The organism is Sinomonas halotolerans (assembly GCF_039615075.1).
GTDB lineage: Bacteria > Actinomycetota > Actinomycetes > Actinomycetales > Micrococcaceae > Sinomonas > Sinomonas halotolerans.
In genome coordinates this window covers 233,969-341,296 of record NZ_JBDFRB010000003.1, presented here as the reverse complement: position 1 = coordinate 341,296, position 107,328 = coordinate 233,969, and the positions used below count along the sequence as shown (strand labels likewise).

The window sequence follows — 107,328 nt, the reverse complement described above, 5'->3', positions numbered from 1 at the left end:
GCATCGTACGTGTAGGCGGTGACGGTGCCCTGGGGGTCGGTGACGGCGGCGATCTGCCCGCGGGCCGTGTAGGTGAGGGTGTAGGTGCCCAGCGGGTTCGTGACCGAGGTGGCGCGGTTCGCCGCGTCGTACCCGAAGGCCACGGTCCTGCCCATGGAGTCCGTCACGCTGGTGGTGTTGCCGTTGGCGTCGTAGGCCATCGTGGTCGGTGGCACGTTCGGGTCGGGGCCCTGGACGGAGGTGAGGTGTCCGGCATTGTCGTAGGTGTAGGCGGTGGAGCGGCCCTTGGTGTCGGTGGCCCTGGTGACCCGCCCGTCGGTGTCGTAGTCGACGCTCTCGTACTGCCCGGCGGGGTCGGTGGCCTTGATGGTCCGGCCGAGGGCGTCGTACTCGTACCGCCAGGTGAACTGGGCCGGGTCCGCGCCGGGCGCGTTCCCGCGGGGGCTGGTCACCGCCGTGACACGGCCGGCGGCGTCGTAGGCCATCGACTGCACCGAGCCCAGCGGGGAAGCAGTCCGGGTCAGGTCCCCCTCGGCGCTGTACTCGAGCGTGGAGACGTTGCCCAGCGAGTCGGTGGCCGAGGTGACGTTCCCGGCCGCGTCGTAGGCGTAGGAGTAGTTGAGCGTGCCGCCGGCGGGGTTGGGGCGGGTGAGCTGGGTGAGGTTGTCCGCCGCGTCGTATCCGCGTGTGCTGGTGTGGCCGCGGGGGTTGACCGTGGTGGTGGGCAGGTGCGCGGCGTTGTACTCGGAGCGCACGGTCCCGGTGCCGCCCTGGAACGTCTTCAGGTCACCTGCCGGACCGTACGCGAAGGCGGTCCGGGTGCCGTCCGCGGCGTAGGTGGCGGACAGGCGCAGCTGGGCGTCGTACTGGTAGTCCGTCCTCCGCCCCGTGGGATCGACCCGGCGCTGGAGCACGTTGCCCGTGTAGACGTCCTTCCACACCCCGCCCCTCGGGTCGGCCATCGTCGCGGTCGAGGTGGCCGGGTCCCAGGCGAAGACGGAGTGGTGGCCGAGCCCGTCCCATTGCTCGGCCACCCGCCCGGTGGCCGGGTCGTAGGCCGTGCGCACGACTGTCCGCCCGGAGGGCGACGTGACCTCCGAGAGCCTGCCGCCGGCGTCGTAGGCGTAGACGGTGGTCCCGCCGGCGGCGTCCGTTGCCCCGGTGAGCAGCCCCGCGGTGTAGGAGTAGGTCGTGGCCTGCCCGGCGGAGGTCTGCGCCCGGGTGATCCTCCCCGCCGTGGTGTCCCAGGTGAAGGTGATCGATCTTCCCCCGTCGGTGACCGTGGTCAGCCGGCCCCCGGCGTCGTACGCATAGCTCGGGCCGCGGCCTGAGGAGTCGGTGAGGGCTGTGAGCTTCCCGGAGGCGTCGAAGGTGTGGGTCAGACCTGAGCGGGTCCCGACGGTGAAGGTCCCGTCCTGGTTCCGCACCAGCGAGGCGGTGCCGCCGGGCGGGCCGGTGTAGCTGCCGTCGGCGTTCTCGGTGAAGTGCACCCGCTGGCCGGTCCCGGCCTTGAGCACGGCCTCGTCCTCGCCCACGGTCAGGCGGATGTCGTACCCGAGGCTCCAGCCGCGCCCGAACGGCCCCTCTGCCGTGTCGGCCGAGGTGTAGAAGCGGTTCACGGACAGGTTCCCGGTCACCGACGCCATCCCCAGATCGGTCTCGGTGTGGGTGAGGGCACCGGTGGCCGTGTTGACCGGGTCCGCCACCGACCCGCTGGGGGATATCGCGAATTCAGACCCGCCGTCGGGCCCGTACAGCTGACCGTCCGACACCGAGCCGGCGTAGGTCCCGGTGCCGTTGATCCCGGCCGAGGGCATGGGGGGCGCCTCGGCGAGGGCGGGCAGGACCGTGGTGAAGTACCCGGTGATGTCCTGCTTGTACTGCGCGGCGCAGGCGCTGCCCTGTATCAGTTGGTGCGTCACGGCCGGAATGTATGTCGCGTTCGAGTCCCAGCAGCCCGAGGGTTCGGGGTCGACGACGTGTCCCCACCAGTTGTACGCCAGATCCTTGGGGTCCTCCGATGCCACCCATTGGTCGTAGACCCCCTGGATCAGGGCGTTGTTCTGCAGGTCGAACTGCTCGCGGGTCGGCCCTCCCGAGGCATAGACCGGCTTCTCGGCCCAGTTGTCGTAGAACTTCACCAGCTTGGGCTGGAGGAAGCGCCCGGCATAGGAAGAGATCGAGGACTCGAAGACGTTCTCGGTGAAGGTCCCTGCATCGCTGTTGACTCCGCAGCCGCTGTCGCTGAAGCGGTTGTTGGCGACGCGGACAGTCCCGGTCCCCGAACTGGAGCTCACCCCCGAGTACTGGCTGTGCTTGAAGTCACTGTTGGTTACCGACAGGGAGGCTGGCCCGGCGACGTTCATGAGCGCGTAGGGCTGACAGGTATTGCCGCCGGATCCGTACCCGCCGTACTGGATGACGGCTCGGTCGACGACCGACTGGTCCGTGGCCGAGCTGCTGAAGTAGATGTGGTACCAGTCACCGCGCCGGGACAGTCGCCCCGCCATCTCCATTCGTATCCCCGGCGATCGAGTCGTCCCTGTGAGATGTGAACACGACCGGCGCGGCAGAGGTCCCGAGGGCGATCAGCTGCCCGTTCACAGAGATGCGCCCGTAGCGATCAGACGGATTGCCGATCTTCACGACAACACCGGGCTCGATGGTCAGCCTGACTCCGGCATTGATAGTCAGCTCGTTCTGGATCCAGTAGGGCGACCCCGCAGTGGTCCATGTCGTGTTCGCCGTCAGGGTCTGGTTCGTGATCACCGTCCCCGTAGTGGCGTGCGCGACCGGCAGCGGACCGGCCACGCCGACCAGGGCCACCGGTCCAACGCATGCGGCGACAGCCGCCCCCAGAACGGCGCTAGCGACCTTCCACGCGCGGCGCAGACTCAGCTTCACGGTCCCCCCAATACAAGGCCAAGAAAGTTGGACGGAGCCTACGGCCGCTGTTCCTGGGGAAACCAGAGATCGCGAATCGGACGCTAGTGGATCTGATCGAGTGACTACTTGGATCGGGGAATGGTGTACCCGACTTCGGTGCTACTGTCGCGTTCGCTCTTGCCACGGCCTGTGCAGAAGTGCTTACGAAGGAACGCACCGGATGGGGCCGGACTGACGAATCCGTCTAGCCTATGTGCCCCTGTCGGGGCGCCCGTTCCGGGCTGAGAATGGTCCTGCGGCTGCCCGGTGACGCCGTTGTTTCTATGGTCCGTCGAGGCCGTCGTCTAGCCGGGTGGGGAGCCACGATGTGGGCCTTTCAGTGCTGCCAGGGCCGGGTGCCGGTGACGGTGGCCGGTGTGAGCGCGAGGACTAGATTCGCTTGTTCTGCCCTGTTGGTTCCCTCGGGTGGTCGCACTCCGGAAACCCATGAACCGCAGGGAAGGGAGCGTGGAGATGTTCGCTGAGTCCGAAGACGACGAACAGATCATCGAGCGGGTCGCGGCCCTGGACATCGGCAAGGCCGAGCTCGTGTGCTGTGTCAGGCTGCCCGCCCGGGCCTCCGGCAGGCGCCGGGTCCAGGAGGTGAGCACGCACTCGACGATGGTCCGGTCGCTCTCGGAGCTGGCCAACCAGCTCGTCGACCTGCGCGTGGAGCGTGTGGTGATGGAGGCCACCAGCGATTATTGGAAGCCCGTGTTCTACCTCCTCGAGGCCCACGGCCTTCAGCCGTGGCTCGTCAACGCCCGCGACGTGAAGCACCTGCCGGGGCGGCCCAAGACCGATGTGCTGGACGCGGTGTGGCTGTGCAAGGTCGCCGAACGACAGATGCTGCGGCCCAGCTTCGTGCCCCCGCACGACATCCGCCGGCTGCGGGACCTCACCCGCTACCGAGTCGACCTGGTCGCGGTCCGCACCAGCGAGAAGAACCGTGTCGAGAAGCTGCTGGAGGATGCCTGCCTGAAGCTCTCCGTGGTCGCCTCGGACATCTTCGGCGTCTCGGGACGGGCAATGCTGGGCGCGTTGATCGCCGGGGAACGCGACCCCAACACCCTCGCCGAGATGGCCCGGTCACGGATGCGATCCAAGATCCCCCAGCTCCAAGAGGCCTTCGCCGGGCTGCTGACCGGGACCTTCGATGACCACCACCGATTCCTGCTGGACCGGATGCTGACGAGGATCGACCGGACCGAGGCCGACATCGCCGACCTGGATGCACAGATTGAGCAGCATCTGGCCCCTTTCGGCGACGCGGTCGCACGGCTCGATGAGATCCCCGGCATCGGCCCGGTCGCGGCCGCGATCATCATCGCCGAGATCGGCGTCGACATGACTCGGTTCCCCACCCCCGGACACCTGAGCTCGTGGGCGAAGTTCGCCCCCGGGATCAAGTCCTCGGCCGGGAGGGCCAAGGGCACCGGCGCGACCGGCCACGGCAACCGGTACCTGGCCCGAGTCCTCGGCGACGCCGCGACCGGCGCCGGCCGCACCAGCACCTTCCTCGGAGCCCGCTACCGACGCCTCGCCCGCAGACGCGGAAAGAAGAAGGCCATCGTCGCGGTCGGACGATCCACCCTCGTGATCATCTGGCACATGCTCGCCAACCCCGACGCCCGATTCGAGGACCTCGGCACCGACCACCACGACCGACTCATCAACACCGCAGCCCAGCGCCGCAACCACCTCCGGGCCCTCGAAGCCCTCGGCTACCGCGTCACCCTCGAACCAGCAGCCTGACGCCACAGGCCCCAATCCCGGCTCGGCCACGCCCCGCCGGGACCAAGCCGCCTGCCTGCCAAATCACCGCCATTCTCGGACTAGCTCCTTGGCGTCAGCGGGGGGAGAGTTGTCCGAGCAAGGGAGCGTGCGGGCTCGTTCGCGTTTGCTTTGCAGATGCTCGAGGGTCAGGTCGAGGCCTTCGGTCTCGCCTCGCCAGCCTCTCAGGCCATGCAGGGCGGCGTTGCCACGCGAACCGAAGGCCTGAAAGGGCTCAGTGCGGGTCGGTGTACCCACAGTTCGGGCAGGGCACCCCTTCAGAAATGCCGAACCCACGGGAAACGAGCGAGAAGCACAGCACGGGGACGCCCGTGAGGAGGCCCAGCTGCCAGGCCGGCATCGCGAGCTCGGCGCCGAGCACCCCGGCGATCGGGGCGGCCCCGACGAACGGGCCGCGCATGGTGAGGGCGATCGCCGCGATGGAGACGAGGAGGAGCACGACGCCGGCACTCCGGGCGGCGGGAACGGAGGGGGCGGCGGGGCTGGAGTGTGAGGCCATCCCTGATGTCGTATCACGCGCACGGCGAGGTGGCACCACGAGGGCCGGAGGGCTCTGTTTTTCGGGTGCGGGCGGCGTATCGTGAAAAGGTGACCTGAGGCACACCTTTCGGGAGGAAACAATGGCCCCGTTCAAGAAGCGCACCGAGTCCGACGCCGAGGAGGCCGCCCGAGCGGCAGCGCACGACGCGGAGCTGAAGGCAGCGGGGAAGCCCGCCAAGCGCGAGGTGCACGCCTTCCGGCAGATCCCGCCCTATCCGATGGACGAGGAGCTCGCGCGGCGGATCGCGATGCGCGCCTACGGGGACGCGGACAACGACGGCGAACCGGACATCCCCGCCGCCCAGTTCCCCGGCTGAGGAGCCTGCCCGGGCGGAGGAGCACTTGAGGCCTGCGCAGCTGGCGCCCGCCCCGGCCTATGCCCCCGAATGCGCCTCGAGGAACGAGTACACCTCGGTCTCGTCCACGCCGGGGAAGGCCCCGGGCGGCATGGCGGCGAGCAGGTGCGAGTGGGCACGCGCGGAGGGCCAGGCGTTGCCCGCCCAGTGGTCCGCGAGCTCGGCGGGCGGACGCTTGCAGCAGTCGGGATCAGGGCAGCGTGACGTGGCCCGGGCGGTGGTCTCCCGCCCGCGGAACCACTTCACGTGCTGGTACGGCACGCCGATGCTCAGGGAGAACACCCCGCCCGTGCTCCGCTCGGTGCGGGCCGTGCACCAGAAGGTGCCGCTGGCCGTGTCCGTGTACTGGCTGTAGGCGCTGAACTTGTCCGGCACGTCGAACACTGCGCGGCTGGTCCAGGCCTTGCACGAGCTCTGGCCCTCGATGGCGCCGGTGTGGTCCATGGGGAAGTTGACCCCGTCGTTCTCGTAGGCCTTGTAGATCGTCCCGGACTGGTGGGTCTTCTGGAAGTGGGTGGTGAGGCCCAGATGCTGGGTCGCGAGGTTGGTGAACCGGTGGGCCGCCGTTTCGTAGCTCACCGCGAAGGCGTCCCGGATGTCCTCCACCGAGATCTCCTTGGCGGCCTTGGCCCGCTGCAGGAAGTCCACGGTGGCCTGCTCGGGCAGCAGGAGCGCGGCCGCGAAGTAGTTCGTCGCGACCCGCTGGGAGAGGAAGTCGCCGTAGGAGGTCGGAGTCCCGTGCCCCAGGACGTAGTGCCCGAGGGCCTGCAGGAGCACCGAGCGGGGGTCGTGGTCGGACCGCTGGTTGTGCGTGAGGTAGATCCGGCGGTTCTTGAGGTCGGTGACGGAACGGGTCGAGTGCGGCAGGTCCCCCACGTGGTGGAGGCTGAAGCCCAGGTGCGTCGCGATGTCGGCGATGACGTGCTGGCTCAGCGGCCCTGAGGTGTAGCCGACCTGCTTGAGCACCTTCTGCGCCTCGGCCTCGTATTCGGGGAAGTAGTTGCCGCGCTCGCGCATCATGCGGCGCAGCTCGCCGTTCGCGCGGCGCGCCTCCTCCGGCGTGGCGACCTGCTCGTTCATCTTCCGCTCGAGCTCGCGCAGGAGTCCGAGCTGCGATTCGAGGACGTCGAGCGGAAGGCGCGAGGAGACGCGGACCTTCGGGAGGTTGAGGTTCTCGTACAGGGGGCTTCGCTGGTACCGCTCGAGCTCGATCTCGAGGGCGGCGCGGCGGCTCGGCGGTTCGGCCCCGAGGAGCGCGTCGACCCCGACGCCGAGGGCTCCCGCGAGCTGGTTCAGGAGGGTCAGCTTGGGCTCGCGCTTGCCGTTCTCGATGAGGCTCAGCTGGCTCGCCGCGGCGCCGACGGCCGCCCCGAGCTCGTCGAGGGTCAGGCCGGCGGCCTTGCGCAGGTGCCGGACGCGGCGCCCCAGGGCGATCACGTCGACCGCGCCCTGCGCCTCGCCCGGGGTGCGCACGACGGCGGCAGGCGGCTCGGCGGGGCGGCCCCACGAATGCGCGGGGGCGGCGGGGAGAGCAGAGGGGCGGGCGGACGACGTCGGACGCGGCATTTCTTGAGAATACGTGAAGAATCGCATTTCTTTCCAGCAAATTTCCCTGTTGCGACGCTTGCAGAGGCGGAAAAGTTGTTCTCACGAAGAAGCGCCGGACAGGTCGAAGCGAAGCCGAGACCAGTCCCCCAGCACAGCACACGAGTCGAAGGAGACCCGCCATGACCGCAGAGTTCGAGCCCCAGAACCCGATCCAGCAGGCCACAGCGCAGCAGGCCGAGGCCCTGGCGCTCGAGTGGTCCGCCGACCCCCGTTGGGACGGCATCGCGCGCGACTACACGGCAGAGGATGTCATCAGGCTGCGCGGCCGCGTGCAGGAGGAGAACACCCTGGCCCGCCGCGGCGCCGAGAAGCTCTGGAAGGCCGTGACCGAGGGACGCGAGAACGGCACCGGCTACATCAACGCGCTCGGCGCCCTCACCGGCAACCAGGCCGTCCAGCAGGTCAAGGCCGGCCTCAAGGCCATCTACCTCTCGGGCTGGCAGGTCGCCGCGGACGCCAACCTCTCCGGCAACACCTACCCGGACCAGTCGCTCTACCCCGCGAACTCCGTGCCCGCCGTCGTGCGCCGCATCAACAACGCGCTCCAGCGGGCGGACCAGATCGAGTTCTCCGAGGGCAAGCAGTCGGTGGAGGACTGGCTCGTCCCGATCGTGGCCGACGCCGAGGCCGGCTTCGGCGGCCCGCTCAACGCCTACGAGCTCATGAAGTCGATGATCCAGGCCGGCGCCGCGGGCGTTCACTGGGAGGACCAGCTCGCCTCGGAGAAGAAGTGCGGCCACCTCGGCGGCAAGGTGCTCATCCCGACCCAGCAGCACATCCGCACCCTCAATGCTGCTCGGCTCGCCGCCGACGTCGCCGGCGTGCCGAGCGTCATCATCGCCCGCACCGACGCGGAGGCCGCGACGCTCATCACCTCGGACGTCGACGAGCGCGACCGCGAGTTCGTGACGGGCGAGCGCACGCCGGAGGGCTTCTACAAGGTGCGCAACGGCGTCGAGCCCTGCATCGCCCGCGCCAAGGCCTACGCCCCGTACTCCGACCTCATCTGGATGGAGACGGGCACGCCGGACCTCGAGCTCGCCAGGAAGTTCGCCGAGGCCGTCAAGGCCGAGTTCCCGGACCAGATGCTCGCGTACAACTGCTCGCCGTCGTTCAACTGGAAGAAGCACCTCGACGACGACACGATCGCCAAGTTCCAGCGCGAGCTGGGCGCGATGGGCTTCAAGTTCCAGTTCATCACCCTGGCCGGCTTCCACGCACTCAACTACTCGATGTTCGACCTCGCCCACGGCTACGCCCGCAACGGCATGAGCGCGTACGTCGACCTCCAGGAGCGCGAGTTCGCCTCCGAAGACCGCGGCTACACCGCAACCAAGCACCAGCGCGAAGTGGGCACCGGCTACTTCGATCTGGTCTCCACGGCGCTGAACCCGAACGCCAGCACCCTTGCCCTCGTGGGATCCACCGAAGAGGGCCAGTTCCACTGACATTCGCGCGACGGCGGTGGGCTGGGAGGGATTCTCAGCCCACCGTCGTCGGACATCACCTACGGAGACCTGACATGAACAGCTTCACCGACAACCTCACGATCAACGGCGTGACCCTCACGGCCCAGCCCGTGGCGCGCCAGACCGAGATCCTCACGCCGGACGCGCTCGAGTTCATCGCGCGCCTGCACCGCGCGACCGCCGAGCGGCGCCAGGAGCTCCTCGAGGCCCGCCACGCACGGCGCGCCGAGATCGCGAGGGGTGTCGACCCCCGCTTCCCGGCCGAGACGGCCGAGATCCGCAACGACCCGAACTGGCGCGTCGCCCCGCCCGCACCGGGCCTCACCGACCGCCGCGTGGAGATCACGGGCCCGGTCGAGAAGAAGATGACCATCAACGCCCTCAACTCGGGCGCCAAGGTCTGGCTCGCGGACATGGAAGACTCCCAGACCCCCTCATGGCGCAACGTCGTCCGGGGCCAGCTCAACCTCATCGACGCGCTCGAGGACCGGATCGACTTCATCTCGCCCGAGGGCAAGGAGTACCGTCTCCGCCCGTTCGCCGAGCGCCCGACCATCGTGGTCCGCCCGCGCGGCTGGCACCTGCCGGAGAAGAACATGCTCGTGGACGGCGCGCCGGTCGCGGGCGGGATCGTGGACTTCGGCCTGTTCTTCTTCCACAACGCGAAGCGCCTCCTCGCGCTCGGCCACGGCCCGTACTTCTACCTGGCCAAGCTCGAGAACCGCTTCGAGGCCCGTCTGTGGAATGACATCTTCATCCTCGCGCAGGACCTCCTCGGCATCCCACAGGGCACCATCCGGGCCACGGTGCTCATCGAGACCATCACGGCCGCGTTCGAGATGGAGGAGATCCTCTACGAGCTGCGCGACCACGCGGCCGGGCTCAACGCGGGCCGCTGGGACTACATCTTCTCGGTCATCAAGAACTTCCGCACCCGAGGGCCGCGGTTCGTCACGCCGGACCGCGCCCAGATCACCATGACCCAGCCGTTCATGCGGGCGTACACCGAGCAGCTCGTGCGGGCGTGCCACCGCCGCGGGGCCATGGCGATCGGCGGCATGGCCGCGTTCGTGCCGAACCGCAAGGACTCCGCGGTCAACGCCGTGGCGTTCGAGAAGGTCCGCGCGGACAAGCAGCGCGAGGCGGAGGACGGCTTCGACGGCTCGTGGGTCGCGCACCCGGACCTCGTTCCCGTGGCGCGCGAGGTGTTCGACGCGGTCCTGGGCGACCGCCCGAACCAGCTCGGCCGCCTCCGCGAGGATGTCGTGGCGGACGACCGCGCCCTCATCGACCTGAGCACGTGCACGGGCTCGATCACCGAGGCAGGGATCCGCAACAACATCGAGGTGGGCATCCGCTACATCGAAGCGTGGCTGCGCGGCTCCGGCGCCGTCGCCATCCACAACCTCATGGAGGACGCGGCGACGGCGGAGATCTCCCGCTCGCAGATCTGGCAGTGGGTCTACTCCCGGGCCATCACGGACCAGGGCGAGATCGTGACCCGGCACTGGGTCGAGGAGATCCTCGACGAGGAGTTCGCGAAGCTCGAGCGCTTCGACGGCGACCGCTTCCGCGACGCCCGCGAGCTCTTCGAGGAGTGCGCGCTGGGCGCCGAGTTCCCGACCTTCCTGACCATGCCGGCGTACGCGCGCTATCTGTGCGAGAAGGCTGGCAAGGAGGACGAGTTCGAGGCCGGCCTGCCCGAGCGGCAGTTCGCGGCCGCGTGACGCGTCCGCTCTGAGATCTCCCGGAACCTGCACGCGCAACTCGCAACACGCACCCCGAGAGCCGGGGGCAGGGGATCCGGGGAACCCGATGAGGGGCCTTTCCGCAGTAGTGGTGCTGCGCGGGAAGGTCCCTCACCACGTCCCGGGTACAGGCAATGCGCCCCACGCGCATCTCGGGTACGAGCGGCGCCACGCGGGAGCCGGGTCCGGAATACCCCGGCCCCCGATGAACTTGAAGCTTCCATGAACGTTGACATCTGGTCTGACATCGCCTGCCCCTGGTGCTTCATCGGCAAGCGCCGTTTCGAGAAGGCCCTCGCCCAGTTCACGCACCGCGACAAGGTGACGGTCACGTGGCACAGCTACCAGCTCGACCCGTCCCTTCCCGAGCACTACGACGGCACCGAGCTGGACTACCTGAGCACTCGCAAGGGACTGCCCGCGGCGCAGGTCCAGCAGATGTTCGACCACGTCACCGGGGTGGCGGCGGCCGAGGGCCTCTCCTACGACTTCGACCGCGTCGTCGTCGCCAACTCCTTCGCCGGCCACGAGCTCATCCACCTCGCCCGGGAGCACGACTCAGCCGGTGCCGCCAGCGGGCTGGGCGGCAGCCGGACAGCCGACGCCGTCAAGGAGGCGCTGCTCTCGGCCCACTTCGAGCAGGGGCTCGACATCGGCAGCCGCGAGGTGCTCGTCCGCATCGGCACCGAGGCCGGCCTCGACGCCGACCAGATCGCCTCCGCACTCGATTCGGGCGCCTACGCTGACGCCGTCCGCGCCGACATCGCACGGGCCGCCGCCTATGGCATCCAGGGCGTGCCGTTCTTCGTCCTCGACGGCAGGTACGGCGTCTCGGGCGCCCAGTCCCCCGAGTTCTTCGCCCAGGCCCTCGAGACGGCATGGGCCGAGGCCAACCCTCTGGTCATGGTCGGCGCCGGGGGCTCCTCGGATGCGGGGACCGGCACCTCCCCGGACGCCGGCCTCGACGGCCAGGCCTGCGGCCCCGACGGCTGCTGACCTCCCCGTCTCGGGTACACATAATCCCCGCCCGAGTGCTCTCGGGTACGCGTACTCGAAATACGAAAGGTATGCGCACCCACGGAACACAAGGTACGCGTACCCGAGACGGGTGGGGCCTTGCGCCCACGGGATCGAGCGGATAGGAGTCGTCCATGGACCACACTGAGCACCCGCCCGCCGCCCCGCACCCTGGCGAGTTCTGGGACGGCTTCTACAGCGAGCGCGAGAATGTCTGGAGCGGGAAGCCCAACGCTGCCCTCGTGCGCGAAATGGAGCTCGTGGCCCCCGGCACAGCGCTCGAGCTCGGCTGCGGCGAGGGCGCCGACTCGATCTGGCTCGCCCAGCGCGGCTGGACGGTGACCGCCGTGGACGTCTCCTCCGTGGCGCTCGGGCGGGCCGCGCAGCATGCGGCACAGGCCGGCGTCGGGAATTCCATCACCTTCGCGCGCCACGACCTCGCGGAGTGGGAGCCGGCGGGCGAGTACGACCTCGTCGCCGCGCTCTTCCTCCACTCCCCCGTCGACTTCCCCCGCGAGCGCGTGCTCGCGCGGGCCGCGCGCACCGTGGCGCCGGGCGGGACGCTGCTCGTGGTGGGGCACGCGTCCTTCCCGCCGTGGTCGCAGCACGCGCACGACGACGCGGCGCCGCTGCCGAGCGCTGAGGAGGTCGCCCAGGGCCTCGGGCTCCCATCCCATGAGTGGAGCGTCGAGACCCGGGAGGCCGAGGGCCGCACGGCGAGGGGCCCCGAGGGGCAGACGGTGGTGCTGACGGACACGGTCCTCAGGGCCCGCCGCGCGCGCTGAGCCCAGCCAGCGCGGAATTCACCCGCGCTGGCTCCGGCTGGCGGCGGGCATCACTCCCAGCGCAGGAGCGCCGCGACCTCGTCGCTGTCGAGGACTCCGCGGGGGACAAGGATCGTGTCGGCGTCCGTGAGGACCGCAGCCCTCAGGAGGGCCGCAGCGGGGTCGGCCTGGCCGAGCACTCCTGCGCCCACGGCCTCCGCCTCGGTGGACGCGACCCAGGGCGCTCCGCCGAGCGCGAGGACGCTGCGCTCCGCGGCGGCCTCCTGGCACAGCACGAGCGTGTCCACCCGCGCCTCCTGGAGGGCCCGGACGGTGAGGCCCCAGCCGTAGGCGGCACGAGCGCCCCGGCCCTCGGCCATGCGTTCGAGCAGCCGAGCCTGCCGCGCGGCCGAGACCTCCGCAACGAGGAGCTCGACCTGCTGCTGGTACTTCTCCCTGTCGGCCCCGGGCGCACTGGAGTTCATGGCCACGGTCCGGACGAGGCCCGCTGCGCGGTCGCCGAGGGATTCGCGGATCTTCTCCTGGGCCCGCTCGTCGCCGGAGAGCACCACGAGGTCCACGCCCCCGGCCTCGACGATCCGGTCGACCTCCTTGGCCACATCCGCGCCGTTCCTGCGCCATACCTCCTCGGTGCGGCGCTGGTACCGGCCCTGTGACCAGCCGCCCGAGGGCACCTTCTTGAGGTTCTCCGTGTCGCCGTGGACCTCCTGCTCGGCCACCGGCGACGGTGAGGAGGCGCGGTGGAGCCGGATCTCGGCGTCGGCCCTCTCCGCCTCCACCTCGAGGTACACGAGGTCCCCCGCCCGGTGCTCGGCGAGGGGCAGGAGGTTCGGCACGGGTCCGACCTCCACGAGCGGCTGAGCGGGGGCTCCCGGGAGCACCTCGTTCACCACGATCTCGCCGCCCCGGACCAGGACGAAGCGCGAGACGGGCGCCGGCAGCCCCTTCGCCGCCCACGTGAGCCGGCCGGCTGCCTCGACGCTCGCCCGGTCGGCGCCCGCGTCGGCCAGCAGCGCCGAGATGTTGTCCCCGAGCACGTCGGTCGCCTCGAGGGTGTCCACAGTTCCGGTGCTCACATCGGCGTGGATGCTGCACCACGGCCCATCTTCCTTGAGCAGGCCGGCGTATTCCTGGAGCGCGCGCATGTCTCCTCCTCGCATGCAGTGGATCGGACAGGCGGCTCTTACCCACTCACACGGAGTTCACGCGCAGGAATCGTCCCGACGCCGCTCGCGTCGCACTGCCGCGGACACGGGTCAGCCCGTGCCGGCCATGGCCGCGAGCTGGGCCTCGATCCCGGCTGGCGAGAGGACGTGCTGGGAGACCAGCTGGCTCGCGCCCATGACGCCGGCGCGGTCTCCGGCGCGCGAGAGGACGATCCCGAGGTTCGTGGTCGCGAGCGGCGGTGAGCGCCGGTACACGACCTCGCGCACCCCGGCCATGACGTGCTCGCCCGCGGCCGCGAGCGACCCCCCGAGGACGATGACGCTCGGGTTGAGGAGGTTCACGCAGGTCGCGAGGACCTCGCCGATGTCCCGCCCCGCCTGGCGGAGCGCCTGGATCGCGGGGATGCTCCCCTGCGAGGCGAGGTCGACGACGTCGCCTCCCGTCGCCGTCGCCAGCCCTTCGGCGGCGAGGGCGCGGGCGACGGCGGCTCCCGAGGCGAGTGCCTCGAGGCACCCGGTGTTGCCGCACCGGCAGACCACCTCCGCGCCGCGCGCGACGCGCACGTGCCCGAGGTCCCCGGCGGTGCCGTCTGCGCCGCGCTGCAGCTGCCCGCTCGAGATGATGCCGGAGCCGATGCCGGTGGCGACCTTGATGAAGAGGAGGTCGTCCACCTCGGGCCAGAAGGCGGCGCGCTCGCCGAGGGCCATGATGTTGACGTCGTTGTCCACGAGCACGGGGACGGGGAAGGCGCGCTGGACGAACCCGACAACGTCGAAGCCGTCCCAGCCGGGCATGATCGGAGGCTTCACGGGCCGCCCGGTGGCGTGGTGGACCGGGCCGGGAAGGCCGATGCCGACCCCTGCGAGGAGGCGGCCGGGGCGGCTGCTCCCGGCGAGGAGCCGGCGCCCGGCCTCGACCACGTGGCCGAGGACGGCCTCCGGCCCCTCCGAGACGGGCAGCTCGGTGCGCTCCTCGGCGAGGGAGTGGCCCGTGAGGTCGGTGAGCGCCACGCGCACGTGGCTGGCCCCGACGTCGACCGCGAGCACCGAGCGCGCCTGGGCCTGGAACGCGAAGCGCGAGGGCGGACGGCCGCCGCTCGAGGCGGCCTCGCCCACGGAGGCGACGAGGCCTGAAGTGAGGAGCTGGTCCACCTTGCCGGCCACGGTCGAGCGCGCGAGGCCCGTGGTCATGGCGAGCTCTGCGCGCGTCCAAGGCCGCCCGTCGCGGAGGAGCTGGAAGAGGTCGCCGGCCCGCGAGAGAGTGCCGGCTCCCTCGGGAGACGCGGCCGCGGCGGTGGATGGCGCTGTCATGACCTCAGTGATAGCACGCAGCCCTTCCACACGCCAGCAACTCGAAAGGCCTGCTCGAAACATGCAACTTTTGCTTGACCATCGTCAAAAGTGCTCCTAGGTTGTGCTGTGAGGCAGCTCACTCGCCGCGCAACTCAGACTGCGGCGACTGCCGAGGGTTCAGCACAAGGAGAGACAGTGTCACTTTCGATCCAGCTCTACACCGTCAGGAAATCCTTGGAGGAGGATCTCCCGGGGACCATCCGGCGCCTCGCCGGGATCGGCTTCACCCAGATCGAGCCCTACCGCTTCGCCGCCCGCGCGGAGGAACTTGCCCAGGCCATGGAAGAGAACGGGATGACCGCCCCCTCCGGCCACGCGCCCCTGCTCGCCGAGGACCAGGACGAGATCCTCTCGGCCGCCCAGCGGCTCGGGATCGGCACGGTGATCGACCCGCACGTGCCCGAGGCCCGCTGGAAGGACCTCGAGTCCATCCGCGAGACCGCTGCCCAGCTCAACGCGGCCGCGAAGAAGGCCGCCGAGTACGGCCTCCGCGTGGGCTACCACAACCACTGGTGGGAGATCGAGAACCCCATCGAGGGCCGCACTCCCCTCGAGCACCTCGCCGACCACCTGGATCCGGAGGTCGTCCTCGAGGTGGACACGTATTGGGCCGCCGTCGGCGGCCAGGACCCCGTTGCGCTCCTCGCGCGGCTCGGCGAGCGCGTGAAGTTCATCCACATCAAGGACGGCCCAATCACGCGGGAGCCCTCGGAGCAGCTCCCGCTCGGACAGGGGCGAATGCCCGTCCTGGACGTGATCGCTGCCGCGAAGGGCCTCGAAGCGGCCGTCGTCGAGCTGGACGACTTCGACGGGGAAATGTTCGAGGCCGTCGAGCAGAGCTTCGCCTTCGCCTCGGCACACGGTGCGCAGAAGGGCCACGTGCAGGAGGTCCAGGCGTGAGCGCGCGGGGACCGGTCGGCGTCGGCCTCATCGGCGCGGGCGTCATCAGCAAGGAGTACCTCGACAACCTCACGAGCTTCCCGGACGTGAAGGTCGTGGCCATCGGGGACATGTTCCCGGAGGCGGCGCGGACCCGCGCCGAACAGTACGGAATCCCGGTCTACGGAGACGTCGGCGCCGTACTCGACCACCCCGAGGTGGAGATCGTCGTGAACCTGACGATCCCCGCGGCACACGTGGAAGTCGCAACCCGCGCCGTCGAGGCCGGCAAGCATGTGTGGAGCGAGAAGCCCTTCTCCCTCGACCGCGAGAGCGGGCGCGGCCTGCTCAAGGCCGCCGACGCCGCGGGCGTCCGGCTCGGCTGCGCCCCGGACACCTTCCTCGGCGCCGGCCTGCAGACGGCCTTCAGGATGATCCAGCGCGGCGACATCGGCACGCCCCTCACGGCCCTCACGCTCATGCAGTCCCCGGGTCCCGAGTCATGGCACCCGAACCCGGCCTTCCTGTTCCAGGAGGGCGCGGGCCCGCTCTTCGACATCGGCCCCTACTACCTCACGACCCTCGTGCAGGTGCTCGGACCCATCCGCCGCGTGGCGGCCCTGGGCTCGAAGTCCCGCGAGGTCCGCGTGATCGGCTCCGGCCCGAAGGCGGGCGAGGAGTTCTCGGTCACGGTCCCGACGCATGTGAGCGCCATGGCCGAGTTCGAGGGCGAGACGAGCGCCCAGAGCGTCTTCAGCTTCGATTCCGCCCTCAAGCGCGCCGGCTTCGTCGAGATCGCCGGCACCGAGGCGACGATCGCGCTCCCGGACCCGAACATGTTCCACGGGGACATCAGCATCTGCCGTCTCGGCGACGACGAGTGGACCACGGTGCCGTCCGTCGGGTCCACCGCGAGCCGCGGGGCGGGCGTCCTCGAGATGGCCCGGGCGATCCGCGAGGGCCGGCCGCACCGGGCCCAGGGCGAGCTCGCCTTCCACGTGCTGGACGCCATGGTGGCCATGTCCGAATCGATCGAGACCCGCAGCTTCGTCGAGGTCGAGAGCACAGCACTGGCCGCACCCGCCCTGCCCGAGGACTGGGATCCGACCGCCCGGACCCTGGGCGCATAGCGCCAGCACCAGAGAACTCCCCCACGACTCAACGACGAGAAAGACGGAGCACACTATGAAGAAGCCACTCAAGGCGCTCTCGGCCCTCGCGGCCTCGGCGGCGCTGACCATGGGCCTCGCGGCATGCGGGGCCGGCAGCTCGGACGCAGGCGGATCGAGTGACACGATCACCTACTGGGCGTCGAACCAGGGCAACAGCCTCGAGGACACGGCGGCGAAGCTCAAGCCCTCCCTCGACCGGTTCACCGAGGAGACCGGCGTCAAGGTCAACCTCGAGGTGATCGGCTGGAACGACCTCTACAACCGCATCCTCACCGCCGTGACGAGCGGCGACGGCCCGGATGTCCTCAACATCGGCAACACGTGGGCCGTGACGCTCCAGGAGACCGGGGCCTTCGAGCCGGTCGAGGGCAAGCTCCTCGAAGCCGTGGGCGGCCAGGAGCGGTTCGTCGAGTCCAGCTGGTCCACGGGCGGGGCGCCCGGCAAGGCCCCGACCTCGGTGCCGATCTACGGCCTCGCGTACAACCTGTACTACAACACGAAGCTCTTCAAGGAGGCGGGCATCACCGATCCGCCGACCACGTGGGACGAGTTCGTCGCCGCGGCGAAGAAGCTCACCAAGGACACGAACGGCGACGGCACACCCGACCAGTGGGGCTTCACGGCAGCCGGAGCCTCGGTGTCCGCGAACTCTCACCAGGCCTTCGTCCGCGGCCTCCAGAACGGCGGCTCGCTCTTCGACAACTCGGGCAAGCCGACCTTCGACAGCGATCCGCAGGTCGCCGGCGTCAAGCAGTTCATCGACCTCATGGCCACCCACAAGGTCATGGCCCCCTCCGACGCCGAGATCTCGGACGGCGCCATGAAGGTCGACAACCTCATCAACGGCAAGGCCGCGATGATGTTCGACCAGAGCCCGATCAAGAACTTCACCGCGCGCGACTTCAAGGACTGGGGTGTCGCGGCCATCCCCATGATGACGGCGGGCGCCACCGGGGACGAGGGCACGCAGAGCCACGTGGCCGGCATCAACATCAGCGTGTTCAAGAACAGCAAGAACAAGGACAACGCGATCAAGTTCGCCGGGTGGCTCACGAGCGACGCCGAGCAGGCCTACCTCAACAAGGCCTTCTCCTCGCTCCCCGTCGTGACGGGCGTGACCGAGAAGGACAAGGCGTTCCAGACTGCCGAGGTCAAGGCCAAGCAGGAGGCCCTCGCCAACCATGCCAAGCCCATGCCGCTCATCGCCCAGGAGGGCCAGATGGAGACGCTCACGGGCACCGCGATCAAGAACCTCTTCGCGAAGGCGGCGACGGGGACTGTGACCGAGGCGGACATCAGGACAGCCCTGTCTGACGCCAACAACCAGATGGCTGCGGCCCAGTAGCACGGGGCCGTCGGTGCGGGGCCTCAGGGCCCCGCACCCTCCCCAGGAGTCTCCATGTCGCAGACCACTGTCCAGCCGCCGCGCGAGCGGACCACCGAACGGCCGGCGCCGGCGCACACCCCCGCCGCCCGCCGTCGTCGCCCCTCCCTCCTGCCGTACGGGCTCGTCGCCCCGGCAGCGCTCCTCGAACTCCTCATCCACATCGGCCCCATGCTCCTCGGGGTGTGGATCGCGTTCATCTCGCTCAACCAGCTCAACCTCACCAACTGGCTCGGCGCGCCCTTCGTGGGCCTGCAGAACTTCGTCAACGGCCTCAACCCCGAGAGCACAATCGGCCAGGCGTTCTTCTCGACCCTCGGCCGCACGCTCCTGTACACCGTGATCGTGGTGGGCTGCTCGTGGGCCCTCGGGATGGCGGGCGCGGTGTTCCTCAACTCGAACTTCAAGGGGCGCGGACTGCTGAGGACGTTCTTCCTCGTCCCCTATGCCCTCCCCGCCTACGTGGGCACGATCGCGTGGGCCTTCATGTTCAACCAGCGCGACGGCGCGGTGAACCAGATCCTGGTGGACACCCTCCACATGTTCGGCGACGAGCGGCCCTTCTGGCTCCTCGGGCAGAACTCGTTCACCGCGATGGTGCTCGTCAACATCTGGCAGCTGTGGCCGTTTGCCTTCCTCATGCTCCTGGCCGCGCTCCAGAACATCTCCCATGACGTCTACGAGGCCGCATCGATCGACGGCGCATCCCTGTGGCAGCAGTTCCGGACCATCACGCTGCCCATGGTGCGCCCCGCGAACGGCGTGCTCCTGCTCGTCATGTCGCTGTGGACGTTCAACCAGTTCAACATCCCGTTCGTGCTCTTCGGCCCGGCCTCGCCGAAGGAGGCGACCCTTGTCTCGCCGCTCATCTACCAGAACTCGTTCGGGAGCTGGAACTTCGGCCTCGGCGGCGCCATGAGCGTCCTGCTCCTCATTGCCCTGTTCATCGCATCCGTGTTCTACATCCGGATGGTCCTGCCCAAGGGGGCCGAGAATGATTGAGACCCGCAGCTTCCGCATCCTGCGCGCCGTGGTCCTGGCCGGCCTCTCGCTCTGGGTGGCCGTGCCCCTGTACGTCGTCCTGTCCACGTCGCTCAAGCCGCTCAAGGACGTCTCCGGCCTGTTCCAGTGGATCCCCCGGGAGATCACGTTCGCGCCGTTCATCGACATCTGGAGCACGGTGCCGCTCGCCCGCTACTTCCAGAACAGCCTCATCGTCACCATCTGCGCCACGGCGTGCTCGGTGGTCGTCGCCGTCCTGGCGGCGTACGCGATCGCACGCCTGCCGTTCCGCGGCAAGCGGCCGTTCAGCCTCGTGGTCCTCTCCACGCAGATGTTCCCGGGCATCCTCTTCCTGCTGCCGCTGTACCTGATCTTCACCCAGATCCGGAACGTCACCGGCCTCCAGCTGCAGGGCTCCTACCTCGGCCTGATCATCACCTACATGACGTTCACGCTGCCCTTCGCGATCTGGATGCTCACCGGCTACTTCGCGTCCATCCCGAAGGAGCTCGAGGAGGCCTCGATGATCGACGGCACCGGCAGGATGGGGGCGCTCATCCGGGTGGTCCTCCCCGTGGCCAAGCCGGGCATCATCGCCGTAGCGGTGTACTCGTTCATCTCGGCGTGGGGGGAGGTCCTCTTCGCCTCCGTCCTGACGAACGAGGCCACCAAGACCCTCTCCCTGGGCCTCAAGTCCTATGCCAGCGAATCGGACGTGTTCTGGAACCAGCTCATGGCCGCATCGGTCGTGGTCTCGCTTCCTGTCCTCATCGGATTCATTCTGGTGCAGAAGCACCTCGTCGCCGGCCTGTCCGCCGGCGCCGTCAAGTAGCCCCCGCGGCAGGAATCAGGAGCACACCGTGGAAACGAACGAGCAGCCCGCCAGCCAGCCGCTCGGCGTCGCCGCGATCGGCTATGCCTTCATGGGCAAGGCCCACTCGCAGGCCTGGCGGAACGTCGCCGCCTACTTCGACGTCCCCGCCGTGGAGCAGAAGGTCCTCGTGGGGCGGGACGCCGAGCAGGTCGCCGAGGCGGCCGCGCGGTACGGCTGGAAGGAGTCCGCCACGGACTGGCGCGAGGTGATCGCGCGGGACGACGTGCACATCGTGGACATCTGCGCCCCAGGCTGGCTGCACGCGGAGATCGCGATCGCCGCGCTCGAGGCCGGCAAGCATGTCCTCGTCGAGAAGCCGCTGGCCAATTCGCTGCCCGAGTCCGAGCGCATGGTCGCTGCCGCGGCATCGGCCCGCGCGCGCGGCGTCGTCTCGATGGTCGGCTTCAACTACCGGCGCGTGCCGGCGCTCGCCTACGCGAAGCAGCTCATCGCGGCCGGGAGGATCGGCGCCGTCCGCGAGGTCCGCGCGTCGTACCTGCAGGACTGGCTCGCGGACGAGGGGGCTCCCATGACCTGGCGGCTCCGCAAGGAGACGGCGGGTTCGGGCGCGCTCGGGGACATCGCCTCCCACGCGATCGACCAGGTGCAGTACCTCACCGGTGACACGGTCACCGAGGTCTCGGGCCGCCTCCACACCTTCGTGGCGCAGCGCCCCGGGCCCGGGGGTCCGGAGGAGGTGACGGTCGACGACGCCGCCTGGGCCACGCTGTCCCTCGCCTCCGGGGCGGTCGCCTCGGTGGAGGTCTCGCGCGTGGCCACCGGGCGGAAGAATTCGCTGCGGATCGAGGTCTACGGCTCCGAGGGGGCGCTCGCGTTCGACCTCGAGCGGCTCGGCGAGCTCGAGTTCCTCGATGCGACCGCACCTGCCGAGGAGCAGGGCTTCCGCCGGATCGTCGTCACCGAGCCGGGGCACCCGTACGCCGGCGCGTGGTGGCCGCAGGGGCACATGATCGGCTGGGAGCACACGTTCACCCACCAGATCCGGGACTTCCTCGAGGCCATCCGGGAGGGCTCCGCCCCGAGCCCGTCCTTCGAGGAGGGCCTCCAGGTCCAGCGCGTCCTCGGCGCGATCGAGGAATCCGCCGCCGCCAAGTCCAGCACCGTGCACCTCTGAGCCATTCCAGCAGTCTGACCCGTTCCCCGCAGAAAGGAACCCCATGCCCCGCCCCTTCACCCTGTTCACCGGCCAGTGGGCCGACCTCAAGCTCGAGGAGGTCGCCGAGCTCGCGGCCGGCTGGGGCTACGACGGCCTCGAGATCGCCGTCTCCGGCGAGCACCTCGACGCCGCCCGCTGGGACGACGGGGCGTACATCGCCGAGCGCCTCGGCATCCTCTCCCGGCACGGCCTCAAGCTCTTCGCCATCTCGAACCACCTCAAGGGCCAGGCCGTGTGCGACGACCCGATCGACTTCCGGCACCAGGCGATCGTGGGTTCCGCGGTTTGGGGCGACGGCGACCCCGAGGGCGTGCGCCAGCGTGCGGCCGAGGACCTCAAGGACACCGCCCGGCTCGCCCGCGCCCTCGGGGTGAAGACCGTCGTGGGCTTCACGGGCTCGAGCATCTGGCAGTACGTGGCCATGTTCCCGCCCGTCGGCGCGGACGTCATCGAGGCCGGCTTCCAAGACTTTGCCGACCGGTGGAACCCCATCCTGGACGTCTTCGACGAGTGCGGCGTCCGGTTCGCGCACGAGGTCCACCCGTCCGAGATCGCCTACGACTACTGGTCCACGCAGCGGGCGCTCGAGGCGATCGGGCACCGCGAGGCGTTCGGGCTCAACTGGGACCCCTCGCACATGGTGTGGCAGGGCCTGGACCCCGTCGCGTTCATCACCGACTTCGCGGACCGGATCTACCACGTGGACTGCAAGGACACCCGGATGCGGATGGGCAACGGCCGGGCCGGGATCCTCTCCTCGCACCTGTCCTGGGGCGACCCGCACCGCGGCTGGGACTTCGTCTCCGCCGGCCGCGGCGACGTTCCGTGGGAGGACTGCTTCCGCGCCCTGACCGCGATCGGCTACGACGGCCCGATCTCGGTCGAATGGGAGGACGCCGGCATGGACCGCCTCGTCGGCGCCCCGGAGGCACTCAAGGAGCTCAAGAAGTTCGACTTCGCCCCGAGCTCCCAGTCCTTCGACGCCGCCTTCAGCAACCAGTCCTGAACGCGTGGCAGCGCCAGCACCTGCCGAGGGTCCCCGGTGGGGCGGGACAGCTGCCCGTCCACGGCAGCTCCGCCGGGGCCAGCGGGCCCGGATCCGCATTTGGGACAGGGCATCCAGCAGTGTCCGGACTGTCTTCGAATCCCGCGAGCGCCTCTACGAGGCCCCGAACTGGACGCCCGACGGCCGCCTCGTGCTCAACGGCGACGGGCTCCTGTGGACGCTCCCCGTCGATGGATCGGGTCCGCCCCGGGAGATCCCTTCGCCGGGCATGCCCGGCGTCAACAACGATCACGTCCTCGCGCCGGACGGGGCCACGCTGTTCGCCTCGGCCGATGACGGGCACATCTGGGCGACCTCGCTCGGGGGCGGTCCCGCGCGGCGCGTGACCCGCGACGACAGGGCAATGCATTTCCTGCACGGCGTCAGCCCCGACGGGCAGAGGCTCGCCTATGTACGGCTCGAACCGGAGGGCGGGGACTGGTGGGCGTCCGCGACCATCCACACGGTCGACACGGATGGCGGCAACGACCTCGCCGTCACCACCCACCCCGGCCCGGCGGACGGGTGCGAGTGGACACCTGACGGAGAGTGGATCGTCTTCAACACCGAACAGTTCTCGGCACTGCCGGGGCACGCCCAACTGGCACGGGCGCGCCCCGACGGTTGCCAGCTCGAGCAGCTCACCCACGACGAGCGGGTGAACTGGTTCCCGCACGTCGCGCCGGACGGCAGTGTTGCGGTGTACCTCAGCTACGCACCGGGAACCCGCGGCCACCCCGCGGACCAGCCCGTGGAGCTCAGGCTCGTCCACGTCAGCGCATGCGACGAGCCCGTCACGCTCGTTGCCCTGTGGGGCGGGCAGGGGACGGTCAACGTCCCCAGCTGGGCGCCCGACTCCTCGGCCTTCGCGTTCATTGACTATCCCCTGGGATGAGGGCGCCCGCAGCGCCCTCCGCGTACAGCGCGCTCAGCCGAAGCTGTTGAAGGTGAAGAGGTGGATCCCGGCCAGGCCTGCCGGACTCGTCTCGAGGCTGCGCACGAGCCCCTCCGGCGAGTAGACCCCGCCGCTGCCCAGGAGGCGGCGGGCCAGGGGGCCCTTGCGGGTGATGAACGCCAGCGAGGGGCCCACGCCGATCTTCGCGGCCAGCGCGACGAGCCGCGCCCGTGGCACGGCGCCGGGGACGCCTGCCCAGACCGGGAGCCGGATGCCCTCGGCGCGCAGGAGCGCGGCGTAGTCCGTGATCGCGGCGGCGGAGAAGCACATCTGCGTGGCCACGCTGGCGGCGAGGTGCTGCTTGGCGAGAAGCGCATCCAGGAGTTCGGGCCCGCTGCGCTGAGGATGCCCTTCGGGATAGCCCGCCACCCCTGCGGCGAACGCGCCGCCGGAGAGGTCGGCGATGTCCTCCAGGAGCGAGGTGGAGTCGGCGTAGGGCCCCGCCGGCTGCGCGGCGTCGCCGCTGACGGCGAAAACCTCCGTGATCCCGGCGGACGCGAACTCGCGGAGCGCGCGCGCCAGCCGCGCCCTGTCCACGATGCTGCGCGCCGCGAGGTGCGGCACAACGCGATAGCCGAGGTCCGCGAGCCGGACCGAGGTTTCCGCGGTCGGCTCCATGCCGTGGTGCGGGAGGCACGTGACGGTGAGGGCCGAGCCCTCGGGGAGCGCGGCGGCGACCCGGGCGGCAATGCCCTCGGTGGGGACGATCTCCCGGCGCAGCGGAAGGGCTGGGGGGCCGGGATCGCGAACGGCCGGGCTGGCTGCGGGGGCCGGGCAGGACGGTGCCTGGCCTGCGGCGGGGGGAAGGGCATGCGCTGGCATGGAGGACTCCTCTTCTCTGGCCGGGCGAAGCCGGCGGGCGTCCTCCCCGCTCTGTCATGGACCTGAGAGTTTCCGCGGGAGGGTGGTCCGCTTGCACCGTCGGTGAGCCCGGAGGCTGCTTTCCAGAGGAGCCTCACCGCGGCGGTACATGGGCCTGAGAGATTCCTGGGGAGGATTTGCTCCTACGGCACCCGCTTGCTGCGCCGGCGGGATTCTCCCGCCGCGGATCATCGGCGTCTTCAGTTGTATGGCGGGCACGGCCGCACCCGATCAGTGTGTCGGGGCTCACCGACCGCTGTCAAAGGCCGCGCCATCGGCACGACATGCGCGCGCAGGAGCAGGCTTGATCACCCGCAACAAAGGGCTTTTGGTGACACACCGACGTAAAATGTAGACATGCCCCGCATCCAGGCCGAGTCGAACGCAGCCCAGCGCGCTCTCACGCAGCGTCGCATCCTGGACGCGTTCGGCGAGCTCCTGTTCACGCGCGGCCTCCCCGGGCTCACCATGACGGACGTGGCCCGGCAGGCCGGGGTGGGGCGCACTGCGGTCTACAACTACTACGCGGACATGGAGGAGCTGCTCATCGGCTACGCCCTCGCCGAGACGGGCCGGTTCCTCACGGACCTCAAGGCGGAGCTCGCGCGGCTCGAGAACCCGGTCGACCGGCTCGCCGTGTACATCCGTGCGCAGGTCGAGGACCTCTCCCGCCGCCACCTCCCCCCGGGACCCGCCATGCGCGCGGTGCTCTCGCCGTCGTCCTTCGCGAAGCTGGGCGACCACGTGGGCGAGCTGAACGACCTCCTGAAGGCCATCCTCACCGACGGGATGGCGCAGGGGTACCTGCCCGAGGGGGACGTCGAGGAGCTCGTCCAGCTGGTCCACGGCTCCCTCACCGCGAGCGCGGACCGCGGGCGCCGCGGGGCTCCAGGGCCTGGGGGCGGCCCGGAGGAGGCTGCGGAAGAGGCGGACGACGACGCCGGCGAGCGCCGCACGGACGCCACCGTGCGCTTCATCCAGCTGGGGGTCGGGGCGCGCTTCGGCGAGGACGGGCGGCCGCTGCGCGCCTGAGCGGGGCGCCGGGCCGGGCCGGCCTCAGCGGACGGGCGGGGTCGCCGTCGGGCTGGGAAGCTCGCAGTTGAGGGTGCCCGGGGTCTGGTCGACCACCTTGGGCGCGGCGAGCCCGGTGAACGCGGGGCCGAGCAGGAGGTCCACGGAGTCGTCGGCGCGCGGATCCCGCACGAACACGCTGCCCGGAACGTGCCGCTGAAGCGTGAACGCGGCAGCCTCCCCCGCGGACCCGGAACGCACCACGGCCGTGGCCGCGGTGGAGAACTTCTCGTTGTCCACGGCGAGGACCCTGAACCTGCGCTTCGCGAGCTCGTCCGCGACCTGCCTCGCGAGCCCCTCCCGGCCGGCGGCGTTGAGCACGTTGACGGTGGTCTGCTCGGGCGGGAGGTAGTCGTAGGTGCCGCTCGGGCATGCAGCGAGGCTCGGCGCGGTCGCGGGCTCGGGAAGCTTGATGTAGCCGGACAGGATCGCCCATGCGGCACCGGCCCCGAAGACCACGATCGCCACAAGCAGGGCGATCATGGCCCCGTGCAGTATCCGCCTTCGCATGCGGGGCACGTTCTCGGCCTCGTCGGGGTCAGGCTCGAACTGCGAGCGCAGGTCGGGGCCGCTCACCACGCGGTGGCCGTGGTAGACGGTCAGGTCCTTGGGCTTGCGGGGCACGGCGGGCTCACGTGTCGAGGTCGAGGACGCGGGCGTGGATCGCGGTGCGCTGGTGGAGGGCCGTGCGGACGGCCCGGTGCAGCCCGTCCTCGAGGTAGAGGACGCCGCGGTACTGCACCACGTGGGGGAAGAGGTCGCCGAAGAAGGTGGAGTCCTCTGCAAGGAGCGCCTCGAGGTCCAGGGTGCGCTTGGTGGTGACGAGCTCGTCGAGCCGGACGGGGCGCGGCGGGAGCGCGGCCCAGTCCTTGGGCGTGGAATAGCCATGGTCCGGGTAAGGACGTCCTTCGCCCACCGCTTTGAAGATCACGCCTTCAAGCCTAGGGGCGAGCAGGGCGGGGCTGCAGCGGGCTCGTGGACGGCGCTTCCCATTGTGGCCAAACGGTTACGCACCGCCCCGGCGGCTGAACGGCCAGTGCCAGAATGGAGGCATGGAGACAACGCCCGCCTTCGCCCTGCTCCTCGACGTGGACGGCCCCATCGCGAGCCCCGTGACCCGCACCGTCCAGCCCGAGATCATTGCCCTCCTCGGCGAGCTCGGCGCCGCCGGGATCCCGGTGGTGTTCAACACCGGCCGCTCGGACGAGTTCATCCGGGAGCAGGTCATGGAGCCCATGCTCGAGGCCGGCATGCCGGAGGGCCTGCTGGTGCACGCGATCTGCGAGAAGGGCGCCACGTGGTTCTCCTTCACCGGCCAGGGCGCGGGCCCGGTCCACGTGGACGAGACGCTCGCCGTCCCCCGGGCCTACGCCGACGACATCCGCGACCTCGTGGCGCGGGAGTACGCCGAGCACATGTTCTTCGACGAGACGAAGCGGGCCATGGTCTCGGTGGAGCAGCACATCGGCGTCCCGTCCGAGGCCTACCGGGCCGAGCAGGAGCGGTTCGACGCCGAGGCGATGGCCGTCATGGCGCGCCATGACCTCGGCGTGGTCCGGCTCGACCACCACGTGCCCGGCAGCGACGACGCCGTGGACTACCGCGTGGACCCCACCATCATCTCGACCGACATCGAGTCGGTCCGGCTCGGGAAGGATCTGGGCGCGAGCCGCGCGTGCGAGCTCCTGCGCCGGGACGGGATCGTCCCGGCGGCCTGGTACACCGTGGGCGACTCCCGCACGGACTACGCCATGGCGGACTGGCTGCACCACAACGACCACGTGGTCACGCACGTGGACGTCCGTCCCGCGGACGGCGTGCCCACCAAGCCCTACGAGGTCCTCACCGCCGCGTACCTGGGCCTCGAGGATGACGTGATCCACGACGACGCCGGCCTCGCCTTCCTGCGCCGCTGGCGGGATGCGCTCGCCCTCGCCGACTGACCCCACCCCTCGCGGGGCGGCGTACGTCAGCTGGCCGTGACGGGGTCGGGCAGGGCAGCTTCGATCGCCTCGCGCAGCTCCGGCGCGTCGGGGTCGACCGGCGAGCGGAACCGGCCCACCACCCGGCCCTCCGAATCGACGAGGAACTTCTCGAAGTTCCACTTGACCTTCGCCCCGGCGTCATCGCCCGCCGGGAATTCCGTGAGGGCGGCGTAGAGCGGATGCTGCCGCTTGCCCAGGACGTCGCCCTTGGCGGCCAGCGGGAACGTGACCCCGAAGTTCACGCGGCAGAACTCCTCGATCTCGGCGTCCGTGCCCGGCTCCTGCCCTGCGAACTGGTTGCACGGGAAGCCGAGGACCACGAGCCCGCGGTCCCTGTACTCGCGCGAGAGCGCCTCGAGTCCGTCGTATTGGCGCGTGAAACCGCACTTCGATGCCACGTTGACCACCAGCACCGCGCTTCCGGCGAAGCGCCCGAACGTCGTCTCGGTTCCGTCGTTGAGGGTCAGGGGGATCTCGTGGAGGCTCATGCGCCCCAGTCTAGGCAGGCTACGGCGTCGGCTCCGGCGTCGAGGTGGGCGCCTCGGTCGCAGTGGCGGTGGGCGACGGGGCGGCAGTTTCCGACGGTGTCGGGGTGGCGGTTTCCGACGGTGTCGGGGTGGCGGTTTCCGACGGTGTCGGGGTGGCGGTTTCCGACGGCGTCGGGGTGGCGGTTTCCGACGGCGTCGGGCTCGCGGTCGGGGCGGGGGCCGGGCTCGGCGTCGGCGACGACGTCGGGCTCGGGCTCACCGTCGGTGTGGGCGACGGCGTGGGGCTGGCCGTCGTGGTCGGATCGGAGCCAGGCGCAGGAACCTCGGCGACGACTGGCGCCGCGTCCGGCTGCACCGGCGTCGGGTCCTCGAGCCGCGGCGGGGCGGGCGCCTCCGCCGGCACAACGGTCTCGCCGGTCGCGGGCTGCTCGGCTTCGGCGGGGATGGCCCAGGGCTGGCGGCCGTTACGGGCCTTGCCGTCCTGCGGTGTGTAGTCGGTGATCCGGAGCGCCCCGATCGGCGAGCTCTGGCGTATCGGGATGAGGGTGAAGCCGGCGGGATCCACGTGGCGGCCGTCGCGGAGGGTCTCGAAGTGCAGGTGGCAGCCGGTGGACGAGCCAGTGGTGCCGACGAGCCCGATCACCTGGCCCACCTCGACCCGCTCACCCGGCTCGACGGCGATCCCCTCGAGGTGGTTGTAGGTTGTGATGATCCCATTGCCGTGGTCCACTTCCAGCCTGTTCCCCCCGCCCCACGGATGCCATCCCGCGGCCCGCACCCGGCCGGCGTCGGCCGAGTAGACGTGCGTCCCGCAGGCCGCCGAGAAGTCCTGGCCCCAGTGGAACTCGCCGGGCTCGCCCGTGAGCGGGCTGACGCGGTAGCCGAAGCCGGAACTCGGCACCAGCTTCTCGAGCGGGGCATAGAGGCTGCCCTCAACGGGCCGCGGCAGGCCGCGCGACGCGACCACCACGGGAGACGTGTGGCCTCCGGGGATCGAGCGGACGTCGGTCCGGTCGAAGGAGACGACAGCATCCGGATCTGCGGTCACCGGGAGCACATCGCTGGCAAGGGCCTGGACCGAGCCGAGTGCGAGGAGGACAACACTCGTGGCGAGCGCGAGCGCGATACGGAAGCTCTGCAGAGGCCGCGGAGGACGGCTCAGGCGCGATTCGCGCTGGCTCAGGGCGGGATGGGCCACGACGGGACTCCCCATAGTTCAGGTTCGAGGCCAGAGGCCAGGTTCGAGGCGGAGGGGCAACTCCTCCATCTTCTGCACGATCGTGAAACCGCGCCAGACTGCACGCATCTATGTGGAGAACACTCAGGAAACACTTGCATCCCGAGTCCGCCCGAGAAGGGTCCGGTATGCGCCTGCGGAACACCCCGGAACGCGCGAAGTCCCCGGTCCGTTTGGACCGGGGACTTCGCAGGAAATGCGCGGAGGATGGGGGATTTGAACCCCCGAGGGCGTGAACCCAACACGCGTTCCAGGCGTGCGCCATAGGCCGCTAGGCGAATCCTCCAGGCTTGCCCGTCAAGGGCAGGTTCAAGAATACCCGACCATCCGGGATGCGCCGAATCGAGCCCCGAACGCCCCCGTGGACCGAGCCACGCCCGACGTCGGGTAGACTGTTCTGCGGCCCCTCATGTGGCGTCATCCTGCTGAACTCCCCCAGGACCGGAAGGTAGCAAGGGTAGGTGGGCTCTGGCGGGTGCATGAGGGGTCCTCTCATACCCGCAGCAGGCACCGGAAGCCTGTGGATAACCTCGCTGCAGTGTCGGTCCAGATTGGTAGGGTTTCCCTGTGAGTTCTCCCGCTGCCCTCTACCGCCGGTATCGGCCGGACGCGTTCCAGGACGTGATCGGGCAGGAGCACGTCACGGAGCCGCTCATGACCGCGCTCCGCAAGGACCGCGTCAATCACGCGTACCTCTTCTCCGGCCCGCGCGGGTGCGGCAAGACCACCTCCGCCCGCATCCTGGCGCGATGCCTCAACTGCGCCGAGGGGCCCACCCCAGACCCGTGCGGCGTCTGCCCGAGCTGCGTCGAGCTCGCGCGCGGCGGCCCCGGCTCGCTGGACGTCATCGAGATCGACGCCGCGAGCCACGGCGGCGTGGACGACGCCCGCGACCTCCGCGAGCGCGCCACCTTCGCGCCCGTTCGGGACCGCTACAAGATCTTCATCATCGACGAGGCCCACATGGTCACGTCCGCCGGCTTCAACGCGCTCCTCAAGATCGTCGAGGAGCCGCCGGAGCACATCAAGTTCATCTTCGCCACGACGGAACCGGACAAGGTCATCGGAACCATCCGGTCACGCACGCACCACTACCCGTTCCGGCTCGTCCCGCCCGAGCCCCTGCTCGCGTACCTCGAACAGCTGTGCACGGCAGAGAGCGTGCCGGTCGCGCCCGGCGTGCTCTCGCTCGTGGTCCGCGCGGGCGGCGGTTCAGTGCGGGACTCGCTGTCCGTCCTCGACCAGCTCATGGCCGGGGCCGGGACGAATGGGCTCGACTACGAGCTGGCCGTCGCGCTGCTGGGCTACACGCACGCGGCGCTGCTGGACGACGTCGTCGAGGCCGTCGCGGCGGGCGACTCCGGGACCGTGTTCCGCGCCGTGGACCGGGTGATCCAGACCGGCCACGACCCGCGGCGGTTCGTCGAGGACCTCCTCGAGCGCTTCCGCGACCTCATCATCGTCCAGGCGCTCCCCGACGCCGCCGAGTCGATCCTCCGCGGCGTGCCCGCGGACCAGCTCGCGCGGATGCGGGTCCAGGCGCAGAACCTCGGCGCGGCCGAGCTCTCCCGCGCCGCGGACGTCACCAATGAGGCGTTCAACGAGATGACCGGCGCGACCTCGCCCCGCCTCCACCTCGAACTCCTCTGCGCGCGGCTCATGCTGCCCGGCGCCGAGGTCGGCGAGCGCGGGTGGGCGGCGCGCGTGGACCGGCTTGAGCGCCGTCTCTCCTTCTCGGACGACGGCGGGGTCCCCGCTTCCGTGGCCGCCCCGGCTTCCGGGGCCGCAGCAGCCAGGCCCCCGGCGCCCAGCACCCCAGTACCCAGCACCCCGGCGCCCACGGCTCCTGCGCCCACGGCTCCTGCGCCCACCGCTCCCGCGCCCGAGGCCGCTCGACCGCAGGCACCGGCTGCCGCTCCGGCACAGGCGGCTGGCCCTGCGGAGCACGCGGACCCAGCACAGCACGCCGGCCCCGCGCAGGCCGCAGGCCCCGCGCAGACTGCCAGCCCTGTTCAGGACCAGCCGGCCGCGTCCACCGCCGCGCCCGCGTCTGCGCCCTCTCCCACCTCGCCCGGGCGGCCATCGGCGCCGCAACGCCCAGCCGGGGACGCGTCGTCGCACGCGCAGTCCGCGCCGAGTCCGGGCGGAGGTGCGGGCAGCGTCGAGATGTTCCGACGAGCGTGGCCGGAGATCCTGGACGCGCTGGCGAAGGTGAAGCGGAGCTCCTGGGCACTCGTCGGGCCGAACGCTACGGTCGCGGGCTTCGACGGGCGCACGCTCGCGCTTGCCTTCGGCACGTCCGGCCTCGCATCGGCGTTCACGCGGGGTGACCACGCAGAGAACCTTCGCCGGGCCATCCAGCAGGTGATCGGCGTCGACTGCCAGGTCGATGCCGTGACGGGTGGGAACGGGCCGGGCGTTGCCCCGACCGCCCAAGGCTCGGGTGCCGCAGGCCCCGGTCCGCAGACCCCTGGCGGTGCGCAGGGCCAGCCCGAGCCGGCGCGAGGTGGCGAATCGGGCCCAAAAGCCCCCGCTGATCCGCGCCCGGGCACTCCTGTGCCCTCGTCCGATCTGCGTGCCGCCGACGGTGCGCGCACCTCCGCTGCCCAGCCCGCTCCTGCCCAGCCGGCCGCTGCGGCCCCGTCGGAGGCGGACATTGCGTGGGGCCTCGCCTCAGCTCCGACCCCTCCCGCGCAAGCTGCACCCCAGGCGGACACTCCGAGGACAGGTACAGCGCGGGGAGCCGGCACCGCGGGAGCGGCGCACACCCCGGCGGAGCAGCCCCCCACCCCGGCGGACCACACCCCCACCTCGGCGGACCACACCCCCACCCCGGCGGACCACACCCCCACCCCGGCGGACCACAGCCCCACCTCGGCGGACCACACCCCCATTTCGGCGGAGCCGTACGGCGACATCCCCTACTCGGACGACGAGCCCGTGGACGACTGGGACGTCCCGTACCCCGACGATCCCGGCCCGCAGCGTCCGCGCGAGCAGTCGGCACGCCCGGCCTCCGCGCCTGCACAGGCTGCAAGTGCCCCGGCACAGCCCGCATCGACCTCTGGACAGCCCTCATCGGCGCCTGCCGAGACCCCTGCGCCCGGGCACGGGCCGCGCTCCGCATCCGCTGGGGAACGGCCTTCGCCCACGCCGGACTCCGACCCATGGGCTTTCGCCCGCGAGTCATCGCCGGGGGTGTGGTCGGTCGGGACAGAGCCGAACGTCCGGTCCCGCACCGGGTCCTCCGCTGCCGCGACGCGGGACACCGCATCGGCCGGCCAGTCGGAGGCCGACCAGTCGGAGGCGGGCCAGTCGGAGGCGGGCCAGCCACCGGTGCAGGGCTCCCCCGCGCCTGCCTATGCCCCCGCAACGGCGCAGGTCCCCCCGCGCCGTGACCCAACACCCCAGGCCCAGGCGACGGCGCCCGCCCGGGCAGCGTCGGCGTCGGCCGCCGCGCCGGCCACTCCTACCGCCACCGCACCGACCGCCGCCGCACCCGCTGCGGCCCCGCCGGCGGACGCCGCGGCCAATGGGCGGCAGATGAGCATGTACGAGCGACTCACCCGCTCGGGCCAGGGCCAGGCACCCGCGGCACCTGCCCCCACAGCCCCCACGTCGCCAGCTGCCCCCGCCTACATCGAGGACGTGGTGAGCGCGGACGACGAGGCGATCGAGGACTCGACGCTCTACGGCCGGGCGGCGGTGGAGCGGATCCTCGGTGGGAAGCTCATCGAGGAGCGCGCGCTGGACGGCACGGTTCTGCCTCCACGGCAGTCCGTGGGGCGGTAGCGTAGAGGGGTGTACGAAGGCGCGGTCCAAGACCTGATCGATGAGCTCGGCCGGCTCCCCGGCATCGGACCGAAGTCGGCCCAGAGGCTCGCCTTCCACATCCTGGAGGCGGACGCGGATGACATGAAGCGGCTCGCCGCCGCCATCAACCACGTCAAGGAACGCGTCAAGTTCTGCCAGATCTGCGGCAACGTCTCGGAGCAGGACACGTGTGCGATCTGCCGTGACCAGCGCCGCGACCCGAGCGTCATCTGCGTCGTGGAGGAGTCGAAGGACGTCCTCGCGATCGAGCGCACCCGGGCGTACAGGGGCAGATACCACGTGCTCGGGGGCGCGATCAACCCCATCGCGGGAATCGGCCCGGACCAGCTGCGCATCCGCGAGCTTCTCACGCGGCTCAACGACGATCAGGTCACCGAGATCATCATCGCCACGAACCCGAACCTCGAGGGCGAGGCCACGAGCACGTACTTGGCCCGGATGCTCAAGACGATCGGGGTCAGCGTCACGCGCCTGGCGTCCGGGCTGCCGGTTGGCGGCGACCTCGAATACGCGGACGAGGTCACGCTGGGACGGGCCTTCGAGGGGCGCCGCAGCGCGATCGGCTGACCGGGGGGCACGCATCCGGGCCGTGACGGATCCGTCGCATCCGAGCAAATGGGTCGAATTGTGACAGAACATTACGCATGGTGACGCGCCCGGAGCATGCTAGGACCATGACCAACGCACGCACGACCATCCCGATCCTCGACCTCTCGTCGGCCCGGGGAGAGGACGGGGCGTTCACGCCTGAGTTCCTCGACGCCCTGCGGGATGCGGCCCACAACGTCGGGTTCTTCCAGGTCACCGGCTACGGCGCCCGCGCCGGCCAGGACCAGGAGCTGCTGGACACTGTCGCGGAGTTCTTCCGCCTCCCGCTCGAGGACCGGCTCGCGCTCGACAACCGCACGTCGCCGCAGTTCCGCGGTTATACGCGGCTCGGCACAGAGATCACGCGCGGGCGCGCGGACGCGCGCGAGCAGATCGACTACGGCCCGGAGCGCGAGCCCCTCATCGAGGTCCCGGCGGACAAGCCGTACCTCCGCCTGCAGGGCCACAACCAGTGGCCGGCCGCCTTCCCCCAGCTCGAGAAGGCCGCGATGGAGTGGGCGGAGCTCATGTCCTCGGTCGGCGCGGAGCTGCTCGCGGCCATCTCGGTTTCCATCGGCCTGCCGGAGGACCACTTCGCCGAGCCGTTCGCCGGGACGCCCGCCTGGATGGGCAAGCTCGTGCACTACGTGGGCACCGGCGTGGTCCCCGAGGCCGGCGGCCAGGGCGTGGGGCTGCACGCGGACTACGGGTTCGTCACGCTGCTCCTGCAGGACCAGGTGGGCGGGCTCGAGGTCCAGCCCTACGGCCAAGAGGAGTGGATTGCCGTCCCGCCGACCCCTGGCGCGCTCGTGGTGAACCTGGGCGAGATGCTCGAGGTCGCCACTGACGGCTACCTCATGGCCACGATCCACCGCGTTGCGGCGCCGCCCGCGGGCGTGGACCGCTACTCGGTCCCGTTCTTCTGGTCGCCCCGTCTGGACGCGGTCATCGAGAAGGTGGACCTGCCTGCCGAGCTCGCCGCGGAGGCCCGCGGCGTCTCGGACGACCCGGAGAACCCGATGCTCTCCTCGTACGGGCAGAACGTCCTCAAGGGCTGGCTCCGCGCCCACCCGGAGACGGCGAGGATCCACTACCCCGAGCTCGTCGGGCGCCCGGGCGCGGCGGGCTGAGCGGTGCGCCGGGCACGCCCCCGGAGGGACCCGGCGCCTACGAGGGCCCCGGCCACGGCGACGAGCTGCGCATGGCCAAGCACATCCAGGGCAGCCGCCGCGGGGTCCGCGCTGTAGCCCTCGAGGCAGGGCTCCCAAGCGGACGGCCCGGTCGCGGCCGCCTGGTAGGCGTCCGCCGCCCAGGCCACCATCGACCCCGGCGGCAGGGCGTCACCGGTCGCCGCGATGGCCACCAGAGCGGGGTTGGCCGCGGCCAGCCACACGACCATCTCGGGACGCTGCCCCGTATAGGGGTCGAGGTCGAAGTCGATGCACTCGTAGGAGACGATCCGGCCGTCCTCCCGCTCCACGTTGACGGCGAGATAGCGAGGGACGCTTCCCTCGGTCAGGGGCAGGAGCCAGACCATGGCCGCCACGTTGCCCGCGCCCAGCCACAGGACCGCCACTGTCCCCACCGGCCAGGCCCAGGCACGATGCACGACGGCGGCACGCACCCCAGTGCCGACCGCGGACAGGAGGGCCGCGGTCCACGCGCCGGAGGACGCGGACGCAGCGACGAGCGGCGCGTGCGCCCCGAGGATGGCCCCGGCCAGCCCGTTCACGGCCGCCGCCGCGGCGCCGACGAGCAGCCCGCGGCCGAGGATCCGGCCGAGCGCTGCCCGCCCCACCGCGTGCGTGGGACGCAGCCGCCCGGCCAGCCCGGCCAGGAGCGCCCACGGGCACAGCGCAAGCGGCAGCGCCCAGAAGGCGAGCACAGGCAGGACCTCGGCGACCACCGAATCCGGCGCGCGCCAGGGCTCGGTGTACTCGGCTCCGGCGAGGAGCGCCGTCCGGAGCGGCCAGTGGACGGCGGCGGCGGCCGCCACCGCCGACAGGGCGAGGCCCGCCCACCAGACCGGGCTCCGGGCGAGGTACAGGAACTCGCGCCGGGCGCGGACAAGGACAGCCATGGACGTCCGGCGGAGGGATGCGGCCCGCGCGAGGGGGAGGGAGCGGCGTTCGGAGGGCACGCCGTCGTCCACTGCACGGCCCGGACCCGCGGAGGCACCCACCGCGCCCAGGTCCTCGGCTGCCGAGTCGGGCGGGCTCTGGTCCTCGAAGGGGCGCGCTGGTTCCATGGCTGCTCCGCTCCGGCCCCAGCCGCCGTGGAACAATGCTAGGCCCCCGGCGCCCGGCGGGCACCGCAGCGGACGTCATGAAATTCATCGGCGCGACTCCCGGCCGGTAAACTGGCAGGGACCATCCCTGTAGCCCCGAGCCCCTGTGAGCGTGCCCGCATGTCGTTGCCCCTCGAAGTGCCCACCCGGCAGCTGATCGTCCAGAAGTTCGGCGGCTCGTCCGTCGCGGACGCGGCGGGCATCAAGCGGGTGGCCCAGCGCGTCGTCGACACGCAGCGCGCAGGCAATGAGGTCGTCGTCGTGGTCTCCGCCATGGGCGACACGACGGACGAGCTCCTCGACCTGGCCGGAGAGGTCGCCGAGAGCGCCCCGGCCCGCGAGATGGACATGCTCCTCTCAGCCGGCGAGCGCATCTCGATGGCCCTGCTGGCAATGGCGATCAACGGCCTCGGCGCGCACGCGCAGTCCTTCACGGGGTCCCAGGCCGGGATGATCACGGACGGGATCCACGGCAAGGCCCGCATCATCGACGTGGACCCGCACCGGGTCCGCACCGCGCTGGACAAGGGCAACATCGCGATCGTGGCCGGCTTCCAGGGCATGAGCCGCGAGAGCAACGACATCACGACCCTGGGCCGCGGCGGCTCGGACACCACGGCGGTGGCCCTCGCCGCAGCGCTCAACGCGGACGTGTGCGAGATCTACACCGACGTGGACGGCGTCTACACGGCAGACCCGCGCGTGGTCGCATCGGCGAAGAAGATCGACACGATCTCGAGCGAGGAGATGCTCGAGCTCGCCGCGTCCGGCGCCAAGATCCTCCACCTGCGCTGCGTCGAGTACGCGCGCCGCTTCGGGGTGCCGCTGCACGTGCGGTCCTCGTTCAGCCAGCACGAGGGGACGTGGGTCCTGCCCAGCCCCGAGGACAAGTCCACCGTCAGCGAGGGAGTCGCTTTGGAACAGCCCATTATCTCCGGCGTCGCGCACGACCGCTCCGAGGCCAAGGTCACCGTGGTCGGCGTCCCGGACATCCCCGGCAAGGCCGCGGAGATCTTCCAGGTGATCGCGGACGCGCACTCGAACATCGACATGATCGTGCAGAACGTCTCGACGCACGGCCGCGGCGCGACGGACATCTCCTTCACCCTGCCGATCGTCGAGGGCGCCGACGCCCTCACGGCGCTCAAGGCCGCACAGGACCGGATCGGCTTCGAGGACATCGAGTACAACGCCGAGATCGGCAAGCTCTCCCTCATCGGCGCCGGCATGCGCTCGCACCCCGGCGTCTCCGCGACGTTCTTCCGGGCGCTCTCCGACGCGGGGATCAACATCGACATGATCTCCACCTCGGAGATCCGCATCTCCGTGGTGACCCGCGCCGACCTGCTCGACGACGCGGTCCGGGCCATCCACTCCGCATTCGGGCTCGACGCCGAGACTGAGGCGACTGTGTACGGCGGCACCGGCCGCTGAGGCCGGCTCTGGGACGCGACCGCCCGCGAGGACGGTCGGGCCAGCGGCACCGGCCGCTGAGGCCGGTTCTGGGACGCGACCGCCCGCGAGGACGGTCGGGCCAGCGGCACCGGCCGCTGAGGCCGGCTCCAGGCGCACGACGACGGCCGGGGCCTTCCGCTGGAAGGTCGCCGGCCGTTGGTGTTCCGGGGAGGGGACGCTAGTGGTGCGTCATCGGGGGCTTCTCGTCCTTGCGGGACGCGTAGTGGTGTCCTTCGGAGTCGGTCTCGATCGTGAAGGTCCCGAGCTCGTGCTCGGAGGCCTGCTCGAACGCGTCGTGCCGGTGGACCACAGGGGCGCTCAGGTCACCGCGCGAGGCGGGTCCCCAGACCGCCGCCGCGCGTCCGGCAGCGTGCAGGAACCATTCGAGTCCGTGCGCACGCTCCTCGCGCGTCCGTTCCCGTTCATGCTGTCTCTGGATTCGGGGCATCGTTTCACCCCCTCTCAGTAGCGCCGATTGTACTCCCGCGGCGCGCCGCGGCGCAGGGTCCAGGCGCCGCGAAGCAGGGTCCAGGCGCCGCGGCGCAGGGTCCAGGCGCCGCGAAGCAGGGTCCAGGCGCCGCGGCGCAGAGTCCAGGCGCCGCGAAGCAGGGGCAAGAGGAACGTCAGCGCAGGGACTGGTCGCCGGGGTCCTTCGGGACGACGTACGTGCTGCCGTCCGGCCGGGTCATGGTGACCCACTGCTCGGTCTCGGCCTCGCGCTCGGAAAGGAGGCGCTTGTTGTCCTCGGTCATCTCGTGGTCCATGGCGCTCCGGTTGGCCGGGCCGAAGAAATAGCGCAGCCTGCCCGTGGCCCGCATGAACTTCTGGGCGAATGGCTCTCCGGACATGGCTGGTCCCCTCCTGATGTGGCTCGGCGGCCGTCACATGGAATAGTACACTCATCGTTAGTGCACTAACCAATATGGGCCGGCAACGCCGACCCGGGACCGGGAGGAATGCATGCCGAACCCCGCAGACGACGACCTTCTCCTGGAGAGGCAACTGTGCTTCGCCCTGAGCGTCGCGAGCCGGAGCGTCGTGGCCTCGTACCGCCCAGTCCTCGAGGAATTGGGCCTCACGCATCCGCAGTACCTCGTGATGCTCGCGCTGTGGGAGAGGAGTCCCCGCACCCTCAAGGACATCAGCGAGGCGCTGTTCCTCGAGCCCGCCACCCTCACCCCGCTCGTGCGCCGGCTCGAGGCCGCGGGCCTGGTCACGCGCACCCGTCAGGCGGGGAACGAGCGCGCGCTCGATGTCGCCCTCGCTCCCGAAGGCGCTGCGCTGCGCGAGCGCGCCCTCGCCGTCCCGACCACCATGATGGAGCGGCTGGGGATCACCCGGGACGAGGCGGCTGAGCTCCACGCTTCGATGACGCGGCTCATCGCCGCCGCCCAGGCCAGCAGGGAAGATGACGGCAAGGACAGGACCCGTCAGGAGCAGCCCGTCCGCGCCTAGAGTGGGAGCAGACGGAAGGAGTCCCCGTGAAGACGCTCGTCCGGATCGCCGTGCTGGCCGCACCCGCGCTCGCGTCCGTCCTCTTCCTCGCCGCGTGCGGCAGCCCCGCTCCCCCGGCGGGAGCCTCGCCCAGCTCCGACGGCGAGCCGACCGCGGAGCTGACGGTCGTCGTCGTGCGCGCCCCGGGCGAGCCCGAGCAGGAGTGGATGCTCACCTGCGACGGCCTCTCCCCCCTCCCGGGGAGCACGCACCCCACCGCGGCGGAGGCGTGCGCACTCATCCACGATCGACCGGAGGTGCTCTCCCCGCCGGACCCGCACCAGGCGTGCACGGAGCAGTACGGCGGGCCGGACGTCGCCCGCGTCACCGGGACGCTGAGGGGCGCCCCGGTGGACAGGACGTTCGACCGCACCAACGGCTGCGGGATCTCGTCATGGGACGCCTCCATTGCCCTCATCGGGGAGCCGGGCGGCGCTGTCTGACCAGCGTTCCAGCGGGCGCGGCCCCTCATCCGACAGGGGAATGGCCCCGCAACGCCATCCCGTTGCGGGGCCGCATCCCCTCAGACACTCAGCGCGCCGGCGTGAGGGCCTTCGAGTAGACCGTCTCGCCGAGCGCGTTGCGCAGGGAAACCGTGAAGGTGTCACCGGCGTCGATCTCGACGTGCCCGAAGAACTGGCTCTTCCCGTCCCGCGGGGACTGGTTCGCGTAGGCGCCGGCCTTCGCGAAGTCCACCCGCGGGCCGAACGTGAGGTCCATGGCGTTCGGCCCGAACGAGCCGGCGTTGATCGGACCGGCCACGAACTCCCAGAACGGATCGAAGTCGCGGAACGCCGCCCGCTCGGGCGAGTAGTGGTGTGCCGCGCAGTAGTGCACGTCCGCGGTGAGCCACACGATGTTCTTCACACCCGCGTCCTTGAACGCCTTGAGCAGCCGCGCGAGCTCGAGCTCTCGGCCCAGAGGGGCTCCGTCGTTCCGGTTGGAGATGCTCTCCTGCGCCGCCCCGTCCGGGACGATGATGCCCAGCGGGAGGTCGGAGAGGATGACCTTCCACGTCGCCTTGGAGCGCGTGACCCCGCGGACGAGCCACTGGAGCTGCTCCTCCCCCAGGATGGGCGTGGCGTTCGGCTCGAGGCCGGCAGTGTTCTCTCCCTTGTACGAGCGCATGTCCAGCGCGAACAGGTCCAGCTGAGCACCGCGCGGGATGTGCCGGTAGATGCGCGCGGGCTCGAACCCGGTGGTGGCGGGGGCCAGCGCGCGGCGGTCGCCGATCGGCTGGTACTCCTGCCACGCCTGGCGGCCGCGGGCCGCGAGCGTGTCGATGTCCCTGACCGTGTAGCGCGGATCCGTGATCGTCTCGCCGTGCCACCAGTTGTTGTGCGTCTCGTGGTCGTCCCACTGGGCGATCACGGGCACCTCGGCGTACATCGCGCGGACGTTGGCGTCCATGAGGTTGTAGCGGTGCCGGCCTCGGAACTCGTTCAGGGTCTCCGCCACCTTGGACACCTCCTCGGTCACGAGGTTGCGCCACGTCCGGCCGTCGCGCTCGGCCACCTCGGCCTTGATGGGATTGTCGGCGTAGACCGTGTCGCCCGAGTGCACGAAGAAGTCCGGCTTCGTCGCATGCATCGCCGCGTAGGCGAACATGCCGCCCACCTCCTCGTTGATGCCCCAGCCCTGGCCCGCGGTGTCACCGGTCCACACGAAGCTCTGCCCGCGCGCCACCTCGCCGCCCAGCGCGCTGGTGCGGCCTGCAGCGTTGGCGGCAGGCGCCGTCGTGAACGAGCCCTGGACCGCCTCGCCGAGGTGGCCCTCCGCATCCTCGAACTGGAGGGTGAGCTGGAAGCGGCTGCCGGAGGGGAGCTGGGTGGCAGCGATCTTCGCGGTGAAGTCGCTGTCCGCGCTGGCCCACGCGCCGCGGAGCGTGCGCTCGAACGCACCCTTGCCCCGCAGGAGCGCGCCCTCGGCGTCAACCGTGCGCAGGGTCGCGACGAGGCGCCCGGGTCCCGACGCGCGGCCCCACAGGACGGCGGAGTCCGTGGTGACGTCGCCGGTCTGGATGCCGGAGGGGAACGTGAGCCGGTGGCGCAGCAGGGGGACGGCCCCGTGCGCGGGCGTGGCGGCCGACGCCGGTGCTGCCGTGGCGCCCGCGGTCAGGGCACCGGCGGTGCCGGTCGCGAGGGCTCCGAGGACGAGGGAACGGCGGGAGATCTCAGTCATGGCCCGAGTCTTGGGGCAGCAGCTGACGAGCGCGGGCGCCCGAGCTGGCCGTTCGATGAAGCACCGGTGAACGTGCGAGACCTTGTTCGCTCCCGCTCACTTCGGGCACGGACACGGCCCGGGCAGAAGGCGACGCGCCGCGTGGGACCCCTGGTGCTGTCCAAAGCGAGCACGAGCGAACGCACGGGCCGCGGGACCTCGGCCGATCCCTCCCCCGCACGCCTCGGGGGATAATTGACGGGTGCCTTCCTCCGCCCCTCCGAACGCCGCGCCCGTCCGCGCTGTCCTGGCCCCGGACGAGTGGCTCCCGCGCGCCCGTGCGCACGCGGAGCGGGTGGCGCGCTTCGCGGAGCCGTTCGTGGCCCGGCGCAACGCCGGGAAGAAGCACCCCATCGAGGACTTCCTCTTCACCTACTACACGCACAAGCCCGGCCAGCTGGGCCGCTGGCACCCGGGCGTCGGGGTAGCGCTCGTGGGGCACGACGCCGTCGAGCGCCTCGCGTGGAAGCACTGCCGTGCGCTCACGGACGGCGAGCGCGCGGAGGCCGGGCTGGGGCCGGCGGACGCGCCCGGGGCAAGCCCCGCCGTCGTGCTCGATGCGCCCGCCTACGCCGCCGAGCGCGAGGAGACCATCCGCTTCTGCGGCATCATCCTGCGCGGCACCGCGGCGCGGCCGGGGAACTTCGGCTGCTTCGGGCTCCACGAGTGGGCCATGGCGTACCGCAGCGAGAAGTTCGGCATCCGGCACGAGTACCTGCCGCTGCGGCTCGGCGCGGACGGGACCGACCGGGTGGTGGAGGAGCACCGGATCCGCTGCACCCACTTCGACGCGTTCCGCTTCTACTCCCCCGACGCCGTCCCGCTGAACGAGCTCCAGCCCACCCGGGCCGCCCAGCGCGAGCTCGAACAGCCCGGCTGCCTCCACGCCAACATGGACCTCTACAAGTGGGCGTACAAGCTCGGGCCGGCCATCCCGGGCGAACTGCTCATGGACTGCTTCGAGCTCGCGTGGCGCGTGCGCACCATGGACATGCAGGCCTCCCCCTATGACCTCACGGACTGGGGCTTCGAGCCGATCGCCATCGAGACGCCCGCCGGAAAGGCCGCGTACGTCGAGGCGCAGCGCGGCTTCGCGGCCGAGGCGGCGGCGCTGCGAGAGCGGCTGACGACGGCGCTCGCCCCCTTGGAGGCGGAGCTCGCCGCGCGCTGAGCTGATCGCGCAGCGGGCCAGGCTCCGGGGAACACGACCCCGCAAACGGAGGCACAGGACCCCGCAACGCGAGGGACAGGACCCCGCAACGCCAGGGAGATGACCCCGCAACGGAGGCGTCCGTTGCGGGGTCATCTCACGTTGCGGGGTCATGTCCCCTTGCGGGGTCATGTCCCTGGGGGCTCCGGGCTATTGGCCCGGAACGGCCTCCACCGAGCCGAGCGATCCGCCCGCACGTGCCGGAGCGGAGCCCCCTGCGGCGGCGGAGCCCACCGTCACGTCCACCCACGAGCGCACGCCGTTCGGGCCGAAGGCCAGACGGCCGATGTACGAGCCCTCCGCGAGCCCGGCCCAGGCCAGTGTCACACTGGCCTGGGTGCCGTTGGCAGCGGTCACGGGGTTGGGGCTCACGGTGAGGTTGCCGGCGTCGCCGGCCCACCACGCGGCCTGGACGGTGCCGGCGGTGGCGTTGCCGTCCGGCGTCGAGTAGAGGTTGGCCACGATGTAGTAGCGGCCCGCGATCGGGTCCTTGAGCTCGAGGAACTCGCTCGCGTCCGCGGTGGCGACCTGCGTGGCCTTGAGCCCGCCGTTGCCGTTCGGGGCGAAGACCACCATGTCCCAGTCGGACTCCGGGTCGGAGGCCCTGATCCCGAGGCGGGCTGACTTCTGGCCGGCCGGGATGTCCACGGCCACGACCTCGTTCGAGGCGTCCGTGCGGGTGGCGAACGGTCCCGGCACCTTGGTCACAGCCTTCTGCGAGAGCGGGGCGAGGCCCTCGACGCCGATCTGGAGCGGGGCGTCCGTGCCGGACACGAAGCTCAGGGCGCCGCTGCCGTCACCGGTCGCGGAGGAGAAGCTGTACGCCGGCTCCACCTTGGCGTCGACCGGGCGGACGGCGATCGGAGAGGTCACGGTCCGCGGGCCGACCCACGAGATCGTTCCGGTGGTGAACTTCCCGAGCGGGGCGGAGGCGTTCTTGAAGGTGAGGGTCACCTCGCGGGTCTGGCCCGCCTTCGCGAAGGTGAGGACCTGCGGCTCGACGTGGACGTCCACGCCGGGCAGCTTCACCTGCGGCCGGTACTGGCCGGGCACGAGCGCGGTGAGCCTGCGCGTCACCTGGACCTCGCCGACGAGCGCGCCGAGCGCGACCGATGGGACGTTGACGTCCTTCGCCTCGACCGAGCCGGCCTGCGGCGCGCCGGTCGGGTAGCCCTGGCCGTTGAGGAACGCGATCCAGTCCTTGGGCCCCGAGTTGTAGACGAGCCCCGGGTCGGTGACGCGGAGCGTGTCGACGTGGCCTGCGCCCCCGTCGAACGGGTTGGCATTCGGCGTGCCGTCCGCCTTCACGAGCGGGTAGGCCGTGGTCATCATGGCGGACTTCACCATGGCCGGGGACCACGTCGGGTTCTTCGCCAGCACGAGGGCGCCGACGCCGGCGATGTGCGGCGCCGCCATCGAGGTGCCGGACATGAAGCCGAACTGCTCGCCGTCGGCGCCGACCGTGGAGACGCCCGCGAGGACGTTCACGCCGGGGGCCGCGATATCCGGCTTGAGCAGGTCGCCGCCAGAGGCCAGGGACGGGCCGCGCGAGGAGAATCCGGCGATCTGCGGGACCGCCGGCGCGGGCAGGCCCGTTGTGTCGCCCTTGGCGAGCGTCACAGTGAGGGCCGGGTCCGCGGCGATCTTCGCCTTGAGCTCGGGGCCCTGCGGAGCGTTGACGTGGATGGTCGGCACCGAGTGGAGGTCGGAGTCCTCGGACGACGGCGTGAGGTTGACGAGGATCATGCCGATACCGCCGGCGCGCTTGACCTCGGCGCTCTTGTCGATGCGGGCGATGACTCCGCGGTCGCACACGACGACCTTGCCGGCGGCCTTGGCCGGGTCGAGGCTGTTCGCCGTGCAGAGGCTGGCATCGGTGGCACCGGCAGCAGCTGCGTCGGCGGCCAGGACGGCGGATGCGTCCCTGACCTCGCCGTTCATGACGGTCGCGCCGCGGTACTTCGAGCCGTCGGAGAGGGTCACGGTGCCCACGAGCTCGGGCGGGAAGGTGCTCGCGGCGACGGTGGTGAGCCACGGGGACGCGTGGTTCACGGTCGAGGCCGTGGGCCCGGAGTTGCCGGCGGAGGCCGAGACGAAGATGCCGGCGGAGGCGGCGTTGAGGAACGCGAGCGCCACCGGGTCCGTGGTGGAGTTCGTGTTGCCGGAGATGGAGTAGTTCAGCACGTCCACGCCGTCCGTGATCGCGGCCTCGACCGCGGCGACGGACGCGGACGAGTAGCACCCGCCCGTGTTCGGGTTGTCGTCCTCCCAGCAGACCTTGTACACGGAGACCTTGGCGGAGGGGGCGATGCCCGAGCCCACGCCGAAGTCGGTGCCCGCAACGGTCATGGGCACGTCGGCGTTGCCGGCGGCGGTCGACGCCGTATGGGTGCCGTGGGAGCCGATGTCCACCGGGGAGATGAGCTCCTCGGGCGCGCGGTGCTCGGGGGCGACGTACTGGAGGAACGCGTCGGCGAAGTAGCGGGCCGAGACGACCTTGGAGTTGCACGCGGTCCCGTCGAACGAGGCGCCGGACTCGATGCCGGCCTGGCATTCGCCCCTGAACGTCGTGCCGTCCGCCTTGAGCATCGCGATTGCGCCGTCCCCGTCCAGGTACGGGACGCCCACTTGGGGCTTGGCGCCCCGGGCGAGGGGCTGGACCGCGTCACCGGCGAGGAACGGGTTGTCGGGGGCGTAGCCCGTATCGATGACGCCGACCACGGCGCCCTTGCCGGCGCCGCCCTTCCCTCCGAACTGCTTCGCCCACGCACCGTCCGGCCCGGTGAGCTTCATGAAGTCCGTGGTGGTGTAGTCCGGGGCGTTCTCCACGTCCGGCGCCACGAGCAGGACCTTGGGATCCTTCGCGAGGGCCATCGCCTGCGCCCCGCTGAGCTCGGCCACGAAGCCGTTGAGCGCCGTGGTGAACTGCGCGGCCGGCGCCACCCCCTGCTTGGCGGCAACGGCCCGCTGGGTCTGGCGCAGGTGGGCGTCGTAGGCGCGCACCGCCGGGCTGCCCTTCTCCACCTTGCGGCCCTGCTGGGGCTTCGTCGCGGCGTAGCCTGGCGTGCCGCCGTCGTATGCGGCAATCGCCTGCTCGGCGAGGACCACAATGTAGCGGCCGGCCTCGTACTGCTTCTCGGCAGAGGCGGTCTGGGAGTGCCCCGGCCCGGAGGGACTGATGTCCGGAGCGGCGTGGGCGGGGACGCCCATGCCTGTCACCATCAGGGGGAGGCCGACGGCGATCGCCGCCAGACGCCTCCGGCGCGCCGGGGCGCTGCTCACGGGTGCTTTCTTCACAGGAGACCTTTCGGACGAGTGTGACCTCCGCCACCAGCGGATTGGGCACAAGCTACCCGAAAGAACCATTTCAGACCAGTCACGGCACCGCGACCCCGCCGGGCCCTCGCACAGCCGCCCGGAAGCGGCGGGCGCGCAGCGTGGAGGGGCCTCCAGAAGGGCCCAGCTGGGACCGGGCAGCACAAGGGGCGCGCCCCCATCGGGCGCGCCCCTTGCGCCTTCCGCCGCGCCTCACTCAGGGCGAGGCGGGCGGGCCCCATGCGGCGGTTCCGCCCGCGCCTCCCTGTCCTCCTTGACCTTCCGGAGGACCAGGCGCGCGAGCCCTGCCGCGACAGCAGCCGCCATGATGAACGGGAGAGCGGTCCTGGGCTTCTCGGCCACCGGACGCCTCCAGGCTACTCGTGCTCGTACGTGAGGCAGTCCGCCGCGTCGGCGCCGGGGCCGATCTTGACGTCGTGCGCGTTGCACATGAGGTGGTCGTTGTGCACGCACTCGCCGCGCTGGCACGCACCGACGTGCGCGAGGACCTTCGGGAGGCCTCCGAGCGAGGACGTGTCGATGAACGTCCCGCAGCTCGCGTGGTCCTGCCCTCCGGCCACGGTGATCGCGAAGGCGTTGCACTCGTGCTCGTGGTTGAACGCGCAGTTGTCGACAGTGCAGTTGGAAACCTCGGTGACGTGCGTGGTCATGATTCCTCCAAGCCAGACGGTTGCGATACGGGGAATCTACTCCTGGAGGCAGCGATGAATCACGGGCTGATTAGCGCACTTTTTCGTTCCCTTCCGCGGGCCCGCGGCAGTTCACGGGCCAGCGACGTCGCCGTCGACGTAGTACCAGCGCCCTCCCTCGCGCACGAACCGCGAGTGCTCGCGCATCACTCCCCGCCGCCCCCTGCCTCCGCTGGGCGCCGTGCCCGCGTCCTCGTCGACCTCGGTGTAGTGGGCCGCGAAGTCCACGGTGCCCTCCTCATCGAAGGGGCCGCCCGCCGTCGTGCGCAGGACCTCGAGGCGACGCCAGCGGGTGGCGGGGTCCAGCTCGAGGCCGGCAGGCCGTGTGGACGGGTGCCAGGTGGCGAGCAGGTACCCGACGCCGGCGCTCCCGCCCACGGCGTAGGCGCTGTAGCGCGAGCGCATGAGCGCCTCAGCGGTCGGCGCTGGCGGGGCGGCGCCCTCCGACAGCTCAGCGGAGCCGGCCCCGGAGTGGAAGCGACCGCAGCAGTGCGCGTACGTCTCGCCGGTGCCGCAGGGGCAGCGCGAGTCGGGGGCGGGAGTCACAGACATCACACTACGCGCCGGACCGGGAGCTCTCTGCCGTAGAATTGGCGGTGCAAGCTCGCGGAGCGCCTCCTGTCCAACCCCTCGGGCACGTGGCGTGAGACGGCACTCCCTTCGCTTGTCACACCAACCTCAAGCACAGGAGCGCCTTTCGATGCCGCGGATCGTTGTCGATGTCATGCCGAAACCCGAGATTCTCGACCCCCAGGGGAAGGCCATCGTCGGGGCCCTCCCGCGGCTGGGATTCACGGCCTTCGCGGGCGTCCGCCAGGGCAAGCGCTTCGAGCTCACGGTCGAGGGCGAGGTGACCGAGGAGGTCCTCGAGCAGGCCCGCAACGCGGCCGCGACGATGCTCTCCAACCCGGTGATCGAGGACGTGGTGAACGTCGAGGTCCTCGAGGACTCGCAGGCATGAGCGAGGCCCCCCTCATTGGCGATGTGACCTCGCCCGAGTCCGCTCCCCTGGCTGACGCCAGAATCGGCGTCGTGACCTTCCCCGGCACCCTTGACGACCGCGACGCCGCACGCGCCGTGCGCCTCGCGGGCGGCACGCCCGTGGCGCTGTGGCACGCGGACGACTCGGCCGACGCGCTCCGCGACGTCGACGCCGTCGTCCTCCCCGGCGGCTTCTCCTACGGCGACTACCTGCGCGCGGGCGCGATCGCTCGCTTCGCGCCCCTCATGTCGAAGATCGTCGACGCCGCGAACTCGGACGCGAAGCTCCCCGTGCTCGGCATCTGCAACGGCTTCCAGATCCTCACCGAATCCCACCTGCTCCCGGGCTCGATGATCAAGAACGACCACCTCAAGTTCATCTGCCGCGACCAGGTTCTGCGGGTCGAGAACGCCGAGACGGCGTGGACCAACCAGTACGAGGCGGGCCAGGAGATCACGGTCGTCCTCAAGAACCAGGACGGCCAGTACGTCGCCGACGAGAAGACCCTCGACGAGCTCGAGGGCGAGGGCCGGGTCGCGTTCCGCTATGTGGGCTGGAACCCCAACGGCTCCCGCCGCGGGATCGCAGGCATCACGAACGCCGCGGGCAACGTCGTCGGCCTCATGCCGCACCCCGAGCATGCCGTGGAGGCCGGGTTCGCCCCGCTCGACGGCGACACCGGCTCGTACTCGACGGACGGGCTCGGCTTCTTCACGTCCGTGCTGACCACGCTCGTCTCTGGAGGTACGAAGTGACCGGGACTGCATCGACCGCCCGCAAGTCCACCAGTGACGCCGAACGCCAGTTCAATCTGGACACGGTCGAGCACGCCGCAGGGACGCCGGACACCGACCTCCCCTGGGCCGAGCTCGGCCTGAAGCAGAACGAGTTCGACGAGATCGTCAAGCTCCTCGGCCGCCGCCCCACCGCCGCAGAGCTCGCGATGTACTCGGTCATGTGGAGCGAGCACTGCTCCTACAAGTCCTCCAAGGTGCACCTCCGCCAGTTCGGCGAGAAGCTCACCGAGGAGATGAAGAAGGACATGATGGTCGGCATCGGCGAGAACGCCGGTGTCACCGACCTGGGCGACGGCTGGGCCGTGACCTTCAAGGTCGAGTCCCACAACCACCCGTCCTTCGTCGAGCCCTACCAGGGCGCCGCGACCGGCATCGGCGGGATCGTGCGCGACATCATCTCGATGGGCGCGCGCCCCGTGGCCGTCATGGACCCGCTGCGCTTCGGCGCGATCGACCACCCGGACACGGCCCGCCTCGTGCACGGCATCGTCTCCGGCATCGGCGGCTACGGCAACTCGCTCGGCCTGCCGAACATCGGCGGCGAGGTCGTCTTCGACTCGGTCTACCAGGCCAACCCGCTCGTGAACGCCCTCGCGGTCGGCGTCCTGCGCCACGAGGACCTGCGCCTCGCGAACGCCTCGGGCGTGGGCAACAAGGTCGTCCTCTTCGGCGCCCGCACGGGCGGCGACGGGATCGGCGGCGCCTCGGTGCTCGCCTCGGAGTCCTTCGACGACACCAAGCCGTCCAAGCGCCCCGCCGTGCAGGTGGGCGACCCCTTCGCCGAGAAGGTGCTCATCGAGTGCTGCCTCGAGCTGTTCAAGGGCTCCCTCGTCGAGGGCATCCAGGACCTCGGCGCGGCCGGCATCTCGTGCGCCACCTCCGAGCTCGCGTCCAACGGCGAGGGCGGCATGCAGGTCGAGCTGACCTCGGTCCTGCTCCGCGACCCCACCCTGACCCCGGGCGAGATCCTCATGTCCGAGTCTCAGGAGCGCATGATGGCGATCGTGCGCCCCGAGAACGTCGAGGCGTTCGAGAAGGTCATGGAGAAGTGGGCCGTCGAGTTCTCGTGGCTCGGCGAGGTCACGGACACGGGCCGGCTCGTCATCACGTGGGACGGCGAGACCATCGTCGACGTCGACCCCCGCACCGTGGCCCACGAGGGCCCGGTCTACAACCGCCCGTACCACCGCCCCGAGTGGCTCGACGGCGTCCAGGCGGACACCTTCCGCGCCTCCGACGCCGGCAAGGACCTCCCATCCACGGGCGAGGAGCTCAAGGCCGCGGTCGTCGAGCTCATGGCGAGCCCGAACATGTGCGACAAGTCCTGGATCACGAAGCAGTACGACCACTACGTGGGCGGCAACACCGCCCTGGCGTCCCCCGACGACGCCGGCGTGGTCCGCGTCGACGAGGAGACCGGCATGGGCGTGGGCCTCTCGACCGATGCCAATGGCCGCTACGCCTACCTCGACCCGTACACGGGCGCGCAGCTGGCCCTCGCGGAGTCCTACCGCAACGTCGCCACCTCGGGCGCCGTACCGATGGCCGTGACCGACTGCCTCAACTTCGGCTCCCCCGAGGACCCGGAGGTCATGTGGCAGTTCGCCGAGGCCGTCCGCGGCCTCGCCGACGCGTGCCAGGTGCTCGGCATCCCGGTGACCGGCGGCAATGTCTCGCTCTACAACCAGACGGGCACCACCGCGATCCACCCCACCCCCGTGGTCGGCGTGCTCGGCAAGTTCGACGACGTCGCCCGCCGCACGCCGTCGGGCTGGAACAGGACCGCGGACGGGCAGGCGATCTACCTGCTCGGCACGACGCGCGACGAGCTGGACGGCTCCGAGTTCGCGAACCTGCGAGGCCACCTCGGCGGCCTCCCGCCGGAGCTGGACCTCGAGGCGGAGAAGACGCTCGGCGCGATCCTCATCAACGCCTCACGTGACGGCATGGTCGACGCCGCGCACGACCTCTCCGAGGGCGGCCTCGCCGCCGGTCTGGCCGAGATGGCACTGCGCTTCGGCGTGGGCGCCCGGGTCTCGCTCGAGGAGCTGTGCGAGCGTGACGGCATCGACGCGTTCACGGCGCTCTTCTCGGAGTCGCAGGGCCGCGCGGTGGTCGCGGTGCCGCGCTCCGAGGAGGTCCGCTTCAACGACATGGCGACGGCCCGGAACTACCCGGTGGTCCGCCTCGGCGTGGTGGACGTCCTCGCGACGTCCCTCGACGTCCAGGGCCAGTTCGAGCTGCCGCTCGCCGAGCTGCGCGAGGCCCACGAGGCCACGCTGCCGAAGCACTTGGGCTGACGCCGGAAGGACGTCCCCGCAGCCCTCAGGAGACCCCGCACTCCGGACGGAAGCCCACGCCACGGCGCGTGGTTCCTGTCCGGGAGGCGGGGTCTTCCCGTCGCCGCGGCGTGGGCCCGGTCAGCGGGCGCCGACCTCGAGGACCGCGGCGCCGGTGATCCTGTCCGCCGCGAGGTCCGCGAGCGCCCGGTCCGCGGCGTCGAAGGGGTACGCGACCGTCGTCGTGCGCACGGGGATCTGGGCGGCGAGGCGGAGGAACTCCTCGCCGTCCGCCCGGGTGTTGGCGGTGACGCTGCGCAGCTGCCGCTCCTGGAAGAGGTGGACCTGGTAGTCCAGCGGAGGGATGCCGCTGAGGTGGATGCCGGCGACGGCGAGGGTCCCGCCCCGGTCCAGCGCGGCCAGGGCGGGCGGGACGAGCGTTCCGACGGGCGCGAAGAGGATCGCCGAGTCGAGCTTCTCGGGCGGCTCCTCATCGGCAGCGCCGGCCCACGCGGCGCCGAGGCTGAGGGCGAGCTCCCGCGCCTCCGGTGCGCGGGTCATCACATAGACGGTCGCACCGAGGTGGAGTGCGAGCTGCGCCGTGATGTGTGCGCTGCCGCCGAACCCGTAGATGCCGAGCCGCCCGCCCGCGGGCACCTCGGCGCGCTTGAGCGCCCTGTAGCCGATGATCCCGGCGCACAGGAGGGGCGCGGCCTCGCGGTCGCCGAACGCCTCGGGGATGCTGTAGGCGAAGGCCTCGGGCACGACGGCGAGCTCCGCGTACCCGCCGTCGTCGTCCCACCCCGTGAACTGGGGTGCTTGGCAGAGGTTCTCCCGACCCGAGCGGCAGAAGCGGCAGGCGCCGCACGTGCCGCGCAGCCAGGGGATGCCGATGCGCTCCCCCGGCCCGAAGCGGGACGCACCGGGCCCTACAGCCTCGACCGTTCCGACCACCTCGTGGCCGGGGACAACGCCGTGGCGCCTCGGGGCGAGGTCGCCCTCGGCCAGATGGAGGTCCGTGCGGCACACCCCGCATACCGAGACCCGGACGAGCACCTCGCCGCGCGCGGGCACGGGATCGGGCCGCCGGCCGAAGACCAGCGGCCCGCCGTCCCCGGACCCGGACGGCCCTCCCGCAGGGCCCGGGACGTCCACCCACCACGCGCGCATGGCGTCATTGTGCGCCCGCGCCGTCCCGGGCGGGCAGAGGCCTTGGTCAGGCGGTTCCGCTCCTGCCCTCCGAGGAGAGCGGCTCCCCGGCCAGGAGCCTCTCGACCCCTCCCTGCGCACCGTGACGCCTCACTGGGGCGAGGACCACGAACGAGGAGGCGATGGAGACGGCCGCGATGGCCCCAGGAGGAGTGCCGGTCCCACGAGCGGTCCCCCGAGGCCGCAGGCATGGCCGTCGCCAGAAGCGGCGTGAATCCGGCGATGATGAGGCGCATCCCTGGGTCTCCGGAGAGGCCAGATCCCTCGCGAGCAGCATTCCGTCTCATGCGCGCAGGTCCCTGCCCTTCGTCTCGGGGAGGCGGGAGGCGACCGCCGTGGAGATCGCGAGCAGCAGAATGACATAGGCGGCGAAGACGCCCGGCCCGAAGGCCGCGTTGGCCCACGGCTGCAGGTATGGCGCGGTGCCGCCGAAGACGGCCACGGCAACCGAGTACGGGACGGCGACGCCTACGGTGCGGATGCGGGTCGGGAAGAGCTCCGCCATGAGTGCCGGGCTGCTCGCCAGCACCGCGCCCATGAAGACGAGGATGACGGTCGCCGGGACGAAGACCGAGAGGAACGTTCCGCCGACCATGCTGCTGAGGGGGATGAAGAGCAGCATCGGGACTCCGGTGCCGATCATCGCGGCCGGACGGCGTCCGAACCGGTCAGAGAAGATCCCCCAGAAGGGCAGCGTCGCCACAAGCACCAGATTCGACGCAACGGAGGCCATGAGGGCGAGGGTGGGATCCATCCGGTGCACCACGACCGCCTGCTGGACCACGGAGACACTCCACACGTAGTAGCAGACCGTCGCGCCGACGCTGAGGCCGACGACACGGAGGGCACTGCGCCAGTTGTCCCGAATGGCCGTCCACAGCTGCTCGCGGCTTCCCGCCGCCGCGTGCGAGAACACTTCGGTCTCGGGCATACGGGAGCGGGCGATGAGCGTGTACAGCCCCAGGGCGGCGCCGATCACGAACGGCAGGCGCCAGCCCCACGCAGCCATCTCCGCCTTCGGCAGGATCAGCCCTAGGAGCACGCCGAGCAGCAGCCCAGCGCAGATGCCGAGGGTGCCCGAGAAGTAGATGAGTGAGGACCAGAGCCCACGGCGTTCCTTCGGCGCCATTTCCGAGAGGTAGGTCTGCGCCGAAGGGGCTTCTCCGCCATGGGCGAGTCCCTGGATCAGCCGGGCCGCCAGCAGGACCACCGCGGCGAGCACCCCGGCGGTCTGATAGGTGGGAACGATCGCGATGAGGAGGGACCCCACCGAGGCGAGGGCCACCGTCAGGAGCATCGTGGCCCTGCGGCCACGCCGGTCCGCGAGGGCGCCGAAGAGCCAGCCGCCCACGGGACGGGCGATGAAGCCGACCGCGAAGATCGCCATAGCCCCGAGGAGCGCGGCGAGAGGGTCCTGGGGGTTGAACACCTGGGGCGCGAAGAAGATGGCGAACGAGGAATAGATGCCCCAGTCGAACCACTCGAGCGCGTTGCCGAGTCCGGTGGCGAGGAGCGTGCGGCGCTGGTCCGCGGTGGCGCGCGGCGGCGCTGTGAGGGCTGGAGGTGCTGTCATGTGTGGGGTCCTTGGGGAGGGGAAGCAGGGCTTGCCTGGTTCAGTTGGAGGCAGATCGGGCGAGCCGGTTCACGGCGAGCTGGGTGTAGACGGCCGTGCCGTCAGCGAGGACGGAGTCGTCGAACGCGGCGCGTGGGGAGTGGTTGAACGCCGTCGGGCCCTCGGCGCCGCGGGGTGTCGCGTCGAGGCAGATGAACGAGCCGGGGACCTGGGCGAGGACGTCGGCGAAATCCTCGGAGCCGCCGAGGGGGGCTGCCATGCGGAAATGCCGGGCTTCGCCGAGAAGGTCGGCGATCTGGCCGGAGGCGAAGTCGGTTTCGGCCTCGTCCGTCACGGTGACTCGACCGCCGACGTGGTAGGTGATGTCCACGTCGACGCCGTGGGCGGAGGCGATGCCCTCGAGCAGCCGGCGGATCGCGGACTGGAGCCGGGTGCGGGACTCGGCGGAGTACATGCGCAGGGACGCCCCGAATTCGGCGGTGTCCGGGATGACGTTGATCGCTTCGCCTGCCTTCACCATCCCCACGCCCACCACCACGGGGTCGTGGGCGCTGAATTGGCGCGTGACCATGGCCTGCAGGGCCGTGATCATCTCGGCGAGCACTGGAACCGGGTCTTTGGCCAGGTGCGGGGCAGAGCCGTGTCCGCCCTGCCCCATGACCTTGACGAACAGGGCGTCCGCGGCGCTCATCATGACGCCGGGCTTGGTCTCGAATCGCCCCGTGTTGCCGCCGGCGCTGAACACATGCAGGCCGAAGGCGGCGTCTGCCCTTCTTCCGGCGAGGTCGAGGATCCCTTCCTCGATCATCATCGGCGCACCGGCCAAGAGCTCCTCCGCGGGCTGGAACATGAAGACGACGTCGCCGGCAAGGCTCTCGCGGCGCTCCGCCAGGAGTCGCGCTGCCCCCACGAGCATCGAGGTGTGGAGGTCGTGGCCGCAGGCGTGCATGCTGCCGGGATTACGAGATGCGAAGTGGAGGCCGGTCTCCTCCTGGACCGGCAGGGCATCCATGTCCGCGCGCAGGAGGACGACTGGCCGGTCGGCGCTGCTGTCCACAGGTCCGCGACGCGGTGAAGAGCCCCCTCTCCCGCGGAGGACGGCCCCCACCGAGCTGAGCCCCTTGCCCAGGGTGATCTCGAGTGGCAGATCCGACAGGGCCTCGAGGACCTTCTCCTGGGTCCGCGGAAGCTGCAGCCCCAGCTCGGGTTCCCGGTGGAGGGCGTGCCTGAGCTGGACGAGGTCTCTCTCGAGCTCGCGCGCGTCCTCGAGCACGGACGTCGTGGCCATACGGTGTTCCTCCTGCTCCCGGACGCTGTGGTCCAGATCTCAACGGTCAGGGTCTTGGTTTCGAGTGTGAGGTAGCGACGCCAAACCGCCGTAGAATCGATAGAAATCTTCATCACCGAAGGGAGGTATGGGAGAAATCGTCATGGAGACTCTCGGCGAGAAGGACCTCGCGCTCGTCAACGCCGTGCAGATCGCGCCGCGTGCACCGTGGGCACAGCTCGGTGAGATCATCGACGCCAGCCCCCCTGCGCTCGCCTCGCGTTGGGAGCGCCTCAGGTCACGCGGGCTCGTGTGGGTGACGGCGCAGCACACCGGCAGGGCCACCCACCAGGTGCTCAGCTTCAGCGAGCTCCTGTGCCGGCCCGCGCAGCGTCCCGAGATCATCGAGCGACTCATGGAGACGCCCCACGTCCTCTCGATCGACGTATTCTCGCACCGTCAGGCGCTCGCCCTGACCTTGGCCGCTCCCTCCATGGCGCGGCTCGTGGGCGATGTCCTCGACCCGCTCCTGGGCCTCGAGGGAGTGACCGACCTCGAGTCGATGGTCTCACTCGGCATGCATGTGACCGCACAGAACTGGCGGCTGAGCCACCTCGATCGACGCCAGGCCGATGCCCTCCGCTCGATCGACCGGAGACAGCGGTCGGAAGAGCTGCGTGCGGGACTGGGGCCCGAGCATGGCCCCGTCATCGCCCTCCTCCAGCGGGACGGCCGGATCTCCGCCTCCGAAGTGGCGCGCGTCCTCGGGCTGAGCCACGCGACGGCACGGCGGCGCCTCGCCCGCGTGCTCTCCTCGGAGGGCTTCACCCTGCGCTGCGACATGGCCCAAGGCGCGAGCGGCTTCCCGATCACGGTCCAGTGGTTCGGCAGGCTCCCAGCAGCCGACCACGCGGCGGCGGCCCAGCGGCTCGCCGCGCAGAGCTCACGTCTGCGGCTCGTCGCATCGGTGACAGGGCCGAGGAACTTCCTCGTCGCGATGTGGCTCCCCTCGGTCAACGACATCCTCGCTGCCGAGAAGGCCCTCACCGCCGCGGTGCCCGGCCTCGAGATCGGCGAGAGCGCCATCATGATGCGGCCCTACAAGCGCCTCGGGTGGGAGATCCGGGCAGACTCCTCGGCGTCCGGCCGCCTCGTTCCCCCTCCCTCGCTGGTAGAGGACGGCGGCACGTGACGTAGGGTGACCTCGATCCCTCCCCCGAAAGGCGCCGATGTCCAGCATCCTCTTCACCGATGCCAACTTCCGCACGCTCGATCCTCTCTGCCCTTCGGCCGAGGCCCTACTCGCCCAGCAGGGTCGCGTCGTCGCAACGGGCAGCGTCGCGGAGCTGCGGGAGCGGGCCCCGCAGGGCACTGCCGAGGTCGCACTGGGAGGCGGGACGGCCGTGCCCGGTTTCACGGACGCCCACATTCACACCGCCTCGCTGGCCCGCGCCCTGCACTCGGTCGCGCTCCACAGCGTGGTCCGCCTCGAGGAAGCCCTGGCCCGGCTCGAGGAGCACCTCGCCGGGACAGCGGACCGCGGCTGGGTCTTCGGCGGCTGGTGGGACTGCAACCGATGGGCCGTCCCGGTACAGCCGGACCGCCACAGCCTCGACTCGGTGTGCTCTGACCGGCCGGTCGCCCTCACGAGCGCGGACGGCCACACGGTGTGGTGCAACACTCTCGGCCTGCGGCGGCTCGGCATCGACGCGACGACCCCTGATCCCGCCGGCGGCGAGTATGTGCGCGATGCCTCAGGGGAGCCAACCGGCATCCTGCGGGAGTCGGCCGTCTTCCCGGTCCGCGCGCTGGAGGCGCAGGAGGGCGCCGCGTCCCTGCCGGCACAGATCGCGTCGGTGCAGAAGCTACTGCTGGCCAACGGCGTCACGAGCGTGCACGACATCGACGGGCCCGACGCCCTCGAGGCCTACCGGGCTCTCCGGGCCGAGGGCCGCCTCGCCGTGCGGCTGAACAAGCTCATCCGCATCGAGGACCTGGACACGGCCATCGCAGAGGGGGCCCGCACCGGCGAGGGCGACGAGTGGATCCGGACCGGGGCCGTCAAGATCTTCTCGGACGGCGCGGCCGGCTCCCACACCTGCCACATGAGCGAGCACTTCCCGGGGGACGAGGGCGACTTCGGGATCGAGGTCACGCCCTACCGCGAGCTGGTCAGGCTGACAGGCAGGGCGGTGGCGGCCGGGCTGGCCGTCGCCGTCCACGCGATCGGCGACCGCGCCAACCAGCTGGTGCTCGAGGCACTCTCGGAACTGCGGGACGTGACTGCGCGCCACGGGCTACGGCATCGGATCGAGCACGCGCAGTTCCTCCGGCCCTCCGACGTCCCCCGGTTCGCCGAGCTCGGCGTGATCGCCTCGATGCAGCCGCAGCACTGCCCGTCGGACTACCAGCTCCGCTCGCTGCTGGAGGGGCGCGGCCTCGCGGCCTACGCATGGCGCAGCCTCCTCGACGCCGGGGCAGTGCTCGCCTTCGGCTCGGATGCGCCCGTCGAGGAGCCCAGGCCCCTGCTGGGCCTGCACGCCGCAGTCACCCGCTCGACGCCGGCCGGGGTGCCTTCCGGGGGCTGGGACCGCCATGAGCGGATCACCGCAGAGGAGGCGCTGCTGGCCTACACGGTCGGAGCTGCCTGGGCCTCCGGAGAAGAGAAGACGAAGGGCCGCCTCGGGCCCGGCATGCTCGCTGACTTCGCGGTCATTGACGTCGATCCGCTCGCTTGCGCGCCAGACGCCTTGGCCACGGCGGGAGTGACGCGCACGGTGGTGGACGGCGTCGTCCGCCACAGCGCGTGAGCCACCTAAGCCCCCGCCCGCTGATGCCAGGGTCCGCCCGGGCCGCAGTGCATCATTGACGGCATGAACTTCCGCCGACTCCAGTACTTTCTGGCAGTGGTCGACGCCGGGACCGTCACTGCGGCAGCCGAGACGCTCCTCATCGCCCAGCCAGCCCTGAGCCGCCAGATCAAAACACTCGAGCGGGAGCTCCGGCTCGCGCTGTTCGAGCCGCAGGGCAACCGGCTGGTGCTCACCTCGGCCGGTCGGGCCCTCGTGCCGGTGGCGCGGCGGCTCATGGTCGAGACGAGGGGTTTCGAGGAGGCCGCTGCGGCGCTGCGCACCGGCAGGGTCGAGCAACTCGTGGCAGCCACGACGAGCGCGTCCCTGCGCGGGTTCCTCGCGCCCTTCATTGCGACCACGAGCCCCGACGACCCCCGGATCATCCCGCGCGAGGTGGCCCATTTCGAGATGTCGGGCTCGCTGCGTCAGGGCTGTGACTTCGCGATCTCGCCGGCAGCCCCGGAAGGGCCTTTGCGCAGCGTCCCGCTCGGGCGCGTGGCGCTCAAGGCGTATGTGGCGCCGGACCACCCTTGGGCCGACCGCAAGGAGATCAGCCTCCCAGCCCTCGGCTCCGAGCACGTCATCCTCCCCAGCCACCACAGTGTGAGCCGGTACATCCTCGACGAGGCCCTCTCCCGCGAGGGGACCGGGCTCGAACGGGTCACTGAGTGCGACGACGGTCAGACGATCATGGCCCTCGCGGCAGCGGGACATGGCATCGGGATCACTACCGACCAGCCGCTCTATGGCGCCCGTCCAGTGCGGCTCCTCGGCGCAGGCGGATCCCCCCTCGACCTGGGCCTGCACGTGGCCTGGCTCCCGGGCCATTTCGCAGAGGACACGATTTCTGGAATCGCGGCCCGCCTTCGCGGCTTCCTCCGCGAGGCAGGGGCCGTCATCCCCGCGGGTGCCATGCCATAAGGGTATTGATGGTGTGCTAAATATGCATTAGACAGCATGAAGCCAGTCTCCGCACACTGGGGAGCATGCTCTTCGACGCCCTCTTCGCGAACGGCCAGTTCCGCACCCAGGACCCGGCACGCCCCCTCGCCGGGGCCATCGGCGTGCACGCCGGTCGCATCATCTCGCTCGACGACGAGCTCGGACCAGAAAGCTTCCGCACGGTGCACGACCTGGGCGGAGCGACAGCCGTCCCCGGCTTCAACGACGCCCACTACCACCTCAGCCACGTGGGCCAGGCAGACCTCCAGCTCGATCTGCGTCCCGCCGTCGCGCCCTCCCTTGATGCGCTGCTCGCCGCGGTGAGCCGGGCCGCGGCTGCCGCGGACCCGCACGCCTGGGTCATCGGCTCGGGCTACGACCAGAACCGCCTCGGCGCGCATCCCACGGCCGAGCAGCTCGACTCCGTCTCCCACGGCCGGCCTGTGTACCTGATCCACAGCTCCCGCCACATGGGTGTGGCGAACACCCGCGCCTTCGAGCTCGCGGGCTTCCCGGGGCGGCGCGGGATCGTGGCACCCGACGGCGGGGCCGCACCTGCCGCCCCGGACGGCCGCGCGGTCGGGCTGCTCCAGGAGACCGCGCGCGCCCTCGTCATGGAGGCGATTCCGGGACCGTCCGCCGCGGACGTCGCCGACTACGTCGCCGCCGGCTCGCGGGCCGCCCTCGCGGTAGGTCTGACCTCCGTCACCGAGCCTGGCCTCGGCGCGCCTGAGGGCATCGGCATGTCCCGCTGGGACCTCGCCGGCTACCAGCTCGCGCGGGACCAAGGCCGCCTCGGCGTCCGCGCCACCGTCATGCCCTACCTCACCACCCTGCACCGGATCGACGGCGCCGAGACGGAAGGGCATCCACACTACGGCCTCGATCTCGGGACGCGCACGGGTCTCGGGGACGACCTGCTCCGGGTCGGGCCGGTCAAGGTCCTCTCCGACGGCTCGCTCATCGGCCGCAGCGCCTACATGCTCAGCGAGTACGAGGCGGACGCCCTCGAGGGCAGCCACAACCACGGGATGCTCCAGTTCGCGGAAGAGGAGCTGCGCGAGCGGCTCATCGGCGCCCATCTCGCCGGATGGCAGCTCGCGGTGCACGCGATCGGCGACGCGGCGCTCGATGTCGCGATGGACATCATCGAGGCCGCACACGCGGCAGCGCCGCGGGCCGACGCCCGCCACAGGATCGAGCACCTCTCCGTTGCCTCGGACGCACAGATCGCGCGGGTAGCCCGCCTCGGCATCGTGCCCGTCCCCCAAGGCAGGTTCGTGAGCGAGCTGGGTGACGGTGTGCTGCGCGCGCTCGGGCCCGAGCGCGCCCGGCTCGCCTACCGGGTGAGATCGCTGCTCGATGCCGGCATCGAGTTGCCGGCATCGACCGATGCGCCGGTCGTGGATGGCAGCCCGCTCCTGAACATCCACGACCTCGTCAACCGCCGCACGGCGGCGGGCGCCGAGTTCGGCCCGGACGAGCGGATCACGGTCGCCCAGGCGGTCCGCGCGTCGACAGTCGGCAGCGCCTACGCGAGCCACGACGAGACGCGCAAGGGCACGCTCGCCCGCGGAATGCTCGCCGACTTCGCGGTCCTGTCACAGGACCTCTACACGATCCCCGCCCAGGAGATCGCCGAGACCGAGGTGAGGGCGACCGTCGTCGCCGGCCGCATCGCCTACGGCGACCTCTGACCCCCCGCCCCACCCGTCCGTCGGCCACGCCGACAGGGCCGCAGATCCCAAGGAGCCCCATGCCCACCCCGAACCACGCTGGCCAGGCCATCGTCGACTCCCTCGCCAGGCACGGCGTCAAGCGCGTCTTCGCCGTTCCCGGCGAGTCCTACCTCGCCGTCCTCGACGGGCTCCACGGAGCAGATATCGAGACCGTGGTCGCGCGTCAGGAGGGCGGGGCCGCCTACATGGCTGAAGCCCACGGGAAGTTCACGGGTGAGCCCGGAGTGGCGATGGTGACCCGCGGCCCGGGCGCAGCCAACGCCTACGTGGCCGTCCACTCGGCGTGGCAGGACGGGACGCCGATGGTCCTGTTCGTCGGCCTCGTTCCCATCGCGGACCGGATGCGTGAGTCCTTCCAGGAATTCGACCCTGCCGCCTGGTTCGGCACCCAGGCCAAGCGCGTGCTCGTCCTCGACGAGGCCTCGAGGGCCTCCGAGATCGTGGCTGAGGCCTTCTTCGCCGCGAAGTCCGGACGCCCCGGCCCTGTCATCGTCGGCCTGCCCGAGGACGTCATCACGCACGAGTTCAGCGGCTCACTTGTCCACCCCATCCCGGTCGCCGAGGGGGCGCTGTCCGCCCGGGAGCTCGAGGCGATCACGACGGCGCTGGCCGGCGCCGAGAAGCCGCTCATCTACGTGGGCGGCCAGCGCTGGACCCCCGAGGCTGCGGCTGCCGTGACCCGGTTCGCCGAGGCCAACGGCATTCCGGTCGCCCAAGACTGGCACGCCTCCGACCGCGTCCCGTTCTCCTCGCCGGTCAACGTCGGATCGCTCGGCTATGGCCGCTCCGCGGTAGCCGCGAAGATGTTCGACGAGGCCGACGTCCTCGTCGCCGTCGGCGCCCTCCCGACCGATGTACCGACCGACGGCTTCACCCTCCGCCAGCGGCCCGACGCCGTGAACTTCCTCGTCTCGATCGACACGACCCTGCGCGGCCGCTCCGGCGCAGTGACGGACCATGCCGTCGCGTCGCCCGTCGCGTTCGCCGAGGCGGTCGAGCGCGTGCAACTCGGCCGGGCTGCCGCGTGGGACGCATGGCGGGCCGAGGGCCACGAAGCCCATCTGGCTCTCGCCACGATCGGCGACGACGAGACCCTCCCTGCCACGGCCGAAGGCACCGCGCACATGTCGGTGGTCATCGGCGAGCTGCTCGGGCACCTCCCGGCTGACACGGTCACCACTCTCGGCGCCGGCAACCACACGGCGTGGGCCCAGTGGTTCGTCCCGACCGAGGTCTTCCCCTCCCAGCTGGCCACGCGCAACGGCTCGATGGGCTACTCGATCCCGTCCGCCGTCGCGGCCTCGCTCGAGAGCCCGGAGCGCCTCATCGTGTCCGTGTGCGGCGATGGCGAGTTCCTCATGAACGGCCAGGAGATGGCCACGGCCGTCCAGTACGGCGCCGCAATGCTCGTGATCGTCATGGACAATGGCCAGTTCGCGACCATCCGCGACCACCAGGAGCACCACTTCCCGGGCCGCGTTTCCGGCACGCAGCTGTCCAACCCGGACTTCGCCGGCTTCGCCCGGGCATTCGGCGGCCACGGCGAGACGGTGACGAGCGACGACCAGGCCGCGGGCGCCGTCGAGCGCGCCCTCAAGGCCGTGACGGAGCAGCGCAAGCCTGCGCTCATCCACGTCGTCACCGACCAGGCCATCAACCTCCCGTAACACCGACCCGGCCACTCGAAGGAGAGACCATGAGCATCTACAAGGTCACCAACCCCGCCACCGGGGAGGTCGTCGCGGAGTACCCGACGGCGACCGACGCCCAGATCCAGGAGGCCATTGCCTCCGCGGACAAGGCGTTCACCATCCTGAAGGGCATGAGCGGCGCGGAGCGCGCGGCACTACTGCACCGCGTCGCCGACCTGCACGCCGAGCGCCGCGACGAGCTCGCCGCGATCATCACGCGCGAGATGGGCAAGCCGATCTTCCAGGCCGGCTACGAGGTCGACATCGTCGAGTCGATCTACCGCTACTACGCCGACAACGGCCCTGCGTTCCTCGAGGACGAGGTGCTCGACGTCGTCGCCGGGGGCGCGGCCGTGGTGCGCAAGGAGGGCCTCGGCGCGCTCTTGGGCATCATGCCGTGGAACTATCCGTACTACCAGGTGGCCCGTTTCGCCGCGCCGAACATCATGAACGGCAACTCGATCCTGCTCAAGCACGCACCGCAGGACCCCGAGTCGGCGCTCGCGATCGAGAAGATCTTCGCCGACGCTGGTGCGCCCGAAGGCGCCTACGTCAACGTCTTCGCCACCAACGAGCAGGTGGCGGACATCATCGCTGACCCGCGGGTCGCGGGCGTGTCCCTCACGGGATCCGAGCGTGCCGGCTCCGCAGTCGCCGAGGTCGCCGGCCGCCACCTCAAGAAGGTCGTCCTCGAGCTCGGCGGGTCCGACCCCTTCGTCCTGCTGGACGCGGCAGACCTCGACGAGGTTGTGGGGCGTGCGGTCTTCGGTCGGATGGTCAACGCCGGTCAGGCCTGCAACGCGTCCAAGCGCTTCATCGTGCACGAGGACGTCTACGACGAGTTCCTCGAGAAGTTCTCGGCGGCCCTCGGCGGAATCAAGCCTGCCAATCCGACGGATCCGAAGACCTTCCTCGGCCCGCTCTCCTCGCTCGCGGCGGCGGAGGGCCTCTCGAAGCAGCTCGATGCCGCTCTGGCCTCGGGCGCGAGGACGGCCCTCGCCGGCGGTCGCGTGGGCGGGACGGCCTACTTCAAGCCGGCCATCCTCACCGGCGTGACGCGCGACATGGAGGTGTACAGCCAGGAGCTCTTCGGGCCCGTGGCCATGGTCTTCAAGGTCTCCTCCGAGGAGGAGGCCATCCAGATCGCCAACGACACTCCGTTCGGGCTGGGCGCCTCCATCCACACGGACGACCCCGAGAAGGCAGTCCGCGTGGCCAACCAGATCGAGGCCGGCATGGTGTACATCAACGAGCCCGGAGGCACGTCCGCCGAATTGCCATTCGGCGGTGTCAAGCGCTCCGGCGTCGGCCGCGAGCTCGGCAGGTACGGCATGGACGAGTTCGTCAACCGCAAGCTCATCCGAACGCTCACGTAGCGCCCTCAGCTGAAAGACCATGATCGGCCCGGCATTCGCGGCGAGTGCCGGGCCGGTCACGCGGGAATCGAGTGAACCACCTCCTGCAGGGCTGGCACTAGGCGCCGGAGGCGGCTCCGCCGTCATCCACCACGACAACGCCAGTGGCTGTCGTGTCCTCGTTGAGCATCCATCCCATCCGCTTGTGCTCGCGGACCCCCACGTTCGATTCGATCACCTGGGCTCCTGGAGCGGCACCCTGCAGGCCCTCCTCGACGTCCGCGATGTCCTCGGGCGTGCGCAGCCACAGGTAGAACGTTAGGTTCGTGTCGCCGGTCGTGGAAGCACACAGGCGAAGCGTCCGGTAGGTGCGCAGGTACCCGACAGCAGCATCGAGCTGCGCGGGTGGTACCCGGACGTACCATTGGCACGCGACGGGATAGCCCGAGAAGCTCTGGGCAAGCTCGCAGCGGAATGCGAGAAGCCCCGTCTCGACAGCGTGACGCAGATGGCGAGCTGCCGTCGTAGGATGCGTCCCGGTGGCCTCGGCAATCTCGACGGCGGACGCCCGGCCGTTCCTGGCAACGACTGCCATCATCTTGCGGGCATGTGGCGGCAGGCCTGAGGGGATGCGCGACACCGCGGGCGCAAGGGCCGCGAGGCGCCGCTGTTTGGCCGGGGTCAGGACGTCGAGACGCCACCACGCTCCGGTGGCGTAGAGGCGTGTCGCAACGGTGACCTGCAGGCGCAGGATCTCAGGATCGTTGCGCAGGATCGGCAGGACCTCGCGGAGCACTTGCCCCCAGTCCACTGCGATGACCGTCAGGCGCACGTCCCACGCCCGCGCCGATTCCTCGACTGTCCCGATCACGGGCGCGGCACAGAGGCGGGCAATGACCTTGGCGCGCCGTCCCGGGGCGCACTCGAGACTGATGAAGGCGATGCACCCCTGGCTCCGGCCTGTGCCCAGATGGCCCGTGACCCACACCTTGCCCTCAGCGCTGAGCCGATCCCATCGGGCGGCGAGTGTTGTGGGGTGACGGCTGAGGATGGCGCCGAGCTCGGTCCAGGTGGCCCGGGGGGCAATTTGGAGGGCATGGACGAGTTCGAGGTCTTCGACGGGCAGTTCCATGCAGGTTCTTTCGATTCTCAGGGGGCGATGTGCAGTTTCTATGGAAATTCTACTGTCCGTGACCGCGGTCACTGCACTCTCGAACAGTACCGCCGCGCTGACGAAAGGGCCGCCCTGTGCCACTTCCTATTTCCTCCGCAGACGTCGCAGTCTCACTGCTCGATGATGCGTCCGCTCTCGCAGGGGACATTGCTGACCTGCGCCATCGACTCCACCGCGAGCCCGAGATCGGCTTGGACCTGCCCCGCACCCAAGAGAAGGTCCTGACCGCCCTCGAGGGGCTCGGCTACGAGATCTCAACGGGCCGGGAGACCACGTCCGTCACCGCAGTCCTCCGCGGCGACGGCCCCGCCGACGATGGCGCAGTCGACGACCGCCCGGTCGTGCTGCTGCGTGCCGACATGGATGCCCTCCCGGTCCAGGAGAAGACCGGACTCGGCTACGCCTCCCAGACTCCCGGGGCAATGCACGCGTGTGGCCACGACCTGCACACCTCGATGCTCGTTGGTGCCGCCAGCCTCCTGGCCTCCCGCCGTGCGACGCTCGCTGGCGACGTGGTGCTGATGTTCCAGCCTGGCGAGGAAGGCTTCGACGGTGCAGGGGTCATGATCCGCGAGGGAGTCCTCGACGCCGCCGGGCGCCGCCCCGCGGCAGCCTACGGCCTGCACGTCATGAGCGCGATTGCGGACGGCGGGACTTTCCTCTCCCGTCCAGGCCCTCTCATGAGCGCCTCCGACGGCCTCTTCGTGACTGTTGAGGGCAGGGGAGGCCATGGCTCGGCCCCGCACGAGGCAAAGGACCCGGTGACAGTTGCCGCCGAGATGGTTCTCGCCCTGCAGACGATGGTCACGCGCCAGTTCGACATGTTCGACCCGGTCGTGGTCACCGTCGGCGTGCTCAACGCCGGAACAAAGCGCAATGTCATCCCCGAGACAGCCCACTTCGAAGCCACGATCCGCGCCTTCTCCCCTCAGGCCCGGACACGCCTGAAGTCGTCGGTCCCACGTCTCCTGGAGTCCATCGCCTCGGGTCACGGGCTCACCGTCAGGATCGACTACGTCGACGAGTACCCCGTGACCGTCAACGACTTCTCCGAGACCGCGTTCGCCCGCTGGTCGATCGAGGAGCTCTTCGGTCCCGAGCGCTACCGGAACATGGACCACCCCCTCGGGGGTTCGGAGGACTTCTCCCGTGTGCTTGCCGAGATACCGGGCTGCTTCGCCTTCCTCTCCGCGGCCCCCCGGGACGTCGACCACGCGAAGGCCGCCTACAACCACTCGCCCTACGCCGTCTTCGACGACGCCATCCTGGCCGACGGCGCAGCCCTCTACGCACACCTCGCACTCAACCGGCTGGCACCCGCCTCCCGACGCGCAGTCCGCTGACCCTACGATCCCCAGGAGAAACCAATGTCCGCACCTCTGTCCGACAGAGCCACGGTCCGCGCCGCGGGCCCCGTCTCCACGGCGGCCCCGGCTGCTGCAGGCGACCCAGGCGTCCGTTCCCCCCGACGGGCAGGCACCCGCCACACGCTCCTCGGCACCGCGGCCGGAAACGCCGTCGAATGGTACGACTGGGCCATCTACGCGACCTTCGCGTCCTTCATCGCAAAACAGCTGTTCAGTCCCTCCGATCCCTCGAGCGCGTTCCTGGCCACGCTGGCGATCTTCGCCGTGGGCTTTGTGGCCCGGCCATTCGGTGGCTTCCTCTTCGGCTGGATGGGTGACAGGATCGGCCGCAAGGCGAGCATGACCGTGTGCGTTGGCCTGTCCTCGCTCGGCTCGCTCGCGATCGGCCTCACCCCGACTTTCGAGATGCTCGGTGCAGGCGCCTCGCTCATGCTCCTCATAGCGCGCCTCGCACAGGGCTTAGCCCACGGCGGAGAGCTCCCGAGCGCTCAGACGTACCTGTCCGAGATGGCTCCGGCCCCACGCCGCGGCTATTGGTCCTCGCTCATCTACGTCTCCGGGACCGTCGGGATCCTGTTCGGGACCCTGCTCGGGGCCGTGCTCGCGACTGTGCTGACGCCCGAGCAGATGGCGTCGTTCGGGTGGCGCATCCCGTTCCTCCTGGGCGGCGCATTCGGTCTTGTCGCATTCCTCATGCGCCTGCGCATGGAGGAGTCGGAGGCATTCACGAGCGCCGTTCCGGCGCCAGCCCGCAGCGGGTTCTTCGCAGACCTGGGCCGCCACTGGCGTCAGGCACTCATGGTCATCGGGCTCACCGTGGGCCTCACGGTCGTGTACTACGTGTGGGGCGTCTCGACTCCGGCCTACGCAATCAATGTCCTGCACATCGATGCAACGGGGGCCCTGTGGGCAGGGGTCGTCGCCAACCTCGTCTTCATGGCAGTCCTGCCGCTCTGGGGTCGGCTCTCAGACAGAATCGGCCGCCGGCCGGTCCTGCTCATCGGAGGCCTCGGCAGTGCCGCACTGTACTTTCCTGCGACGTGGTTGGTCCGCGACGCCGCTTGGCAGCTCGGGGTCTCGATGTCGGCCATGCTCGTCTTCATCGCTGCGTCGGCAGCGATTGTCCCGGCGGTGTATGCCGAGCTCTTCCCGACCTCGATCCGGACAATCGGTGTCGCGATCCCGTACGCCATCGTGGTGGCCGCATTCGGCGGTACTGCGGCGTATCTCCAGGCTGGCTTCGGGGCATGGTTCGGCACCGCCGGTCCAACGGCCTTCGGCGTCTACACCATCCTCCTCCTCCTCGCGAGCGCGCTGACGGTGACAAGGCTGCGCGAGTCCCGCGGCCTCGCCCTCGACGGTTCCTAGGCCAGTCCCGATACGGTGGGATCCCCAGCACCGCCTGGGGGTCCCACCGTGTCATGCGCGTCCCGGCTGGCCTACTGGGCCTTGGCTGCCGCCTCAGTGAAGAGCTCGCCCAGGATGCGGGCACCGCGGCGGATGTCCTCGAGTGGGGGCAGGCAGAAGCTCATGCGCAGCTCGTTCCGGCCGGAGCCATCGGTGAAGAAGGCGGTACCGGGGACGTACACGACCCCGCGCTCGATCGCCTCGTACACGAGCTTCTCGGTGTCGATGTCCTGGGGCATGGTGATCCAGAGGTAGAACCCTCCCGTGGGCTGGTTCCACTGCGTGCCCTCGGGCATGCACTCCGCGAGGGTCTCGACGAGCGCCTCGAACTTGGCCCTGTAGATCCCCCGGTAGGCATCGAGGGTCGTCTTCCAGGAAGGGTCGTCAAGGTAGGCACTCATCATGAGCTGATTGAAGACGGCAGGGTTCAGCGCCCCGGTCTCTGCAGTGTTCAGGAGGTGGGCGTGCAGCCAGTCCGGCGCCAGGACCCACCCGAGGCGCAGGCCCGGGGCGAACATCTTCGAGAAGGAGCCGAAGTAGAGGGTGATGTCAGGGAACTGCGGTTGGATCGCGGGCAGGGTGGAGCCGTCGAAGCCGAGCAGCCCGTACGGGTTGTCCTCGAAGATGAGCAGTCCCGCATCGCGGCAGATCTCGCCGATTCGGGTGCGCCTCTCGGACGAGAGGTTGACGCCGCCGGGGTTCTGGAAGTTCGGGATCGTATAGAGGCCCTTCACCACGCGACCGGAACACCGGACCTCGGCGATGGCCTTCTCGAGCTCGTCGGGGATGAGCCCGTCGTGGTCGCTCGGGACATGGATGATCTCGGCCTCGAGGCTTGTGAAAACGGCCATGCCCCCGGCATAGGAGGGACCCTCGGCGAGCACGACCTCCCCGGGGTTCACGGTCACGCGCGCTGCGATGTCCAGCGCCTGCTGCGAGCCGGCGGTCACAATCACCTGCTCCGGGCGCGCATCGATGCCTTCGAGCCGCATGATCTCCACTATGTGCGAGCGAAGCGCGGGGATGCCGTCGCCGGGACCGTACTGGAGAGCGGCGCTGCCCTGCTCGGCGAGGATGCGGTGCGCGTCCTCGGCCAGCTTCTCGAAGGGAAGGCCGTCCAGGAAGGGGGCGCCGTTCGCGAACGAGATGATCCCTGGCCGCTGTGCGGCGCGGAACACCTTGCGCACCTCGGACGGGCGAGCGGATCGCACGCGGTCTGACAGTGCGTGGACAGTCTGTTCGATGGCCACAGGCTGGGTCATCGGGCCTCCTTCCAAAGCCAAGGGCGGGCAGACAGTGGATCGTTCTCCACTATCCGCCCGCCCCACGATGCTGTCCAAGACTTCCACGGACTCGTATCCATGCCGTCTTGGAATGGCTTGTCTAGGCGACCGGCTCCGCGGACGCCGGCGCTTGGACCGACTCCCCGGCGGCCGCACGCCGGAAGCGACGGCGGCTCGTCACCTCATAGCCCAGCGTGATGACGCCCAGCAGGAGCGCGGTCCCGATGAGCGAGATCCACCAGGTCTCGGAGGTTCCGGGCACCACCATCGAGAGGAAGACCCCCACGAGCGCGAGGATGCCGATCCACGTGGTCACGGGTGCACCTGGCATCCGGAATCCGACCACGGGAAGCAGCCCTGCGTCCTGGAGCTTCCGCAGTCTGAGCTGGCACGCGAAGATCGTGATCCACAGGATGATCATGCAGACCGCGGAGGCGCCGAGGGCGAGCTCGAAGACGTGCACGCCACCGAAGAACGCTGTCATGATGACGCTCAGGAAATAGAAGCCGCCGATCCCGAGCAGCGCACCGACAGGCACACCCTGACGGGACATGCGGTTGGCGAAGCGCGGGGCGTCGCCGTTCGCGGCAAGCGTGCGGAATGCGCGGACGGTCGCGTACAGGGTCGCGTTGACGCCCGAGAGCGCGGCGGTGAGCACCACGAAGTTCATGGCAGCCCCGAGCCACGGGATGTCGAACGATGCGAGGGCCGTCACGAACGGCGACTCCTTGCCGGAGTACGCGCTGGTCGGAAGCAGCATCGACAGGACGATGACGGAGCCGATGTAGAACACGGCGATACGGAAGACGATGGACTTGATGGCCTTCGGCATGATCTCGCGGGCGTTCCTGGCCTCACCGGCCGAGACCGCGGAGATCTCCACGCCGGAGTAGGAGAACACCGCGCCGGTAGAGACCAATGCGACGATGAGCACGCCGTTCGTGAAGAAGCCCCCGTCCCACAGATGGGTCACAGAAGCGCCGTGCGAGAAGCCCAAGGGCCCGCCGAGGAACACGATGATGAGGCCCGCCGCGATGAAGAGCAGGATCGCGGCGACCTTGACAGAACTCGCCGCGACCTCGATGAAGCCGAACGAGCGGGCCGAGAAGAGGTTTGATCCCACGATGAGCATCCACGCCACGAGCGAGGGGATCCAGCCCGGGACTTCGGGCCACCAGTACTGGATGTAGACGGAGACCGCGGCAATCTCGACCAGGCCGATGAGTGATCCGAGGATGGTGATGATCCATCCGGTCATGTGGGCGAGGCGGTCACCGTAGAACTCGCGGGCCCACGAGACGAAAGAGCCGGTGGTGGGCCGGTGCATGACGAGTTCGCCGATGGCCCGCCCGAGCAGGTACACGACCGCGCCAGTGACGAGGTACGCGAGGATGAGGGCGGGACCGGCGGCCGCCAACCGAGAGCCGAGGCCCAGGAACAGCCCAGTGCCGATCGCGCCGCCGATGGCGATCATCTGGATCTGGAAGTTGGACATCGTCTTGCGGTACCCGGCATCGCCTGGCTCGACATAGGACGACGGTGCGGCCACACCGTTGTGGCCAGCCTCGTTCGAGGCAAGGGACATGGGAACTCCTCTGGATTCGGGTGCGAGACCATGATGTGCCTCACATCTCAACCCGGTCCAAGACCTCTTGGACCTCGGCCCCATGCCCCACAGGCATCGATTCGCCGCCACCTCAGCTGAGGCTTAGGGCTGTTCCCTCAGCCTCAGCCGTCACCCGAACGAGAGCCGGTGGGTGGCCTCGTTGTAGCTGAACGTGATGGCCCCGCCGTCGTGCTCCACCGAGATGTTCGGGCCGTTCTGCACCCCGCCCTCGCCGTAGTTCACGTCCCACGAGCCGTTGAGGGCGGCCTTGGCCGCGTAGGAGCCGACTGGCAGGTCGAACGTGCCGCGCCACACGCCCTGTGCCGGGTCGTAGGTCAGCTGCGCCTGCGGGCAGGCGGGGTCCCAGTCCCCTGGGCAGCCCATCTCGGTGTTGAGCGTGCCGGGCACCGACACCGATCCGGGTTGTCCGGACGGCGTGCTCGTGAGCGTGAGGTGCGTGTCGTGCCGGTAGGTGAACGTCACGGGCCCGCCCGGGTGGCCGGCCAGGGCGATGTTCGGTCCGTTCCGCTCGCCGCCCTCCCCGTAGTTCTCCTCCCAGGTGCCGTTCAGCGCGGCCTTGAACTCCCAGTCGCCCGCCGGGACGTCGAGCGTGAGCCGCCACTCCTGCGCGATCGGGTCGAAAGCCGCCATGGTCGCCGCGCAGTCGGGCTGCCAGTCGCCGCTGCACCCCGCCTCGCTCTGCAGGCTCCCGGCGATCGTCACCGAGTCGGGCTGCGCGACCGGGCCCGCCGGCGCGTTCGGGTCCACAGGGGTAGGCACGACGCCGGCCACGGTCGCCGAGGCGGCGGTGTGGCCCGCGTTGTCCAAGGCCACCGCGCGGTACTCGAGCGCGGTTCCCGGCTCCATGTCCTCGGTCGCGTGGAAGACCTGGTACGGGTACGTGTCGTCCGTGCCGATGTTCTCCCAGCCCTCGGCGGTCCTGAGCTGGAACGTGACCTCGTAGAACGAGTCCCGCGGCATCTCCGCGGCCACGTGCACGCGCGTGTTCTCGGCGCCGGCGGCCTCGGGCGTGGCCAGCGCCGGCGTCGGCGCCGCGGCGGAATCCGGGATCCGGCCCTGCGCGGCGTACACGACCGTGGAGAACGGGGGAACCGTGACGCCGAGCGTTCGGTCGGCCGCGCTCTTGAGCCGCGCCGCCGCGCCGTCGGGCCCGTACACCTTCTCGAAGGGGCGCTTCGCGAGGTAGGTGGGCACCGCCGCGGGGCGGGGAGCGGCCGTGTTGTTCACGGCCACGATGTACTCGCGCTGCGCGGCGGCGTCGATGCGCGAGAAGGCGTAGACGCCGGCCGTGCTGTCCGCGTAGCGGTCCTGGTGCGCGCCAGTCCGGAGGGTCGGGTGCTCCTGGACGACCTGGGCGAGTCGGCTGATCGAGGAGTAGAGCGGGTGGTCCGCCGCGAAGTTGTCCTCCGTGTGCGTCGCGTCCGTGCCCAGGAGGTCGTCATCCAGGTAGTCGCCGGTCTGCGAGGCGAACATGTCCTGCCGCGCGAGCTGGTCCCCGGCGGCCTTCCCCTGCGCGTCGAGCCCCGTGAAGCCCTGCTCGTCGCCGTAGTAGACCACGGGGTTGCCGCGGGAGAAGTACATGAGCTCGTGGGCGAGCCGGTCGCGGGCCACCTTCTGGGCCTCGGGCGCCCCCGGGTTCGCCGCGGCGATGAACGCGCCGATCCGGCCCATGTCATGGTTTCCGAGGAAGGTGGGCAGCTGGTGCACGTTCGAGTCCGCGTCCGTGTACCAGTCGTCGCCGAGGAAGAGCTTCTGCAGGGTCGTGGCCGGGGCGGAGTCCGCCGTGTAGGAGCGGGCGGCCTGCTGGAACGGGAAGTCGAGCACGGCCTGCATGCTGTTGGAGGTCGTGTACTTCGAGGTGAAGTCCCGCGAGGTGTCGTAGACCTCGCCGAACATGAAGAAGTCCTCCTTGCCCACCGAGCGCGCGTACTCGAGCACCTCCGGCCCGAACTCCTGCCAGAACTCGTCGTTGACGTGCTTCATGGTGTCGATCCGGAACCCGTCGACCCCGAAGTCACCGATCCACGCCTTGTAGATCTCGATCATGCCGTCCACCACGCGCGGGTCCTCGGTGAAGAGGTCGTCCAGGCCCACGAAGTCCCCGTAGTAGCTGCTCTCGCCCGCGAAGCTCGAGTCGCCGCGGTTGTGGTAGACCGTCACATCGTTGAGCCAGGCGGGGACCTTGAGGTCCTCCTCGCCCGGCTCCAGCACCGGCGTGTAGGGGAACGACGTCGCCGCATCCAGGGCGGGGAACGCGCTCGAGCCGGCGACAGCGGCGTCGTCGAACGTGTTCCCCGCGGCGTCCTTGTAGGGGAAGGCGGTCTTGTTCTGGTAGGCGGGCCGGTCACCCTCCTCGAAGCCCACGACGTCCGCAGTGTGGTTGGTGATGATGTCGAAGTAGACCTTCATCCCCCGCGCGTGCGCGGCGCCGATGAGGTCGGCGAGGTCCTGGTTCGTGCCCAGGTGCGGGTCGATCTGGGTGAAGTCGGTGATCCAGTACCCGTGGTAGCCGGCGCTGCCGTCCTTGTCCTGGTAGGCCTTGTTCTTGAAGCTCGGTGTGAGCCAGATGGCCGAGGTCCCGAGGCCCTGGATGTAGTCGAGCTTCCCGAGCAGCCCCTTGAGGTCGCCGCCGTGGTAGAAGCCCTTCGCGGTCGGGTCGAACCCTGAGACCGTGCGGTCAGCCGCCAGACCGCCCGTGTCGTTCGCAGCGGTGCCGTTCGCGAACCGGTCCGCCATGACGAAGTAGTAGTTCTCCGCCCCCGCAGCGGTGCGCAGCGAGTGCTCTGCGCCGCTCGCGTCCACCGGTCCCGGCGGGGCCGGCGGCGGGGCGGCGAGCGCTCCGGCCGTCCCGTGGGTGAGGAGTCCGGCCGCGAGGACGACGGCGGCCATGGCGCCTCCCGCTCGGCGGGCCTCCGCGCGCCGGGGTGCTCGGGCCCGGCGGGGATCCGGTTCCGGATGGGAGTCCTGCGGCGGATGGGCACCCCGGAAAGGACGGGGGCGGAAGGGAAGCTGCATCGTCGAGACCTCCTGTGGAAGCGCTTTCACCGCGGCCAACTATGGCATGGGTCACACTCCCGCGCTAGTCAAGACAATGCGTCCCCGTTGTCGAGGCGCCATTCGATGAAGTTGTCGGGGAGGATCTCGGGCCGGTCGGTCGCGACAATCTGGACCCCGGGATGCTCCTCGAGCACGCGCCGGAGCGCCGCCCTGCCGGCGTCGTCCAGATCCGCGTCGAGCCTGTTGACCAGCAGCAGAGGCGGAGTGCCCAGGACAGCGCGGACAAGGTGCGCCTTGGCCCGTTCATGGGCACCGAGCGGATCGCCGCCGCGCCGCAGCACCGTCCCGAGGCCGCGCGGGAGACGTGCCACCGCAGGGGCCATGCCCGCGCGATGGACCGCGTCGGCGACCTCGGCGTCGCTCGCCCCAGGCCTTCGGTACCTGAGCGCACGTCCGAGGCGTCCCCGTTCGAGGGCGAGCGCCCGGGCCGCATAGCCCAGGGAGCGCCGGCGCAGACGGCCGTCCATCTCGGAGAGGCGGATCCCGTCGATCCAGACGAAGGGTGCCGCCCGGCCGTCCAGAAGGGCTGAGAACAGCTCGTCGATGGCCGTATGGTCGGCCGCCGTGACGTGGACGCACTGCCCGGGAACAGCGCGCAGCGGCGCGGCACGGACGCCCCCGAGATCGAACTCGACCGTCCTCAGCCCCTCGGGCTCCACCGTCCCCATCCCCTCGGGCTCCTTGGTGCGGGGCTCGGCAGCGGCTCGGGGCGGCCCGGCTGGGGGCTGGTCCGGCGTTCCACTGCGCAGGAGAACCGGTGCTGCGGCGAGGCCGGGGAGGATCGCGGCGCGGGCCGCGAGGTAGCTCTGGCGGTACTCGACAATGCGTCCCAGATCGTGGACCGGGGTGGCGGTGAGGCTGACCACGGTGAGCGCTGCGGCGATGAGGCCGGGGTCGAGCCCCATGAACGCTCCAGTCGCGGCGGCGGAGACGGCGGTGGCCGAGGCTGCGGCGGCTGCACTGGCCCGGAGCGAGCCTGCGAGGACCGCGCGGCGGACCGCAGCGCCCGCAACGTCCCGCCCGAGCGCGTCGATCCTGCCCAGCTCGCGGTCTTCGCCCGCGCCGGCGCGGATCGCCGTCGCCGCATTGACCGTGTCAGTGACCTGGCCGGCCAGACGCCCTCTGGCCTTGCGGAGCGCTCCAGCCCGTGCGCGGGTCGGCCCGGACAGCCACGCCAGGAGTGCCGTCGCCGCCAGCAGGGGAACCATCACCGCCACGGCGAGCGGCGGGGCCATGAGCCAGAGCGAGGCGGTCAGGACCAGCACGAGGGGAAGCCCGGACGCTGCCGCCGCAATGCCCAGGACCACCCAGTTCCGCACACTGTTCAGGTCATTGCTCGTCCTTGCCACGGTGATCCCGAGCGACGGCCCGCGCCCCGGGGCAAGGGCACCGCGGAGCAGTCCGAGGCGGATCTCGTGCACATAGCTCTGGCCGAGCCTCTCCGCGAGGACCCGCTCGAGGATCCGCAGCCCAGCCGCCGCACCGACGAGACCGAGAAGGCCGACGACCAGCAGCACACGCTGCCCGGAATCCGGCGTGCTCGAGAGCAGGGACACGAGCCACGCGGTCGCGGCGGAGAGCAGTGCGATCGCGGTCCCCGTGCCGATCAGGACGACAAGCAGCCCCCTGCGCCCCGCAGTGAAGAACCCGGGGAAGCCCGGAAGCGGGGTCCGAGGCTCCTGCCCTCGGGTCGGACTCACGCCGTCGATCGGCCCAGGAACCGCTGCGCCGTCCTGGGCTCGGCCAGCTGCCGGGTCCCGATCACCGGGATGTCAAGCACGCCCGCGGCCTCGGCGGAGGCGAGCGGGGAGGCTGTGACGACGCCCGAGACCGCGGCAGGAGGAAGACCCGCATCCCTCAGGAGGGCCACCCCTGCTGAAGCGCCCAGCGCGTCCGCCGCGGCGAAGATGACGGAGTCCACGAGGGAGTGCAGCACTGGATCGGCCAGCAGCCGCCGGGTCTCCTCCTGGTAGACGCCGTCTGCGATCTCCACCACGATCACGTCCGGCGCGGACTCTGCGAGGGCGCTCACCACATTGGCGGCCAGCACGCCGAGTTCCTCGGCGGCGAGCCGGAACGTGCTGGGATAGCCGAAGTCCGTGAAGTCCAGGACCGGGGAGGCCCCCGCGTCGGCGAACAGCCAAGGGTCCCCGCCCGCCCCTGTGCCCGTGGCCTTTCCGGCGGCCACCCGGAGCCCGGACGCGGCGAGCCCCTTCACGAGGCAGGCTGCAGAGGTGGACTTGCCGGCGTTCATCGATGTGCCGAGCACTGCGATGACGTGCGGGGCCACCGGCCCGATGGCCGCTGGGTCGACCTGTCGCGGCGCGAACCGCGAAAGCGTCAGGCGCCCCCGTGCGTCGGCCACGATGCCCTGGGGCACCAGCCGAGTCGGCCCGGCGAGGTCGCCGTGGCTCGCAGTGACGGAGCCTGCGATGCCGCCGGCGGCCACGAGATGGCACGGGCCCAGATCGCCGGGCACCTCGGCGAGCACGTTGTCCGCTGCGTAGCGGTGGCCGTAGGCGAGGAGCACCTCATCCCCCTCGAAGAGGAACTGGCGCCGCGAGTCCGGGCTCTCGAGCCGTTTGAGCTGTCCGATCGACTCGACCCTCGCAAGCACGATGTCACCGGGCGCAGGCACTGTCGAAGGCCCCGTGAGAAGCCGGTACCCGGAGGGGGCCGCGGCAATGCTGCGCGCCGCGAAGCGTGTGGTGTAGGCCTTCTTGGCCCGCGCGAGGCGCTCCCCCTCCAGGGGGGCGGATGCCGCTTGAGTGTTCCTGTGGACGGTGGCCGTCACGGTGTTCCCTTTCTCGGGGCAGAGGTGCGGATGCCGTGGCCTCACGGCGGGGCCACTGCTCGACCCAGACCAACCATAGGGCGCGCCGGCCCCCGAGTCCGTAAGCGGCCAGCAGGAATCCGCAGCCATCGCGGGAACCGCACGTCTCGACACAGCGGCGGCAGGGCTGACACCATCAGGTGCGTGCCGCCGTCGTCCGCCCCGAGCCTGAGGGACCTTGCCCTCCTCCGGAGCGCCCGCGACCGCATGGACCGCGAGTACGCGCGGCCGCTGGACGTCGAGGCCCTGGCCCGCGGCGTGCACATGTCCGCCGGGCACTTCAGCCGCCAGTTCCGCCGGGCCTACGGCGAATCGCCGTACCAGTACCTCATGACGCGTCGGATCGAGCGCGCCATGGCGCTCCTTCGGCGCGGGGACCTGAGCGTCACCGAGGTGTGCTTCGCGGTCGGGTTCTCCTCGCTCGGCACGTTCAGCACGCGGTTCGCCGAGCTCGTGGGCGTCCCGCCCAGCATGTACCGCGAGCAGGGCGCAGACCCGTTCGAGGGCATGCTGCCGTGCATCGCCAAGCACGTGGCGCGGCCGGTCAGGAATCGAGAAGCGCCCCCCGGCCCCGTGCCCGTACCGTGATGGCCATGGACATCACCATCCACACCACACCCCTCCCCCACACCGACCCCGAGGCGTCGCTCGCGTTCTACCGCGACGTGCTCGGATTCGAGGTCCGCAGCGACGTGGGCCAGGGCGCCATGCGCTGGATCACCGTCGGCCCGGCCGGGCAGCCGGACACCTCGATCCTCCTCGCCCCACCGGCCGTCGACCCGGGGATCACCGAGGACGAGCGCCGCACCATCTCCGAGATGATGGCCAAGGGCACCTACGGGTGGATCCTGCTCGCCACGCCAGACCTGGACGGGACGTTCGAGAAGGTCCAGGCAGCGGACGCCGAGGTGGTCCAGGAGCCCACCGACCAGCCGTACGGCTTCCGCGACTGCGCCTTCCGGGACCCGGCCGGCAACCTCATCCGGATCCGCGAAGCGGCCTGAGCCGGCTGGGCCCCTCGCAGGCCGGGTCACGGCAGGCCAAGGGTCCGCTCAGGGTGAACCCTGAGGACACGGCGCGGCGGATCCGGCGATAATCGAACGGTGAGCACCCCAGGACCGGCCCCGCGGCGGAACCCGTACCGGGACCCGAGCGCCTACTGGCCTGACGGCGTCCCGCCGGGTGGCACTGGCGCGCCGCGCGGGGGCGAGCTCGTGCGCGGACCGGGGATCCCGTCGTCGTCCGCTCCGCAGCCCCGGCCCGTCCCCGACGCCGGCCGGTCCACCGCCGAGCCGCGCGGCCTACGGCCCCGCAGGCCCGCATCCCGCCTCGCGACCGTGCTCGGCGGCGCCGCGCTCGGGTTCGGGCTCATGTCCGTCACGCTCGGGCTCGTCCCGTGGATCGGCGCGCTCCTGGCCGCCCTGCCGCTCGCGTTCTCGGTCCTGTCCGCGTGGGGGTCCTTCGCGCGCTCGAGGATGAGGGCCGCGCGCGTCTCGGCCATGGCGGTCGCCGGGGCGGCCCTCAGTGTGCTGCACGTTGTGACGCTCTTCGTCCGCTGAGCGGCCTCGCCGGCCGGCGAGGTCAGTCCTCGCTGTGGAGCTCGCGGCGCCGGGCGCTGAGGAGGTCCACTTCGGGGCGGCCGGCCACGAGGCGTTCCACCGCATCGAGCACGTCGACGGCGTGGGCACGGTCCGCGCTCACGAGGCTCGCCCCGATGCGCGCCCTGCGGTGCAGGTCCATCTCGCCGACCTCCGCCACGGAGACGTCGAACCGCTTGCGCACCTCGGCGACGATGGGCCTCACCACGGAGCGCTTCTCCTTGAGCGAGTGCACGTCCCCGAGCAGGAGGTCGAACTCGATCCACGCGATCCACATGGGGCCATTCTCCCCGTCCCGGCGGCCCGCGGTCACTCCTTGGCCCCGCGTCCCCGGGAGCTGACCCCGCGTCCCCGGGAGCTGACCCCGCGTCCCCGGGAGCTGACCCCGCGTCCTCGGGAGGTGACCCCGCGTCCCCGGGAGGTGACCCCGCGTCAGAGCGCCCCGAGCCTGGCCAGGCGGCGGCGGGCTGCGGCCTCGGCGGGCAGCATCGGGTCCAGGGCCCGGCCGACGACGGCGAGCGTCGCCTTCGCGGCGGCCCGCACCGGGAGCGGGACCGGGCCCAGATGCGGGCGCTGCAGCCCGAGGAGGGCCAGATGCCGCGCGGGCATCGACTCGAGGACCGCGTTGAACAGGATGGCGTAGCCGGGCCGCAGCATCGGATCCAGCGGCGGGCGTCTGAGGAAGGCGACCACCTCCTCCACCCGGGGCCCGCCCCCGAGCTGCCCGTCGGCGTCGTACGCCTCCAGCCGCGCGCGGAGGGCGGCATCGGAGCGCGGCGGGTCGGCGACTCCCATGAGCTCCCCGGCCACGGCCCATTCGGCGACGTACCTGTCCGCGCCGCCGGGCACCGGCCCCACGAAGGCCTCGTAGGTGCGCAGGAACGCGTCGGTGAACGCCAGGTGCACCCACGCGGCGAGCACGGGGTCATTGGCGGAATAGTGCTCGTAGGCGCCACGGGCGGAGACGTACTCGCCCTCGACGGGCCGATGCCGGCCTCTCACCCACGCGCACGCGCGCCGCGCGGCTGCCATGTCGCCGTACGTGACGGTGAAGATCCACCGGATCGTGCCCGCGAGGCGCGCAAGCGGGTCGCGGCGGTAGTCGGAGTGCTCCACCACTCCCGCGAGGACGCCCGGATGCAGCGTCTGGGTGAGGAGCGCACGGATGCCGCCCGGGATCGTGGCCATGCGGCCGTGGACGGCCCAGACGGCGGAGTCGGGCGCGAAGAAGCCCGCGTCGTCGCCGTCCTCGAGGGCGGTCTCCCACGCGGGGACCCCCGTGGGCTGGCCGAGGAACGTCAGCCGCAGGCGGGAACCCAGAGGCGCGAGCACATCGAAAGGCACATCTTGAGGCTACGCCGGGACCCCTCCGGTGTGGGGAGTCGGGCCCCGGCGGCCCGCAGCCCGAAGGCGAGAGCTACTTTGCCCAGTACACGTGGTTGGTCAGGGGGACGAAGCCGTCCGCATCCGAGACGCTGACCACCTCGCCGATGAGGATGACGTGGTCCCCCGCGTCCACCCGCTGCCAGAGGCGACACTCGAGGCGCGGGACGTCGTCGGCAACGATCGGCGAGCCCAGCACGCCGGGCTCCCAGGCCAGTCCCGCGAACTTGTCCGTCCCCTTCGCCACGAACCGCTGCACGAGGTCCCGGCGGGACTCGGACAGGATGTGCACGGCGTAGTTGTCGGTCCGGTTCCACACCTCGAATGACGTGGACTTCTTGTCCACCGCCCACGAGACGAGCGGCGGGTGCAGGCTGATCGACGTGAACGAGTTGCTCACGAGGCCCGCCCGGGTGCCGCCGTCCGCTGTGGTGATGACAGCGATGCCCGTGGCCCAGTGCCCCATGGCGCGGCGGAGCTCCGCGCCGCTCACGAGATCCAGGGATGTCACGGTCATGCGCTCCTCCAGCAGTAGCCGGACGCCCACGTGCGGGCGCCGTACTTGCCGCGGATGGCCACCGCGGCCGGATCCTCATCTGGGGCACCCCACTACGGGAGAGGGTTGCCGCCCGGCCAGCCAGAGCTTTGCGCCGGGACTCTTGATCCTGCACTCCAGAGTAGGAAACCCGGCAGGGAAGAGTCCACCGCGCCGAAGTGCGTCGCAACAATCGGCGAAACATTCCGCGAAGCGTTGCGGGAGTCGGGAGCGGATTGTTACGCACGCGCACGCATCGGTTTGGTCTGACCGCGGACCGTGGGCCACAGTGGGGTGAACCATCCCGAGCGGCCGAGAGATCTGGCTCAATGACGCCGCAGCAACCATGGCCCCTTTGCGCGGGCCACAGGTGCTTCAGCCAGGACCGATGGAGATGCACATGAGTTCTTCCGCTGTCGCGACCCTTTCCGCTCCGCGCGCCGGCACCACGCGCGCGGCGTCCCTCGAGTTCCGTGCGGTGGGCCAGGCCTTCGCCGCGCGCCGCGGCTCTCGCGCCGAAAAGGGCGCGCACGACGCCGTCACACGGGTCCTGCGGGACGTCCACCTCACGCTCGTCCCCGGCGAGATCGTCGCGCTCCTCGGCCCGAGCGGCTCGGGGAAATCGACCCTCCTTCGCATCGCCGCCGGCCTGGACACACCCGCCGAGGGCGAGCTGCTCGTGGACGGCACGCCGAGCACGGGAATCTCGGAGCGCTGCGCTGTGGGCTTCCAGGAGCCCCGTCTCGCCCCGTGGCTCAGCGTCCAGGAGAACGTGGCCCTCGGCCTTCCCCGCACCACGGACAGGCGCGAGGGGCAGGCCTCGGTCGAGAGGCTCCTCCACCTCGTGGGGCTCGACCACTGCGCCGGATACAGGCCGGCCGAGATCTCCGGCGGAATGGCGCAGCGGGCCTCTCTGGCGCGCGCCCTCGCCCGCAGGCCCGGCGTCCTGCTGCTCGACGAGCCGTTCGGCGCACTCGACGCACTCACCCGGATGAAGATGCAGGACCTCCTCCTGCGCGTCCACGAGGCCGAGCCGACCACGGTGCTCCTCGTGACACACGACGTGGACGAGGCCCTCCAACTCGCCGACCGTGTGGTGGTCCTCGGCTCCGACCACGGAATTCCCGGGGCGAGGGTCAAGCACGTCCTCGAGGTCCCGGGCGCCCGTCCGCGCGACCGCGACGATGCGGCCCTCGTCGGTCTGCGCCGCACCCTCCTGACGACGCTCGGCGTCGACACCCACCATCACTGACTCCCTGCCGGGCCACCGCCGCGAAGCGGGCGGACCCGCGCATTCCACCCCCACGAAACTCCGTAGAAGAGGTCATCCATGCCTGCCCTGAACCCGTCCTCCACCCGCCGCTCCGTCCTCGGCCTCGGCCTCGGCGCCCTCGCCCTCGGCCTGACCGCGTGCGCCGGCGAAGGCGCTGGCGGCGAGGCCGCCGCAACCGCCGCAGGTGGAAAGGACGGCGCCCTGAACATCGACTGGGCCACCTACAACCCGCTGAGCCTGGTCATCAAGGAGAAGGGCTGGCTCGAAGAGGCGCTCCCCGGAGTGACGGTCACCTGGGTCCAGTCCGCGGGCTCCAACAAGGCCAACGAGGCGCTCCGCTCCGGCGCGGTCGACGTCGGCTCGACCGCGGGCTCCGCCGCCCTCCTCGCCCGCGCCAACGGCTCCCCCATCAAGACGATCAGCCTCTACTCCCAGCCCGAGTGGTCCGCCCTCGTGGTCGCCAAGGGCTCCGCGGTCTCGTCGGTCGCGGACCTCAAGGGCAAGCAGATCGCCGCGACCAAGGGCACGGACCCGTACTTCTTCCTGCTCCAGGCCCTCGAGGCGAACGGGCTCGCGCAGTCTGACGTGACGGTGCAGAACCTCCAGCACGCGGACGGCCGCACGGCCCTCGAGAACGGCTCGGTGGACGCGTGGGCGGGCCTCGACCCGATCATGGCCGCCGCCGAGCAGAACGGCGCGAAGCTCCTCTTCCGCAACATCGACTTCAACACCTACGGCTTCCTCAACGCGACCGAGTCCTTCCTCGCCGAGCGCCCCGAGCAGGCCCAGGCCGTCGTGGACGTGTACGAGAAGGCCCGCGGATGGGCTGCGTCCAACCTCGAGGAGACCACCGAGATCCTCGCCAAGGCCGCCGGGATCGAGCCCGCGGTGGCCGCCAAGGTCCTCAAGGAGCGCACACGCCTCGCGATCGACCCAGTTCCGGGAGAGGCCCAGCGCAAGGTCCTCGAGAAGGTCGGGCCGATCTTCGTCGCCTCGGGCGACGTCTCCGGCCAGGACCGGATCGACGAGGCGCTCGCGTCCCTCTTCGAGCCGGGCCTCGTGTCCAAGGCAGTCAAGTGAGCGACGCTGAGGGAGTCCGCACCGAGGCGACGCACGACGACGGCGGGCGGGCAGCGGCGGCGGACCTCGCCGTCGCGCGCGCCGGGCGCCCCGACGCGAGGGCGGGCCTGAAGCGCGCGGCGATCGGCGCCGTCGTGCCCCTCGCCCTGCTTGCGCTGTGGCAGTGGACCACCGCGGCGGGCCTGTTCAGCGCGGTCCAGCTGCCCGCCCCCGGCGCGGTGGTCGCTGCCGGCGCCGAGCTCGTGGCACGCGGGGAGCTGTGGAGCCACGTCGGGATCTCTACCCAGCGGGTGCTGCTCGGGTTCGTGATCGGCGGGGCGCTGGGGCTCGCGCTCGGCTCGCTCGTGGGGCTGTCCGCATGGGCGGACCGGCTGCTCTCGCCGACCATCGGCGCGCTGCGCGCGGTGCCCTCGCTCGCGTGGGTGCCACTGCTCATCCTGTGGCTCAAGATCGGCGAGAACTCGAAGCTCACGCTCATCGCGATCGGCGCGTTCTTCCCCGTTTTCACCACGGTGTACCTCGCGCTGCGCCACGTGGACCGCAAGCTCGTGGAGGCCGGGCGCGCGTTCGGGCTCGCCGGGGTGAGGCTGCTGACCACGATCCAGCTGCCCGCGATCGTCCCCGCGATCTTCTCGGGCCTCCGGCTCGCACTCGCGCAGGCGTGGCTGTTCCTCGTCGCCGCAGAGCTCATCGCCTCCTCGATGGGGCTCGGATTCCTCCTGACGGACTCGCAGAACAACGGACGGACCGACAGGCTGCTGCTCGCGATCGTGCTGCTCGCGGTCATCGGCAAGATCACCGACGCCCTTCTGGGCGTCGCCGAGCGATGGGCGGTGCGCCGATGGGCGTGAGCACTCAGACCGACCCCGAGCGCATCGCATTCTGGGAGGACGCCGCGCGCCGGCTCGAATGGGCCCGGCCGTGGGACACGGCGCACACGTGGATCCCCGCGGACGCCACGGCCAACGAGCCGCCGGTGATCCGCTGGTTCGAGGGCGGGACGCTCAACGCGGCGGTGAACTGCGCGGACCGGCACGTCGCGGCCGGGCGCGGGGACAAGGTCGCGCTGCACTTCGAGGGCGAGCCCGGCGACCGGGTCACGGTGACGTACGCCGACCTGCAGCGCCGCGTGTCCCAGGCCGCGCACGCGCTCACGGCCCTCGGGGTCGGCAGGGGCGACCGCGTGGTCGTCTACCTGCCGGTGCTGGTGGAGACCGTGGTCATCACGCTCGCGTGCGCCCGGATCGGCGCGGTTCACTCGCTCGTGTTCGGCGGCTTCTCCGCCGAGGCCCTGCGGTTCCGTGTCGAGGACACGGGTGCCAAGCTGCTCGTGACGACAGACGGCCAGTACCGCCGCGGCAAGGCCGTGCCGGTGAAGGAGAACGCCGACGCCGCGGTGCGCGGCGGTGCGGAAGCCGGGGACAACGCCGTCGAGCACGTGCTGGTGATCAGGCGGACCGGAAGCGACATCGCGTGGACGCCGGGCCGCGACGTGTGGTGGCACGATCTCGTCGACGCGCAGCCCGAGGTGCACGAGGCCGAGGCGTTCGACGCCGAGACGCCGCTGTTCATCATGTACACCTCCGGGACCACGGGGAAGCCGAAGGGCCTCGTCCACACGACCGGCGGGTACCTCACGCAGGCGTCGTGGAGCCACGAGTTCCTCTTCTCGAACCCCGATCCCGCGCTGCGGGATGCGGACGTGCACTGGTGCACCGCGGACCTCGCCTGGGTCACGGCCCACACCTACGAGATCTACGGGCCGCTCTCCAACGGCGTCACCCAGGTCATCTTCGAGGGCACCCCGAACACGCCGCACCCGGGGCGGCACTTCGAGATCATCGAGCGCTATGGCGTCACGAGCTACTACACGGCGCCCACGCTCGTGCGTTCGCTCATGGGCTGGTTCCCCGACGGCGTGCCGGCGGAGTACGACTTCTCCTCGGTCCGCGTCTGCGGGACCGTCGGCGAGGCCGTGAACCCGGAGGCGTGGCGCTGGCTGCGGGAGAACGTGGGCCGCGGCGAGGTGCCGATGGTGGACACGTGGTGGCAGTCCGAGACCGGCGCATGCGTGCTCTCGCCGCGCCCGTCAGACCCCGCGTTCAAGCCCGGGTGTGCTACGAGGGCCCTGCCGGGGCTCGCCACCGCGATCGTGGACGACGCCGGCGCGCCGGTTGCGCCGGGCGTGCAGGGGAACATCGTGGTCACCGCGACAGGCCCGGCCATGGCGCGCACCGTATGGGGCAACCCGCAGCGCTACCTCGACTCGTACTGGCGCCAGTACGCCGAGCAGGGCTGGTTCCTCGCCGGCGACGGCGCGAAGTACGACGCCGACGGCGACACCTGGATCCTCGGCCGCACCGACGACGTCCTCAACGTCTCGGGCCACCGCATGTCCACGATCGAGATCGAGTCCGCCCTCGTCTCGCACCCGGCCGTCGTCGAGGCGGGCGTGTGCCCCGTGACGGATGCGGTGACGGGGCACGCGGTGGCGGCGTTCGTCGTCGTGAACCCGGTCGCCGTTGCGGCGCTCGCGGGAAACGGGGGGCTCGACGGCGGCGAGGCGGCTCTCGCGGACGCGCTCCGGGCGCACGTCGCGCAGGCGATCGGGCCGATCGCGAAGCCGCGCGACGTCGTCGTGGTGCCCGACGTGCCCAAGACGCGGTCGGGGAAGATCATGCGGCGCCTGCTCACCCAGCTGTTCGAGGGCACCCCGCTCGGGGACACGACGAGCCTGCAGAACGAGCCGTGCATCGCCGAGATCGAGAAGGTGCTCACAGCCCGATAGTCGGCACGGGACCCCACACCAGACGGGACGGGACCCCGCAACGTTGCCGGGTCCCCGCCCCACCGTTGCGGGGTCCCGTCCCCACCCTTGCGGGGTCCCGTCCCCACCCTTGCGGAGTCCCGTCCCCACCGTTGTGGGGTCACGTCCCCTCACACCCCATTGCGGGGTCATATCCCCCTCATTCTCAGGAAAAGGGGGTCGGGGTGACGCCGGCCCGGAGCATCGCGGCCGAATCCTCGTCTCGGCGCGCCTGGACGCGGCGATCGATCTCGGCGGCGGCCCGGACCTGCCGCACTGCCCATTCCCAGGCCCGACGCAGCCCACGCCGCAGAGCTGGGAAGTCGGGCACCCCGAGAAGGTCGCCGGAGACGTCCGGGACGATGGTCGGAGGGGCGACCGGGGGCACGGCCGCACCGAGCGGCACCCTGGCCGATGCCTCCGCTTCGGGCTCGCGAAGCGCACGGGGAGCGGACGACGGCGGGGCCGCGGCCGGCGTCGTGCGCCCACCGGCCGCCACGGGGCGGTCGTGCGGATCGCGCGCCGGACGGCGGACGGCGCGCCGTCCGGGGTGGAGGAGGCGCTCGTCCGGGAGGAGGCCAGGCGTCGTGTCGGCGGCGGGGGCGGCACTCTGGGTGCGGGTGTTCGTTGCCATGCCCACGAGTGTGCGCCGCAGACCGCGGGCCCGAAACGATTCGGCCCTCGCCGAATCCTCGCCCCCGCAGGGGGGTGTTCCCTACGCTGGATCCATGTTCATCACGCTCACCGGCGAGGACCTGGCGCGGGTCCGCTTCGAGGCCTCTCCCCTGTGGGAGACGGTGACGAGCCTGCGGGCGCTCCAGTCCGGCACGCCCCTGCACCGCCCGTGGATCACGGAGGCCCGCCGCCGGATCACGGCGAGCGAGGACCCGCTCGCGCGGGAGCACCTCCGGATCCTCACCACGCTCGTCCAGCCCCAGGGGTTCATCGCGGACTCGCTCACTCCGACCCCGGCCCGGCAGGATTCGTTCGCCGACGCGCTCGACGCCGTCGCCGCCGTTCCCGCCGAACTCTGGGAACGCGACTTCGCCTTCCTCGAGCGCCGCAGGCCCACCGGCCACGTCCTCGCGACGCTCGAGGAGCTGCAGGCCGACGTCGGCTCCGCCGTGCCCCGCATCGTCGCCGCACTGCGCTGGTACTGGACGACCGCCGTCGAGCCCTACTGGCCGCGCCTGCGCTCGGTGCTGCTCGCGGACATCGACTCGCGGCTCGAGGAGCTCGCGCACCACGGCATCCACGAGGTGTTCAAGACCCTGCATCCGAGCGTCCGCCCCACGGCGGAGGGGCTCGAGATCACGCGCGGCTGCGAGGCGACGGACCTGCCCGAGCCCGGGCGCGGGCTCATCCTCGTGCCCAACGCGTTCGTGTGGCCCAACACGCTCGTGCTCAACATCGCACCGTTCGTCCCGACGGTCACGTACGCGCCGCGCGGTGTTGGGCGGCTCTGGGAGGCGACGCGGGAGACGCGCGAATCGCCGATCTCGCGGCTGCTGGGGCGCACCCGGGCGCAGATCCTCGCCCAGCTGGACGTCCCGATGACGACGACGCAGCTCGCGTGCGCGCTCGACCTCGCCGCCGGGACGGTCAGCACGCACCTCAAGGTGCTCGCCGAGTCCGGCCTCGCGGAGCCGGTCCGGGCGGGGCGGGAGGTCTTCTACCAGCGCGGCCGCGTGGGCGAGGAACTCCTCGCGCGGGCCTGAGGTGGCCGGCACCCCTTCGCTGGCGAAGTAATGTTGCGGCATGTCCTCTCCACGGCTCTCCGATGACTCCAGGGGCCGTGCCCTGCCCGCAGAACCCGGTGCGCTGGAGAGCGGGGGCGCGGCATGAAGCTCGCAGAACTGGACCCGGCGTCGAGGACTCCCCTGTACGAGCAGCTCAAGGAGGCCCTCGTCGCGGCCATCCTCGAGGGCCGCTTCGGGACCGACGGCCAGCTGCCCACCGAGCATGACCTGTGCGAGCAGCTCGGGATCTCCCGCAATCCGGTCCACCGCGCCCTCGCGGAGCTGTTCGACGAGGGGGTGATCATCCGGCAGCGTCGCCGTGGCACCTTCGTCAACCCGGCCTGGATCACGCGCCAGCTGAGCGACGCCCGGGTCCGCGTGACCGTCCCGACCGAGGAATGGGCGAACGTGGTCCGCAGCATCAGCCCTGCGGAGATCATCCTCGACGTCCAGGTGGTGCCCTTCACCGAGCTGCACCGCCACGTGCTGGCCGCGGTCGCGGCCGGGGAGGCCCCGGACCTCGCTGTCCTCGATTCCGTCTGGGTGCCCCAGCTGGCCGCGCTCGATGCCCTGCACCCGGTCGATTCCCTCGATCCGGAGTGGGTCGAGACCACCTACCGCGCCGACGTCGCCCGCGCCTTCATCGAGGCGACGAGCCACGAGGGCCATATCGTCGCCGTCCAGGCCGAGGCGGACGTGGCCGGGCTCTGGTACGACCGCGAGAGCATGGCGAGGGTCGGGTTCGTGCACGCGCCGGCCACGCTGCGCGAGCTACGCCAGGCAGCGCGTGCGTGCCTCGACGCGTTCGGCCATCCGCCGATCGCGGTTCCCGCCGGGCCGGACGCGGCCGAGACGGCCACCTACGTCCTCCACGGCTGGCTGTGCGCGCACGGCGCCTCGGTGATCGAGCACGAGCAGGTGGTGCTCGCAGAGCCCCCCGCCGTCCGCGCAGTCCGCGCCCTCTCGTCCCTCGTGAAGGACGGCCTCATCGATGCCGCGAGCGCCGGCTGGGGCCGGACCGAGGCCCTCGAGTCCCTCGTCTCGGGGCTCAGCCAGATGGCCCTGGGCGGAAGCTACGACCTCGCCGCCCTCGCCCGCCTGACGGGGCTCTCCCCCGCGCAGGTCCTCGACCGCTTCGGCTTCGCACCCCTGCCCTCGGGCACCGAGGCCGGCTCGAAGGTGCTCGCCGGGGGCCTGGCGTACGCGGTCTTCCGGCAGGCACGCCAGCCCCATCTGGCGATGCGGATCGTCCGGCGCCTCATGGAGGCCACTGTGCAGCTGACCGTCGCGGACACCACCGGGCAGCTCCCGTCCCGGGTGAGTGTCGCCTCGGTGCTCGAGCGGGGCAGCGGCTTCCTCCACGACGTCGCCCGCCTTCTCCCGGAGGCCACGACCCGCCCGGCCGTGCCCGAGTACGAGCGCGTGAGCGTCCAGCTGCGGCACCTCCTCGCCGGCGTCGTCTCGGGCGGATCCGTGCCGCGCGAGGTGCGGCGGGCGGCCGAGGGCGTCGCCGCCGTCACGGGGCTCGAGCTCGCCTCCTAGCCTCCGCAGCTCCCCCGCGGGCCGAGCTGCCCCCTTATGCGCATCCCGGCACGCCCTCTGCCCCTCCCGTCCCGGCCCTGCCCCTGCGCGCTTGACACCGCGACGTGACTCGCGGCACTATTTGTCATGTCGAAGATGACAAATACTCTTTCTCCTCGGAGGCTTTTCATGGGCATCACATCCTCTCGCGGACGCCGGGCCACGGCCCTCGCCGCGCTTCTCTGCGTCGCTCCCTTCGCAGCGGCGTGTTCCGGCGGCCCCTCGGGCGGCGGAGCGTCCGAGTCCGCGGAGCCCTCGGGCGACATCCGAGTGGTGGCCAACTGGACCGGGGCCGAGGGCGAGGCCTTCCAGTCGGTCGTTGACGGCTTCGAGGCCAAGTACCCGGGCACGAACGTCAAGGTCGAGGTCGTCCCGTTCGACCAGACGCAGACCCAGCTCGCCCAGCAGTTCGCCGCCGGCAACGCGCCGGACGCTGCGGTGGCCCTCCCCAGCACCGTCCGCCAGTTCTCCCAGCAGGGCCTCCTCATGGACCTCGACGAGCAGTGGAACTCCTGGATCGAGGCCGGCGAGTACAACGACTCCCTCAAGGCCATCGCCACCGGTGCCGAGGGCAAGGCCAACGCGGTCTACTTCAAGGGCAACGTGAACGGCCTCATCTGGTCCACTGAGAAGACCGATGCGAAGCTCGGCGTGAAGGAGTCCCCGGCGTCGTGGGATGAGTTCACGGCCGTGCTCGACAAGGCGAACGCCTCCGGGAAGGCGTTCGCGGTCGGCGCCAAGGACGTCTGGGTCCCCACGCAGTGGGTGGACCCGGTCCTGCTCAACGTCGCGGGCCTCGAGAAGTTCCAGCAGCTTCAGCGGGGCGAGATCGGCTGGGATGACCCCAAGGTCGTCGAGGCGATGACCGTCCTCTCCGGGCTCATCGAGAAGTACTGGTCGGCGGACGCCCTGGACACGGGCTTCACCGACGAGGTCTGCGGCTGGGTCAGCGGCAAGCACGCCTTCGGCAACAACGGCGCGTTCGTGAGCAGCGTCGTCCCGTCCTGCGACAAGAGCCTCAAGGCGGGCAAGGACTACAGTTTCTTCCCCTTCCCGGCGTATGACGGCGTCGAGCCCGCCCAGGCGGTCAGCGGCGACCTGTTCATCGGCAACGCCCAGAGCAAGAACCCGGCAACGACCAAGGCGTTCCTCGCCTACCTCGGCTCGGTCGAGGGCCAGTCGGTCTGGGCCAAGAAGGGCGGCTTCATCGCCCCGAACATGAAGGTCCCGGCGGACGTGTACCCGAGCGAGAGCGACCGCGCGGCCGCTGCGCTGTGGCCCAAGGACGCCTCCGGCGCCGCCGGCTACGACCTCGACGACTGGATCGGCGGCGAGATCCAGGCGAAGTACCGCCAGGCCCTCGACAACCTGATCCGCACGCACGACGTCGAGAAGTTCACCCAGGCCATGGTCGCCGCCGACACGCGTTCGAAGGACTAGCACCATGATGACGAGCCGCGCCCGCACAGCGTCGGCCAAGCCGCGCGGGCGCGGCTCGGAATCCCGACTCGCTTACCTCTTCCTCATCCCCCTGCTGGCGGTCTTCACCGGGTTCTACCTCTGGCCCGCCCTCGCCACGTTCCTCTCGAGCTTCTTCACGTGGGGCATGCTGAACCCGTGGCGGGTCGAGCGTCCGGACCTGTGGGTCGGCGCGGGGCTGAAGAACTACACGGCCACCCTCGCGAGCGCGGACTTCTGGAATGCGGCGCTCAACTCCGTGGTGTGGCTGGTCGTCTTCCCGTTCCTGGTCGTGACGATCTCCCTCGCGCTCTCGCTGCTGATCTGGGAGGCCAAGAAGGGCACGGGCCTGTTCCGCAGCGCGATCATCCTCCCGATGACCATCTCGCTCGCGGCAGTCGGCGTCATCTGGGGCTTCATCTACAACCCGGACCCGGACAAGGGCCTGCTCAACGCGGGCCTCAGGCTCCTCGGGATCGGCAATGCGGACCTGACGATCGGCCCGCTCGAGCTGCACCTGGGCCGCTGGCTCTCCAATCCGGGCGTGCTCCACATCGGCGAGCTGGACGTCCGGCTCACCAACGTCATGATCATCATCCCGGCAGTCTGGGCGTTCGTCGGCTTCGGCGTCATCACGTTCACTGCCGGCCTCACCTCGGTCCCCGCGGAGCTCCTCGAGGCCTCGAAGGTGGACGGCGCGTCCCGCTGGCAGACCATCCGCCACGTGACGCTGCCGAGCCTGCGCCCCTCGATCGTCGTCGTCACCGTCATCTCGATCATCTTCGCGCTGCGCACGTTCGACATCGTGTTCGTGACCACCGGCGGCGGCCCTGCCCAGGACACCCAGGTCCTCGGCCTCCTCCTGTGGCAGCAGGCATTCCAGTTCCTCGACTCCCCCAAGGCCGGCCAGGCGGCAGCGATCGCCATCATCATGTCGGCCGTCCTCATCGCCGCCGCCATGCCCTTCCTCCGCAAGAACGGAAACCAGTCATGACGTCCCAGTGGCGGATCCTCGCCCTCTACGCAATCCTCACCGTTGCGAGCGTCGTGTGGATCGTCCCCGTCCTCGGGGCGGCCGCGATCGCGCTCCTTCCCCTCGACGAGAGCACCGGCGGCTGGTGGCGCGCCGACGCGACCACCACCACCCTGGACAACTTCCGCCGCGTCTGGGAGGGCGGCCTGTCCGGCTACGCCGTGAACAGCCTCGTCATCTCGATCCTCTCGGTCCTGATCACCCTCGCGGCGGGCACCCTCGCCGCCTACGCGTTCGCCCGGATGCGGTTCCGCTTCAAGGGGATCGTGCACCTGCTGCTGCTCACCACGATGATCGTGCCGGTCCAGATCATCCTGATCCCGCTCATCCCGTGGTTCCGCACGCTGGGCCTCAACGAGGGCAACTGGCAGTACCTGGGGATCGCGCTGGTCCACACGGCCTTCGGGGCCGGCTGGTCCATCTTCATGCTCAGCAGCTTCTTCGAGGCGATCCCGGACGAGCTCATCGAGAGCGCCCGGATGGACGGCGCGAGCCCCCTCAAGACCTTCACGGCGATCGCGCTCCCCCTCGCGGTCCCGGGCATCGTCTCCTTCGTCATCATCGACTTCGTCTTCGTCTGGAACGACCTCCTCATGGGACTGACCCTGCTGGACGCCGACCACCGTCCCATCACGGTGGGGCTGGCGAACCTCAATGCGCCGCAGCTGAACCAGGACGACCTCATCTCTGCCGGCTCGCTCCTCGCGATCCTGCCCCCGCTGCTCCTGTTCGCGCTCCTCAACCGCTACTACGTCCGCGGCCTGTTCGCTGGGGCGGTGAAGGGATGACCGCCGCGCCCGGACAGCAGAATCCCGAGCAGCAGGACCGCGAGCAGCAGGACCGCGAGCAGCAGAACAAGGTGCGCCTCGCCGTCGTCCAGCTCGTGGTGCCGGTGGGCGACCCGGAGGGCAACCGCCGTCGCCTGGCCGAGACGGTGGAGGAGCACCGGGACGCGGACCTCATCGTGTTCCCCGAGATGTTCGTCCCCGGCTACGATCTCGCGGTCGTGACCGAGCGCAGCGACGAGCTCGCCGAGGACGCGGAGACAGGCCCCACGGCGGTGCTCGTGCGGGAGCTCGCCGCGGCGCACGGCGTCACCATCGTGGTGGGCTTCCTCGAGCGGGCGGACGACGGCGGGCTGTGCAACTCGCTGCTCATCGCCGCACCGGGGGCGGGGCTCGCCGTCTACCGCAAGTCGCACCTCTTCCCGGCAGAGCTGCCGGTGTTCGAGCCGGGGCACGAGCTGCCCGTGGTCCACACGCCAGCCGGCGTCCTGGGCCCGCAGATCTGCTTCGAGCATGCGTTCCCCGCGATCGCCACCACCCAGGCCCTCGCCGGCGCCGAGGTCCTCGTGATCCCGTCCGCCGTGGGCGCGGACCACGAGCACCTCATCGAGGTGCGCACCCGCGCACGGGCGCAGGACAACCAGCTCTTCGCCATCGCCGCGAACTCCAACTCGCCGGGCTTCTGCGGGCATTCGATGGTCGTGGACCCCAAGGGCCGGGTCCTCGCCGCGGCGGGGCTCGAGGACACGGTGCTCCGCACCGTGCTGGACCTCTCGGAGATCCCGGCCGAGCGGCGCCGCGAGCCCTCGCTCGGCATGGGGAGGCCGCACCTCTACCTGTTCGGCCGCGAGGAGGAGACGCGATGACGCCCCGCAAGCCCCGCGATGTGGGGAACGGGCTGCTCGCCGCCTCCTTCACCGCGAAGGAGGTCCTCGCCGTCGTCCGCCCGCATCCGCACCTGGGGATGGTCGAGCTGACCGGAGCCCGGGAGTTCGCGGAGGGCACGGACCGCGGGGTCGAGGCGCGCGTGCGGGACTACCGCCGCCACCTCGCCGACGCGTCCTCGGCAGCGCTCGTGCTGGAGTCGGACGCCGAGGTGGAGCTCAAGGCGGACACCGCTGCCCCCAGCCCTGGCCTGACATGGACCGCCCGGTCCGAGGGCCCGCTCACGGTGCGCTTCCGCGGCCGTCTGCAGCGGCCGCCGTACGCGGAGATCACCGAGATCGCGCCGCCGGAGTTCCTCGCGCAGGACACGGTCCTCGAGGCGGACGGGCCGGTGCTCACCCTCCGCTCGGCGGGCCTCGGCGCCGTCGCGACCGTGCGCGCCTCCTCGCCCTCCGGCGCGGTCGCGTGGGTGCGGACGGGCGAGGGTGCCGAGTGCCGGGCCGAAGGTGCCGCGGCGCAGCTCTCGCTCACGGTGGAGTTCACGGTCGACGGCGGGGTCCCGGCCCCGCGGGGCCGAGCCCACCTCGTGGCCCCCTCCCCCGGGAGCCTCGCGGCGCGGACGCATGCAGCGGCCGTCCAGTACGCGCTGGGCTGCTGCGCCTTGGACGTCGCGGACGGCATGACATGCGTCGTGACCGACCACCGGCTCCTGCCCCTGTCATGGACGCGCGACGCATACTTCGTGGTCCTGCCCCTCCTGCTCCAGGGCGAGCCGGGCTCGGAGGAGGAGGACGTGCTGCGCCGCCACCTCAATTGGCTGTTCGGGCCCGCGCGCGCCGACGGGCCGTGGATGCGCAGCCACCTCACCGGCGGCCAGGTCAAGGACCCGGGGCTTCAGGCCGACCAGCAGCTCTACCCCGTGCTCGAGCTCGTGGACTTCCGGCGCCGGTTCGGGCACTGGCCCTCCCCGGACCTCGGCCACTGGCGGGCCGGGATCGAGGCCGCGTTCGCGGATCTCGTGGCCGACCCGGCCACGGGCCTCCTCGTGAGTGAGGAGACCCCGGCGGACGACCCCGCCGAGTACCCGCACAACTTCTCGACCCAGGTCCTCTACGCCGAGGTGCTCACGCGCCTGAGCACGGTCGCGGACGAGATGGGGCTCGACGGCGCGGAGCTCGCGCAGCGTGCCCAGCAGGTGCGCAAGCGGACCAAGGAGCTGTTCCTCGTGGACGGGCCGGCGGGCCCCGCCTACGCGTACGAGACCGACGGAACCGGGCAGTACCGGCTCTACGCGGATGCCAACGACCTCCCGGCCCCGCTCGCGGCCGCTTGGGGCTTCTGCGCGGCGGACGATCCTGCCTGGCGGTCCACGATGGAGACCGCCTTCAACCCCGACGGCCCCTTCACGGTGGCCGGCCGGCTCGGCGGGCTCGGGTCCGTGCACACCGCAGGGGTGTGGGCGCTCGGGCTCGTGCAGGAGCTCCTGTACGCGCGCACCATCGGGGACTCCAGCCGCCAGGAGCGGGTCCTCGCCACTCTCGGAGAGCTGGTGTCCGAGGACGGCATGCTCCCGGAGACCGCAGACCCGGAGACGGGCGCGTGGCTCTCACGGGACTGGTTCGGGTGGCCCGGGGCTGCGCTCGCCGCGGTCCTCGCCTCGGAGGACCTCCGCCCGCAGCCCGCCCGCTAGCCAGCGCGTGGCCACCTCCCACCGAACGCGTGGCCACTTTCCGCCCCACCCGTGGCCACTTTCCGCCCCACCCGTGGCCACCTTCCACGCAACCCGTGGCCACCTCCCGCCCCACCCGTGGCCACCTTCCACGCAACCCGTGGCCACCTCCCGCCCCACCCGTGGCCACCTTCCACGCAACCCGTGGCCACCTTCCACGCAACCCGTGGCCACTTCGGGCGGCGGAAGGACACGGGCGCGAGGTTGACAGTCATTCCCTTCAGCGCTCCTCGGGTCCGCACGCCATGGACGCATGCCTGAGACAGGCCGACCCGTCCGAAAGTGCAGAGTGCGATCCAGGTTGCGCTCGCGGGCGCCTCCGGTGGCGAGCGCGAGAGGTGGCCACGCGTGGATCCAAATATGGCCACGCGTTCGGCGAGAGGTGGCCACGCGTGGATCAAGACATGGCCACGCGATGGGTGAGAGGTGGCCACGCCTGGCTGCGAGCGCCGGCGACCCGCCGCCGTCGCCGAAGCCAGACCGCGGACCGGACGCGCGCCGTCGAACCTTATTCGGTGACGGCGGACATGACGCGAGTGTGACGAAATAATTTGCATCGTTACACCCGCTCTCGGGAGAATCTCACTGACCATCCCGAGCGGCTGAGAGATCTGGATCTGTGACGCCGCAGCAACCCCGGCCCCGCCCCTGCGGGCCGAAGGGTGCTACCGCCAGAAGCGATGGTGAGCGTCCAGGCCCCGGCCCGCGCTGCACGTCGCGCCCGCATGAAGGAGCGCAGCCATGACCGACCACACGATCGACGTCGAGACCCCCCTCAAGTTCGCCTACTGGGTGCCGAACGTCTCGGGCGGCCTCGTCGTCTCGACCATCGAACAGCGCACCAACTGGGAGTTCGAGTACAACAGGAAGCTCGCCCGCATCGCGGAGGACGCGGGCTTCGAGTACGCCCTGACCCAGACCCGCTACGCCGCGAGCTACGGCGCGGACAAGCAGCACGAGGCCACCTCGTTCAGCCTCGCGCTCCTCGGCGCCACCGAGCGGCTCAAGGTCATCTCGGCCGTGCACCCGGGCATGTGGCACCCCGGCGTCCTGGCGAAGTTCATCATCACGGCGGACCACCTCTCCGGCGGCCGCGCCGCGGTGAACATCGTCTCCGGCTGGCTCAAGGACGAGTTCGTGAACTTCGGCCTCGAATGGCTCGAGCACGACGAGCGCTACGTCCGCACCGAGGAGTTCATCAATGCCCTCCGCGGCCTCTGGACGCAGCAGGGCTACTCCCAGTCCGGGAAGTACTACAACATCAAGGACTTCACCCTGAACCCGGCCCCGCTCGACATCCCCGGCCGCGCGCACCCCGAGATCTTCTTCGGCGGCAACTCGACCGCCGCGCAGGCCGCCGCAGGCCGCACCGCGGACTGGTACTTCTCCAACGGCCGCGACCTCGAGCCGTTCAAGGACAACATCCGCGGGGTGCTGGCCGCGGCCCAGGACGGCCGCAAGGCCCCCCAGGCCCCGCGCTTCGGCCTCAACGGCTTCGTGATCGCCCGCGACACGGAGAAGGAGGCGCAGGACACTCTGCGCGAGATCATCGCCAAGGCCCACAAGCCCGCCGTCGAGGGCTTCGCCGCCGCCGTCAAGGAGGCCGGCCAGTCCACCAAGGACGGCAAGGGCATGTGGGAGGACTCCACGTTCGAGGACCTCGTGCAGTACAACGACGGCTTCCGCACCAAGCTCATCGGCACCCCGGAGCAGATCGCCACGCGGATCGTCGAGTACAAGAAGATCGGCGTGAACCTGTTCCTCACGGGCTACCTGCACTTCCAGGAGGAGGTCGAGCAGTTCGGCCGCGAGGTCCTGCCGATCGTGCGCGAGCTCGAGGCGGACCTGGCCCGCAAGAACGGCACCGAGCTCAACACGGACCTCCTTCCCATCACCGTTCCCTCCTCGGCCTCTGGCCTCGAGACCGCGGGCGTGCGCTGATGGCGGAGCGCCAGTTCGGCTTCCGCACGCGCGCCCTGCACGCCGGCGGCACGCCGGACGCGGAGCACGGCGCGCGTGCGGTGCCGATCTACCAGTCGACGTCGTTCGTGTTCAAGGACACGGACGACGCCGCCAACCTCTTCGCGCTGCAGAAGTACGGCAACATCTACTCGCGCATCGGCAACCCGACCGTCGCGGCCTTCGAGGAGCGCATCGCGTCCCTCGAGGGCGGCCTCGGCGCGGTCGCGACGAGCTCAGGCATGGCGGCGGAGTTCATCACGTTCGCCGCGCTGACCCAGGCCGGGGACCACATCGTCGCGTCTTCGAAGCTGTACGGTGGCACGATCACCCAGCTTGACGTGACGCTGCGCCGCTTCGGCGTCGAGACGACCTTCGTGGACTCGACCGATCCGGCGGACTTCGCCGCGGCCCTGCGCGAGAACACGAAGGCCGTCTACACCGAGGTGGTCGCGAACCCCTCCGGTGACATCGCCGACGTGGCCGGCCTCGCCGCTGTCGCCCATGGCCACGGTGTCCCGCTCGTCGTGGACTCCACGCTGACGCCGCCGTACCTCTTCCGGCCGATCGAGCACGGCGCGGACATCGTCATCCACTCCGCGACGAAGTTCCTCGGCGGGCACGGCACCACCCTGGGCGGCGTCGTCGTCGAGGCCGGGACCTTCAACTGGGGCAACGGCAGGTTCCCCACCATGACCGAGCCCGTCCCGAGCTACGGCAACGTCACGTGGTGGGGCAACTTCGGCGAGTACGGGTTCCTCACGAAGCTGCGCAGCGAGCAGCTTCGTGACATCGGCCCGGCCCTGTCCCCGCAGTCGGCCTTCCAGCTCCTGCAGGGCGTCGAGACGCTCCCGCAGCGCATGGACGCCCACCTGGCGAACGCGAAGTCGGTCGCGGAATGGCTCGAGGCCGACCCGCGCGTGACGTACGTGAACTACGCGGGCCTGCCCAGCCACCCGCAGCACGCGTTCGCCCAGGAGATCCTGCCGCTCGGCGTGGGCAGTGTGTTCAGCTTCGGCATCCAGGGCGGCCGCGAGGCCGGCGCGCGCTTCATCGAGGCGCTCCAGCTCGCGTCCCACCTGGCCAACATCGGCGACGCGCGCACCCTCGTCCTGCACCCGGCGTCGACCACGCACCAGCAGCTCACGGCGGACCAGCTCGTCGCAGCCGGCGTCCCCGAGGACCTCATCCGCTTCTCGGTGGGACTCGAGGACGTCGAGGACATCATCTGGGACCTCGACCAGGCACTCACAGCGAGCCAGGCAGCGCACCAGGCGGCGTCCCGGGAGGTCGCGGAACTGGAGGAGGAGTTCGCCGCCCCGACGTACGACGGCGAGGCGTGCTCCCTGCCCGGCGTCACCGGAGCGTCCCTCGCCCCGCGCGGGGGCCGCCAGCAGGAAGGAGGTGCCCAGTGACCGCCGCAGCAGAGCGCACCTGGGTGGGCCCGAGCGCGCCCGAGCGCCAGCGCATCCTGCGCGAGACCACCTCGATCGCCATCGTCGGGGCCTCGGACAAGCCGAGCCGCGCGAGCTACTTCGTCGCGACGTACCTGCTGTCCTCGACGCGCTTCAAGGTCTACTTCGTGAACCCGACTGTCAAGGAGATCCTCGGCCAGCCCGTGTACGCCTCGCTCGCGGACCTGCCCGAGTCCCCGGACCTCGTCGAGGTGTTCCGCCGGCACGAGGACATCCCGGGCGTCCTCGAGGAGGCCAAGTCCGTGGGCGCCAAGACGATCTGGCTGCAGCTCGGCTCGTGGCACGAGGAGGTCGCGGCCGACGCCGAGGCCGCCGGGATGAACGTGGTCATGGACCGCTGCGTCAAGATCGAGCACGCGCGCTTCCACGGCGGCCTGCACCTCGCGGGCTTCAACACGGGAGTCATCTCGAGCAGGCGCCAGCTCCTCTCCTAGCCCCGATACGGGGTCCCGTCCCGCCCAACACGGGCTCCCGTCCCGCCCGCCAAGGACCCCGCATTCGTCGGGACGGGACCCCGCAACGGGAGCACGACGGCGGCGGGTCACCTTCCGCACAGGAGGCGACCCGCCGCCGTCGTGCTTAAGCACAGTGATCCGCGCCACGAATCGGGGCAAGATGGTGCCATGACTAGCAGCGCCCCTTCTCCAGCAGAGCCCGGATACCGCGTCCTCAACCCCGCCACAGGCGAGGTCGTCGAGACGTTCCCCACCGCGACGGACGCAGAGGTCGAGGCCGCCATCGCCGCGGCGCAGTCCGCGTTCGAGGCCTGGCGCGAGACCCCGATCGAGGACCGCGCCAAGGTGGTCTCCCGCATCGCGGAGCTCTTCACCGAGCGCGCCGACGAGCTCGCTGCCATCATCACCGAGGAGATGGGCAAGCCGCTGTCCCAGGCCAAGGACGAGGCCGAGTTCTGCACGGACATCTTCAAGTACTTCGCGGAGGAGGGCCCGTCCCTCGCCGCGGATACGGAGATCAAGACCTTCGCCGGCGGCCGCGCGTTCGTCCAGAAGCTGCCCATCGGCCCGGTTTTGGGCATCATGCCGTGGAACTACCCGTACTACCAGGTGGCGCGCTTCGCGGCGCCGAACCTCATGCTCGGCAACACGATCATCCTCAAGCACGCCGAATCCTGCCCGCGCTCAGCGCTCGCCATCCAGCAGATCATGGACGACGCCGGCCTGCCGAAGGGCGCGTACGTCAACGTCTTCGCCTCGCATGCGCAGATCGCGGACATCATCGCGGACGAGCGCATCCAGGGCGTCTCGCTCACCGGTTCCGAGCGCGCGGGCGCGATCATCGGCGAGCTCGCCGGGAAGAACCTCAAGAAGGCCGTGCTCGAGCTCGGGGGCTCGGACCCGTTCGTCGTCCTCGACGCGGCGGACCCGCGCGCCCTCGCGGACACGGCGTGGGACACGCGCATGGAGAACACGGGCCAGGCGTGCAACTCGAACAAGCGCATGATCGTCATGGAGGACGTCTTCGAGGACTTCGTGGCCCGCCTCACCGAGCGCGCCAGGGCGCTCACCCCCGGCAACCCCGCGGACGACGCCGAGAACACCTTCGCTCCCCTGTCCTCGCGGGCGGCCGCGGAGAGCATCGCCGCCCAGGTCCGGGACGCGGTCGAGAAGGGCGCAACCCTCCACGCCGGCGGGGAGCTCGCGGACGGGGACGCCGCGTACTACTCCCCCGCGGTCCTCACCGGCGTGACGCCCGAGATGCGAGCGTACAAGGAGGAGCTGTTCGGCCCCGTTGCTGTGGTCTACAAGGTCGGCAGCGACGACGAGGCGCTCAGCCTCGCGAACGACACCCCGTACGGGCTCGGAGGCTGCGTCTTCTCGACCGACACGGCGCGCGCCGAGCGGGTCGCCCGGAGGCTCGAGGTCGGCATGGCGAACGTCAACATCGCCGCCGCCGAGGGCGCCGAGGTGCCGTTCGGCGGGGTCAAGCGCTCGGGCTTCGGCCGCGAGCTCGGCCCTCTCGGCATGGACGAGTTCGTCAACAAGCGCATGTACTTCGTCGCGGACTGAGGCTGGTCCCACACGCCTCAAGCACGACGGGACCCCACACCAGACGGGACGGGACCCCACAACAGGGGGCGCGGGGGTCAGCCGACCTGCAGCTCGCCCATCGCGTCCCAGCCACTGCCGTCCACCTGGCGCGAGACGATGCTCGGGGTCCTGGCCAGGCACGGGCGCATGGCCTCGAGGCCGGCGGCGAAGTGCTCGCTCTGGACGTGCGGGCCGGCGCCCTCGTCGGTGAACGCCTCGACCAGGACGTACTCGGCGGGGTTCTCGAGCGAGCGGGACCACTCGAAGAACAGGTTGCCCGGCTCGGCGCGGGTCGACTCGGTGAACTCCCGGACGATCTGCGGGAACGCCTCGGTGTACTCGGGCAGGGTCTCGAACTTCACGACGATGAAGTACATGGCTTCCTCTCTGGTTGGCCTGGGCCTCCGCTGGCGCGCGCCAGTCGGCCTCAGTCTTCGCCCGCGGCCCGGCAGGCCGCGATCCCCTCACGCGCCCACGCTACCTGCGAGGGAGTGCCCACCCTCTCCGCCCACTGCTCGGCGAGCTGGTACTCGACGAGCGCGCGGTGGTTCTCGCCCGCCTCGAGCAGGGCCGAGCCGAGGTTTCCGTGGAGGGTGGCGCACCAGCGCTGCACGCGGGGGGTGTGGGCCCCGGAGGCGTACTCGATCCCGGAGCGGGCCCAGGACTCGGCGTGGTCCGCGTCCGCGATGGCGAGCATGTGGAAGGCGTCGGCCGCGAGGTATTCCTCGCCCAGGTGCTCGCCGAGCTCGGCTGCCTGCTCGAAGAGGGGAACAGCCATGGGGGCCCGACCGGCGGAGTTCAGGAGCCGGCCGCGCTCGAGGAGAACCCGCACGCCGAGGGTCGGGTCCACCTCGCAGTCGATGGCGTCCAGGAGGGCGTCTGCCTCCTCGAACCGTCCTTGGAGCCCGATCGCGCGGCCCAGCTGGGTGGTGAGCTCGGCCCGCTCGACGGAGTCGAACGCGGGATCGAGGGCTGCGGCCCTGAAGGCCGCCTCGGAAGCGGCGGGGTCGTCGAAGTCCCAGAGGGAGTCGAGGGTGGGCTGGTCGAGCATGAGGCCTCCTGGTGGGCGGGCTGGCTCAGTCGGGGGTCAGTTCCCACCCTAGCGGCTGCCGCGCAGGCCGGGGCCCGTGCCCCAGCGGTCGGCTCAGAGGAAGCCCATCGGGTCGACGGTGGTGCCCTTCTCGACCACCTCGAAGTGGAGGTGGCAGCCGGTGGACGCACCGGTGGTCCCGGCCGCGCCGATCTGCTGTGCCGCACCGACCTTCTGGCCCACGCTCACGCCGATCGTGGAGAGGTGGTTGTACGTGGTCTTGAGCCCGTTGCCGTGGTTGACCACGATCCGATTGCCGCCGCCGTACGCGTGCCACCCGGCCTCAACGACCGTCCCTGCAGCGGAGGCGATGACGGGCGTGCCGCAGGCGGCCACGAAGTCAGCGCCGGTGTGCAGGTCCGAGCCGGTGCCGAGCGGGTTGGCCCGCCAGCCGAACGGCGAGGCGAGCTGGAGGGACGCGAGCGGCTTGCCGAGGCCGGCGGGCGTGGTCGGGGCCGCGGCGGAGGCGGCCTTCGAGGACACGGAGCCCTGCGCCTTGACGGCAGCTGCCTTCGGCTTCTTGGCCGTCGCGACGGACGTGCGCGGGAAGTCGAGCTCGGCATCCTGGGACGCGGCGACCTCCGGCTGGGCCTGGAGGGCGGCCTGCTCGAGGCCGGGCGTGCCGGGCATCGCCACGCCGACCAGGCCGGGCGCGGCGCCCAGCGCCAGGAACCCGGCGACGAGGGCGTAGGAGCCGGCGCGGCGGGCGGGCGCGGAGGGGAGGAGTCGGAACGGGCGTGCGGGTTCAGCGCGGCGGCGGCCGCGCAGGCGTGCGGAATCCATAGTGAGCCTCTCACGCCTGCGAAGTTAGCTGTCGGGTTCGGCAGAGGTATGAGCCGGCACGCGCGGTATGACCGCGGGTGCTTCACCCCGGCGCGCGGTGGGCACGCAATGGGTCCCCCGCCCCTGCCTCAGGGAGAACGAGAAAGCACAGCCGTCGGCAGGGTTCGGCGGAACGGCGGCTTGCGAGCCCGGGTGCGGGCGTCGAGAAACAAGCCTAGCTGGCCGATATCGGAAGTTACAAATCCGTTATCGATCTGGCCGCAAGCCGCTCGTGCTGATGTGATATGGGCAACCGACCGCTGCTCTCAGGCGCGGTGCTTTCCGCCCTTCAGGCGCGAGCCCAGCGCATCGACTGTGGCTTCAGCGCGGTGGCGGGCGCCCTGATCTGAGGCCGCCGGCTGCGGGGCGGCCGGCTGCCGTGCGCCCGGCTGCGGGGCGGCCGGGCGCGAGAGGGCCGCGGCAGCCGTCACGAGGGGCCTGTCGCCCACGCGGGCGCGGAGCGTCCCCGCGACGACCCGGAGGTCGGCACCCGACGATGCCACGAGGGTCCCGCGGGCGGCGCCGCCTGCCTTCCTCGAGACCGCCTGCTCCTCGTCCGGCACGTCCGCGAGGCCGCTCTGGCTGCCGGACGGCTCGGGCTGGTCAAGCGCCGCGGCGCCCTCGGCGGGCGCCTGCGCCGCTGTGGGCAGGGACACGTCCGCACCGGCACCGCCTGCGGCCGTCCCGCCGGCGCCGTCAGCAGCGGGCGCTGCAGCCTGCGTCCGCTTCGCGGAAGCGGACGACGACGCGCCCTCCTGGTCCGTGGGCGGCGCCTGCCGCGCTGCGGCGGCCCGCGCGGAATCGGCCGGCACGGAATCGGCCGGCGCGGAATCGGCCGGAGCGGCCGCGGCGCCTGAAGTCCCGGCCTGCGCGGACCCGGAACGCGCGGATCCGGCGTGCGCCGTTCCCGCACCGTCCGGTGAGAACAGGTCCAGCCCGGGCCCGCCGGCCGCCACCGTTGTGACGCCGAGGCCCATGCCCGCCACGACCGCGGCGCTGATCATCGCACCGCGGTGCCGCTTGACCGTCCGCGGCCTGGCAGCGGCAGCGGCGAAGCTCGAGGCGGTCCGGACAGCGGCCTCTGCGCGCAGCGCGGCCACACGGGAGATCGGGACGAGCGCTGTGAGGTCCTCGACAGGCGCGGCACCCTCGGCAGGGCATGCCGCATCGGCTGCCGCCGCTGCCTCGAAGAGCCGGGCGAGATCGCCCGTCGGCTCGGGGGCGGAGGCGGGACGGAGCGCGGTGAGGCCTTCGAGCGCGCGCCGCAGCCCGGCGTCGTGCTCGAGACCTGCCTCGGCCATGACGGCTTTCACCTGCGAGCGTTCTGTGCTCATCGGATCCACTCTTCCTCGGACACGTGCTCGCGGAGGGCCTTGAGCGCCCTGCGCTGGAGCTGCTTCACTGCCCCCGGTGTCTTCTTGAGGACAGCTGCGACTTCGTCAATGCTCAGCTCGGCCACGATGCGCAGCATCAGCACGTCCCTCTGATCGCCCGCGAGCCGGCCGATCAGGAGCTCGGCGTCCGTCTGGCCAGCGGCCACGAGTGCCTCGCTCTCCGCGGATCCCGCTTCGCGGGAGTCCAGGAGAGGGTCATAGTCAACAGTCCGGGGCCGCCGTTCTGACCGCCGGTAGTGGTCGACCACACGTGCGTGTGCAACCGAGAACACGAACGTCCTCACCCCCGCGGCACCGCCCTGGATGCTCGCGACTCGGGGGAGCACCGCGAGGAACACATCCTGGGCCAGGGCCTCGGGATCGTCTATCCCTCGGCCGGCGAGGTAGCCGACGACGGCCGGGGCGAGCGTCCGGTACACGAGCGTGAACAGCTCGTGGTCGGTACGCGCGCCCGGTACGAGGTCGGCGTCGGTGAGTGCTTCGTGCACGTTCATCCCCTGATGGATCCTGAGGCAGGCTGCGGATCATTCTATCCACGCCGGGGGGCTGTCGCAGGGCATAAGGGAAGCCGGGCTGGAACATGATGGGGGACAGATTCCAGCCCGGCTTGCACTTACGTAATCGCCGGGGTGCCTCGAGAGGTTACGCGGTCACGGATTTTTTTCCGGACCTCTTCCGAGGGCGCCCTGCGGCGGTCTCGGAGGCTCAGTCGATGAGGTCGCGGACCACGATCGTCTGGTCGCGGTCCGGGCCCACGCCGATCGCGGAGAAGCGTGTGCCGGAGAGCTTCTCGAGGCTCTCCACGTAGTGCCTCGCGTTGGCGGGCAGGTCGTCGAGGGACGTCGCCCCGGAGATGTCCTCGGTCCAGCCGTCGAAGTACTCGAAGATGGGCTTCGCGTGGTGGAACTCGGTCTGGGTCATCGGCATCTCGTCGTGCCGCATCCCGTCCACGTCGTAGGCAACGCACACAGGGATCCTCTCGATTCCCGTGAGGACGTCGAGCTTCGTCACGAAGTAGTCCGTGAACCCGTTCACACGGGCAGCGTGCCGCGCCAGCACGGCGTCGTACCAGCCGCAGCGGCGCGGGCGGCCGGTGTTGACGCCGAACTCCCCGCCCGTCTTCTGCAGGTACTCGCCCATCTCGTCGAAGAGCTCGGTGGGGAACGGGCCCGCCCCCACGCGGGTCGTGTACGCCTTGATGATGCCGATGGACCTGGAAATGCGGGTGGGGCCGATGCCGGAGCCCACCGACGCACCGCCCGCGGTCGGGTTGGAGGAGGTCACGAACGGGTAGGTGCCGTGGTCCACGTCGAGGAAGGTCGCCTGGCCGCCCTCCATGAGCACCACCTTGCCCTCGTCGAGGGCCTTGTTCAGCTCGTACGTCGAGTCGACGACGAGGGGCCGCAGGCGCTCGGCGAACCCGAGGAAGTACTGGACGATCTCCTCCTCGATCACCGCGCGGCGGTTGTACACCTTCACGAGGAGCTCGTTCTTCTGCTTGAGCGAGCCCTCGACCTTCTGGCGCAGGATCGACTCGTCGAACACGTCCTGCACGCGGATGCCGAGCCGGGCCACCTTGTCCATGTACGCGGGGCCGATCCCCCGGCCCGTGGTGCCGATCGCGCGCTTGCCGAGGAAGCGCTCGGTGACCTTGTCCAGAGTCTGGTGGTACGGGGCCACGAGGTGGGCGTTCGCGGAGACGCGCAGGCGCGAGGTGTCGGCGCCGCGGGCCTCGAGCCCGTCGATCTCCTCGAAGAGCGCCTCGAGGTTCACCACGCAGCCATTGCCGATGATCGGAATCGCGTTGGGGCTCAGGATGCCGGCCGGGAGGAGCTTGAGCTCATACTTCTGGCCGCCGACGACCACGGTGTGCCCGGCGTTGTTGCCGCCGTTGGGCTTCACCACATAGTCGACTCGGCCTCCCAGCAGATCGGTTGCCTTGCCCTTGCCCTCATCGCCCCACTGGGCTCCGACGATCACGATTGCTGGCATGGATTCCTCCCGGGACAGCGCCCACGGCCCGGCTGGCCGTCGGCCTACATGCGAAGGCCCCGGTCTCACTGCGGACAGACTGCGTACTGGGTACTCGCTGCACGTTCAGGCAAGGCGGCCGGGGCTCTTGCCACCCAAGTCTACCGAAGCGCCGCGCCGCGCCGCGAGAATGGGCGCACCGGGCCGCGAGAATGGGGGCACCCCGGCGCGGGTAGAGTCCCGATCACAGCGCCCGCCCCGGGCGCACGACGACGGTGGGAGGCTCTGGATGTCGGATCGCACCGCGGGAGGGCGGACGTCAGGCGCCCACCGGCGCGCCGCGAAGCGGGCCGCGAAGCGGGCTGGCCGCAAGGCGGCGCGCGGCACGGTGCGGGCTGCGCGGTCCCGCGGGGGCCGGTTCCTTGCACGCGGCGGCTTCGCGTTCGTGGGCCTGCTGCACCTGATCGTGGCGTTCCTCGCCCTGCGGGTGGCCCTCGGCGGCCGCCGCGAGCATGCGGACCAGAGCGGGGCCGTTGCCGCGATCGCCGCGGCGCCCGCGGGCCTCGCGCTCCTCTGGGCGGGGGCGGTGTGCTGCGCCGCCCTCGGGCTGTGGTGGCTCAGCGAGGCCGTGCTCTCCTCCCGCCGTGCCTGGGAGGGCCCGTGGACCGTGGTCACCGACGCCGGGAAGGCCGCCGTGTTCCTCGCCGTGGGAGGCCTGTTCGCCTCCTACGCCCTCGGCTCGCGGAAGGACTCTCGGGAGGCCTCGCAGGACCTGACAGCGCTGGTGCTCGGGGCGCCGGCCGGGCAGGCGGCCCTCGTGGCTGCGGGCCTCGCCGTGGTGGGCTCCGGCGTCTACTACGCATGGCGCGGGCTCGCCCGGCGGTTCGCCCGCTCAGAGGTCAGGCCCCACGGCCGCGCCCGCACTCCTGTCCTCGCCGTCGGCGTGGCCGGATACGTGGGCAAGGGCGCGGCGCTCGCGATCCTCGGCATCCTCGTCGTCGTGGCCGCCGTGCGTCTGGACCCGACCGAGCAGACCGGGCTGGACGGCGCCCTCCGGGGCCTCGCCGCCCAGCCGTACGGCACGTGGCTCCTCGGCGCGATCGCCCTGGGCCTCGCCTGCTTCGGCGTCTACTCGATGGCACGGGCGAAGTACGGCGAGGTCTAGCGCCAGCCCCACCTCTGCTGGCCCTCGATAGAGTGGGGCGCATGAGCGAGGGAATCGTCATCGGCAGCACGGAGGACATCGACGAGGGCACGGCGAAGGTCGTGGAGCCCGAGGAGTCGGGCTTCAGCGAGCCCATCGCGGTGTTCCACGCGGACACGGGCTGCTTCTTCGCCCTCAACGACACATGCACGCACGAGGAGGCCTCGCTCGCCGAGGGGTGGATCGAGGGTGAGGAGGTGGAGTGCCCGCTCCACTCCTCGACCTTCAGCATGCGCACCGGCAAGGTGCAGTGCCTCCCCGCGACTGAGGACACCCGCACGCACCGGGTCGAGGTCCGTGACGGCCAGGTGGTCCTCTTCCCCGGCACGGACGCGGACCCCGAGGCCTGCGCCCAGTGACGCCGCCGGCCCGCATCGTCGTCATCGGCGGGGGTGTGGCCGGCTTCAGCGCGGTGCGCGAGCTGCGCCGCCGGGGATTCGACGGCGCGCTCACGCTTCTGGCGCCTGAGGGCCTGCCCTATGACCGCCCGCCGCTGAGCAAGGGGTACCTCGCGGGCACCGAGGACGCCGCCTCGCTGCTCCTCGCCCCTGAGGCCTGGTACGCCGAGCAGAGAGTGGAGGTGCTCGCGGCCCGCGCTGCCGCGCTGCGGCCGGGCGAGGGCGCTGTGGAGCTCGACGGCGGCCGCCTCCTCCCAGCGGACCGGGTCCTCCTCGCGACCGGCGGCGTTCCCCGCAGGCTTCCCGTACCGGGCGGGGAGGCCGCCCTCGTCCTCCGCACGCGTGAGGACGCAGACCGCCTCCGCCGTGCGTTCGTGCCCGGGGCGCTGATCGCCGTCGTGGGCGCGGGCCTCATCGGCGCGGAGGTCGCCTCCGCCGCGCGGGCGGCCGGAGCGGAGGTGACGCTCATCGACCCTCTGGACCCGCCGCTCGCGCCTGCGGTGGGCGAGGCGCTCGCGCGCCGGCTCCACGCCGTCCACGCCGAGCGCGGGGTGCGCACGGTGGCAGGCACGCCGGTCGCCATCGAGGGCGGCACGCACCCCGGCGCGCCGGGCGGCGCCGCCCACCGCGTGGTCCTCGCCGACGGGTCCTCCGTGCCCGCGGATGCGGTCGTCGCAGGCATAGGGATCGCCCCGGACACGGCGCTCGCGGAGGCGGCGGGGATCGAGGCCGACGGCGGGGTCCTCGCCGACGCATCCGGTGCCACGTCCCTTCCGGCCGTCTTCGCCGCGGGCGACGCCGTCCGGCCCCGCGCCGCAGACGGCTCACCGGCCGCGCGGGTCGAGCACTGGGAGGCCGCGGTCCGCTCGGGCGAGGCGGCCGCCGCCGGGATGCTCGGGCAGGAGCCGACAGGCGCGGCTCCTGGCGCGGGCTCGCCGGCCGGTCCCGGCGCGCCGTGGTTCTGGTCGGACCGGCACGGAAGCCATGTCGAGGCGGTCGGGACGCTCGACCCCGGCCGCTCCCCCGGCGCCCGGACCGTCCTGCGCGAGCTGGACGGTGTCCCGGTCGCGGCGTTCCTCGTGGCCCGGGACGGGCACCTGCTCGGAGCAGCCTCGGTGGACGCTCCGCTCATCGTGCGGGCCGCGCGGCGCATCATCGACCGGGGCATCGTGCCGGACCTCGCGCGGCTCGCCGACCCCGCGGTGGACCCGCGCCGCCTCACACGCTGACTCGCCTCGGATCCACGGCACCACCGACGCCTCGCTCACGGAGCTGCGCATCGCCGTCGAGCCCATTGCAGCAGCAGGCGCGGCGCACCGGGCGACCCCTGACCAGAGCGCGCAGCTCTCCACTCTGGCGGCACAGATGCGCTGGCTCGGGGAGGCCGGCGACCTGGACGCGTTCCTTGCCGCAGACATCGCCTTCCACCGGCTGATCCTGGGCAGCTGCGGCAACGAGATGTTCGCTGCGCTGGACGACATGGTGGCCGAGGTCCTCACGAGCCGCACCCGGCAGGGCCTCATGCCGTTCCATCCGAGGATACGCGGCGGAGTCTCGGGCACGCACACCAGCGGCGGCCGGCTTCCCTCGAGAAGCCGGCCGCCGCCGGCGTCGGTTTGCGTAAGCGCCGCGGGTGCCGCCGCA

At 71.0% G+C, this 107,328-nt stretch carries 93 protein-coding genes, 1 tRNA gene, 1 other RNA gene and 5 riboswitches; of the genes, 57 read left to right on the top strand and 38 right to left on the bottom strand.

Translation table 11 applies throughout. The features are described from left to right. Both ABCQ75_RS05690 and ABCQ75_RS05685 read right to left on the bottom strand, forming a co-directional pair. Positions 1-2,510, bottom strand: a 2,510-nt coding sequence (locus ABCQ75_RS05690; RefSeq protein ID WP_345883737.1) for a DUF6531 domain-containing protein, incomplete at its 3' end; no start/stop codon positions are given. Further along, on the bottom strand, positions 2,482-2,904 hold the full coding sequence (locus ABCQ75_RS05685; RefSeq protein ID WP_345883734.1) for a hypothetical protein: 423 nt from the start codon (positions 2,902-2,904) through the stop codon (positions 2,482-2,484). The genes ABCQ75_RS05685 and ABCQ75_RS05690, both read right to left, overlap by 29 nt. Positions 2,905-3,399: 495 nt before the next feature. On the opposite strand from ABCQ75_RS05685, the gene ABCQ75_RS05680 reads away from it, so the two are divergent. Then, entirely contained in the window at positions 3,400-4,680 is a 1,281-nt protein-coding gene (locus tag ABCQ75_RS05680) for an IS110 family RNA-guided transposase (protein ID WP_345883776.1), read from the top strand. Positions 4,681-4,933: 253 nt separating this feature from the next. Here the strand turns inward: ABCQ75_RS05680 and ABCQ75_RS05675 are convergent, their stop codons facing one another. After that, on the bottom strand, positions 4,934-5,218 hold the full coding sequence (locus ABCQ75_RS05675) for a hypothetical protein (protein WP_345883732.1): 285 nt from the start codon (positions 5,216-5,218) through the stop codon (positions 4,934-4,936). A gap of 121 nt (positions 5,219-5,339) precedes the next feature. Between ABCQ75_RS05675 and ABCQ75_RS05670 the strand changes: the two genes are divergently transcribed. Then, positions 5,340-5,576, top strand: a complete 237-nt coding sequence (locus ABCQ75_RS05670) for a hypothetical protein (protein WP_345883731.1) — start codon at positions 5,340-5,342, stop codon at positions 5,574-5,576. 57 nt (positions 5,577-5,633) lie between these two features. On the opposite strand, the gene ABCQ75_RS05665 is transcribed toward ABCQ75_RS05670, so the two are convergent. After that, a complete protein-coding gene (locus ABCQ75_RS05665; RefSeq protein WP_345883729.1) occupies positions 5,634-7,208 on the bottom strand; it encodes a helix-turn-helix domain-containing protein in 1,575 nt (524 codons plus the stop codon). A gap of 134 nt (positions 7,209-7,342) precedes the next feature. Here ABCQ75_RS05665 and aceA point away from each other — a divergent pair, with 134 nt between their 5' ends. From aceA to ABCQ75_RS05645, 4 genes are all read left to right on the top strand, one after another. Continuing rightward, positions 7,343-8,671: an isocitrate lyase gene (gene aceA / locus ABCQ75_RS05660; RefSeq protein WP_345883727.1), complete on the top strand. Its 1,329-nt coding sequence runs from the start codon at positions 7,343-7,345 to the stop codon at positions 8,669-8,671. Positions 8,672-8,745: 74 nt separating this feature from the next. Beyond that, complete coding sequence (gene aceB, locus ABCQ75_RS05655; protein WP_345883725.1) at positions 8,746-10,419, top strand: malate synthase A; 1,674 nt, start codon at positions 8,746-8,748, stop codon at positions 10,417-10,419. Positions 10,420-10,662: 243 nt separating this feature from the next. Further along, positions 10,663-11,436, top strand: coding sequence for a DsbA family oxidoreductase (locus tag ABCQ75_RS05650; RefSeq protein ID WP_345883724.1), 774 nt, complete (start codon positions 10,663-10,665; stop codon positions 11,434-11,436). Between the two features lie 155 nt (positions 11,437-11,591). Then, positions 11,592-12,242: a class I SAM-dependent methyltransferase gene (locus ABCQ75_RS05645; RefSeq protein WP_345883723.1), complete on the top strand. Its 651-nt coding sequence runs from the start codon at positions 11,592-11,594 to the stop codon at positions 12,240-12,242. Positions 12,243-12,292: 50 nt separating this feature from the next. Here the strand turns inward: ABCQ75_RS05645 and ABCQ75_RS05640 are convergent, their stop codons facing one another. Further along, complete coding sequence (locus tag ABCQ75_RS05640) at positions 12,293-13,387, bottom strand: baeRF2 domain-containing protein (protein ID WP_345883722.1); 1,095 nt, start codon at positions 13,385-13,387, stop codon at positions 12,293-12,295. Between the two features lie 111 nt (positions 13,388-13,498). Next, complete coding sequence (locus tag ABCQ75_RS05635) at positions 13,499-14,719, bottom strand: ROK family transcriptional regulator (RefSeq protein WP_345883720.1); 1,221 nt, start codon at positions 14,717-14,719, stop codon at positions 13,499-13,501. Between the two features lie 177 nt (positions 14,720-14,896). On the opposite strand from ABCQ75_RS05635, the gene ABCQ75_RS05630 reads away from it, so the two are divergent. From ABCQ75_RS05630 to ABCQ75_RS05595, 8 genes are read left to right on the top strand one after another with little or no spacing between them, the layout of a single operon-like run. Next, entirely contained in the window at positions 14,897-15,661 is a 765-nt protein-coding gene (locus tag ABCQ75_RS05630; protein WP_345883719.1) for a sugar phosphate isomerase/epimerase family protein, read from the top strand. Continuing rightward, positions 15,658-16,770, top strand: coding sequence for a Gfo/Idh/MocA family protein (locus ABCQ75_RS05625; protein ID WP_345883717.1), 1,113 nt, complete (start codon positions 15,658-15,660; stop codon positions 16,768-16,770). The genes ABCQ75_RS05630 and ABCQ75_RS05625 overlap by 4 nt, the downstream gene beginning before the upstream one ends. Before the next feature lie 55 nt (positions 16,771-16,825). After that, positions 16,826-18,157 (top strand): ABC transporter substrate-binding protein, encoded by a 1,332-nt coding sequence (locus tag ABCQ75_RS05620; protein ID WP_345883716.1) that lies wholly within the window; start codon positions 16,826-16,828, stop codon positions 18,155-18,157. Positions 18,158-18,211: 54 nt separating this feature from the next. Beyond that, positions 18,212-19,198 (top strand): carbohydrate ABC transporter permease, encoded by a 987-nt coding sequence (locus tag ABCQ75_RS05615; protein WP_345883715.1) that lies wholly within the window; start codon positions 18,212-18,214, stop codon positions 19,196-19,198. Further along, positions 19,191-20,030: a carbohydrate ABC transporter permease gene (locus tag ABCQ75_RS05610; protein WP_345883714.1), complete on the top strand. Its 840-nt coding sequence runs from the start codon at positions 19,191-19,193 to the stop codon at positions 20,028-20,030. The genes ABCQ75_RS05615 and ABCQ75_RS05610 overlap by 8 nt, the downstream gene beginning before the upstream one ends. Positions 20,031-20,058: 28 nt before the next feature. Beyond that, positions 20,059-21,207 carry a Gfo/Idh/MocA family protein gene (locus ABCQ75_RS05605; RefSeq protein ID WP_345883712.1) on the top strand — a complete coding sequence of 383 codons (1,149 nt, stop codon included), beginning with the start codon at positions 20,059-20,061 and terminating at the stop codon, positions 21,205-21,207. 43 nt (positions 21,208-21,250) lie between these two features. Then, complete coding sequence (locus tag ABCQ75_RS05600; protein WP_345883710.1) at positions 21,251-22,255, top strand: sugar phosphate isomerase/epimerase family protein; 1,005 nt, start codon at positions 21,251-21,253, stop codon at positions 22,253-22,255. Between the two features lie 4 nt (positions 22,256-22,259). Beyond that, positions 22,260-23,189 carry a TolB family protein gene (locus tag ABCQ75_RS05595; RefSeq protein ID WP_345883708.1) on the top strand — a complete coding sequence of 310 codons (930 nt, stop codon included), beginning with the start codon at positions 22,260-22,262 and terminating at the stop codon, positions 23,187-23,189. 33 nt (positions 23,190-23,222) lie between these two features. On the opposite strand, the gene ABCQ75_RS05590 is transcribed toward ABCQ75_RS05595, so the two are convergent. After that, on the bottom strand, positions 23,223-24,071 hold the full coding sequence (locus tag ABCQ75_RS05590; RefSeq protein WP_345883706.1) for a methylenetetrahydrofolate reductase: 849 nt from the start codon (positions 24,069-24,071) through the stop codon (positions 23,223-23,225). Between the two features lie 132 nt (positions 24,072-24,203). Continuing rightward, a riboswitch (glycine riboswitch) is annotated at positions 24,204-24,301 on the bottom strand. A 166-nt stretch (positions 24,302-24,467) separates the two neighbouring features. Between ABCQ75_RS05590 and ABCQ75_RS05585 the strand changes: the two genes are divergently transcribed. Beyond that, a complete protein-coding gene (locus tag ABCQ75_RS05585) occupies positions 24,468-25,142 on the top strand; it encodes a TetR/AcrR family transcriptional regulator (RefSeq protein WP_345883704.1) in 675 nt (224 codons plus the stop codon). Positions 25,143-25,166: 24 nt separating this feature from the next. Here ABCQ75_RS05585 and ABCQ75_RS05580 read toward each other — a convergent pair whose 3' ends face one another. Continuing rightward, entirely contained in the window at positions 25,167-25,805 is a 639-nt protein-coding gene (locus ABCQ75_RS05580; protein ID WP_345883702.1) for a LytR C-terminal domain-containing protein, read from the bottom strand. Positions 25,806-25,812: 7 nt separating this feature from the next. Beyond that, the gene (locus ABCQ75_RS05575) at positions 25,813-26,112 is read right to left on the bottom strand and encodes a type II toxin-antitoxin system VapB family antitoxin (protein WP_345883700.1); all 300 of its coding nucleotides are present in this window, start codon (positions 26,110-26,112) and stop codon (positions 25,813-25,815) included. Positions 26,113-26,233: 121 nt separating this feature from the next. Here ABCQ75_RS05575 and ABCQ75_RS05570 point away from each other — a divergent pair, with 121 nt between their 5' ends. Then, positions 26,234-27,124 carry a Cof-type HAD-IIB family hydrolase gene (locus ABCQ75_RS05570; protein ID WP_345883698.1) on the top strand — a complete coding sequence of 297 codons (891 nt, stop codon included), beginning with the start codon at positions 26,234-26,236 and terminating at the stop codon, positions 27,122-27,124. Positions 27,125-27,150: 26 nt separating this feature from the next. Here the strand turns inward: ABCQ75_RS05570 and ABCQ75_RS05565 are convergent, their stop codons facing one another. From ABCQ75_RS05565 to ABCQ75_RS05555, 3 genes are all read right to left on the bottom strand, one after another. Continuing rightward, entirely contained in the window at positions 27,151-27,654 is a 504-nt protein-coding gene (locus ABCQ75_RS05565; protein ID WP_345883696.1) for a glutathione peroxidase, read from the bottom strand. Positions 27,655-27,673: 19 nt separating this feature from the next. Next, positions 27,674-28,852, bottom strand: coding sequence for a M23 family metallopeptidase (locus tag ABCQ75_RS05560; protein WP_345883695.1), 1,179 nt, complete (start codon positions 28,850-28,852; stop codon positions 27,674-27,676). A 240-nt stretch (positions 28,853-29,092) separates the two neighbouring features. Next, a tRNA-Ser gene (locus ABCQ75_RS05555) sits at positions 29,093-29,177 on the bottom strand. Between the two features lie 112 nt (positions 29,178-29,289). Between ABCQ75_RS05555 and ffs the strand changes: the two genes are divergently transcribed. The 4 genes from ffs (at position 29,290) to ABCQ75_RS05535 (ending at position 34,443) form a co-directional block, all read left to right on the top strand. Then, positions 29,290-29,386, top strand: an RNA gene (ffs, locus tag ABCQ75_RS05550) — signal recognition particle sRNA small type. Between the two features lie 72 nt (positions 29,387-29,458). Continuing rightward, a complete protein-coding gene (locus ABCQ75_RS05545; RefSeq protein ID WP_345883693.1) occupies positions 29,459-32,683 on the top strand; it encodes a DNA polymerase III subunit gamma and tau in 3,225 nt (1,074 codons plus the stop codon). A 9-nt stretch (positions 32,684-32,692) separates the two neighbouring features. Then, positions 32,693-33,292: a recombination mediator RecR gene (gene recR / locus ABCQ75_RS05540; RefSeq protein ID WP_345883691.1), complete on the top strand. Its 600-nt coding sequence runs from the start codon at positions 32,693-32,695 to the stop codon at positions 33,290-33,292. A gap of 107 nt (positions 33,293-33,399) precedes the next feature. Next, entirely contained in the window at positions 33,400-34,443 is a 1,044-nt protein-coding gene (locus ABCQ75_RS05535; RefSeq protein WP_345883689.1) for an isopenicillin N synthase family dioxygenase, read from the top strand. Here the strand turns inward: ABCQ75_RS05535 and ABCQ75_RS05530 are convergent. Next, positions 34,404-35,561 (bottom strand): hypothetical protein, encoded by a 1,158-nt coding sequence (locus ABCQ75_RS05530; protein ID WP_345883687.1) that lies wholly within the window; start codon positions 35,559-35,561, stop codon positions 34,404-34,406. The genes ABCQ75_RS05535 and ABCQ75_RS05530 overlap by 40 nt on opposite strands. Positions 35,562-35,720: 159 nt before the next feature. Between ABCQ75_RS05530 and ABCQ75_RS05525 the strand changes: the two genes are divergently transcribed. Beyond that, positions 35,721-37,034 carry an aspartate kinase gene (locus tag ABCQ75_RS05525; RefSeq protein WP_345883685.1) on the top strand — a complete coding sequence of 438 codons (1,314 nt, stop codon included), beginning with the start codon at positions 35,721-35,723 and terminating at the stop codon, positions 37,032-37,034. Positions 37,035-37,233: 199 nt separating this feature from the next. Here the strand turns inward: ABCQ75_RS05525 and ABCQ75_RS05520 are convergent, their stop codons facing one another. Next, entirely contained in the window at positions 37,234-37,503 is a 270-nt protein-coding gene (locus ABCQ75_RS05520) for a hypothetical protein (protein ID WP_345883683.1), read from the bottom strand. Positions 37,504-37,678: 175 nt separating this feature from the next. Beyond that, positions 37,679-37,903 carry a hypothetical protein gene (locus ABCQ75_RS05515; RefSeq protein ID WP_345883681.1) on the bottom strand — a complete coding sequence of 75 codons (225 nt, stop codon included), beginning with the start codon at positions 37,901-37,903 and terminating at the stop codon, positions 37,679-37,681. Between the two features lie 112 nt (positions 37,904-38,015). On the opposite strand from ABCQ75_RS05515, the gene ABCQ75_RS05510 reads away from it, so the two are divergent. After that, on the top strand, positions 38,016-38,510 hold the full coding sequence (locus ABCQ75_RS05510) for a MarR family winged helix-turn-helix transcriptional regulator (protein ID WP_345883679.1): 495 nt from the start codon (positions 38,016-38,018) through the stop codon (positions 38,508-38,510). A 26-nt stretch (positions 38,511-38,536) separates the two neighbouring features. Then, the gene (locus ABCQ75_RS05505) at positions 38,537-38,992 is read left to right on the top strand and encodes a subtilase-type protease inhibitor (RefSeq protein ID WP_345883677.1); all 456 of its coding nucleotides are present in this window, start codon (positions 38,537-38,539) and stop codon (positions 38,990-38,992) included. Between the two features lie 88 nt (positions 38,993-39,080). Here ABCQ75_RS05505 and ABCQ75_RS05500 read toward each other — a convergent pair whose 3' ends face one another. Beyond that, on the bottom strand, positions 39,081-40,730 hold the full coding sequence (locus ABCQ75_RS05500; protein WP_345883675.1) for an alkaline phosphatase D family protein: 1,650 nt from the start codon (positions 40,728-40,730) through the stop codon (positions 39,081-39,083). 241 nt (positions 40,731-40,971) lie between these two features. Here ABCQ75_RS05500 and ABCQ75_RS05495 point away from each other — a divergent pair, with 241 nt between their 5' ends. Next, positions 40,972-41,940 (top strand): 3-methyladenine DNA glycosylase, encoded by a 969-nt coding sequence (locus ABCQ75_RS05495; RefSeq protein ID WP_427916045.1) that lies wholly within the window; start codon positions 40,972-40,974, stop codon positions 41,938-41,940. Positions 41,941-42,129: 189 nt separating this feature from the next. On the opposite strand, the gene ABCQ75_RS05490 is transcribed toward ABCQ75_RS05495, so the two are convergent. The 3 genes from ABCQ75_RS05490 to ABCQ75_RS05480 all read right to left on the bottom strand — a co-directional run bounded on the left by ABCQ75_RS05490 (position 42,130) and on the right by ABCQ75_RS05480 (position 46,556). Continuing rightward, positions 42,130-45,201 (bottom strand): S8 family serine peptidase, encoded by a 3,072-nt coding sequence (locus ABCQ75_RS05490; RefSeq protein WP_427916051.1) that lies wholly within the window; start codon positions 45,199-45,201, stop codon positions 42,130-42,132. Positions 45,202-45,671: 470 nt separating this feature from the next. Then, on the bottom strand, positions 45,672-45,965 hold the full coding sequence (locus ABCQ75_RS05485) for a DUF1540 domain-containing protein (RefSeq protein WP_345883671.1): 294 nt from the start codon (positions 45,963-45,965) through the stop codon (positions 45,672-45,674). Between the two features lie 111 nt (positions 45,966-46,076). Then, positions 46,077-46,556 carry a YchJ family protein gene (locus ABCQ75_RS05480; protein ID WP_345883669.1) on the bottom strand — a complete coding sequence of 160 codons (480 nt, stop codon included), beginning with the start codon at positions 46,554-46,556 and terminating at the stop codon, positions 46,077-46,079. A 148-nt stretch (positions 46,557-46,704) separates the two neighbouring features. On the opposite strand from ABCQ75_RS05480, the gene purS reads away from it, so the two are divergent. From purS to purL, 3 genes are read left to right on the top strand one after another with little or no spacing between them, the layout of a single operon-like run. Continuing rightward, entirely contained in the window at positions 46,705-46,965 is a 261-nt protein-coding gene (gene purS, locus ABCQ75_RS05475) for a phosphoribosylformylglycinamidine synthase subunit PurS (protein WP_345883667.1), read from the top strand. Further along, complete coding sequence (purQ, locus tag ABCQ75_RS05470; protein ID WP_345883666.1) at positions 46,962-47,741, top strand: phosphoribosylformylglycinamidine synthase subunit PurQ; 780 nt, start codon at positions 46,962-46,964, stop codon at positions 47,739-47,741. Before purS ends, purQ begins: the two co-directional genes overlap by 4 nt. Beyond that, positions 47,738-50,083 carry a phosphoribosylformylglycinamidine synthase subunit PurL gene (purL, locus tag ABCQ75_RS05465; protein WP_345883665.1) on the top strand — a complete coding sequence of 782 codons (2,346 nt, stop codon included), beginning with the start codon at positions 47,738-47,740 and terminating at the stop codon, positions 50,081-50,083. The genes purQ and purL overlap by 4 nt, the downstream gene beginning before the upstream one ends. A 120-nt stretch (positions 50,084-50,203) precedes the next feature. Here the strand turns inward: purL and ABCQ75_RS05460 are convergent, their stop codons facing one another. The 3 genes from ABCQ75_RS05460 to ABCQ75_RS05450 form a co-directional block, all read right to left on the bottom strand. Then, on the bottom strand, positions 50,204-51,232 hold the full coding sequence (locus ABCQ75_RS05460; RefSeq protein ID WP_345883664.1) for a zinc-dependent alcohol dehydrogenase family protein: 1,029 nt from the start codon (positions 51,230-51,232) through the stop codon (positions 50,204-50,206). A 322-nt stretch (positions 51,233-51,554) separates the two neighbouring features. Beyond that, a complete protein-coding gene (locus tag ABCQ75_RS05455; RefSeq protein ID WP_345883663.1) occupies positions 51,555-52,844 on the bottom strand; it encodes an MFS transporter in 1,290 nt (429 codons plus the stop codon). A gap of 40 nt (positions 52,845-52,884) precedes the next feature. Continuing rightward, positions 52,885-54,132 carry a M20 metallopeptidase family protein gene (locus ABCQ75_RS05450; protein ID WP_345883662.1) on the bottom strand — a complete coding sequence of 416 codons (1,248 nt, stop codon included), beginning with the start codon at positions 54,130-54,132 and terminating at the stop codon, positions 52,885-52,887. Between the two features lie 142 nt (positions 54,133-54,274). On the opposite strand from ABCQ75_RS05450, the gene ABCQ75_RS05445 reads away from it, so the two are divergent. The 6 genes from ABCQ75_RS05445 to ABCQ75_RS05420 all read left to right on the top strand — a co-directional run bounded on the left by ABCQ75_RS05445 (position 54,275) and on the right by ABCQ75_RS05420 (position 62,711). Then, positions 54,275-55,303, top strand: coding sequence for an AsnC family transcriptional regulator (locus tag ABCQ75_RS05445; RefSeq protein WP_345883659.1), 1,029 nt, complete (start codon positions 54,275-54,277; stop codon positions 55,301-55,303). 37 nt (positions 55,304-55,340) lie between these two features. Continuing rightward, complete coding sequence (locus ABCQ75_RS05440) at positions 55,341-56,921, top strand: amidohydrolase (RefSeq protein ID WP_345883658.1); 1,581 nt, start codon at positions 55,341-55,343, stop codon at positions 56,919-56,921. A gap of 63 nt (positions 56,922-56,984) precedes the next feature. After that, positions 56,985-57,884, top strand: coding sequence for a LysR family transcriptional regulator (locus tag ABCQ75_RS05435; RefSeq protein WP_345883656.1), 900 nt, complete (start codon positions 56,985-56,987; stop codon positions 57,882-57,884). Between the two features lie 65 nt (positions 57,885-57,949). After that, on the top strand, positions 57,950-59,602 hold the full coding sequence (locus tag ABCQ75_RS05430) for an amidohydrolase (RefSeq protein WP_345883654.1): 1,653 nt from the start codon (positions 57,950-57,952) through the stop codon (positions 59,600-59,602). 59 nt (positions 59,603-59,661) lie between these two features. After that, complete coding sequence (locus ABCQ75_RS05425; protein ID WP_345883652.1) at positions 59,662-61,311, top strand: thiamine pyrophosphate-dependent enzyme; 1,650 nt, start codon at positions 59,662-59,664, stop codon at positions 61,309-61,311. Between the two features lie 29 nt (positions 61,312-61,340). Then, the gene (locus ABCQ75_RS05420) at positions 61,341-62,711 is read left to right on the top strand and encodes an NAD-dependent succinate-semialdehyde dehydrogenase (RefSeq protein ID WP_345883650.1); all 1,371 of its coding nucleotides are present in this window, start codon (positions 61,341-61,343) and stop codon (positions 62,709-62,711) included. 97 nt (positions 62,712-62,808) lie between these two features. Here ABCQ75_RS05420 and ABCQ75_RS05415 read toward each other — a convergent pair whose 3' ends face one another. Next, positions 62,809-63,822 carry an Lrp/AsnC family transcriptional regulator gene (locus tag ABCQ75_RS05415; RefSeq protein ID WP_345883649.1) on the bottom strand — a complete coding sequence of 338 codons (1,014 nt, stop codon included), beginning with the start codon at positions 63,820-63,822 and terminating at the stop codon, positions 62,809-62,811. Between the two features lie 116 nt (positions 63,823-63,938). Between ABCQ75_RS05415 and ABCQ75_RS05410 the strand changes: the two genes are divergently transcribed. Together ABCQ75_RS05410 and ABCQ75_RS05405 are read left to right on the top strand one after the other, a co-directional pair. Beyond that, positions 63,939-65,207: a M20 metallopeptidase family protein gene (locus tag ABCQ75_RS05410; protein ID WP_345883647.1), complete on the top strand. Its 1,269-nt coding sequence runs from the start codon at positions 63,939-63,941 to the stop codon at positions 65,205-65,207. Between the two features lie 24 nt (positions 65,208-65,231). Further along, complete coding sequence (locus tag ABCQ75_RS05405) at positions 65,232-66,599, top strand: MFS transporter (RefSeq protein WP_345883645.1); 1,368 nt, start codon at positions 65,232-65,234, stop codon at positions 66,597-66,599. Positions 66,600-66,670: 71 nt separating this feature from the next. Here ABCQ75_RS05405 and ABCQ75_RS05400 read toward each other — a convergent pair whose 3' ends face one another. From ABCQ75_RS05400 to ABCQ75_RS05380, 5 genes are all read right to left on the bottom strand, one after another. Next, entirely contained in the window at positions 66,671-67,900 is a 1,230-nt protein-coding gene (locus ABCQ75_RS05400) for an aminotransferase-like domain-containing protein (RefSeq protein WP_345883643.1), read from the bottom strand. A 121-nt stretch (positions 67,901-68,021) separates the two neighbouring features. Next, positions 68,022-69,506, bottom strand: a complete 1,485-nt coding sequence (locus ABCQ75_RS05395) for an amino acid permease (RefSeq protein WP_345883641.1) — start codon at positions 69,504-69,506, stop codon at positions 68,022-68,024. A gap of 150 nt (positions 69,507-69,656) precedes the next feature. Further along, positions 69,657-72,437 carry an alpha-amylase family glycosyl hydrolase gene (locus ABCQ75_RS05390; RefSeq protein ID WP_345883639.1) on the bottom strand — a complete coding sequence of 927 codons (2,781 nt, stop codon included), beginning with the start codon at positions 72,435-72,437 and terminating at the stop codon, positions 69,657-69,659. Between the two features lie 194 nt (positions 72,438-72,631). Beyond that, complete coding sequence (locus ABCQ75_RS05385) at positions 72,632-74,305, bottom strand: ABC transporter ATP-binding protein (protein ID WP_345883636.1); 1,674 nt, start codon at positions 74,303-74,305, stop codon at positions 72,632-72,634. Beyond that, complete coding sequence (locus ABCQ75_RS05380; protein ID WP_345883635.1) at positions 74,302-75,399, bottom strand: DUF1611 domain-containing protein; 1,098 nt, start codon at positions 75,397-75,399, stop codon at positions 74,302-74,304. The genes ABCQ75_RS05385 and ABCQ75_RS05380 overlap by 4 nt, the downstream gene beginning before the upstream one ends. 183 nt (positions 75,400-75,582) lie before the next feature. Here ABCQ75_RS05380 and ABCQ75_RS05375 point away from each other — a divergent pair, with 183 nt between their 5' ends. The 3 genes from ABCQ75_RS05375 to ABCQ75_RS05365 all read left to right on the top strand — a co-directional run bounded on the left by ABCQ75_RS05375 (position 75,583) and on the right by ABCQ75_RS05365 (position 76,997). Then, positions 75,583-76,026 (top strand): helix-turn-helix transcriptional regulator, encoded by a 444-nt coding sequence (locus tag ABCQ75_RS05375; RefSeq protein WP_345883634.1) that lies wholly within the window; start codon positions 75,583-75,585, stop codon positions 76,024-76,026. 5 nt (positions 76,027-76,031) lie between these two features. Further along, the gene (locus ABCQ75_RS05370; protein WP_345883632.1) at positions 76,032-76,442 is read left to right on the top strand and encodes a VOC family protein; all 411 of its coding nucleotides are present in this window, start codon (positions 76,032-76,034) and stop codon (positions 76,440-76,442) included. Between the two features lie 99 nt (positions 76,443-76,541). Then, positions 76,542-76,997: a hypothetical protein gene (locus ABCQ75_RS05365; RefSeq protein ID WP_345883631.1), complete on the top strand. Its 456-nt coding sequence runs from the start codon at positions 76,542-76,544 to the stop codon at positions 76,995-76,997. 22 nt (positions 76,998-77,019) lie between these two features. On the opposite strand, the gene ABCQ75_RS05360 is transcribed toward ABCQ75_RS05365, so the two are convergent. The 3 genes from ABCQ75_RS05360 to ABCQ75_RS05350 form a co-directional block, all read right to left on the bottom strand. Continuing rightward, positions 77,020-77,313, bottom strand: coding sequence for a DUF503 domain-containing protein (locus ABCQ75_RS05360; RefSeq protein WP_345883629.1), 294 nt, complete (start codon positions 77,311-77,313; stop codon positions 77,020-77,022). 155 nt (positions 77,314-77,468) lie between these two features. Further along, positions 77,469-78,380, bottom strand: a complete 912-nt coding sequence (locus ABCQ75_RS05355; RefSeq protein WP_345883627.1) for an oxygenase MpaB family protein — start codon at positions 78,378-78,380, stop codon at positions 77,469-77,471. Positions 78,381-78,453: 73 nt separating this feature from the next. Then, positions 78,454-78,936, bottom strand: coding sequence for a flavin reductase family protein (locus tag ABCQ75_RS05350; RefSeq protein WP_345883625.1), 483 nt, complete (start codon positions 78,934-78,936; stop codon positions 78,454-78,456). 36 nt (positions 78,937-78,972) lie between these two features. Next, a riboswitch (SAM riboswitch) is annotated at positions 78,973-79,084 on the bottom strand. A gap of 166 nt (positions 79,085-79,250) precedes the next feature. Then, positions 79,251-79,349: riboswitch (SAM riboswitch) on the top strand. A gap of 5 nt (positions 79,350-79,354) precedes the next feature. On the opposite strand from ABCQ75_RS05350, the gene ABCQ75_RS05345 reads away from it, so the two are divergent. The 4 genes from ABCQ75_RS05345 to acs all read left to right on the top strand — a co-directional run bounded on the left by ABCQ75_RS05345 (position 79,355) and on the right by acs (position 84,095). Beyond that, on the top strand, positions 79,355-80,206 hold the full coding sequence (locus tag ABCQ75_RS05345; RefSeq protein WP_345883624.1) for an ABC transporter ATP-binding protein: 852 nt from the start codon (positions 79,355-79,357) through the stop codon (positions 80,204-80,206). Between the two features lie 78 nt (positions 80,207-80,284). Next, complete coding sequence (locus tag ABCQ75_RS05340; protein ID WP_345883622.1) at positions 80,285-81,307, top strand: aliphatic sulfonate ABC transporter substrate-binding protein; 1,023 nt, start codon at positions 80,285-80,287, stop codon at positions 81,305-81,307. After that, the gene (locus ABCQ75_RS05335; RefSeq protein ID WP_345883621.1) at positions 81,304-82,158 is read left to right on the top strand and encodes an ABC transporter permease; all 855 of its coding nucleotides are present in this window, start codon (positions 81,304-81,306) and stop codon (positions 82,156-82,158) included. Before ABCQ75_RS05340 ends, ABCQ75_RS05335 begins: the two co-directional genes overlap by 4 nt. Beyond that, positions 82,134-84,095, top strand: coding sequence for an acetate--CoA ligase (acs, locus tag ABCQ75_RS05330; protein WP_427916044.1), 1,962 nt, complete (start codon positions 82,134-82,136; stop codon positions 84,093-84,095). Before ABCQ75_RS05335 ends, acs begins: the two co-directional genes overlap by 25 nt. A 184-nt stretch (positions 84,096-84,279) precedes the next feature. Here acs and ABCQ75_RS05325 read toward each other — a convergent pair whose 3' ends face one another. Next, positions 84,280-84,747 (bottom strand): hypothetical protein, encoded by a 468-nt coding sequence (locus tag ABCQ75_RS05325; protein ID WP_345883617.1) that lies wholly within the window; start codon positions 84,745-84,747, stop codon positions 84,280-84,282. Between the two features lie 94 nt (positions 84,748-84,841). Between ABCQ75_RS05325 and ABCQ75_RS05320 the strand changes: the two genes are divergently transcribed. The 11 genes from ABCQ75_RS05320 (at position 84,842) to ABCQ75_RS05270 (ending at position 98,784) form a co-directional block, all read left to right on the top strand. After that, positions 84,842-85,831, top strand: coding sequence for a helix-turn-helix domain-containing protein (locus tag ABCQ75_RS05320; RefSeq protein WP_345883615.1), 990 nt, complete (start codon positions 84,842-84,844; stop codon positions 85,829-85,831). Positions 85,832-85,954: 123 nt separating this feature from the next. Then, the gene (locus tag ABCQ75_RS05315; protein WP_345883614.1) at positions 85,955-87,394 is read left to right on the top strand and encodes an extracellular solute-binding protein; all 1,440 of its coding nucleotides are present in this window, start codon (positions 85,955-85,957) and stop codon (positions 87,392-87,394) included. Positions 87,395-87,562: 168 nt separating this feature from the next. Further along, entirely contained in the window at positions 87,563-88,873 is a 1,311-nt protein-coding gene (locus ABCQ75_RS05310) for an ABC transporter substrate-binding protein (protein WP_345883612.1), read from the top strand. A 4-nt stretch (positions 88,874-88,877) separates the two neighbouring features. Continuing rightward, positions 88,878-89,885 carry a carbohydrate ABC transporter permease gene (locus ABCQ75_RS05305; protein WP_345883610.1) on the top strand — a complete coding sequence of 336 codons (1,008 nt, stop codon included), beginning with the start codon at positions 88,878-88,880 and terminating at the stop codon, positions 89,883-89,885. Next, on the top strand, positions 89,882-90,712 hold the full coding sequence (locus tag ABCQ75_RS05300) for a carbohydrate ABC transporter permease (protein WP_345883608.1): 831 nt from the start codon (positions 89,882-89,884) through the stop codon (positions 90,710-90,712). Before ABCQ75_RS05305 ends, ABCQ75_RS05300 begins: the two co-directional genes overlap by 4 nt. Beyond that, positions 90,709-91,575, top strand: coding sequence for a carbon-nitrogen hydrolase family protein (locus tag ABCQ75_RS05295; protein ID WP_345883606.1), 867 nt, complete (start codon positions 90,709-90,711; stop codon positions 91,573-91,575). The genes ABCQ75_RS05300 and ABCQ75_RS05295 overlap by 4 nt, the downstream gene beginning before the upstream one ends. Continuing rightward, positions 91,572-93,284: a glycoside hydrolase family 125 protein gene (locus tag ABCQ75_RS05290; protein ID WP_345883604.1), complete on the top strand. Its 1,713-nt coding sequence runs from the start codon at positions 91,572-91,574 to the stop codon at positions 93,282-93,284. The genes ABCQ75_RS05295 and ABCQ75_RS05290 overlap by 4 nt, the downstream gene beginning before the upstream one ends. 625 nt (positions 93,285-93,909) lie before the next feature. Then, positions 93,910-94,010: riboswitch (SAM riboswitch) on the top strand. Between the two features lie 54 nt (positions 94,011-94,064). Further along, positions 94,065-95,264, top strand: coding sequence for a dimethylsulfone monooxygenase SfnG (gene sfnG, locus ABCQ75_RS05285; protein WP_345883602.1), 1,200 nt, complete (start codon positions 94,065-94,067; stop codon positions 95,262-95,264). Next, positions 95,264-96,697 (top strand): O-acetylhomoserine aminocarboxypropyltransferase/cysteine synthase family protein, encoded by a 1,434-nt coding sequence (locus tag ABCQ75_RS05280; RefSeq protein WP_345883600.1) that lies wholly within the window; start codon positions 95,264-95,266, stop codon positions 96,695-96,697. The genes sfnG and ABCQ75_RS05280 overlap by 1 nt, the downstream gene beginning before the upstream one ends. Further along, positions 96,694-97,191, top strand: coding sequence for a CoA-binding protein (locus ABCQ75_RS05275; protein ID WP_345883598.1), 498 nt, complete (start codon positions 96,694-96,696; stop codon positions 97,189-97,191). Before ABCQ75_RS05280 ends, ABCQ75_RS05275 begins: the two co-directional genes overlap by 4 nt. 189 nt (positions 97,192-97,380) lie before the next feature. Continuing rightward, entirely contained in the window at positions 97,381-98,784 is a 1,404-nt protein-coding gene (locus tag ABCQ75_RS05270) for an NAD-dependent succinate-semialdehyde dehydrogenase (protein ID WP_345883596.1), read from the top strand. 77 nt (positions 98,785-98,861) lie between these two features. On the opposite strand, the gene ABCQ75_RS05265 is transcribed toward ABCQ75_RS05270, so the two are convergent. The 6 genes from ABCQ75_RS05265 to ABCQ75_RS05240 form a co-directional block, all read right to left on the bottom strand. Next, positions 98,862-99,182 (bottom strand): putative quinol monooxygenase, encoded by a 321-nt coding sequence (locus ABCQ75_RS05265; RefSeq protein ID WP_345883594.1) that lies wholly within the window; start codon positions 99,180-99,182, stop codon positions 98,862-98,864. A gap of 50 nt (positions 99,183-99,232) precedes the next feature. Then, positions 99,233-99,856, bottom strand: a complete 624-nt coding sequence (locus tag ABCQ75_RS05260) for a tetratricopeptide repeat protein (RefSeq protein WP_345883591.1) — start codon at positions 99,854-99,856, stop codon at positions 99,233-99,235. 93 nt (positions 99,857-99,949) lie between these two features. Continuing rightward, positions 99,950-100,678, bottom strand: a complete 729-nt coding sequence (locus tag ABCQ75_RS05255; RefSeq protein WP_345883590.1) for a M23 family metallopeptidase — start codon at positions 100,676-100,678, stop codon at positions 99,950-99,952. Positions 100,679-100,685: 7 nt separating this feature from the next. Further along, positions 100,686-100,848: riboswitch (cyclic di-AMP (ydaO/yuaA leader) on the bottom strand. 135 nt (positions 100,849-100,983) lie between these two features. Beyond that, complete coding sequence (locus ABCQ75_RS05250; protein ID WP_345883589.1) at positions 100,984-102,051, bottom strand: hypothetical protein; 1,068 nt, start codon at positions 102,049-102,051, stop codon at positions 100,984-100,986. Continuing rightward, on the bottom strand, positions 102,048-102,605 hold the full coding sequence (locus ABCQ75_RS05245; RefSeq protein ID WP_345883588.1) for an RNA polymerase sigma factor: 558 nt from the start codon (positions 102,603-102,605) through the stop codon (positions 102,048-102,050). The genes ABCQ75_RS05250 and ABCQ75_RS05245 overlap by 4 nt, the downstream gene beginning before the upstream one ends. Before the next feature lie 211 nt (positions 102,606-102,816). Then, a complete protein-coding gene (locus ABCQ75_RS05240; RefSeq protein ID WP_345883586.1) occupies positions 102,817-104,103 on the bottom strand; it encodes an adenylosuccinate synthase in 1,287 nt (428 codons plus the stop codon). Positions 104,104-104,371: 268 nt separating this feature from the next. On the opposite strand from ABCQ75_RS05240, the gene ABCQ75_RS05235 reads away from it, so the two are divergent. The 4 genes from ABCQ75_RS05235 to ABCQ75_RS05220 form a co-directional block, all read left to right on the top strand. Next, complete coding sequence (locus ABCQ75_RS05235) at positions 104,372-105,247, top strand: DUF1206 domain-containing protein (protein WP_345883584.1); 876 nt, start codon at positions 104,372-104,374, stop codon at positions 105,245-105,247. Between the two features lie 41 nt (positions 105,248-105,288). Then, a complete protein-coding gene (locus tag ABCQ75_RS05230; RefSeq protein ID WP_345883581.1) occupies positions 105,289-105,645 on the top strand; it encodes a non-heme iron oxygenase ferredoxin subunit in 357 nt (118 codons plus the stop codon). Continuing rightward, positions 105,642-106,913 (top strand): NAD(P)/FAD-dependent oxidoreductase, encoded by a 1,272-nt coding sequence (locus ABCQ75_RS05225; protein ID WP_345883579.1) that lies wholly within the window; start codon positions 105,642-105,644, stop codon positions 106,911-106,913. Before ABCQ75_RS05230 ends, ABCQ75_RS05225 begins: the two co-directional genes overlap by 4 nt. A gap of 10 nt (positions 106,914-106,923) precedes the next feature. Beyond that, the coding region (locus ABCQ75_RS05220; protein ID WP_345883772.1) for a FadR/GntR family transcriptional regulator at positions 106,924-107,328 on the top strand (405 nt) is incomplete at its 3' end.

Excerpts from the sequence above, each read along its gene's own strand:
- ABCQ75_RS05680 (WP_345883776.1), top strand. The coding sequence starts at position 3,400 with ATGTTCGCTGAGTCCGAAGACGACGAACAGATCATCGAGCGGGTCGCG.
- ABCQ75_RS05675 (WP_345883732.1), bottom strand. The coding sequence starts at position 5,218 with ATGGCCTCACACTCCAGCCCCGCCGCCCCCTCCGTTCCCGCCGCCCGG.
- ABCQ75_RS05670 (WP_345883731.1), top strand. The coding sequence starts at position 5,340 with ATGGCCCCGTTCAAGAAGCGCACCGAGTCCGACGCCGAGGAGGCCGCC.
- ABCQ75_RS05665 (WP_345883729.1), bottom strand. The coding sequence starts at position 7,208 with ATGCGATTCTTCACGTATTCTCAAGAAATGCCGCGTCCGACGTCGTCC.
- aceA (WP_345883727.1), top strand. The coding sequence starts at position 7,343 with ATGACCGCAGAGTTCGAGCCCCAGAACCCGATCCAGCAGGCCACAGCG.
- aceB (WP_345883725.1), top strand. The coding sequence starts at position 8,746 with ATGAACAGCTTCACCGACAACCTCACGATCAACGGCGTGACCCTCACG.
- ABCQ75_RS05650 (WP_345883724.1), top strand. The coding sequence starts at position 10,663 with ATGAACGTTGACATCTGGTCTGACATCGCCTGCCCCTGGTGCTTCATC.
- ABCQ75_RS05645 (WP_345883723.1), top strand. The coding sequence starts at position 11,592 with ATGGACCACACTGAGCACCCGCCCGCCGCCCCGCACCCTGGCGAGTTC.
- ABCQ75_RS05640 (WP_345883722.1), bottom strand. The coding sequence starts at position 13,387 with ATGCGCGCGCTCCAGGAATACGCCGGCCTGCTCAAGGAAGATGGGCCG.
- ABCQ75_RS05635 (WP_345883720.1), bottom strand. The coding sequence starts at position 14,719 with ATGACAGCGCCATCCACCGCCGCGGCCGCGTCTCCCGAGGGAGCCGGC.
- ABCQ75_RS05620 (WP_345883716.1), top strand. The coding sequence starts at position 16,826 with ATGAAGAAGCCACTCAAGGCGCTCTCGGCCCTCGCGGCCTCGGCGGCG.
- ABCQ75_RS05615 (WP_345883715.1), top strand. The coding sequence starts at position 18,212 with ATGTCGCAGACCACTGTCCAGCCGCCGCGCGAGCGGACCACCGAACGG.
- ABCQ75_RS05610 (WP_345883714.1), top strand. The coding sequence starts at position 19,191 with ATGATTGAGACCCGCAGCTTCCGCATCCTGCGCGCCGTGGTCCTGGCC.
- ABCQ75_RS05600 (WP_345883710.1), top strand. The coding sequence starts at position 21,251 with ATGCCCCGCCCCTTCACCCTGTTCACCGGCCAGTGGGCCGACCTCAAG.
- ABCQ75_RS05590 (WP_345883706.1), bottom strand. The coding sequence starts at position 24,071 with ATGCCAGCGCATGCCCTTCCCCCCGCCGCAGGCCAGGCACCGTCCTGC.
- ABCQ75_RS05585 (WP_345883704.1), top strand. The coding sequence starts at position 24,468 with ATGCCCCGCATCCAGGCCGAGTCGAACGCAGCCCAGCGCGCTCTCACG.
- ABCQ75_RS05570 (WP_345883698.1), top strand. The coding sequence starts at position 26,234 with ATGGAGACAACGCCCGCCTTCGCCCTGCTCCTCGACGTGGACGGCCCC.
- ABCQ75_RS05565 (WP_345883696.1), bottom strand. The coding sequence starts at position 27,654 with ATGAGCCTCCACGAGATCCCCCTGACCCTCAACGACGGAACCGAGACG.
- ABCQ75_RS05535 (WP_345883689.1), top strand. The coding sequence starts at position 33,400 with ATGACCAACGCACGCACGACCATCCCGATCCTCGACCTCTCGTCGGCC.
- ABCQ75_RS05530 (WP_345883687.1), bottom strand. The coding sequence starts at position 35,561 with ATGGAACCAGCGCGCCCCTTCGAGGACCAGAGCCCGCCCGACTCGGCA.
- ABCQ75_RS05525 (WP_345883685.1), top strand. The coding sequence starts at position 35,721 with ATGTCGTTGCCCCTCGAAGTGCCCACCCGGCAGCTGATCGTCCAGAAG.
- ABCQ75_RS05520 (WP_345883683.1), bottom strand. The coding sequence starts at position 37,503 with ATGCCCCGAATCCAGAGACAGCATGAACGGGAACGGACGCGCGAGGAG.
- ABCQ75_RS05515 (WP_345883681.1), bottom strand. The coding sequence starts at position 37,903 with ATGTCCGGAGAGCCATTCGCCCAGAAGTTCATGCGGGCCACGGGCAGG.
- ABCQ75_RS05510 (WP_345883679.1), top strand. The coding sequence starts at position 38,016 with ATGCCGAACCCCGCAGACGACGACCTTCTCCTGGAGAGGCAACTGTGC.
- ABCQ75_RS05500 (WP_345883675.1), bottom strand. The coding sequence starts at position 40,730 with ATGACTGAGATCTCCCGCCGTTCCCTCGTCCTCGGAGCCCTCGCGACC.
- ABCQ75_RS05490 (WP_427916051.1), bottom strand. The coding sequence starts at position 45,201 with ATGGTGACAGGCATGGGCGTCCCCGCCCACGCCGCTCCGGACATCAGT.
- ABCQ75_RS05485 (WP_345883671.1), bottom strand. The coding sequence starts at position 45,965 with ATGACCACGCACGTCACCGAGGTTTCCAACTGCACTGTCGACAACTGC.
- ABCQ75_RS05480 (WP_345883669.1), bottom strand. The coding sequence starts at position 46,556 with ATGTCTGTGACTCCCGCCCCCGACTCGCGCTGCCCCTGCGGCACCGGC.
- purS (WP_345883667.1), top strand. The coding sequence starts at position 46,705 with ATGCCGCGGATCGTTGTCGATGTCATGCCGAAACCCGAGATTCTCGAC.
- purQ (WP_345883666.1), top strand. The coding sequence starts at position 46,962 with ATGAGCGAGGCCCCCCTCATTGGCGATGTGACCTCGCCCGAGTCCGCT.
- ABCQ75_RS05460 (WP_345883664.1), bottom strand. The coding sequence starts at position 51,232 with ATGCGCGCGTGGTGGGTGGACGTCCCGGGCCCTGCGGGAGGGCCGTCC.
- ABCQ75_RS05455 (WP_345883663.1), bottom strand. The coding sequence starts at position 52,844 with ATGACAGCACCTCCAGCCCTCACAGCGCCGCCGCGCGCCACCGCGGAC.
- ABCQ75_RS05450 (WP_345883662.1), bottom strand. The coding sequence starts at position 54,132 with ATGGCCACGACGTCCGTGCTCGAGGACGCGCGCGAGCTCGAGAGAGAC.
- ABCQ75_RS05445 (WP_345883659.1), top strand. The coding sequence starts at position 54,275 with ATGGAGACTCTCGGCGAGAAGGACCTCGCGCTCGTCAACGCCGTGCAG.
- ABCQ75_RS05440 (WP_345883658.1), top strand. The coding sequence starts at position 55,341 with ATGTCCAGCATCCTCTTCACCGATGCCAACTTCCGCACGCTCGATCCT.
- ABCQ75_RS05435 (WP_345883656.1), top strand. The coding sequence starts at position 56,985 with ATGAACTTCCGCCGACTCCAGTACTTTCTGGCAGTGGTCGACGCCGGG.
- ABCQ75_RS05430 (WP_345883654.1), top strand. The coding sequence starts at position 57,950 with ATGCTCTTCGACGCCCTCTTCGCGAACGGCCAGTTCCGCACCCAGGAC.
- ABCQ75_RS05425 (WP_345883652.1), top strand. The coding sequence starts at position 59,662 with ATGCCCACCCCGAACCACGCTGGCCAGGCCATCGTCGACTCCCTCGCC.
- ABCQ75_RS05420 (WP_345883650.1), top strand. The coding sequence starts at position 61,341 with ATGAGCATCTACAAGGTCACCAACCCCGCCACCGGGGAGGTCGTCGCG.
- ABCQ75_RS05415 (WP_345883649.1), bottom strand. The coding sequence starts at position 63,822 with ATGGAACTGCCCGTCGAAGACCTCGAACTCGTCCATGCCCTCCAAATT.
- ABCQ75_RS05405 (WP_345883645.1), top strand. The coding sequence starts at position 65,232 with ATGTCCGCACCTCTGTCCGACAGAGCCACGGTCCGCGCCGCGGGCCCC.
- ABCQ75_RS05400 (WP_345883643.1), bottom strand. The coding sequence starts at position 67,900 with ATGACCCAGCCTGTGGCCATCGAACAGACTGTCCACGCACTGTCAGAC.
- ABCQ75_RS05395 (WP_345883641.1), bottom strand. The coding sequence starts at position 69,506 with ATGTCCCTTGCCTCGAACGAGGCTGGCCACAACGGTGTGGCCGCACCG.
- ABCQ75_RS05390 (WP_345883639.1), bottom strand. The coding sequence starts at position 72,437 with ATGGCCGCCGTCGTCCTCGCGGCCGGACTCCTCACCCACGGGACGGCC.
- ABCQ75_RS05370 (WP_345883632.1), top strand. The coding sequence starts at position 76,032 with ATGGACATCACCATCCACACCACACCCCTCCCCCACACCGACCCCGAG.
- ABCQ75_RS05360 (WP_345883629.1), bottom strand. The coding sequence starts at position 77,313 with ATGTGGATCGCGTGGATCGAGTTCGACCTCCTGCTCGGGGACGTGCAC.
- ABCQ75_RS05350 (WP_345883625.1), bottom strand. The coding sequence starts at position 78,936 with ATGACCGTGACATCCCTGGATCTCGTGAGCGGCGCGGAGCTCCGCCGC.
- ABCQ75_RS05345 (WP_345883624.1), top strand. The coding sequence starts at position 79,355 with ATGAGTTCTTCCGCTGTCGCGACCCTTTCCGCTCCGCGCGCCGGCACC.
- ABCQ75_RS05340 (WP_345883622.1), top strand. The coding sequence starts at position 80,285 with ATGCCTGCCCTGAACCCGTCCTCCACCCGCCGCTCCGTCCTCGGCCTC.
- acs (WP_427916044.1), top strand. The coding sequence starts at position 82,134 with ATGGGCGGTGCGCCGATGGGCGTGAGCACTCAGACCGACCCCGAGCGC.
- ABCQ75_RS05325 (WP_345883617.1), bottom strand. The coding sequence starts at position 84,747 with ATGGCAACGAACACCCGCACCCAGAGTGCCGCCCCCGCCGCCGACACG.
- ABCQ75_RS05320 (WP_345883615.1), top strand. The coding sequence starts at position 84,842 with ATGTTCATCACGCTCACCGGCGAGGACCTGGCGCGGGTCCGCTTCGAG.
- ABCQ75_RS05315 (WP_345883614.1), top strand. The coding sequence starts at position 85,955 with ATGAAGCTCGCAGAACTGGACCCGGCGTCGAGGACTCCCCTGTACGAG.
- ABCQ75_RS05310 (WP_345883612.1), top strand. The coding sequence starts at position 87,563 with ATGGGCATCACATCCTCTCGCGGACGCCGGGCCACGGCCCTCGCCGCG.
- ABCQ75_RS05305 (WP_345883610.1), top strand. The coding sequence starts at position 88,878 with ATGATGACGAGCCGCGCCCGCACAGCGTCGGCCAAGCCGCGCGGGCGC.
- ABCQ75_RS05300 (WP_345883608.1), top strand. The coding sequence starts at position 89,882 with ATGACGTCCCAGTGGCGGATCCTCGCCCTCTACGCAATCCTCACCGTT.
- ABCQ75_RS05295 (WP_345883606.1), top strand. The coding sequence starts at position 90,709 with ATGACCGCCGCGCCCGGACAGCAGAATCCCGAGCAGCAGGACCGCGAG.
- ABCQ75_RS05290 (WP_345883604.1), top strand. The coding sequence starts at position 91,572 with ATGACGCCCCGCAAGCCCCGCGATGTGGGGAACGGGCTGCTCGCCGCC.
- sfnG (WP_345883602.1), top strand. The coding sequence starts at position 94,065 with ATGACCGACCACACGATCGACGTCGAGACCCCCCTCAAGTTCGCCTAC.
- ABCQ75_RS05280 (WP_345883600.1), top strand. The coding sequence starts at position 95,264 with ATGGCGGAGCGCCAGTTCGGCTTCCGCACGCGCGCCCTGCACGCCGGC.
- ABCQ75_RS05270 (WP_345883596.1), top strand. The coding sequence starts at position 97,381 with ATGACTAGCAGCGCCCCTTCTCCAGCAGAGCCCGGATACCGCGTCCTC.
- ABCQ75_RS05265 (WP_345883594.1), bottom strand. The coding sequence starts at position 99,182 with ATGTACTTCATCGTCGTGAAGTTCGAGACCCTGCCCGAGTACACCGAG.
- ABCQ75_RS05260 (WP_345883591.1), bottom strand. The coding sequence starts at position 99,856 with ATGCTCGACCAGCCCACCCTCGACTCCCTCTGGGACTTCGACGACCCC.
- ABCQ75_RS05255 (WP_345883590.1), bottom strand. The coding sequence starts at position 100,678 with ATGGATTCCGCACGCCTGCGCGGCCGCCGCCGCGCTGAACCCGCACGC.
- ABCQ75_RS05250 (WP_345883589.1), bottom strand. The coding sequence starts at position 102,051 with ATGAGCACAGAACGCTCGCAGGTGAAAGCCGTCATGGCCGAGGCAGGT.
- ABCQ75_RS05245 (WP_345883588.1), bottom strand. The coding sequence starts at position 102,605 with ATGAACGTGCACGAAGCACTCACCGACGCCGACCTCGTACCGGGCGCG.
- ABCQ75_RS05240 (WP_345883586.1), bottom strand. The coding sequence starts at position 104,103 with ATGCCAGCAATCGTGATCGTCGGAGCCCAGTGGGGCGATGAGGGCAAG.
- ABCQ75_RS05235 (WP_345883584.1), top strand. The coding sequence starts at position 104,372 with ATGTCGGATCGCACCGCGGGAGGGCGGACGTCAGGCGCCCACCGGCGC.
- ABCQ75_RS05230 (WP_345883581.1), top strand. The coding sequence starts at position 105,289 with ATGAGCGAGGGAATCGTCATCGGCAGCACGGAGGACATCGACGAGGGC.